Raw genomic sequence first — 102,182 nt, forward strand, 5'->3', positions numbered from 1 at the left:
TACCGCCTCCTGACAAGGAGGCGGACCACTCAGGGGAAATCCTGGGTGACCGCAGTACGCACAACAGCGATACCTGAGCCCCTCGAAAAACAATGCCGGGACGGCGAGGGAAATTCGGATGAGTGCTCGACTGCTGGGAGCTGGTGCTGCGCGCCGGATGGCACGACTGTGGGGACCGCTGGGAGGCTCAGCCGCTCGGGCTGCTGCCGCTGCGTTGGCGGTGGTCGCCGGATTCGGTGTGGCCTCTGCGGCGCAGGCGGCCACCATCGGTGTGATCCTGCCCGGCAGCTGGCCCAGTGTGCAGCAGGCCGAAGCCCTGCAGCAGGGCATGACGCTGGCCCTCAAGACCTGGCCCGGCGACTCGGTGCCCACCCTCATCGTCAAGGACAGCGCCTGTGACGCGCGCAAGGCCGAACTGGCCACGGACGAACTGATCCAGGCCAAGGTCGACATCGTGCTGGGCAACTGGTGCGAGATCGGCAACGGCGCGGATCGACTCAAGGCAGCGGGCATCCCGCTGATTTCCAGCAATGCCGAGCGCGTGCCGGGCAAGGACCTGCAGGTGCAGCTCGGTCGCATCGAGCTCTATGCCGCCGAGCGCATCGCCACCGAACTGCGGCGCGAGACCGGCCTGCGCATCAGCGCACGGACCTCCTGCTGGCTGGACTTCGAGGCCACGCTCAGCGAGCGGGTGGATGCGGTGCTGTGCCCGGTGCTGGCCGTGGACAAGACCCGCTGGGACCAGGTGGCCAACACCTACACCGCCGCCTTCCGCAAGCCCATCACGCCGTCCGCCGCGCGCGGTTATGCAGCGATGGAGCTGGCCCTGAACTACCTGCGTCGGGCCAAGAGCGGCAAGGCCGCCGTGGCCCTGCGCGAGACCCAGGGCAGCACCACGCTGCTGGGCCCGGTGCCTGCCGCCGATGCACCAGCCCCCACCACCGCCCTGCAACTGGTCTTTGCCCCGCACCTGCCCAAGATGAGCCCGCAGCAGTCCCAGACGCTGGACAAGCTGGTCAAGTCCAAGGGCTGCGGATGCCCGGGCGGCACGCTGCGCGACGGTTGCCCGAAGGACGGCAGCCCCTGGAGCAACATGCCCTTCGTGGTGCGCGGCGGCGGGACACCGGCGGCTTGCGCCTCGGCCATCCAGGTGCTGGAGCTCTGAGACCGGGCCAACGCTTGCACGCGCGGCCACGCCGCACCGCCGGACTCGCCCTATAGTGCGGGCTGTGGCGCCGAATGGCGCTGAAGCACTGCACGAGGAACGTCCATGGTCAAGAAGGTGAAGAAGACTGCCGGCAGCCCGCCGATCGGGGAGGCCATGCCGGCCGGTCCCGGCCTGCTGGACAGCCAGTTCGGGCAGCTCGTCAAGGAGTCGGCCCAGCAGATCTGGTCCGCCGGTCTTGCTGCCTTTGCCAAAGCCCAGAACAACAGCGGCAAGGCCTTCGACACGCTCGCGGAAGAAGGCGCCCGCATCCAGAAGAAAACCCAGGCCAGCGCGGAAGAGCGTCTGGGCGCCGTGGCCTCGCGCATGTCCGACATGGCCGGCGAGGTGGGCACCCGCGCCGGCCAGCATTGGGACAAACTGGAATCGATTTTCGAGGACCGCGTGGCGCGGGCCCTGCATCGGCTGGGCGTTCCGACGTCCAAGGACCTGGAGGCGCTGCATCAGCGGCTGGATGCATTGACGCAGGCGATCCAGGCGCAAGGGGGCAGCGTGCCGGCGGCAAGGGCTTCGGCTTCTGCGCCAGTGGATGCGAAGCCGGCGAAGGCGGCCAAGGCTGCCAAGAATGTGAAGCCGGTCAAGCCTGCCAAGGCCGCGAAGACTGTCAAAGCGGTCCAGCCGGTCCTTGCGGCGAAAAACAAAGCTGCGTCGAAAACCACCAAGAAGTCTCCCAAGGCCGCGAAGACCACCGCGAAAGCCGCAACCCAGGCTGCCACCGCCTCACCCGCTGCCCGGAAGTCAACACCCGGCACCCGCGCCAAGCGCTGACCCGTCGTATCGCCATGGAGGTCCCGCGCGCACACCCGCGCGGCGCTTCTACCTGCGGAGCACCCGGGCGCCATGCGCCCGCACCCCCGCCCGCAGCCGTGCAGTTCATCACGAACCCCTTCGTGACCCCCATCGCCCAGGGGGATGCCCCGGCTCACCGCCGAACGAACAATCTCACACAAGTTCCGCGCGACTGTTCGCGCCCCAAGATCTCCACCGGAATTCCATGAAGCGCATCCTTGCCGCCGCCCTCGTTGCCCTGCCCTTCGCAGGCTTCGCCGCCACCGACGACAACCTGCTGACCAACGGCAGCTTCGAATCCAACCTGCTGCGCAATGGCAGCTGGTCCAACTTCACCAGCATCGAAGGCTGGACGGTCGGCAGCAAGGGCGTGGAAGTGCGCAACAACGTGTCCGGCAGCGCGCTGGACGGCCACAACTTCGTGGAGCTGGACACCACCGGCAACAGCAGCATCAGCCAGAGCTTCGCCACCGTGGCGGGCTACACCTACGAGCTGAGCTTCTCCTACGCCAACCGCAGCGACAACCGGGGCGCCGTCAGCAACGGCATCGCCTGGAGCGTCGGCAGCCTGTCGGGCACGGTCGGCCAGAACACCACCACCAGTTGGACCACCTACACCACCAGCTTCATCGGCACCGGCAATCCGATGACCCTGACCTTCGCCGCCATCGGCCGCGCTGATTCCTACGGCACCTCGCTGGACAACGTCAGCCTGAGCGTGCTGTCCACCGTGCCGGAACCGCAAGGCTATGCGCTGATGCTGGCGGGCCTGGGCACGGTCGGCCTGCTGTCGCGCCGTCGCCGCCGCAACGTCTGATCACCGTCTGGACGCGTTGGGACATCGCTCCGGCGATGCAGCGCGATTCACAGGGCCCCGCAGAGGGTCCAGCAAAAAGGGCATCCCGCGGGATGCCCTTTTTTCATGTCAGCGCAGATCCTCAGCCAGATCCTCAGCCAGATCCTCAGCCCAGATAGCGCGCTTCCAGATGCCGCCGGAAGTGCGCCGTGTTCAGCGGCTCGCCGCTGGCGCGCTGCACCAGTTCCGGCGTTTCATAACGGCTGCCCTGCTGCCAGATTCGGTCCTTGAGCCAGTCGAAGACCGGCGTCAGCTCGCCCCGGGCAATGTCCGCATCCAGGCTCGGACGCTCGCGACGCATGGTGGCAAACCACTGGGCCGCATACATCGCGCCCAGCGTGTAGCAGGGGAAGTAGCCGAACAGGCCCGCGCCCCAGTGCACGTCCTGCATGGGGCCGTCCTTGAAGTTGCCACGTGTGTCCAGGCCCAGCAACTCCTGCATCTTGGCGTCCCACAGCGCCGGGATGTCCTCCACCTCGATCTCGCCTTCCATCAGCGGACGCTCAATCTCATAACGCAGGATCACATGCGCGGGGTAGGTCACCTCGTCCGCATCCACGCGGATGTAGCCCGGCGCCACTCGGGTCATCATCCGGTGCAGGTTGTCCGCGGCAAAGGCCGGCTGGTCGCCCAGATGGCGGCGCACCAGCGGTTCCAGCAGCCCGGCAAAGCCCGGGTGCGACGCCAGCTGCATCTCGAAGGACAGGCTCTGGCTCTCATGCAGGCCCATCGACCGGGCCGCTGCGATCGGCAGGCCCATCCAGTCCCGCGGCAGGTTCTGTTCATAACGGCCGTGGCCGGTTTCATGGATGGTGCCGGTGAGGCTCTGCAGGAAGCTGTCCTCGCGATAACGCGTCGTCATGCGCACGTCCTCCGGCACGCCGCCGCAGAACGGATGGGTGCTTTCGTCCAGGCGGCCGGCGGCGAAGTCAAAGCCCAGCAGCTTCATCGCATCCAGGCCCAGCGCACGCTGCGCCGCCGTGGAGAACGGCCCCTGGGGCGCCACCACCGCTTCACCGGCCTGGCGCTCCATCACCTGCCGGATCAGACCCGGCAGCCACTGGCGCAGGTCGCCGAAGACACGGTCCACTTCGGCCGAGCGCATGCCCGGCTCGTACTGGTCCAGCAGCGCGTCGTACTTGCTCAGGCCCGAGGACTCGGACAGCAGACGCGCTTCCTCACGGATCAGCCGCACCACCGGACGCAGGTTCTCCACATAGCCCGCCCAGTCATTGGCGGGACGCTGGCTGCGCCAGGCATGCTCGCAATGCGAGATGGCCAGGGACTTCGATTCCACCAGGCTCTGCGGCAAGGCATTGGCCGATCGCCACACCCGCTGCATTTCGCGCAGCGAGGCCCGCTGCACATCGTCCAGCGGCTCCTGCTCCGCCCGGGCCAGCAGGTCCTTCAGCGCCGGGTCGGTGCCCAGCTGGTGCAACAGCCCTTCCATCTCGGCCAGCGCTTCCGCACGCGGCACGGCGCCACCGGGCGGCATGAAGGCGGCCTGGTCCCAGGAAGCCATGGCATGCAGATGCTGCAGCCGATGCTTGCGACGATGGCGCTGGCACAGGTCGTCGTAGGCCGGCGTGCTGGCGGAAGAGGTCATGCGGGGTCTCCTGAATGCGGACTGCTGCGAAAGAAGGGCAGTTCGAGACTGCATTGTGGCGGTGTCCACCGCCTGCGCCACACTCCCCCGAAAGAGTGGTGCGACGCGAAGATCCGCATCAAGGCAGGAAGTACAGACCCACCGAGGTCATGATCAGATACCGTGCAAACTTGCCGATGGCCATGTAGACCACACAGGGCCAGAACGGCAGGCGCAGCCAGCCCGCCAGTGCGCATAGCGGATCGCCCACAATGGGCAACCAGCTGAGCAGGCAGGTCTTGGCGCCGAAGCGGCGCAGCCAGCCCAGCACCCGCTGGTCCCGCGGGGTGTGATGCACCGCGGCCTCATAGGCCCGCTCGGCGCCCCAGCCCATCCACCAGCTGATGGCGCCGCCGAGGGTGTTGCCCACGGTGGCCACGCCAATGGCCGCCCAGAACAGCTCGGGCTTCTCATGCACCAGCAGCAGCACGACGGGTTCCGACCCCATCGGCAACAGCGTGGCCGAGATCAAGGCCACGACAAAGACAGCACCCAACCCGACTTGAGGAAGCGATAACGCTTCCAGCATCAGGTCAATCATGTGTTGCAGCCATGCTTCCATGCGTGGGATTATCCGGACTAGTCCGTTCTCGCTGAGGTCTTCATGTCATTGCGCACCCTCGCGACATCCTGGGTGATGTCGCTCTGTGCGTCTGTTGCCGCCATGGCGGCGCTGATCGTGTCTCCGGTGTCCCCCGTGATGGTGGCCTTGTTCACAGCCACCGTGTCGTCCCAGGCCCAGCCCCCTGCCCCCGCCTCGGCTTCCGGCTCGACCCCGAATGCCAATCCGTCGGCAACCCCGGTGCCCGCGGCCGCGGCCCTGCCGCCGTTGCCGGCGGTGACCGGCGGCGCCTGCACGCAGCTGGTCGCCTCCGGCAATCCGCAATATCCGCCCTATCTCTGGCGTCCCACCGAGGACGACCCGCGTCTGGTGGGGGCCAATGCCGAGCTGATGCAATGGCTGGCCCGCGAGATCGGCATTCCCATCGACACCCGCTATGTGGGCCCCTGGGGCCGTGTGCAGGAAGAAGCCCGCGCCGGTCGCATCGACCTGATCGCCGGGGCGTTCTTCACCCTGCCGCGCACCGAGTACCTGGACTACTTCTTCCCCGCCTTCCGGGAAACCCGGTCGGTGGTGCTGACCCGCGCCACCTCGTCGCTCAACTACAAGCGCTGGACCGACCTCGCCGGCCATCAGGGCGTGACCGTCATCAACAACAGCTTCGGCGTGGAATTTGACCAGTTCGCAAGGCAGTCCCTCAAGATGACGCAGGTGGCCACCGTCGAGCAGGCCCTGCAGATGCTGCAGCGCGGCCGGGTGGACTACTTCATCTACGAAGACACCCCCGCCGAGGCCTATGCCGCGCGTGCAGGCGGCGTCCCCATCCGCCCGCTGATGCCGGCGGTGGCCCATGAAGGCCTGTACCTCACCCTGGCTCACCGCTCCCGCTGCAACACGCCGGAACTGCGCGGCCGGCTGACCCGGGCCCTGTACAAGCTGAGCCAGGAACGCACGATGAACCGCTTCATCGAACAAGGCATCCAGTTGTGGAAGCAGCAGGCCCCCTGAGGCCTCCCCGCGCACAAGTCAACTGACATCCCACCAAAGTCATCCCCCAACGGGCCGGGCGGCCAGCGCGACAGCGCTATACTTCTGCCTCTTTTTTGTGCAGTTCCCCCATGCCCACCCCGCTGCCCGGTCCCATGACGCTGGGCCCCTATCGCCTGCCCAATCGGCTGTTCGTTGCTCCCATGGCGGGCGTGACGGACCGGCCGTTTCGCGTGCTGTGCAAGAAGCTGGGGGCAGGTTATGCGGTCAGCGAGATGGTGACCTCGCGCAAGGACCTGTGGAACAGCCTCAAGACTTCGCGCCGCGCCAATCATGAAGGCGAGCCGGCGCCGATCTCGGTGCAGATCGCCGGCACCGATGCGCTGATGATGGCCGAGGCGGCCGCCTACAACATCGACCGCGGCGCCCAGATCATCGACATCAACATGGGCTGCCCCGCCAAGAAGGTCTGCAACAAGTGGGCCGGCTCGGCGCTGATGCAGGACGAGCCGCTGGCACTGGAGATCATCGAGGCCGTGGTGGCTGCCTGTGCGCCGCGCGGCGTGCCGGTGACGTTGAAGATGCGCACCGGCTGGTGCCAGGCCGAGAAAAACGCGGTGCGCCTGGCCCGCGCCGCCGAGCAGGCCGGCGTGGCCATGGTCACCGTGCATGGCCGCACCCGGGAACAGGGCTATACCGGCCATGCCGAATACGACACCATCGCGGCAGTCAAGGCTGCACTTCGGATTCCGGTGGTGGCCAATGGCGACATCAGCAGCCCGCACAAGGCCCGCGACGTGCTGGCGGCCACCGGCGCCGATGCGCTGATGATCGGCCGCGCCGCGCAGGGCCGCCCCTGGATCTTTGCCGAGATCGCGCATTTCCTGGAGACCGGTGAACTGCTGCCGGCACCGCGCATCGCCGATGCCAAGCGCTGGCTGATCGAGCACCTGCACGACCACTACACCCTCTACGGCGAGCTCACCGGCATGCGCAGCGCGCGCAAGCACATCGGCTGGGCCGTGCGCGCCCTGCCCGGCGGCGAGGAGTTCCGCCGCCACATGAACACCCTGGACAGCTGCGAGGACCAGGTCCGCACCCTCGGCGACTGGCTCGACGCACTGGCCCAGGACCATGACCGCCTGCCCTACCTGGCACAGGCGGCCAATGACGAGCCTGACGGCGTCTCTCCCGACAACAACGACAACAGCGCACACGAAGAAAGAAGGCTCACGGCATGACGCCCAAACCGATCGAGGCCTGCGTCCGCGAGAACCTGGAAGCCTACTTCCGGGACCTCGGCGGCGAGGCACCCCACTCCATGCATGAAATGCTGATCCGCCTGGTGGAGAAGCCGCTGCTGGAAGTGGTGATGCAGCACAGCGAAGGCAACCAGAGCAAGGCCGCTGAGTGGCTGGGCATCAACCGCAACACCCTGCGGCGCAAACTGGTGGAACACAAGCTCATCTGAGCGCCCGGCGCCCGGCGCTCGACTCCCAGCGCGCGGCAGCACCGCAACGATTTCTCTCAAGGACTGTCCATGGCACAACTCACCGCACTGATCTCGGTTTCCGACAAGACCGGCATCGTTGACTTCGCCAAGGCGCTGCATGCGCTCAATGTGAAGCTGCTCTCCACCGGCGGCACCGCCAAGCTGCTGGCCGATGCCGGCCTGCCGGTCACCGAGGTGGCGGACCACACCGGCTTCCCGGAAATGCTGGATGGCCGCGTCAAGACGCTGCATCCCAAGATCCACGGCGGCCTGCTGGCCCGCCGCGATGTGCCCGAGCATGTGAAGGCGCTGCAGGACCACGGCATCGCCACCATCGACATCCTGGCGGTCAACCTCTATCCGTTCGAGGCCACCGTGGCCAAGCCCGGCTGCACGCTGGAAGACGCCATCGAGAACATCGACATCGGCGGTCCGGCCATGGTGCGCAGCGCCGCCAAGAACTGGAAGGACGTGACGGTGCTGACCGATGCGCAGCAATATGCGCAAGTGCTGGAGGAGCTCAAGGCCCACGGCAAGACCAGCGACCGCACCCGCTTCGCCTGCTCGGTGGCGGCGTTCAACCGCATTGCGCAGTACGACGCGGCCATCAGCAACTACCTCAGCGCCCGTCAGGACGACGGCTCGTTGTCGGCTTATCCGGCGCAGCTCAACAGCAGCTTCATCAAGGTGCAGGACCTGCGCTACGGCGAGAACTCGCACCAGACCGCAGCGCTCTACCGCGACCTGTATCCCGCCCCCGGCTCGCTGGTCACCGGCCGCCAGTTGCAGGGCAAGGAGCTGAGCTACAACAACATCGCTGATGCCGATGCCGCCTGGGAATGCGTCAAGAGCTTCGAGGCGCCCGCCTGCGTCATCATCAAGCACGCCAACCCGTGCGGCGTGGCGGTGGCCGCCAATGCGGCCGATGCCTACAGCAAGGCCTTCAAGACCGACCCCACCAGCGCGTTCGGCGGCATCATCGCCTTCAACCGCGAAGTGGACGCCGCCGCGGCGCAACTGGTGGCCAAGCAGTTCGTCGAAGTGCTGATGGCGCCGTCCTTCAGCGCGCAGGCCCGCGAGATCTTCGCCAGCAAGGCCAATGTGCGCCTGCTGGAGATTGCGCTGCCGCCGGGCGGTGACCGTCCGTGGGACCAGGGCCGCAATGCGCAGGACGTCAAGCGCGTGGGCTCGGGCCTGCTGGTGCAAACCGCCGACAACCACTTCCTGTCCAAGGCCGACCTGAAGGTGGTCACCACGCTGCAGCCCACGGCCGCACAACTGGACGACCTGATGTTCGCGTGGACCGTGGCCCAGTACGTCAAGAGCAATGCCATTGTCTTCTGCGGCGACGGCATGACGCTGGGCGTGGGCGCCGGCCAGATGAGCCGCATCGACTCGGCCCGCATCGCCTCGATCAAGGCGGAGAACGCAGGCCTGACGCTCAAGGGCTCGGCCGTGGCCAGTGATGCCTTCTTCCCGTTCCGCGATGGTCTGGACGTGCTGGCCGATGCCGGCGCGAGCTGCGTCATTCAGCCGGGTGGCTCGATGCGGGACGATGAAGTGATTGCGGCCGCCAATGAGCGCGGCATTGCGATGGTCTTCACCGGCGTTCGGCATTTCCGGCATTGAACATCGACTGAACCGCCGATGGCATCGGTCAACGCGCTAATGGCGCATCGATGCTGCATCGAAGCCCTACGAAGGAGCCCGCCCCGTGCGGGCTCTTTTTCTTGTCAGCGCCGCCGCCCAATAGGCAGGCCTTCGTCGCAGCAATCCCCACTGAAGAGGGATACATCTGTCACCTCTGCGCACAGGTCGTGTCGCCCTCACAACTGCGTGTGAAGGAATTGACATGAATGGATGCGATTGCGTTGACCCGATTGTGTCAACGTTGATACCGTTCGCGTCCGCACCACACGGGTGCTGTTTAGGAAGTGATTCAGACAATGAAGAAGATTGCCCTCATCGCCGCCGCTCTGCTGGCCGCTGGCGTTGCTCAAGCCCAGACCAAGGCCGCTGCTCCGGCCGTCTACGGCGAACTCGGCTATGTGTTCCTGTCGGCCCAAGTGCCGGTGCTGGACCTGACGCGTAATCAAGTGCTGCACCCCAAGGCCAACCCGACCGCCGTGCGCGGCATCCTGGGTGTGGACCTGCACCCCTACGTCGCCATCGAAGCGATGGTGGCCGGCGGCGCTTCTGACGACGAACTGGGCGACTTCGCCAACAAGGTCAAGGTCAAGAGCAGCTACGGCGCCTTCATCAAGCCCAAGTACGCGCTGGACGACAAGTTCGAAGTGTTCGGCCGCATCGGCTACGCCAAGACCAAGGGCGAGATGACCGTGGTCAATGGCAGCGTCACCACCAACGAAGGCGACGTGGCCTGGGGCCTGGGCGCTTCGTACAAGTTCAACAAGCAGTGGTACGGCTCGATGGACTACACGAACTACCTGGACAAGGATGGCGTGAAGGTCGACGGCTTCGCCATCAACGTCGGCTACCGCTTCTAATTGCAGCGGATCGGGCGCTGGCGCTGCCAGTGTCCTGAAGCCCCAAAGCCCGCCCCTCGGCGGGCTTTTTCATTGGTGCCCGCCTCGGCGGGCTTTTTCGTCACTGCTCCCCAGGTTCATCCGCTTGGCGATGCCCCGGCGCCGCCGTACGCTTGCGCTCTCACCGCCATTCCAAGATCAGAGGGACACCATGGACCAGAGCCTGCAGGAGCGCCTGCGCCTTGTGCTGGAGCAGCAGCGCGCCGCTTTCGATGCGGAGCGCATGCCCAGTCTCGCCCAGCGGCGTGACCGTCTGGAGCGCCTGGGCCGTCTCACCACCGCGCACCGTGCCGAGCTGCAAGCCGCCATGGCGCAGGACTTCGGCCATCGCTCCCACCATGAAAGCCAACTGGCCGACCTTTTCACGGTGGAATCGGGCGTACGCCACGCGCTCAAGCATCTCAAGTCGTGGATGTCCACCAAGCGCTCCCCCACCGCGTTGCATTTCCTGCCCGGCCGCAACCGGCTGATGCCGCAGCCGCTGGGCGTGGTGGGCATCGTCTCGCCGTGGAACTATCCCTACTACCTGGCCATGGCACCGGCGCTGGCCGCACTGGCGGCCGGCAACCGCGTGATGATCAAGCCGTCGGAGCTGACCCCGGCCACCTCCGCCCTCATGGCGAAGCTGGTGGCGGCGCATTTCGCGCCGGAAGAGATGACGGTGCTGACCGGCGATGCCGAGGTGGGCCGCGCCTTCACCGAGCTGCCCTTCGACCACCTCTTCTTCACCGGCTCCACGCAGGTGGGCCGCCTGGTGGCGCAGGCCGCCGCACGCAACCTCACGCCGGTGACGCTGGAGCTGGGCGGCAAGTCTCCGGCCCTGATCGACCGCAGCGCGGACCTGGCCCAGGTCGCCGAACGCATCGCCTTCGGCAAGCTGCTCAATGCCGGCCAGACCTGTGTCGCGCCGGACTATGCGCTGGTGCCGCGTGAATCGATCCCGGCCTTCGCCGACGCGCTGGTGGCCGCCATCCGGCGCCTGTATCCGCGCATCGACGGCAATCCGGACTACACGGCCATCGTCAGTCCGCGCCACCATGCCCGACTGCTGTCCCTGGTGGAGGAAGCGGCGCAGCAAGGCGCGACGGTGCGACGCAGTCATGACGAATCGCCGCAGGACCGCCGCATCGTTCCCACGCTGCTGCTGAACACCACGCCAGCGATGACAGTGATGCGCGAAGAGATCTTCGGCCCGCTGCTGCCCATCCTGCCCTACGACACCCCCGCCGACGCGCTGCGCCACATCAATGCCGGCGACCGTCCGTTGGCGCTCTACTGGTTCGGCCGGGACGATGCAGCGCGGGACCAGGTGCTGGCGCAGACGCATGCGGGCGGCGTCACCATCAACGACTGCCTGTGGCACCTGGGTCAGGAGGAGCAGCCCTTCGGCGGCGTGGGGGCGTCCGGCATGGGGGCGTATCACGGCGTCTGGGGCTTCAACACCTTCAGCAAGCTCAAGCCGGTGTTCTATCAGTCCGGCCTGGCGGGGACGCGGCTGTTCTATCCGCCTTACGGTCCGCGCTTTGACCGGCTGATGGCGCTGATGCGCAAGATCGCCTGAACCGTCGCTGATCCGATCACTCGGTCAGCCGGTCAGTACGTCCGCCCCTTGCGGAACTGCGCATGCTGACGCCGCTCCAGCGTCGTGCTGCGGCTCATCGCCTCGAAGCTCACGCGGGCATGCGCATGCATGATGGCCAGGCCCAGCGCGTCCGCGGCGTCCTTGCCGGGTTCGCCCGGCAGTGAGAGCAGCCGCTGCACCATCAGCTGGATCTGTTCCTTCTTGGCATGGCCGTGGCCCACCACCGCCTTCTTCATCTGCAGCGCGGTGTATTCCGACACATGCAGGTCGCAGGACACCAGCGCCGTCAATGCCGCCCCACGGGCCTGCCCCAGCAGCAGCGTGGACTGCGGGTTCACGTTGACGAACACGATCTCCACCGCCGCGCACTGCGGCTGGTAACGGGCCACCACTTCCCGCACGCCTTCGTACAGCACCTTGATGCGTCCCGGCAGGTCGCCGGTGGCGATGCTGCTGGTCTTGATGGTGCCGCTGGCCACATACGACAGGCGCGGGCCTTCCGCGTCAATGACGCCAAAGCCTGTGGTCTGCAGGCCGGGGTCGATGCCGAGGATGCGCATGAGGGGGGTCCAGGATCAGGTCAGCTTGCTGAAATACCAGCGCACTGAATGGAAGAATACCGGCGCGGCAAAACACATCACCGCAATGCGGTCCAGCAGGCCCACGGCGCCGGTGATGGCGCTGCGGTTGCCCCAGGCGTTGATGCCGGCATCGCGCTTGAGGGCCTGCATCACGAACGCACCGAAGCTGCCGCATCCGGCCGCCACCAGCGCGGCAATGGCCGCCTGCCCGGCCTTGAAGGGCGTGATCCAGTAGAGCAGCGCGCCCACGAAGGCGGCGGTGAACACCCCGATCCACCAGGCCCGCATCGAGAACGACCGGCTGATGTGCCGCGCCACCGGACGCGCCCGCATCTTGCCGGTGGCCACCTGCTGCGCAATCTGCCCGCAGGCCACCACGGCCACCAGGAAGAACAGCAGGAAGGCGCCGCGGCCCTCGTAACGCGGAATGTCCAGCAACAGCAGCGCCGGCGCATGCGAGAGCCCGTAGACACACACCATGATGCCCCACTGGATCTTGGCATTGCGCTCCAGGAAGCGGGCCGGGTCGTCCGCCAGGGCACTGGCCACCGGAATGGCCAGGAAGCCGTAGACCGGGATGAGCACCGAGAACAGGTCGAAGTGACGCGTGCCCACCAGCACATACTGCAGCGGCAGGATCACGAAGAAGGCCAGGATCAGCCCGCGGTGATCGGCCCGGCGGGTATGCAGCAGGGTGATGAACTCGCGGAAGGCCAGGAAGGAGAACACGCCGAACAGCAGCGTCGCCCCCACCGGTCCGGACACCCAGGCGGCCCAGAACAGGCAGGCGCCCACCCAGACCATGTTGAGTTCATGCCGGAACCTGGCACGCCGCTGCTGCCACTCGTCGTTGTCCTGATCGGCCTTTTCGCGCAGGGACCACAGCAGCGAGCCGATGCTCACCAGGATCAGCATGCCGAACAGCACCACGAAGAGCGCCGCCACCTGCTCGCTGGTCGTCAGGGTCTTGAGCCACCTCATTCCTTCCACCCTCCCGGCCGCTGGGCCATGACGGCCTCCCGGGCGCGCTCCAGAAAGGCCCGCTTGTCCTCACCCGGCGCCAGCCGCAGCGGCGCGCCGAAGGTGACGGTGCACAGGATGGGCACGGGCACGACTTCCCCCTTGGGCATGACGCGCTGCACGTTGTCGATCCAGGTGGGGATCAGCTCGACCTCCGGGAACTGCTCGGCCAGATGGAACAGGCCCGCCTTGAACGGCTGCGGCGCGCCCTTGTTGGACCGTGTGCCTTCCGGAAAGATCACCAGCGAATCGCCCGACTGCAGGGCGTCCACCAGCGGCTCCAGCGGGTCTTCGTCCGGCGTGGCGCGGGTGCGGCTGACATACACGGCATTAAAGACCGCCGTGGTGAGCCAGGTGCGCAGCTTGCTGCCGGTCCAGTAGTCGCGGGCGGCGATCGGTCGGGTTCGGGCTCTCAATTCGGACGGGAGCGATGCCCAGATCAGCACCCAGTCGAAGTGGCTCTGATGGTTGGCAAAGTAGATCCGCTGGTCCGCAGTCGGCGGGCAACCCTTCCAGTGACCTTGCGCGCCGGTGATCAGGCGTGCCAGCCAGGCCAGGAAGAGGCCGGTGGTGTCGGCTAAGAACATGGGGACATTATCTCCGGAGCCGAGGGCCCCGCCCGCTTGCGGTCGTCACGCGCCGGCGCGATGATCGGCCGCCTGCGGAGCGCCCCTTCGCGGCACCCGGTCACGCCGGCCGCTGCGGTCCCCACCCTCGGCACCGGCCAGCGCCGGGTCCATTCCAAACAGGAGACAGACAGGATGAACGCTTTCCGACCCTTGCATGCCCAGGTCCCGTCGCGCGTCGTCGGCGCCCGTGGACTCCGTACCCTCGCACTGGCCGTGGCCCTGGCCGCGTCCGCCGGGATCGCCTCGGCCCAGCAGGCGCCCGCCATGGTCAAGGACGGCGCGCTGGTGGGCCACAACCAGATGACGCTCTACACCTTCGACAAGGACAGCGACGGCAAGAGCGCCTGCAACGGCCCCTGCGCCAAGAATTGGCCGCCCCTGATGGCCAAGGCGGACGACATTGCGTCGGGCGACTGGTCCATCATCACCCGCGACGACGGCACCAAGCAGTGGGCCTACAAAGGCAAGCCGCTGTACTTTTGGGTGAAGGACACCAAGGCCGGTGAGCGCACCGGTGACGGCGTGAACAACGTCTGGCATACCGCCAAGCCTTGAGTTAGCACGACTTGAGTTAGCACGACTCGAGTTAGCACGACTTGACCCGCCGGCCCGCATGCCTTGCAGCGGGCCGGCGGCGTTTGGGGGAACACATCTTGCCGCCACTGCATCCCGATCCCCTGGCCCCCAGTCCCCTTTCCGGGATGACGATCCGCCTCAGCGACTTGGCGGAGAGACAATGCCGCCATTCTGACCCCCGAGGCCCTTTGCGCACTTGAGGGGCCCTCCCCCATTCGCTCGCCCCGCATGACCCTGCAACAGTTGATCGGCGGCCACATGCGCCGCCATTGGCGGCCCTATGCCGCCAGTGCCCTGATGCTCAGCACCATTGCCGTGCTGACCGTCTGGATTCCCCGCCAGGTGGGCCATGTGGTGGACGACTTGGTGGCCCAGCGGCTCACCGGCTGGAACCTGGCCACGCAGCTCGGCCTGCTGCTGCTGGCGGGCCTGTGCATCTATCTGCTGCGGGTGGGCTGGCGGCTGGCGCTGTACGCCACCGCCTACGAGCTGGGTCGTGGCCTGCGCCAGCGCCTGTATGACCAGATGACCCGCCAGGGCCCCGCCTTCTTCCATGCGCAGCGCACCGGCGACCTGATGGCCCTGGCCACCAACGACATCGACGCCATCGAAATGGCTGCGGGTGAAGCGCTGCTGGCCGCCTTCGACGGCAGCCTGACCTTCATCCTGGTGGTGAGCATGATGACGCTCAGCGTCGATGCGCGCCTGGGCCTGGCCGCACTGGCGCCGTTCCCGTTCATGGCGTACGCGTTCTGGCGAATCTCGGAGCGGGTCCACAAGGCCTGGTCGGATTCGCTCACGCGCTTCTCCGCGCTGAACCAGCAGGTGCAGGACAGCCTGGCGGGGGTGCGCACGGTGCGGGCGCTCGGCCTGGTGCAGCGCAGCCGCACCCAGTTTGCCGAGCTGGCCCGGGACGCGGGCGAAGCCTCCTACCAGGCCCAGCGCTGGGAAGCGATGTTCGAACCCGCCGTGGGCCTGTCGCTGAGCGCGGCCACGGTGATTGCGCTGGGCACCGGCGCGTGGCTGGTGGCGCGGTCCGAGATCACCATCGGCCAGTTGACCGCCTTCACCATGTACCTGGCCCAACTGATCTGGCCGATGTTCGCGGCCGGCTGGGTGCTGTCCCTGCTGGAGCGCGGCCGCGCGGGCTGGAGCCGACTCGAGCCGGTGCTCAATGCCCCGGACGGCTTGAAGGACGTCGGCGAGCACGACATGCCGGTTCAGGCCACGGTGAGCTGGGACCACATCGACTTCCACTATCCCGGCATGACCGCGCCGGCGCTCAGCGGCATCGACCTGCACTGGCCGCCCGGGCGCACGCTGGGCATCGTCGGGCCGACCGGCTCGGGCAAATCGACGCTGATCAAGCTGCTGCTGCGCCAGTACGAACCGACCCATGGCCGCCTGCGCGTGGGCGACCTGGACGCCCCGCAAATCCGGCTGGCGGCGCTGCGAGCGGCCATTGCCTGGGTGCCACAGGAGCCGTTCCTGTTCTCGGCCTCCATCGCGGACAACATCGCATTGGCCAAGCCCGACGCCACCCGAGAGGAGATCATGGCCGTGGCCGAGCTGGCCGCCGTGCATGCGGACATTGCCGCCCTGCCCCAGGGCTACGACACCCTGGTGGGCGAACGCGGCGTGACGCTGTCCGGCGGACAGCGCCAGCGGGTGGCCATTGCCCGCGCCCTGCTGGCCAGCGCGCCGCTGCTGTTGCTGGACGATGCGCTGTCGGCGGTGGACAGCGGCACCGAAACCGAAATCCTGGCGCACTGGCGCGAGCTGCGCCAGAAGTATCCGGACCGCAGCCTGGCGGTGGTCAGCCACCGGCTGTCGGCCGTGATGGAAGCGGACGAGATCGTCGTGCTCAAGCAGGGCCGCATCGTGGAGCGCGGCACCCATGCCTCGCTGCTGGCCCTGGACGGCTGGTATGCCAGCCAATGGCGCTATCAACAACTGGAGGCCAGCCTTGACGCAGCCTGAGGCCACGGACGGCACTGCCGCCGGGCAGACGCAAGAACATTCCCCGCGCGAGGCGCTGGCCCTGCTGGCACAGGCCGCAGCCCCCGAGCGGCGCGGCCTAGTCAAGGGCCTGGGCTGGCTGGCGGTGGCGGCTGCGCTGGAAGCCATCGGCCCCATCCTGGGGAAGCATTTCATCGACAACCATGTGCTGCCGCGGCAGTTCGACCTGGGCGCCATGGCCGGCCTGCTGGCGGCCATGCTGCTGTCCGGCTGGGTGGCGAGCCTGACCCGGTATTCGCAGCTGCGACGCATGGCGGCAGTGGCGCGCCGGTCGGTGCTGCGGCTGCGCGAACAGGTCTATGCGCATGTGATGGCGCAGCCGATGACCTTCTTCGACCGCAGCATCACCGGCCAGTTGCTCAGCCGCATCACCAACGACACCGACGCGGTCAACAACCTCTACCGCCAGGTGCTGTTCGTGATGCTGGATTCCAGCATCGTGGTGCTGGGTGCGCTGGTGGCCATGGCCTGGCTGGACTGGCGGCTGATGCTGATCGTGCTGGCGCTGGTGCCGGCCAGCTCCGGCATCATCTGGCTGTACCAGCGCGCCAGCAGCGGGCCGGTGCAGCGCGCGCGAGCCCTGCGGGCCGACCTCAATGCGCAGATGGCCGAAAGCATGGCCGGCATGGCGATGCTGCAGTCGGCCGGCGCCACTGCCCGGTTTGCGCAGCGCTATGAGGCGGTCAATCAGGCGCAGCTCGGCGCCCGGGTGCAGGAGTTGCGGGCCAATGCCTGGCTGCTGCGGCCGGCGCTGGACCTGCTGAATGTGCTGCTGATCGTCACCGTGATCTTCGGCTTTGGGCAGCGGGAGCTGTCGGGCGTGGAGGTCGGGCTGCTGTATGCCTTCCTGGCCTACATCGCGCGAGTGGTGGAGCCGCTGATCCAGATCACCATGCAGTTCAGCCAGCTGCAGCAGGCCCTGGTGGCGGCCTCGCGGGTGCGGGCGCTGCTGCGCGAGCCGGTGCCGGCGACGCAGCAACAGGCGTCGCTGACGGTGCCGCACGGCGCCATCCACTTCGACCATGTGAGCTTTGGCTACAAGCCGGACCAGCCGGTGCTGCAGAACCTGGACCTGAAGATCGAGGCCGGCAGTTTCGTGGGCATTGCGGGGCACACCGGGTCCGGCAAGTCGACGCTGCTGGCTTTGCTGCTGCGCTTTTATTCACCCGGTGCCGGGCGGATTCTGGTGGATGGGCAGCCGCTGGCGCAGTTGCCGGACGAGGCCTTCCATCAGGCGGTGGGGCTGGTGCCGCAGGAGCCGTATCTGGTGGCCGGCACGGTGCGGGACAACATTCGCATGGGCCGCGCCATCAGCGACGAGCGGCTGGAAGCCGCCGCCAAGGCGGCCCGGGCGTATGACTTCCTGTCAGCGCTGCCGCAGGGGTGGGACAGCCGGCTGGGGGATGGCGGGCTGGCGGTCTCGACCGGGCAGAAGCAGTTGATCGCGCTGGCGCGTGCGCTGGCCGGCGACCCACGCATCCTGCTACTGGATGAAGCGACGGCCAACATCGACAGCGCCACCGAAGCGCAGGTGAGCGAAGCGCTGCGTGCCTTGCGCGGCCAGGTGACGGTGGTGGCGATTGCGCACCGGCTGTCCACCATCCGCGAAGCCGATCAGATCGTGGTGCTGAACCACGGCCGTCTGTCGGAACGCGGCACGCATGAAGCGCTGATGGCGATCGATGGCGGGATCTATCAGCGGCTGGTGCAGTTGCAGGCGCTTGAGGACTGACCCTGTGCAGGCCGGTTCCGGCCCGTTCCGGTTAGTTCCGGCCAATCCCGGCCAGAAGCACGGTCAGGTTCATGAGTCGGAGATCTCAAGCAAGCTCTCGGGAGTCTAGAGCCTGCTCAGCGGGCGTCGGCCACCACCACCGTGGTTTCGCTCCGTGCCGACGTTGACGCCAGCGTGGCGCTGCGCCCGGCCGTGCTGTTCGCGACTTGCTGCGCCTGCAGCTGGTGCAGCCGCGCGACGCGGTCACTCTTGGCCCGGAATTCAGAGGGTTTGACCCAGGCCCCCATTGACGCGGAGCTTGCCGCCGCGGCGCCGACCATCAGCACCGCCACAAGATCCAGCAGCCGTTCATTTGACAGAATCCGCATGGCACATCTCCCCGCCATGAAAGGCGTCTCCCGAGGTGACCTGGAACCGCGCCGCCCTTGTGGGGATGACGCGGAGGACGGAGCCCTTGTCACCGGGCCCTTGGGGAGAACTGTAGGACGGACGTCCGCGCAAGGAAAGTCCGTGCCAGCCTGAATCGGCTGTGCTGAGATTGCCTACAGCGGAGGTTTAGCGGGGGGGTTTAGAGCAGCCGGGCCACGGTTTCCAGCACCAGCACCGCAAAGGCGCCGATGCCAGCGATCACCGTCCACTTGACCAGCACGATGCCGCGCCAGCGCCAGACGGGGTTACGGGTGCCCACATACACCGCAAAGCAAACAAGGCCTGCTGCCAGCAAAAGCCCGATTACCAGCCGGATCACCATCATGGCGGAGCTGTCCTGTCAGTCATGCGCGCCATGGAATCTGGCGTCGAATCTTGCGCACGGAGCCAGGTCTGAACCCGGCTCGGGATGCGGCGCACACTTTGCCGTCACTAAGCAGCGCGTCAGGTTTTTCACCACGCTGGCGCCAGCTCCGCGAACCCCGGGGGAGCTTCCCGTTCATCCTCAAAAGTGACGATGTCGTAGGCCTCGGCGTCCTTGAGCAGCTCGCGCAGCAGCAGGTTGTTGAGGGCGTGGCCGCCCTTGAACGAGGTGTAGGCCGCCAGCAGCGGGTGGCCCACCACCTGCATGTCGCCGATGGCGTCCAGGATCTTGTGCTTCACGAATTCATCGTCGTAGCGCAGGCCTTCCGAGTTCAGCACCCGGTAGTCGTCCACCACGATGGCGTTGTCCATGCTGCCGCCCAGGGTGAGGCCGCGCGAGCGCATCAGCTCGATGTCCTTGGTCATGCCAAAGGTGCGGGCCCGGGCGATCTCGCGCTTGTAGCCGCCGCTGCCCATGTCGAAGACATATTGCTGGCCGGTGGCTGCCACGGCCGGATTGTCGAACTCGATCTCGAAGCTGAGGGTGTAGCCGTGATGCGGCACCAGCCGCGCCCACATCAGGCTCTTGCCTTCGCCGCGGCGCACTTCCACCGGCTTCTTCACGCGAAGAAACTGCTTGGGCGCGTCCTGCAGCTCGATGCCGGCGGACTGCAGCAGGAAGACATAGCTCGCCGCCGAGCCGTCCAGCACCGGGACTTCATCGGCATTGATGTCGATCATCAGGTTGTCCAGACCCAGGCCGGCGCAGGCCGACAGCAGATGCTCGATGGTCTGCACCTTGGGCTGTCCCGGATCCCCGTCCGGGCTGATGGTGGTGGCCATGCGGGTGTCGCAGACATTGGTCGTGCGCACCGGAATGTCCACCGGCTGCGCCAGGTCCACCCGCCGGAAGACGATGCCGGTGCCCGGCGCCGCCGGACGCAGGGTGATTTCCACCTTCTGGCCACTGTGGATGCCCACGCCGACGGCACGGGTCAGCGACTTGAGGGTTCTTTGCTTCAGCATGCCGTCATTCTCCCAAAAGCGCGTCAACCCTGCTGAAGCGAAGGTTCCGGTTCCGTGCGTTCTACCGGGAGACGCAGGGTGACCACGGTCCCGTGGCCGGGGCTGCTGTCCACCCGCAGGCTGCCGCCGAGCTGGCGCGCCCGGCGCTGCAGGCCGCGCAGGCCGCGTCCGGCAGTGACCTGCTGGATGTCGAAGCCCTCCCCGTCATCCTCGACCCGGATCTCGACCTTGCGACCCAGGTCCCGGGTGACCACGCGCACGCGGGTGGCGCGGGCATGTTTGAGGGCGTTGGTGAGCGCTTCCTGCATCAGCCGCAGCACATGCAGCGCATCGGGCGGCTCCAGCCATTCCAGCACCGGCAGGTCGTGCACGTCCCATTCCAGCCGCAGGCCGCCGAGCTGCAGCCGTTTGCCCAGGCGGTAGCGCATGGTGGCCAGCAGGGAGACCAGGTCATGCCCCACCGGCTCGAGCGAGTCGATGACCAGGCGCAGGTCGTCCACGCATTCCCGCAGCACGGTCACGACCTGGTCCTGCGCCATGGAGCCCTGTTCGACGGCGACCATGGCGGAGAGCAGCGACGAACCGAGGCCGTCGTGCATGTCCTGCATGATGCGCTGGCGCTCGAGCAGCAGCGCCTGCTGGCGTTCGACCTCGCGCAGCTTGTCGTGCTGGGCCTTGAGCTGTTCGCTTTGCTCATGCAGGCGCGTGGCCAGTTCCTCGTTGGCCTGCTCCACGCCGCGCAAGGCCTGGATGTAGCGGTGCTGCACCGCATAGAGGAAGCTGGCCAAAATGACCAGGGTGGCGAAGGGCATGAGGTAGATGTGCTCCGGCCACCACCAGCCGGCCAGCAGGCCCAGGTCGTGGATGGCCAGGCCAATGCCGATGACCAGCGCGGTGGCGATGAGCTTGAGCTCCCGGCTGCCCTGGCGCCAGGCGATGTTGGCAACGAAGGCGGTACCGGCCAGGCCGACCACCGCATTGCAGATGTGCATCATCACCAGCATGTCCATGCCGCGGCCCCACAGCGGGAGGGAGACGATGCTGGCGATGAGGACAAAGGCGGTGATGGTGCGCTCGAAGCGGTCGAAGCGTCTTCGCGCAAAGCGCAAGGCAAAGAGGAAGGTGAGCAGCATCACCCAGGACATGGACGCATGGGTGATCCACCAGAACCATTCGAGGGCCTCGCGGGTGCGGGGCAGGTCGAGGTGGTAGTGGAGGTTGCGGACCAGCCAGGCGACGCTGGCCAGCGCGAAGAGCAGGTAGGCGGGGTCTTCGCGGCGTTTGAACCAGAGGACGAGGGCAAACAGACCCAGGGTGACCAGGGTGAGGCTGGTGGCCTGGGGGACGCCGATCTGCAGGACCCAGCGGCGGTCGTGGCGCGGTTCGAGGTCTTCGCGGGCGCCGAGCCAGACGCTGGAGACGGCGTAGTAGAGGCCCTGCATGACCGGGACGGCGATGACGACTTCGATTTCGCGTTCGTCGCGCAGTTCAGTGAGGGCGGCGGGCAGGACGACCCAGAGGGGGCGCACCCATTGTTCGCGGGCGCCGGACTGATTGTCGAAGACGGGGCGCCAGCCGGTGTCGGTGCGGACGAGGACGGCCGCGGCCTGGGCGACGAGGCGCGGCATGTAGAGCGCCACGCTGGTAGGCCAGCGGCCCTGCGGAGGGGCGTAGCGGATGCGGTACCAGCGCATCTGGTAGCGGCTGTTGGCAGGGACGTCCTGGGTGGCTTCGCGTTGGCGGACGTCGGGGAGGGTGACGGGGGACCAGGCGGTGTTGGCGTCGGGGGGGAGCAGGTCGGCGGGGAGTTGGCCGGCGCCGCCGTCCATGGAGCGCAAGGCACTGCGCCAAGCCTGCAGTTGGGCGACGGACCAGTCGCTGGTGGCCACAAGGGCCTCGGTGGCGCGTTGGGCGCCTGGGCCTTCGATCAAGCCATGGGTCGCCGTGGGGTCGAGACCGGTGCCGGCGCTCGCCGCAGGCGTGCCTTCGGTCGCGAGGACGCCCAGCAGGCTCGGGGGGGTGTTGGCGCCGACGTCCAGGCCAGGGGGCGCGGTCTGTGTGAGGGAAGCTGCGGGGGGCGCTGTTGTCGATGCAGTGGATGCGGTGGCTGGCGGGGCTGCGGAGGACAGCATCAACGTCAGCAGCGGCAACACCAGCATCAACAGCCGCAAACCCAGGGCCCCCGCGTACGCACCCCTCCATCGGCGCACCATCCTCTGACTGCGCCCGCATGCCAACAGGGCGGGGGGTATTTGCTCCATGTCATTCCTGTCCGGCTTCGCCGGCCATTCCCTTCTTAACTTCCGCAAATACCCCCCGCCCTGTCGGCATGCTCGAGTCGTGCACTTCCTCGGGCTCAACCGGCGCGGCTCTTCAGGGGGGGACATTCGCTTCGAAACGCGTCATTCGCGCGGCGCGGCAACTATGCCCAACTTCTCATGGACACACGAGCCCGGAATTGCAACAAGCGATCCCCGGACACCGTCCACTTGCGGGGGCCACTCTTTCCCACCCTCCTCCCCTCCACGTCTGCTCCGCCAGCACAAACATGCGCTGACCCTCTACGGATCACCATCCATCATGGGAACGGTTTGGGTACAGGTGCCAGATGGCGCGGGAACAGATGAGCTCATCCGCCATCAGGAATCAGTGGGCGAAAAGAAAAAAGGCCATGCCGGGAGGCATGGCCTTGATCGCTGATGGTGAGCAGTGGGGGGCGGGGTCAGGCCGCCGCCATCCCCATCGGGATCTCAGTCCGCCTGCTTGCGCAGGAAGGCCGGAATCTCGATTTCGTCCATGCCGTTGGACGAGAGCGCCTCGACCTTGGCAGCCGCAGTGCGGCCATGGCGCCAGACGCTCGGCACGTTCATGCTGCCGAAGTCCTGGGCGGTCATGGTGGCCGCAGGCGTGGCGGGGCCGGAAGCAGCGGCAGAACCGGGCATGACGACGGGCTGGGTCAGCACCGGCATGTTGTCCGTGCCCGTGCGCAGCGTGGTGGTCTGTTGGACCACCTGCAGCGGTTGCTGGGCGCGGCCGCGCTGGCTCAGGCCAGTGGCGATGACGGTGACGCGCAGCTGGTCGCCCAGGCTTTCGTCGTAGGCCGTGCCGTAGATGATGTGCGCATCTTCAGCGGCGTAACGCTTGATGGTGGTCATCGCGTTGCGGCTTTCGGCCAGCTTGAAGTTGGCGCGGCTGGCCGCGATCAGGACCAGCACACCGCGGGCGCCGGAGAGGTCGATGCCTTCCAGCAGCGGGCAGGCAACAGCCAGTTCGGCAGCCTTGGTGGCGCGGTCAGGACCGGCCGCAACAGCCGTGCCCATCATCGCCTTGCCGGGCTCGCTCATGACGGTCTTGACGTCTTCGAAGTCGACGTTGACCAGGCCCGGCATGTGAATGATGTCGGAGATGCCGCCGACCGCATTCTTCAGCACGTCGTTGGCGTGCGCGAAAGCCTGGTCCTGCGTGACGTCGTCACCCAGCACTTCCAGCAGCTTGTCGTTCAGCACCACGATCAACGAGTCGACGTTGGCTTCGAGTTCGGCCAGGCCCAGGTCGGCCGCCTTGGAGCGACGCGAGCCCTCAAATTCGAACGGCTTGGTGACCACGCCCACCGTCAGGATGCCCATTTCGCGTGCAACGCGGGCAATGACCGGCGCAGCGCCCGTGCCAGTGCCGCCGCCCATGCCTGCCGTGATGAACAGCATGTGGGCGCCCGCGATCGATTCGCGGATGCGCGCTTCGGCCTCTTCGGCAGCAGTGCGGCCCACCTCCGGCTTGGCGCCGGCGCCCAGGCCGGTATGGCCCAGTTGCAGGAGCTGATCTGCCTTGGAACGGTTCAGGGCCTGAGCGTCGGTGTTCGCAACCACGAATTCCACACCCTGCACACCCTGCGCAATCATGTGTTCAACCGCGTTGCCGCCGCCGCCGCCGACACCGATCACCTTGATCTGCGTGCCCTGATCAAACTCTTCGATCATCTCGATGGCCATATCAAACCTCCTGTCCATATTGTGCAACTACCATCAGCGAAAATGAAGTGGCTTGGCCACATTTTTGACACTCATTCCGGGGCCAAATCCCGACGACTGATCCAGAATGAGTCAGGAAAAAACTAGAAATTTCCAAGGAACCAGTCCTTGGCACGTCCAAACAACGTCTTGACCGAGCCCGCCTGCTGCGCCGCCTTGAAACCCCGCGTCCGCGACAGCCGCGCTTCCTCCAGCAACCCCATGACCGTCGCCGATCGCGGATTGGCCACCATGTCGAACAAGGCGCCGCTGTAGGTGGGATTTCCCCGGCGTACAGGTTTCAGGAAAATGTCCTCCGCCAGTTCCACCATTCCCGGCATCACCGACGAGCCGCCCGACAACACAATTCCGGACGACAACAGCTCCTCGTAACCCGATTCCCGGATGACCTGTTGAACCAAGGAGAAGATTTCCTCCACGCGCGGTTCAATGACGCCGGCCAAAGCCTGCTTGGAGAGCATTCGGGGGGCCCGGTCACCCAAACCAGGGACTTCCACCTGATCCGCCGGGTCCGCCAGCAATTGCTTGGCCACGCCATGCTCGACCTTGATTTCCTCGGCATCCTTGGTCGGCGTGCGCAGCGCCATGGCGATATCGCTGGTAATCAGGTCCCCGGCAATCGGAATCACCGCGGTGTGCCGAATGGAGCCGCCCGTGAAAATCGCCACGTCCGTGGTGCCGGCACCGATGTCCACCAGCGCAACGCCCAGGTCCCGCTCGTCGGAAGTTAGTGCTGCCAAACTGGAAGCGCTTGGATTCAGAACGAGTTGCTCCACCTCCAGGCCACAGCGGCGGACGCACTTGACGATGTTCTCCGCCGCACTCTGGGCCCCGGTCACGATATGGACCTTGACCTCCAGGCGGCCGCCGCTCATGCCAATGGGCTCTTTCACCTCATGGCCGTCAATGACAAATTCCTGGGGCTCGACCAAAAGCAGTCGCTGGTCATTCGGGATATTGATGGCCTTGGCAGTTTCCACCACCCGCGCCACATCCACCGGCGTGACTTCCTTGTCCCGCACGATGACCATGCCGGTGGAGTTCTGGCCGCGGATATGGCTGCCGGTAATCCCGGTGAAAACCCTCGAGATCCGGCAGTCGGCCATCATTTCGGCCTCTTTCAGGGCCTGCTGGATGGACTGGACGGTGGCATCAATATTGACCACCACGCCCCGCTTGAGTCCGTGGCTGGGTGCAACCCCCAGGCCGGCAATGCGCAATTCCCCATTGCCCATCACTTCGGCCACCACCGCCATGATCTTGGCGGTGCCAATGTCCAAACCAACGACCAAATCCTTGTATTCCTTGGCCATGCCAGTCCTCAATTCTTCTTGGTAGCGCCTTTGGGCGCATTGGAAACGGTGGTCACCCCAGCCAACCGTACAGCGTAGCCCTGCTCATGTCGCAGGTCCGCAGAAATCATCGATGTCTGATAGCGGGCAGTAATCCGGGGAATGCTGTCCATAAATTGGGTATACCGGGCCACGACTTCCGCCTCAGTGCCACGGCCCAGTTCCACCACCCCGCCCTTTTCCAGCGTGACTTTCCAGGAACCGCGGCCCGACAAATCCAGCCGGTCCACGCCTTCATTCACCTTGGCGTGGCTGATCGGGTCCAGCTGTTTCCACATGGCCAGCATGGCCGCCGAGGTTTTGGCGGGGCCGGAGAGGGTGGGCAGGTCCTCGTCCTCCACATCCCCGAGGTTGGCCTCGAAGACCTCGCCAAAGGTGTTGACCAGGCGGGTGTCCACCACCGCATCACTGTCGGCATCCGCGTTGTCGGCCTTGGTTTCCCAGTAGGCGGCCGGACGGTGCTCTTCCAGGTGCACCAGCAACTTGCGCGGGAAGATGCGCTGCACCGTGGCCCGCCGCACCCAGGGCACGGCCTCGAAGGCCTGCCGGGCATTCTGCAAATTCATCGTGACGAAATTGCCGCGCAACCGGGGCAGTGCATTGGCCCGCAGCGAGGCGGTGCTGTTGCGCGTGACGTCGCCTTCCACCGTGATCGCCCCCACCGCAAAGAAGGGTTGCTGCACCAGCCACTGCAGGCCCGCGCCCACGCAGCCCAGCGTGACCAGCACCAACAGCAATGCCGCCACGCCGTTCATCACGCGGATGTCCGGCGGCACTGGCTGCGGGGTGTAGGTGAAGGTGGCGCCCATGGCTCGTGGTGGGGGACGGAGTCCTCAGGTCGTCGGCGTCGCTGGTGACAGCGGCGACAGCGGCGTCTTCTGGTCCAGCGTCGCCTGGGCCAGCAGCCACAGGCACAGCTGCTCGTAGCTGACGCCCACCGCAGCCGCCGCCTTGGGCACCAGCGAATGCGAGGTCATGCCCGGCGAGGTGTTCATCTCCAGCAGGAAGGCCTGGCCGTCGCTCTTGCGCAGCATCAGGTCGGCACGCCCCCAGCCCCGGCAGCCCAACGATCGGTAGGCCTTGAGCACCAGCGCCTGGATCTGGGCCTGTTGGTCCGCAGGCAGCTGACCGATCAGGTATTGCGTGGTGTCGGTGAAATATTTGTTCTGGTAGTCGTAGTTGCCCTGCTCGGCACGGATCTCGATGACCGGCAGCGCCAGCGCGGCATCGCCCTCGCCCAGCACCGCGCAGGTCAGCTCCTGGCCGTCGATGAATTCCTCGCAGAGCACTTCGGTGTCGAACCGCGCCGCGAGCTGGACCGCGTCCTGCATGTCCGAGTAGCCCATGACCTTGCTCGCGCCCATCGACGAGCCCTCATGCGGCGGCTTCACGAAGAGCGGCAGCCCCAGTTCATCCGGCACCGTGCGCACCCGTTCCCGCTGCAGGTCCTGGCTCTTGAGGCTGACCCAGCGCGGCGTCGGCAGACCTTCGGCCACCCACACCCGCTTGGTGGTGATCTTGTCCATCGCAATGGCCGACGCCATCACGCCAGAGCCGGTGTAGGGAATGCGCAGCAGCTCCAGTGCGCCTTGCACCGTGCCATCCTCACCGTGACGACCATGCAGGGCGATGAAGGCGCGATCGAATCCCTCATCCTTGAGCGCCAGCAGCGAACGCTCCGCCGGATCGAAGCCATGCGCATCCACCCCGCTGGCGCGCAGCGCGCCCAGCACGCCAGCGCCCGACATGAGCGACACCTCGCGCTCCGCCGAGTCGCCCCCAAACAGCACGGCGACCTTGCCGAGCTTCTTCACATCGATGTTGAGGTCCAGTGTCATGGCCGGCCCTTCCCTTGCGTCATCAGTTCCACGGTGCGGGCCGGCACGGCGGCAATCGAGCCCGCGCCCATCACGATCAAGACATCCCCGTCGCGCGCCTGGTCGGCCAGCGCCTGGGGCAACTGCTGCCAGTCCCCGACATAAGCGGCCGGGCATCCCTGCACGTTGACCGCCTGCGCCAGGCTCTCGCCACTGATGCCGGGCAGCGGGGCTTCACTGGCCGCATAGATGTCGGTGAGAAGCACCGCATCGGCCTGCGCCATCACCGCTGCGAATTCATCGAAGCAGTCGCGGGTGCGGGTGTAGCGGTGCGGCTGGAAGGCCAGCACCAGGCGCCGGCCCGGATAGGCGCCGCGAGCGGCGGCCAGCACGGCCTTCATCTCGACCGGATGATGGCCGTAGTCGTCGATCAGCAGCGCCGTGCCATCGCCCACCGGCAGCTCGCCATAGGACTGGAAGCGCCGGCCCACGCCGCTGAAGCCGGCCAGACCCTGCAGCACGGCGTCGTCCGCCACGCCCAGCTCCATCGCCATGGCGATCACCGCCAGCGCGTTGAGCACGTTGTGGCGGCCGGCCAGGCGCAGTTGCACGGCCAGGGGCGCGCGCTCCACGCCCTGACGGTCGCGGCGCAACGCCGTGAAGCGCATCTGGCCGCCAGCATCCGCCTGGATGTCGATCGCCCGCACGTCCAGGTCCTCGCCATGCGGACCCTCGACGTCCAGGCCATAGCGGATCACCGGACGCGACAGCATCGGCACGATGCTGCGCACGCCCGCATCGTCGCCGCACAGCACCGCTGCACCCCAGAAGGGCATGCGATGCAGGAAGTCCACAAACGCCTGACGCAGACGGGCCATGTCATGGCCGTAGGTGTCCATGTGGTCGGCGTCGATGTTGGTCACGATCGCCAGTTGCGGCAGCAGATGCAGGAAGGACGCATCCGACTCGTCGGCCTCCACCACCATCAGCGGTCCCCGGCCCAGCGCCGCATTGGCGCCGCTGGCCAGCAACTGTCCGCCGATGGCATAGCCCGGTTCCAGCCCGGCCTGCAGCAGGACGGTGGTGAGCAGCGAAGTGGTCGTGGTCTTGCCATGGGTGCCGGCCACGGCAATTCCCATGCGCGGGCGCATCAGTTCGGCCAGCATCTGGGCGCGCAGCAGCACCGGGATGTGCTGCTGGTGGGCGGCCATCAGTTCCGGGTTGTCCGCCTTGATGGCGCTGGACTTGACCAGCACCTGGGCCGCACCCACGTTGGCGGCCGCATGGCCGATCTGCACGGTGACGCCCAGCGAGCGCAGACGCCGCGTGGTGTCGCTCTCGCCCTGGTCGGAGCCGCTGACCTGGTAGCCCTGCGCCACCAGCAGCTCGGCAATGCCGCTCATGCCGGCGCCGCCGATGCCGGTGAAGTGGATGCGTTGCAGCGCGTGTTTCATGCGCGGCCCTCCCGCTTCACCATGGATTCGATTTCATCGGCCACCCGGGACGCTGCCCGCGGACGTGCCAGGCTGCGGGCCTTGCTGGCCAGCTTCAGCCAGTGCTCGCGCGGGGCTTGCAGCAATTCATGCAGCTTTTGCGCGCTCAGCTCCGCCTGCGGCAGATGCACACCCGCCTCATGCTGGGCCATGTAGGCCGCGTTGTCGCGCTGATGCGAAGTGGTGCTGACCACCAGCGGCACCAGGATGCTGGCCACGCCAGCGGCGCAGAGCTCGGACACGGTGACGGCACCGGCGCGGCAGATCACCACGTCGGCCTGCGCCAGGCGCTCGGCCATGTCGTGGATGAAGGGCACCACCTCGGCCTGCACACCGGCCTTGGCATAAGCCGCCTGCACCAGCGGGAAGTTGGCTTCGCCGGTCTGATGGGTGACCTGCGGACGCTGGTCCTCGGGCCACAGCGCCAGCGCCTGCGGCAGCACGTCATTGATGGCGCGCGCGCCCAGCGAGCCGCCCACCACCAGCACCTTGAGCGGGCCGCTGCGGCCGGCAAAACGCAGTTCGGGCGCAGGCAGGTCTTCGATGTCGGTGCGCACCGGATTGCCGGTGACGACGCTCTTGCGCTGCTGAGCCGCGGCCAGGCCGTCGAAGCCGAAGGCAATCTTGCGGGCCACCGGCGCCAGCGCCTTGTTGGACAGCAGCAGGGCCGCATCCGCATTGACCAGCAGCAGCGGGCGGCGCATCAGCCAGGCCATCAGGCCGCCCGGCAGGCAGACATAACCACCCATGCCCAGCACCGCATCAGCGCGGCGCTCGCCCAGCACATGGGCGCTCTGGGCCAGCGCGCGGAACAGCCGGCCAATGCCCAGCACCGCATGCCGCAGGCCCTTGCCGCGCAGGCCGGCAAAGGCCAGCCGGTCGATCGGCAGGCCCGACGGCGGCACCAGCTTGTTCTCCATGCCGGCTTCGGTGCCGAGCCAGGAGACGGTCCATCCACGCCGCTGCATCTCAGCGGCCACGGCCAGTCCGGGGATCACATGGCCGCCGGTGCCGGCGGCCATCACAACGAGGTGGCGCGTGCTCATGCCCGCCCTCCCCGCATCAACTGCCGGTTCTCGATATCAATACGCAAAACGATCGCCAATGCCACACAGTTCAAAACAGTTGCCGAGCCGCCATAGCTCATCAGCGGCAGCGTCAGGCCCTTGGTCGGCAGCGCGCCCAGGTTCACGCCCATGTTGATGAAGGCCTGTCCGCCCATCCAGATGCCGATGCCCTGGGCATACAGCCCGGCAAAGACCCGGTCCAGCGCCACCGCCTGACGGCCGATGTGGAACAGCCGGCGCGACAGCCAAAAGAAGGCGAAGATGACCAGCGCCACGCCGATGAAGCCCAGTTCCTCGCCGATGACGGCCAGCAGGAAGTCCGTGTGGGCTTCGGGCAGGTAGTGCAGTTTTTCCAGGCTCGAGCCCAGGCCCTGGCCGAAGAACTCGCCGCGGCCGAAGGCAATCAGCGAATGGGTCAGCTGGTAGGCCTTGCCCTGGGCGTACTTCTCGTCCCAAGGGTTCAGATAGGCAAAGATCCGTTCACGGCGGAAATCGCTGAAGGTGATCATCAGCACGAAGGCGCCGATCAGCACCGCCACGCTCAGGAAGAACATGCGGCCGTTCACCCCGCCCAGGAACAGGATGCCCATGGCGATGGCGGCGATCACCATGAAGGCGCCCATGTCCGGCTCGGCCAGCAGCAGTACGCCGACAAAGGCCAGCGCGCAGGCCATCGGCCAGACTGCCTGGAAGAAGTTTTCCTTCACCTCCATCTTGCGGACCATGTAGTTGGCCGCATACATGGCGATGCCCAGCTTGGCGAGCTCGGACGGCTGGAAGTTCATGACGCCCAGCGGCAGCCAGCGGCGGGCGCCGTTGACGCCCTTGCCCACATGCGGAATGAGCACGATGACCAGCAGCACCAGCGCCACCACGAAGATCTTGGGCGCATGGCGCTCCCAGACATTCACCGGCACCATGACCGTCAGCCAGCCGCCCAGCAGGCCCAGCACCATGAAGAAGCTCTGACGCACGAAGAAGTGCATCGGCGAATACTTGGCAAAGCGCGGGCTGTCCGGCAGCGCGATGGAGGCCGAATAGACCATCAGCAGGCCCAGGCTCATCAGGCACAGCACCACGAACACCAGGGTCAGGTCAAAGCCCAGGATGCGCGTCGGCTGGCCGGCGGAGGTGGACACCCAGTCCCGCACCGGCACATCGACCCCGCCCGTGCCCACGCTGGCCGTGCCGCGCTGGCGGCGGGCCATCAGGCCCCGCAGGCGGTCGCCCAGGGTGCTGAAGGTGCTGGCCAGGGCGCTCATCCGATCAGCCCCTGGTCCTGCGCCAGCTCATGCACGGTCTGGATGAAGACCTCGGCACGGTGGGCGTAGTTGCGGAACATGTCCAGGCTGGCGCAGGCCGGGCTCAGCAGCACGCTGTCACCGGCATGCGCCTGATCCAACGCCCAGCGCGTGGCGGCTTCCAGCGAGTCGTGGCGCTGCATCGGCACGCCGGTGCCCTGCAGGGCCGCTTCGATCTGGGCCGCATCGCGGCCGATCAGCGCCGCGGCACGGGCATGCACGGCCATCGGCGTGGCCAGCGGGGAGAAGTCCTGCCCCTTGCCGTCGCCGCCCAGGATCATCACCAGCTTGGCCGGCGCGCGGTCCACGCCCAGGCCCAGGATGGCCGCGACGGTGGCGCCGACGTTGGTGCCCTTGCTGTCGTCGTAGAAGTCCACGCCCTGGATGGCGGTGACGAATTCCACCCGGTGCGGCTCACCCCGGTATTCACGCAGGCCATGCAGCATCGGCGCCAGCGGGCAGTCGATGCTGCTGGCCAGGGCCAGGGCCGCCAGTGCATTGGCGGCATTGTGGCGGCCGCGCACCCGCAGGGCATCGGCGGGCATCAGGCGTTGCAGGGAGAGCGGTTCTTCCTCCTCCCCCTTGCGACGCTTGACGCCTTCTTCCAGTTCACGAGCGCGCACCAGCCAGGCCATGCCGTTTTCGACGACGAGGCCGAAGTCGCCGGGACGGCGAGGCGCATCCAGGCCGAAGCGCACCACGTGGCGTTCCACCAGTTTGCTCGGGCGGCCCCGGCCCTGCTTGACCTGCACCGGCGCGGGCACCAGGGCTTCGACTTCGGGGTCGTCGCGGTTGATGACCATCACGGCCTGCTCGCCGAAGATGCGACCCTTGGCGCGGGCGTAGGACGGCATGTCCCCGTGCCAGTCCAGATGGTCCTGGGTGATGTTGAGCACCGCAGCGGCGGAGGGCTCGAAGCCCACCACGCCGTCGAGCTGGAAGCTGGAGAGCTCCAGGACCCAGACCTGTGGCAGCACCTCGAAATCAGGCGGGCGCGGCGGCGGCGGCTTGATCGGCAGCGGGGCTTCGTCGAGCAGTTCTGCGACGGTGTCGAGGACGTTGCGCTCGTCGGCCTCGGGAGCCACGGCGGCAGTGGGGACACCAGCGGCGTCGGCTGCGGGGGCGCCAGCGATGTCGGCGGCAGTGTCGGCAGCGGTGACACCAGCGATGTCCGCGGCAGTGTCGGCAGCGACGCCATCAGCGGCAGCAGCGACACCAACGGCCTCGCCATCGGCAGGCACGCCCGCGGTCTCGGCATCGGCAGGAGCACCAACGGTGTCAGCATCGGCAACCACACCAACGGTGTCGGCACCCGCGTCAGTGGAGACCGCCGCTTCGGTCTCAACATTGGTTGCTTCGGCAGCACCAGCAACGTGGTCTGCCGGAGTGGGCAGATCCGAGGCGACCGTCACATCGCCGTCGAGCGGCAGCGCGACGGTGGCGCGTGCAGCGGTGTCGTGCTCAAGAGGTGCGCTTGAAGGGGCCGACGTCGTTGGGGCAGTCACCTCGGCGTCGGCTTCCGACTTCGCCGCATCCGCCTCCGTCACGGCCTCGGCCTCCGCCAGCGCCTCCGGATCCACCGGCTGCGGCTCCTGGTCCAGCGCATCGGCCAGCGTGCCCAGCAGTGTCGGGCCGATGTTTCCCGCCATGGCCACCCGTCGGCCGGCCCGCTCGGCCAGCAGCGCGGTCATGCTGGTGGTCGTGGTCTTGCCATTGGTGCCGGTGATGGCCAGCACGCCCGGTGCGTAGCGATACAGCTGCTTGAGCTGATCGAGCGCCTGCGCAAACAGGTCCAGCTCGCCCTGCACCCGCAGGCCCAGCGCCGCAGCCGCGTCATAGACCGGCTTCAAGCGCTCATCCAGGGGCGACAGGCCCGGGCTCTTGAACACCAGCGCGCTGGCGTCCAGCAAGCCGGAGAGCAGGTCGGACGACAGCGGCCCGTGAATGAAACCAGCCTGCGGCAGTCGCTCGCGCAGCGTGGCCAGTTGCGGCGGCTGCTCGCGGCTGTCCCACACCGTCACGCGCGCACCCAGGCGCGCCGCCCAGGCCGCCATGGCCAGGCCGGAGTCGCCCAGGCCCAGCACCAAGGCGGGCCTGTCCTGGAAAAGCGCGGGGAAGTGCATGGTGCGGGTCCCGGCGCTCAGCGCAGTTTCAGGCTGGCCAGGCCCACGAGGCACAGCAGCATGGTGATGATCCAGAACCGGACGACCACCTGGGTCTCTTTCCAGCCCGACTTCTCGAAGTGGTGATGCAGCGGCGCCATCTTGAAGATGCGTCGCCCTTCCCCGTACTTCTTCTTCGTGTACTTGAACCAGGTCACCTGCAGCATCACCGACAGCACCTCGGCAACGAACACGCCGCCCATGATGCCCAGCACGATTTCCTGGCGGGTGATCACCGCCAGCGTGCCCAGGCCCCCGCCCAGCGCCAGCGCGCCGACGTCGCCCATGAAGACCTGCGCCGGATGGGTGTTGAACCACAGGAAGGCCAGGCCCGCACCGGCCAGCGCCGCGCAGAAGATCAGCAGTTCGCCGGCACCGGGGATGTAGGGGAACAGCAGGTAGCGGCTGTAGACCGATGAGCCGGTGACATAGGCAAAGACGCCCAGCGCCGAGCCCACCATCACCACCGGCATGATGGCCAGCCCGTCCAGCCCGTCGGTGAAGTTCACCGCATTGCTGGTGCCCACGATGACCAGGTAGGACAAGCCGATGAAGCCGAACACGCCCAGCGGATAGCTGATCGACTTGAAGAACGGCAGCATCAGGTCGGCCTTGGGCGGCAGCTCGGTCGAGAAGCCGCTGGAGACCCAGCGGAAGAACAGCTCCACCACGGCGTAGAAGCTGGTCTCCGACACGCTGAAGGCCAGGTAGATGGCGGCGATCAGGCCGATGATGGACTGCCAGAAGAACTTCTCGCGGCTGCGCATGCCCTCGGGGTCCTTGTTGACCACCTTGCGGTAGTCATCCACCCAGCCGATGGCGCCAAAGCCCATGGTGACCAGCATCACCACCCAGACGAAGCGGTTGGACCAGTCGAACCACAGCAGGGTCGAGACCCCGATGCCGATCAGGATCAGCACCCCGCCCATGGTGGGCGTGCCGCTTTTGGAGAGGTGCTGCTGCACGCCGTATTCGCGGATGGGCTGGCCGATCTTGAGCTCGGTCAGGCGGCGGATCACCCAGGGACCAAAGGCCAGGCCGATCAGCAGCGCGGTCAGCGCCGCCATCACGGCGCGGAAGGTGATGTAGTTGAAAACGCGCAGGAAACCCAGTTCAGGGAAATAGGTCTGCAGCCATTGGGCCAGACTAAGCAGCATGGGTTTCTCCTCGACCGCCGGACTGCAGGGCGGCCACGATCTGTTCCATCTTCATGAAGCGCGAGCCCTTGACCAGGACGTTCTGCACCTGGGGGGCTTCGTTGAGCGCCTGGATCAGCTGATCCACGGTGTCGAAGGCGCGGGCGCCGGCGCCATAAGCGGCGGCAGCATCGCAGGCAGCGGCACCGGCGGTCCACAGCGCGGCCAGGCCCTGGTCGGCGGCATGGGCGCCCACCTCGCGGTGGAAGGCCGGGCCCTGTTCGCCCACCTCGCCCATGTCGCCCAGCACCAGCCAGGAGCTGCCCGGCAGTTCGGCCAGCACGTCGATGGCGGCGCGGACGCTGTCCGGGTTGGCGTTGTAGCTGTCGTCGATGAGGGTGATGCGGCGCCCCTGCCACACCGCCGTCTGCAGCGCGGAGCGGCCCTTGACCGGCTTGAAGCGCTCCAGCCCGTCGCGGATGGCGGACCGCGGTGCGCCCGCCGCCAGGGTGCAGGCCGCCGCGGCCAGTGCATTGCGCAGGTTGTGCTGGCCGGCCATGGCCAGGCGTACCGGGATGTCGCCGGCGGGAGTGTGGATGTCCAGGGCCCAGTGGCCGGCGCCGGTGTCGTTGGCGCTGTTGTCGTTGGCGCTGTTGTGAGCGCTGTCGTTCGCGATGACGTTCTCGCCATCGGACGGAGGCACCCATTGCGCACGGCCCATCACGTCCGCCTGCCCTTGCAGCGCAAAGGTCAGCATGCCGCGGCCGGCCGCGAGTTCGTGCCACACCGGCGCGCAGGCGTCTTCCGCCGGGAACACCGCCACTCCGGCCGGGCCCAGGGCGCGGATCACTTCCCCGTTCTCGCGCGCCACCGCCTCAACGGTGTGCATGAATTCCTGATGCTCGCGCTGGGCGTTGTTGACCAGGGCCACCGTCGGCTGGGCCATGGCGGCCAGCGGCGCGATCTCGCCCGGATGGTTCATGCCCAGCTCCACCACGGCGGCGCGGTGCCACACGGCATCGTCCTGGCGCAGGCGCAGCAGGGTCAGCGGCACGCCGATCTCGTTGTTGAAGTTGCCTTCGGTGGCCAGCATGCCGGTGTCACCCAGCCAGGCGCGCAGGATGGACGCGATCATCTGCGTCACCGTGGTCTTGCCATTGCTGCCAGTGACGGCAATCACCGGCAGGTGCTGCGTCGCGCGCCACGCTTGCGAGAGCAGCCCCAGCGCCTGCTTGGCGTCCGGCACCAGCAGCCCCGGCAGGCCGGCTTCGGCCAGGCCGCGCTCGGCCACGGCGGCGACCGCGCCAGCGGCGCGCGCCTGCGGCAGGAAATCATGCGCGTCGAAACGCTCGCCGCGCAGCGCCACGAACAGGTCGCCTTCACGCAGTTGGCGCGTGTCGGTGCTCACCCGCTGGATCGGAGTGGCGGCGTCGCCCAGCAGTTGCACCTGCGGCAGCAGCGGCTGCAGCAGGGCATGGGCCTGGCCGAGGGTCATCACAGGCCGGCCCTTTCGATCAGCGCCGCACGGGCAGCCTGCACATCGGAGAACGGACGGCGCTCGCCGCGGATCTCCTGGTAGTCCTCATGGCCCTTGCCGGCGATCAGCACCACATCACGGGCGCCTGCGTTGCGCACGGCGGTGGCGATGGCTTCGGCGCGGTCCGCCAGCACCAGGCGCTGTGCTGAAGCAGGCAGGCCGGCTTCGATGTCGGCCAGGATGCGGGCGGGATCTTCATCCCGCGGGTTGTCGCTGGTCAGCACGACATGCCGCGCCAGTCGCGCTGCAATGGCCCCCATCAGGGGACGCTTGCCGGGATCCCGGTTGCCGCCGCAGCCAAACACCACGCGCAGCTCACCGCCGCGTGCCGCCGCCAACGGGGCCAGCGCCTGCAGCGCCTTTTCGAGCGCGTCGGGGGTGTGGGCATAGTCCACCACCAGTTGCGGCAGTTCACGGCCATTGCCCACGCGCTGCATGCGGCCGGGCACCGGCGTCACCTGGGCCGCCACGCGGGCGATGTCGTCCAGGCCATGGCCCAATGCGCGCAGGCCGGCCATCACGCCCAACAGGTTGGCGACGTTGTAGTCGCCGATCAGGCCGGTCTGCACGGCCACCGACTGCTCGCCTTCGCGCAGCGTGAACGCCAGGCCCTGGGCCTCATGGCGCAGGTTCTCCGCCCACAGGCGGGCGTCGCTGCGGTTCAGGCCGTAGGTCCACACGTCCAGGCCCGAGGCAGCGCCCGCGGTGAGTTCCGCAGCCAATTCGGCGCCCTTGGCATCGTCGATGTTCAGCACCGCGGCCTGCAGGCCGGGCCAGCTGAACAGACGGCGCTTGGCAGCCCAGTAGGCGTCCATGCTGCCGTGATAGTCCAGGTGGTCCTGCGTGAAATTGGTGAACAGCGCCACCTGGATGCGGGTGCCCGTCAGGCGGTGTTCCTCGATGCCGATGGACGAAGCCTCGATGGCGCAGGCGCCGAAGCCGTCATCCCGCATGCGGCGAAACGCCTCCTGCAGCCGCACCGGGTCGGGCGTGGTCAGGCCCGTGGCCTCGATCGAGCTGTGGGTGATCGCGCCCGGAACGGGCGGTTGGCCGACGCCGAGCGTGCCCACCACACCGCAGCGCGACCCCAGCAGGGTCAGCGCCTGGGCGATCCACCAGGCGCTGGACGTCTTGCCATTGGTGCCGGTCACGGCCAGGACGCTCAGCTGGCTGCTGGGCTCGCCGTAGAACGCGGAGGCAATCTGGCCGCAACGGGCCTTGAGGTCCGGCAGCGAGGCAATGCGCGCATCCACAAACCCGTACTCGGCCACGCCCTGGTCTTCCACCAGGCAGGTGGCCGCGCCGGCCGCCAGCGCGCCGGCCACGAATTGGCGCGCGTCCTTGGCGTAGCCGGGCCAGGCGATGAAGGCGTCGCCCGCGCCGACCAGCCGGCTGTCAGTGCGCAGCTGGCCGCTGGGGGTCCATTCCTGCAGCCAGCGGGCGGCTGCTTCGGGAGATTTGAGGTGCATCAACATGAGGCGGCCCGCTTAAAAACTTTCATCCACGGCCTGGAGCTTCTGGGCCGCGACGATCTGTGGCTTGACGTCCAGGTCCGGCGGCTCCCCCAGCAGACGCAGGGTCTGGGCCACCACCTGGCTGAAGACGGGGCCGGCCACGGCCCCACCGAAATACTGGCCGTTCTTGGGCTCGTCCACCATCACCGCCACAATGATGCGCGGCTTGGAAATCGGGGCGATGCCCACGAACCACGAACGGTATTTGTGGCTGGCGTAGCCCTTGCCTTCCTGCTTGTGGGCCGTACCGGACTTCCCGCCCACGCTGTAGCCGGGCACCATGGCCTGCGGCGCCGTGCCGCCAGGGCCGGCGGCCATCTGCAGCATTTCGCGGATCTGGGCCGCGGTCTTGGGCGAGAACACCTTGATGCCGGCCACCGGCTCATCCGGCGCCCGCTTGGTCATGGTGACGGGGATGATGTCGCCGTCCCGCGCGAACACGGTGTAGGCGCGCGCCAGTTGCAGCAGCGAGGCCGACAGGCCGTAGCCGTAGCTCATGGTGGCCTGCTCGATCGGCCGCCAGCTCTTGTAGGGACGCAGCTTGCCGGTCACCGCGCCGGGAAAGTTGATCTGCGGACGCTGCCCCAGGCCGATGGCCGTGAACATGTCGTACATCTCGCGCGGCTGCATCATCAGCGCCATGCGGGCGGCACCGATGTTGCTGGACTTCTGGATGACCTGCTGAACGGTCAAGTCCCCGTGCGGATGGGAATCCGTCGGGGACCAGCCGGCAATCACCACGCTGCGCGGGCCGGTGCTCAGCACCGTGTCCGGCTTCACCCGGCCGGTCTCCAGCGCCAGGCCGGTGGTGAAGGGCTTCATGGTGGAGCCCGGTTCAAACACGTCGGTCAGGGCGCGATTGCGCAACTGCTCGCCGGAGAGGTTGCTGCGATGGCCGGGGTCGTAGCTGGGGTAGTTGGCCAGGGCCAGCACTTCGCCGGTGTGCACGTCCAGCACCACCACCGAGCCGGCCTTGGCATTGTTCTCGGCCACGGCATCGCGCACGCGCTGGTAGGCGAAGAACTGCACCTTGGCATCGATGGAGAGTTCGATGTCCTTGCCATTGAGCGCCGGCACCTGCTCGCCGATGTCTTCCACCACGCGGCCCAGGCGGTCGCGCACGACCGAGCGCGAGCCGTCGCGGCCCTGCAGGTCCTTCTGGAATGCCAGCTCCACGCCCTCCTGGCCGCGTTCTTCCAGGTTGGTGAAGCCCACCACGTGCGCGGCGGCTTCGCCTTCCGGATATTGGCGCTTGTATTCGCGGTCCTGGAAGATGCCTTTGAGGCCCAGGTCCTTGATCTTGGCGGCGGTCTGGTCGTCGGCCTGGCGGCGCAGGTAGACGAAGCGGTTGGACGGGTCCAGCCGCTTTTCGAGTTCGGCGTAGCTGATGCCCAGGATCTTGGCCAGTTGCTTGCGCTTGTCCGGGTCGTTGTCCACGTCCTTCGGAAAGGCCCAGATGGAGGGCACCGCCACGCTGGCAGCCAGCACCTGGCCGCTGCGGTCGCTGATCTTGCCGCGGCTGGCCGGCACTTCCATCTTGTGGGCGTAGCGCGCCTCCCCCTGACGCTGGAAGAAGTCTTCCCCGATCAGCTGGATGTAGGCAGCGCGCCCGAGCAGCCCGGTGAAGGCCAGCCCCACCAGCGCCACCAGGAAACGCGAACGCCACGGCGGCGTCTTGGACGCCAGCAGCGGGCTGCTGGAATAGCTGACGCTGCGCGAGGCGGCGCTGGCGCGCTTGCGGCCGATCATCGCGCGGCTCCGGTCCCCCGGGCGCCGCTGGCGACCTGCGCCGGGGCGTCGGGGTTGAAGGTGATGGCGGGCGTGATGGCCCGCATCTTCAGACGCTCACGCGCCACCTGCTCCACCCGCAGGTTGGTGGCCTGCGCCTGGCGATCGGCCAGCAGGCGCTGGTAGTCGGCGTCCAGGCGACGGGCTTCGCTCTGCGAGCGGTCGAGTTCGGTGAACAGCCGCCGCGCCTCATAGGCACTGCGCACCATGTAGATGCCAGACACCAACACGGCCAGCATCAGCAGCAGGTTCAGCCGGGTGATCATCGGCGCCCTCCTCCGCGGCGCTGTTTGCCGGTGGCTTCAGGCGCGGGTGGGGGCAGCGGCGCATCGGTGCGCTCCGCCACCCGCAGGATGGCCGAGCGCGAGCGGGGATTGGCGCGCACTTCGCCCTCGGACGGCTTGATGCGGGCAATCGCCTTCAGGGCCAGCGGCTTGGGCGCGGCAAACGGGGCACGGCGGTCCACTTCATCCTTGCTGTGCGCGGTGATGAAGTTCTTGACGATGCGGTCTTCCAGCGAATGGAAGCTGATGATCGCCAGACGCCCGCCCGGCACCAGCCGCGCCAGCGCGGCATTCAGCCCCTGCTGCAGCTCTTCAAGCTCGGCGTTGACGAAAATCCGTAGAGCCTGAAATGTGCGCGTTGCAGGATCCTGGCCCGGTTCGCGGGTTTTGACCGCACCAGCCACGACTTGGGAAAGCTCGGCGGTGCTTCGTACAGGACGCCCGCTTTCCCGGCGAGCCACAAGCGCCTTTGCAATCGGCAGAGCAAACCGTTCTTCCCCATAGTCGCGTATCACCGTGGCAAGTTGATTGACTTCCGCCCGCGCCAGGAATTCGGCGGCGCTTTCGCCCCGCGTCGTGTCCATGCGCATGTCCAGCGGGCCATCGAAGCGGAAGCTGAAGCCGCGCTCCGGGTTGTCGATTTGTGGACTGGAAACGCCCAGGTCCAGCAGCACGCCATGGACCTGGGGAATGTTCAGGGCATCCAGTTGCGCGCCCATGTCGGCAAACGGGGCGTGGCAGATGGAGAAACGCGGGTCATCGACCCGCGTCTGACCGGACGTGGCGGCCGCGACGGCTTCCGGGTCGCGGTCGATGGCGATCAATCGCCCCCGCTCGGACAGCCGTGAGAGCAGCAGGCGCGAATGCCCGCCGCGGCCAAAGGTGCCGTCGACATAGATGCCATCCGGCGAATTCAGGACGCCCTCCACCGTTTCCTGCAACAGGACGGTGGTGTGGGTGAAAGGGGTGGCGCTCATCAGAAGCTGAAATCCTTGAGCGCATCCGGCAGTTCGGACTGCATGACGGCGGCTTCGTGGGCGGCATAGGCTTGCGCGTCCCACAGTTCGAAGTGGCTGCCCATCCCGAGCAGCATGACGTCTTTCTGCAGGCCGGCAGCCGCGCGCAGCTCAGGGGCGACGAGCACGCGGGCGGCGGAGTCGATCTCGACATCCTGCGCATTGCCCAGAAAGACACGTTTCCAGCCGGCAGCGGACATGGGCAGTGCGGCCACACGATCGCGGAATTGCTCCCAGGCTGGACGGGGGAAGACCATGAGGCAGCCTTCCGGGTGCTTGGTGAGCGTGAGCTCGCCATTGCACAGTGCCTGCAGGACTTCGCGGTGCCGTGCAGGGACGGTCAAGCGCCCCTTGGCGTCCAACGCCAAGGCACTCGCCCCTTGAAACACGACATTCGCCACTTTGCCCCACCGAAATGCACTTTCTCCCACTTTAATGGCGGTCGAGCGTCCGGTCAAGAAAATCTGGCGTTTTTCCCAATCAAATCAACTACTTAGCGGCACTTCTCAAGCGATCCTCAAAAAAGAAAGTCCTTCTAAATGAAGGACTTAAATAGGTCTATGCAAGTGATGGATCAACTAAATGCCGGGATGTACCGGCACGAAACAGGGGGCACGGCCTGTGAATAACTGGGCCCAAAGGCGTCAGGTCGGGCTCTGCCACCACGCGGATGTGGGAGCCGGCTGACGGATATCCACAGGAGCGCCCATGATGGGCGTCACCAGTTCCACCGACCGCAGACGCGCCAGGGACAGGATGCGTTCGAACGGGTCCTGCCAGCGGTGCATGGCCAGGTCAAAAGTGCCATTGTGGATGGGCATCAGGCGGCGGCCACGCAGGTCCAGGTGGGCCTGCAGCGTCTGCTCGGGCTGCATGTGGACATAGGGCCAGCGGGCGTCGTAGGCGCCGGTTTCCATCAGGGTCAGGTCGAAACTGCCGAAGCGCTCGCCGATGGCCTTGAAGCCGTCGAAGTAGCCGGTGTCGCCGCTGAAGAAAACGCGCAGCGCGGGGGATGCGGGTTGTGAAGGCACGTCTCCCGGCACGTCTGCGGGGACATCCTTGGACATCCCGGCCGGCACTTCCATCACCCATGACGCCCACAGCGTGCTGTTGCGGTCCCACAGGCTGCGGCCGGAGAAATGCTGGGCCGGCGTGGCGGTGAAGGTCACGCCCCCCACACGGGTGGACTGCCACCAGTCCAGTTGCTGCACCTTCTCCGCCGGCACGCCCCAGTCGATCAGCCGCTTCCCCACGCCCAGCGGCGTCAGGAAATGACGCACCTTCGGCGCCAGCGCCTTGACCGTCGCTTCGTCCAGATGGTCGTAGTGGTCGTGGGACAGGATCACCGCTTCCAGCTCCGGCAGGTCCTCCAGCGCCAGCGGCGGCGCATGGAAGCGCTTGGGGCCGGCGAAGGAGAACGGCGAGGCGCGCTCGGAGAACACCGGGTCCGTCATGAAGAACCGCCCCTGCAGCTTGAGCAGGACGGTGGAGTGGCCCAGGCGGTAGAGCGTCTGATCGGCGGCAGCCTGGAGCTGCGCCAGCGTCAGGGGCTGCACCGGCACGGCCTGGGCCGCCGAGGGCGCGGTGCCGGCGGGCTTGCGGAACATGACGTCCCAGAACAGGCCCATCGTTTTCCAGAAGCCCTGCTTGGGTTCGCTCACCGGGTTGTGGAAGGTGCCGTCGGTGTCGCGGCGGTAGGCCGTGCCGGCGGGCGCCGACGCGCCGGGCGCCGCGACTTGCGCATCAGCAGGGAGGGACACCGACGCGGCGGCGGTGCGGGGAACGGAGAGAGAAACGGTCACGGCAACAACTCCCACAAAACAGATCAAGATCGCCCAGGCCAGGCGGGGGATGGACATCAACATCACGGCTCCAGATGGCCACGGGCGTCGGCAGCAGGGGTCCGGAAGGACGTTTCCCGATGCGTGTTTCTCCGTGTCGGCAGACAGCCCGATGCCAGGCCGCCTGCACTTGCACTTACGTTGGCGAACGCCTTTGGGATCACCCTCAAAGCCAAACTTGCACTACACAGTGTAGTTTCAGCGGAGTGTAGGCAGGCTCTGGGCAAAAGTAAACTCCCCCGTGTAACATGAGGCCATGTGCCCCGATCTGCCTCCCTCTTCCCTCGATGCCATGGACGGCGCCGATGCTGGCGCTGAAATCGCTGCTGACGCCGGGTGTTCCGAATCCAGCCCGACGCCCACCGGCGACGACTGCAGCCCCCTGCGCCTGACCGACCGCAAGCGCCAGGCCATCGTGGACGCCGCCATCGCGGAGTTCCGTGAACACGGCTTCGAGGTGGCCAACATGGACCGCATCGCGGCGCGGGCGCAGGTGTCCAAGCGCACCGTCTACAACCACTTCGCGGGCAAGGACGCGCTGTTCGAGGCGATCGTCGAGCGGCTGTTCCAGTCCACCCAGGACCTGGCGGATGTCGCCTACCAGCCGGACCAGCCGCTGCGCGAGCAACTGGTGGCCTTGATCCAGCGCAAGCTGGGCATGATGAAGGACGAGCAGTTCATCAACCTGGCGCGGGTGCTGATCGCCGAGGCCATCCACACGCCGGACCGCGCCCGGGACATGCTGGCCCGGCTGGGCAGCAAGGAAGAAGGCATGACGGTCTGGGTGCGTGCGGCTGCGGCGCACGGCCGGCTGGAGGTGGCCGACCCGGCCTTCGCGTCGGCCCAGCTGCAGGCGCTGGTGAAGGGGTTTGCCTTCTGGCCGCAGATCACCCTGGGCCAGCCGCCGCTGGGCGAGGCCGACCAGCAGCGCATTGCCGCCTCCACCGCCGACCTGTTCCTGCGCAGCTACGCCAGGGCCACGGACCGCTGACGCCGGACAGCGCGGCCTCTCAATAGCAAAGGCGCCCGAAGGCGCCTTTTTTGTCGGTGTCGGCGAGGACCGCGGCGGGCTCACGCCCCGCCCCGGATCGCCCCTCGGGCTCAATGCTGAGCAAAACCGCCGGCGCCGCTGCGGCCAGCGCTTTCGCCACTGAGGCGGAAGGTGCCCACCACGTCCGCCAGGCGCTGCGCCTGTTCCTTCAGGCTCTCCGCCGCCGCCGCGGATTCCTCCACCAGCGACGCATTCTGCTGCGTCACCTGGTCCAGCTGCGCGATCGCCTCGTTGACCTGCCCGATGCCATGGCTCTGCTCCTTGGCCGTGTGGCTGATCTCGCCGATCATCTGCGCCACCCGCTGCACGCTGCTCACCACATCGCCCATGGTGGTGCCGGCCGTGCTGACCTGCCGCGTGCCGGTCTCCACCCGCTCCACGCTCTGCGTGATCAGCGTCTTGATTTCCTTGGCCGCGCTGGCCGAACGCTGCGCCAGTGCGCGCACCTCGCCAGCCACAACCGCGAAGCCGCGCCCCTGTTCACCGGCCCGGGCCGCTTCCACCGCCGCATTCAGCGCCAGGATGTTGGTCTGGAAGGCGATGCCGTCGATCACGCCGATGATGTCGCCGATCTGGCGCGAGCTCTCGCTGATCGACTGCATGGTGGACACGACCTGACCCATCGCCTCGCCGCCCTGCTGGGCCACACGGCTGGCGGTGTCGGCCAGGTCCCGGGCCTGCGAGGCGTTGTCCGCGCTGTGCGAGACGGTGCTGGTGAGCTCTTCCATCGAGCTGGCGGTTTCCTGCAGGTTGCTGGCGGTCTCCTCGGTGCGCTGGCTCAGGTCATGGTTGCCTGCGGCGATCTGGCGCGACGCCACGGCGATCGACTGGCTGGTCTCCCGCACCTGCAGCATCACCTGCTCGATCTTCTGCACGAACTGGTTGAAGCCGCGGGAGATGTCGGCAATCTCGTCGTCACCGCGCACTTGCAGGCGCTGGCTCAGGTCGCCCTCGCCCGCACCGATGTCGTTCATCGCGCGTTTGATGCCGGACAAGCCCTTGAGCAGCACCCCCACGGCCACGGCCGCGAGCAGCGCCGCCACGACGGTCACCACCACCAGCGTGAGGCCCGCCAGGCGCAGCACGCTGGACAGCGCCGACAGCGCCTCCGACTGATCCGCCGCCACCACCAGCACCCAGTTGGTCCCGGCGATGTCCGCCGCCTTGAGGAAGTAGCGGGCGTCGCCGATGGCGGCTTCGGTCAGGTCCTTGCCGCCGGCGCGCTGGATGAGCGCCTCGTCCAGGCCCGCGGCCAGGTCCTTGACCGGCTTGAGGGTCAGGGCCGCATCGGGGTGCGCAATGATGTTGCCGGACTTGTCCAGCAGCATGGCAAAGCCGTGTTCGGTCGGCTTGATCGCTTTCATCGTCGCGATCACGTCGTCCAGCGCCACGTCCGCGCCGGTCACCGCCTTGAGCTCACCGCCCTGCTTCACCGCGCTGGCGAAGGTCACCACCAGCTTCTTGCTGGACGAGGCGACGTAGGGCGCGGTCAGCACCGGCTGGTCGCTGCCGGAGGCCAGCTTGTACCAGGGACGTGCGGTGGGGTCGTAGTCGGCCGGCCGTTTGCGGTCGGGGATGGAGATCATGCGCTTGTCGGCCCCACCCACATAGGCCAGGTCCAGTCGGCCGCTTTGCAGCGCCTGGGTCAGGGCCGGACGAGGGTCTTCCAGTGCGGCGGCGGGCGCGAGGGCGGCCACCACGTCTTTCTGGGTGCGCACCCAGGCGGCAATGCCGGCGGCATGCGCATCGGCCAGGCTGGACAGTTGGTCCTGCACTTCGCGCTGGGTATGGCTGCGGACCGTCAGGTAACTGGCCAGCGTGGCCAGCGAGACAGCCCCCACGACAATGAGGATGGTCAGGGCAATGAGCCGGGATTTGATGGTCTTCAACACGGAAAGTTCCTGTGACTACTAAGGAATGTCGGCCACCTTCCCAGGTTGTTCGGCCCGTTCACCGCAGAGGCAGCCGCGTCCCGGTGCGGGGCTGTCAGCCGCCCGCGGTTTGACGAGGGTCAAGCTTCAACTGGGAATATGCGCCACTCGCCCATTTTGCGCACGTATCGCCTGCAATTCGAGGGTTTCCACGAAGGAAGATGGGGACGTCGTGAATGCGTTCACAGCCGGTTTTGCGCAGGCTCCCGTTCCTCGCACGGGGCGTCCGGATGTCGGAGCGGTGTCTTCGACGTCTTAGTTCGATTCCTTGATGAGCCGGCCGCCGGCCGCTTGCAGGGGGCGGGCGTTCATCGGGTACAGACGCGAAAAAATCGAGATCTGCTGGCTGGACACCTGCACCGGCTGCCGAAGCACCATCCACAGCACGCCTTCGCTGCACGGGGGGGTGGTGAGCGAGCCCATGTAGGTAAAGTAAGCCCGGTCTTTGGGGAGCAGTTGGTTGAGGTCGATGCTGACCGGGGCGTCGTATTGGTCGCCACGCTCCAGGGGCAGGTAGTTCCAGACGGTTTGCACCAGGGGCTGGTCCTGTCCGCGTTCGAGCAGGACGGCAATCGTTGCGAAGCGGCCGTCTGAATCCTTGTGGACGAGGTGCACGACCATGTCGTACTGGCGGCCGTTGATGCGCTCTTCACTCGGGCGGTGGAAGTGGAACTGCTGGAGTTCGAAACGGCGGCCCATGATCTCGATAAAGTTGCCGGACGAGACATTCACCTGGATGGTGTGGCCGGTGTCCACGACGGAGAAGCGGCTGGCGCGGTAGTCGAAGCGGATGGCTTCCTGGTCGACGCGGATGGTGTCGCGGATGTCGATCGGGCTTTGGCGGGTGCCGACGGCGCACTGTTTCCACTCCGGCAACAGCTGGCCCCAGCGGTCCGGGCCGTTGTCGCCGGTGTAGGACCAAGGCACCTCGGGGCGCGCGGCGGAGGCGGCTACTGCGACGGCGGGCAAGGTGGTCGACTTGCCTCCGGAGCGGCGGGGGGCGCGGTCCTTGTCCTGGCTGTTTTCCTGGCTCTTGCCGGTTCGGGTACCGGTGCCGACCTTCGTCGTGCTGCCAATGTCCTCCTTCAACCGCTCAGCCAAGCGCTGACGCAGTTGCTCCGGCGTCTCCTCCCCCTGCGCCCAAACGCGCGGCACCGCGGTGACGGTCAAGGCCATCACAGCAGACACAGCAACCAGGGCAGACAGCCAGCGGCGGCCAGCAGCAAACGAGAACATGGCAGAACTCCGGACGACAGCGGTCAGGCTCGGCCCAAAGGTGGGCGCAGCCAAGGCGCTTTTTGCGGCGCCTCTTCTCTGAATGTCGGCAGCGGGAGCGGCGACTTGAGACGCCGAACGGTGTCGGGGTGGTAAATCCTGCCGGGGATCGGGGGGCAGATGGGGCGGGGGATCGGTGGCGGGCGCGTCGGAAAGAGGAAGCCCGGGGCCCCTTTGCTCCATGTCACTCCTGTCCGGCTGCGCCGGCCATTCCCCTCTTTACTTCCGCAAAGGGGCCCCGGGCTCCCTCTTTCCTGCACCGAGTACTGCCAGCAGGGCGGAGGACTGCGGTCGCCGCGCAGCTGTGGGCAACGCTGTAGGTCTAGTCGCTAACGTCCATCAGCCACGTGGGTAGGCCGGGGCGCGTGCCACAGAGGTGCGCTTGCGCAGATCCAGGCCCGGTCTGCGGGGTCAGGCCACTTCGCGTCGGATCCAGGTCCAGGAGAACAGGCCGATGCACAGCAGGCCGGCCGATGTCAGCGCCAGCACCAGCGTCGAGTGCATCACCAGGGGCACCAGCACACCAGCGACCACACCGTTCGCCGCGCTGCCCACGCAGGCCTGCAGCGACGAGGCCATGCCGCGCCGCTCCGGCGCCTGGTCCAGCACCATCAAGGTCACCACCGGCACCATCAGCGCCCAGCCAAAGGCGAAGCCGCCAATCAGCGGGAAGGACCACCAGGCACTCACCGGCAGCAGAAGGTTGCCGGCGATGTTCAGCAGGGAGGTGATCACCATGATCAGGAAGCCGCGTTTGATCTGGCGGGCCGGCGGAATACGGCCCGCCAAGCGTCCGCTGAGCCAGGCCCCGCCCATGATGCCGCCGATGGTGAAGAGGAAGAAGATGAAGAACTGCGTGGGCGCCAGGCCCAGGTGCTCGCCCAGGAAGACCGGCGCCGCCAGCACATAGAGGAACATGCCGTTGAACGGAATGCCGCTGGCCAGGGTGAGCAGCAGGAAGCGGCGGCTGGTCACCAGGCTGCGGTAGCCGCGCATCAGGGCCCGCACGTTGAAGGGCTGCTTGTGGTCCTTGTGCAGGGTCTCGGGCAGCAGGCGCCAGTTGGAGACGAAGAGCAGCGCGCCTACGCCGCTGAGGAACCAGAAAATGGCGTGCCAGTCGGCGTGAGCAAACAGGAAGCCACCAATCATCGGCGCGATGGCAGGCGCCAGGCCGAAGAAAATGGTCACCTGGGACATCACCCGCTGCGCTTCGGAAGGCGGGAACATGTCGCGGATGATGGCGCGGGACACGACCACACCAGCCCCCGCCGACAGCCCCTGCACCACGCGCCAGAACACCAGTTGGCCAATGCTGCCCGCCAGCGCGCAGCCGACTGAGGCCAGGGTGAACACCGCCATGCCAGCCAGCACCACCGGACGACGTCCGAAACTGTCGGACAAGGCGCCGTGGAAAAGGTTCATCACCGCAAAGCCCAGCAGGTAGCCAGACAAGGTCTGCTGCATCTGCACCGGCGTCGCATCCAGGGCACGTGCAATGCCGGCAAAGGCAGGCAGGAACGTGTCGATGGAAAATGGGCCCACGGTGGCCAGCGCCGCCAGAAGGATGGAAAGCGCCCAGCGCGGGGCGCGCCAGAGTTGGCTGGCTTGTGGATTCATCCGGGATGGACCTGCAAGGTGTATGCGTTGGGTGGTCGTCAGCCAAACAGGCTGTGCGATTGCCGCCCTTGCGGTGGAATGGGAGATCGGCGGCGCACGGCAGTGTAGCGGCGGCCCCTACACTGCGACGGTTTTGCGGGCGAGGAGCAGCGGGCGTGCCTGGGGTGTTGAGTATTGGTGTGATCGGACTGGGTGTGATGGGGCAACGCATGTTGGCCCGTCTGGCCGGTCATGGCCGTTTGCGGGTGACCCGGGTGTGGGACGAAAATCCCGCAGTGCTGGCGCAGGCGCTGGCCCACTATCCGCTGTTGCGTGCTGCCAGCAGTGCGCAGGCGTTGATGCAGGAGCCCGGGTTGCATGGGGTGTATATCGCCACGCCGCCCGCGTCCCACATGGCACTCACCGACGAGGCATTCGATGCCGGACTGTCGGTGTTGTGCGAGAAGCCCCTGACCACGGATTTCGAGGCGGCGAAGGTCGCGATTTCGCGCATTCAGCGGGAGCAGCGGCGTGCTGCAGTGAACTATTCGCTGGCATCGTCGACGGGGCTGGCAACATTGCAACTCGCCTTCGGCATCGGCGCGCGGCGCACGCTGGGCACGCTGCAGGAAGTGCGGATCGAAGCGCGTTTCTCGGCCTGGCCTCGGCCGTGGCAACGTCAGGCCGGGCCCTGGTTGGCTCAGCGCACGGAAGGCGGTTTCACCCGCGAGGTGCTGTCCCACTTCATCTTCGTGCTGCAACGGGTGCTGGGGCCCGCAGACGTGGTGTCGAGCCGGGTCACCTGGCCGGACGACGGCATCAGTGCCGAGACAGCCCTGGAAGCAGAACTCCAGGCAGCCGGTGTGGCCGTCAGCATCCGCGCCGGGATCGGCGGCGATAAGGCCGACGACACCCGCATGTGGTGGCGCGCCACCGAAGGGGAAGTCGAACTGCGCGATTGGTTCGGGGTGACCCAGCATCGTCATGGGGAAAAGGCACAGAGCCTGGGGGACACCGACATGCTCCGCATGACCGGCATGAACGACCAGCTCAGCCATTGGTCCGCCATGCTCGAAGGTCGGTCGCACAGCCTGCCCAGCTTTGCGGAAGCCCTCGCAGTGCAGCGTACCGTCGAGCGGTTGCTCATCGGGGCGGGGTGAAGCTTCTCGGGGGACTCTGCTGGAGGTGTGCGGCGGGTTCTCTGCCTGCGCTAGATCAGGAAGGCGGGAGCCCCTTCCCCTCCATGCCAGGGCCCGAGGCCCTGGCCTTCGCTAGGCTCAAACAGTCCACAGGACTGTTTGAGTCCGAGCTCAGTCCCTTCTGTCCGGCTTCGCCGGCCATTCATTCCTTGACTTCCGGGGAAGGGGCTCCCGCCTTCCTGATCTCGGACTCGAGTACTGCTGAAGGGGCAGAGCGGCATGGCAGAGGCTGTCGCGCTGCGGCATCGCTCATCCCGTCGCCACACTCGCCAGGCGGGGCCCGCGCACGCGAGTGTCCTTGGCGGTGCGGGTGCGCGTCATGAGCAGGAGATAAACCACCGTCGTCAGCAGCAGGGCCAGAGCGCCCGCCTGCCAGAAGACCACTCGCCAAAGCAGCTCTGCCCCTTTGAGCAGCGTCCATGTCGCATTCAGAATGGCCATGCCGTCGGCGCCAAACACCCAATGCAGCAGCGCCGCCCAGACGCACAGCCACAGCAGCAGGCTCAGCGCCAGAAACATCATCAAGCGGGTGAAAAACAGACGGGCACAGTAGGCCCAGGGATCGTCGTAAGGGGTCATCAGCCGCTCCTCAGGAGCCAGGGGAAATCAGGCAGACCCCAGTCGCCCACCCAGCAAAAGCCGTAGCCGGCCCAGCAAGCGGGGACGAGGGTCCTCAATCCCGCGTTTGTCATCGGCACAGCGCCAGCAGTTCCCCGGCGCCCTCCCCTACACCGGTGGGAGAGCGGCGCTCTGCATGGCGTCTTCGAGGAGGGCCGTTCCCGCTTAGGTCGGGAGGAAGCCTTCCACCGAGAGGTAGCGCTCGCCCGTGTCGTAGTTGAAGCCCAGCACGCGCGGGTGGTCGCCCAGCTCGGGCAGCTTCTTGGCAATCGCCGCCAGCGTGGCACCACTGGAGATGCCCACCAGCAGCCCCTCTTCACGGGCGCTGCGCCGCGCGTATTCGCGGGCTTCCTCAGCATCGACCTGGATCACGCCGTCCAGCAGCGCGGTGTCCAGGTTCTTGGGAATGAAGCCAGCACCAATGCCCTGGATGGGGTGCGGGCTCGGCGACCCGCCACTGATGACCGGCGAGGCAGCCGGTTCCACCGCAAACACCTTCAGCTTCGGCCAGGCCTTCTTCAGCACCTGCGCACAACCCGTGATGTGGCCGCCAGTGCCCACCCCCGTGATCAGCACATCCAGCCCCTCCGGAAAATCTTCCAGAATCTCCTGCGCGGTGGTGCGCACATGCACGTCCACATTGGCGCCGTTCTCGAATTGCTGCGGAATCCAGGCCCCAGGCGTCTGGGCGGCCAGTTCCTCGGCCCGGGCGATCGCGCCCTTCATGCCCTTCTCACGCGGCGTCAGGTCAAAGGTGGCACCATAAGCCAGCATCAGGCGGCGGCGCTCCACCGACATGCTGTCCGGCATCACCAGCACCAGCTTGTAGCCCTTCACCGCCGCCACCATGGCCAGGCCCACGCCCGTGTTGCCAGAGGTCGGCTCGATGATGGTGCCGCCCGGCTTCAGCACGCCTCGCGCCTCTGCATCCTCAATCATGGCCAGCGCAATGCGGTCCTTGATGGAGCCGCCCGGGTTGCTGCGTTCGGACTTGATCCAGACCTCGGACGCCTGGCCGGCAAACAGGCGCTGAAGACGAATGTGGGGCGTGCGGCCAATGGTGGCCAGAACGTTGTCTGCTTTCATGGGAGCTTCCTGCAATGAAGCCCCCATGCTAAGAGGAAATGGGAGGCCCTGGGAGCCTGTGCGTTCCTACAGAAGGGCCAACAAGAGATCAGCCCCATGGGCACGCGGGTCGGGCGATAAGCGTGTGGACGTGGGGGGCTGGCAGGGACGCTGGCGCCACAACCCTCAGCGGCTCAGCTGCTCAACCGCTTTTCCATGAACACCAGCCTCGGGTCCGGCGCATGCGGACCGAACGGCTCACGCCGGTCATAGCCCATGCGCTCATACAAGGCCAGCGCTTCCGCCTGGTGCACGCCCGCCTCCAGCCGCACCAGCGGAATGCCCTGGGCCCGCAGATGGGCCTCGAGCTGCTCCATCAGCGCCTTGGACAAACCCCGTCCCCGGAAGTGCGGTTGCACGAACATGCCCTTGATTTCGCCGTAAGGCTCGGCGTCCGCATCCTTGACGACGCGCACCGCCCCGCACCCGGCCAGCCACTCCGCCAGCCAGACGCCCAGGAAGAGCTCCTTGGCACCGGAGGACGGCATGGCGTCACCGGCCGGGTCCGCGGAAGCCGCCGAAGCGGCTTGCGATTGCGCCAGCAGGGATTGGGCCGCCTGGCTGCGGGGGTCAAGGGCTACGATCTGCATGTCCGCCTGCGGGCAATTCCCGTTCCCGGCAGAAACCACCCGAGTGCCCGCCCGGCCGGACACCCGCCGTCCCCTACAATGCGCCGGTGAAGCAAGCCAGACCGCCGCTGGTGCAATCGTGGAAACACGGCACTGGAGGAAGGTCCGGACTGCATAGAGCGGCGTAGCAGCTAACGGCTGCCCGGCGAAAGCCGAGGATCAGAGCAACAGAGACGAGTCGGACGGGGCCCGCCCCGTCCGGGTGAAACGGGCAATCTCTACGCGCAGCAACACCAAGTAGGCCAGCGTTGATGCGGCTCGCAGAGCTGGCGGGTAGGTGGCACCGAGCCGTGGCAGTGATGCCCGGCCCAGAGGAATGGCGGTCACGCAGGCAGGTCCGCAAGGACCCGCCTGTGCACAGAATCCGGCCTATCGGCTTGCTTCACACTTTATTCATCATCCCCGGACGTCTGCTCCTGGTCATTGCGCTTGCGGGCCTGCTTCTGCAAAGGGGCCTCCAGGCGCTGCATCCCGTCCACGAAGCTGTCCACCGGCTTGGGCGTCACCAGGCGCAGCGCAGGCGGAGGCAAGGCACTCAGGTAGTTGGGGCCCAGCCAGTGCTGCTGTTCAGTCCGCCGACCCACCGTGAGCACCAGGCCCAGCAGCGCCATGCCGCCAATGGCCAGCGCCAGACGGCGACGCGGACGGGGCCACACCACCGTGGCATGCCACCACAGCAGCGCCGCGCCGCCAACGGACACCGCCAAAGTGTCCAGGGCCATCAGTCGCGGCCAGGACAAGGCATACGCCAGCACCGGCAGCGTCACGTCCAGCAACTGGAACACCAGGCTCACCACCAGCGCCCGCCACAGGTGGGCGCCGAAGGCGAACCAGTGGCGGAAGAGCTGTGTCACCAGCGCCCAGGCCGCCGCCCAGGTCAGCGCCAGCGCCACCGGCATCAGCACGCCGCTGATGGTGTCCACCCAGGTGCTGCTGCCGTCAGTGCCGGACCAGTTGGTCAGCCAGAGCACCAGCAGCCACAGCACGCTCACCGCCGGCAGGGCCCAGGCCGGACGCGCGTCGCGGCGCATGGGTTCGTCGGCGCGGGGCAGCGGTTGCTCGTCCGGGAGCGCGTCCAGCGCGGTGCGCAGGCGCAACCGGGTGCTGCCGAGTTGAACGACGTTCTGGGCGGTCCAGGGGGCCGTGGCGCCGGCGCCCAGCCGCTGGCCGTCCAGCCAGCCGCCGTTGCGGCTCTCCAGCAGCTCCAGTCGTGCGCCTGCCTCGGTCCAGTGCAGCAGGGCATGGGCGCCCGCCAGATGCGGGTCGGGCAGCACCAGGTCGGCAGACGGCGCGCGGCCAATGGTCAGCGGCCACTGGCGGACTTTGTGGGTCTCGCGGCAGTGACCCTCGCGGTCCAGGATCTCGATTACCGCGTGGTCCATGCGAATCCTTGCAGGTAGTGGCGCGTGAGGCGGGTGGCGTTGGCAAAGCTCACCCCGCGTGCATCAAAGCGGCCCAGCGCGCCTTCGGTGGACGCATCGACATTGGTCACCAGCACGGAGACGTCATACAGGCCTTCCAGCTTGCGATAGGCCCGCAGGCAGGCGACGGCGCGCAGCGGCGGGCCATCCTTTTGCTGGACAAAGTCTTCGGTGCAGTAGGGCGCGGTGCGGTCCTTGTCGGCACCGCCCAGGCGTTCATTGCGGAAGCTGGCGGAAAACTGGCGGGAGAAGCGCAGGGCCCCCAGCTTGCTGCCGTCGTACGCTTCCTGGGTGACGCCCAGGTAGCCGGTCTGGAGTTCTTCGCTGATGAACAGCGCCTGCTCCATGCGGCATTGGGTGCGTTGCATTTGCAAGCCCTGGGCATCGGCCTCGGAGGCGCTGCCCCAGCAGCGCATGTACTGTTCCGGCGGGATGGGCAGGCGGTAGCGTGGGTGGTCGAGGCTGCGCCAGGGCTGGGCGGTGAAGTTGCGCACCAGCTCATCCTGGTAGGCCATCAGCTGTTCCTTGATGCGGGGCCAGGCCGGGCCCTTCATGGGCGCGGCGGTGCGGCTGCGGGTCAGCAGTGCGGAGGCGTGGCCGCCCGGGACCAGGAAGCTCATCTGCTGGGAGAAGAACATGGTGGAGACGTTGACACCGACCACCTCGCCCTCCTCGTCCAGCACGGGGCCGCCGCTCATGCCGGGGTTGATGGAGCCGGAGTAGTAGATGAGCGGGTCGAAGCTGCGCTCAACCAGCCCGTTGTAGGTGCCCTCGACGACGGCAAAGGCCACGTCGTGCGGGTTGCCCATCGAGTAGATGCGCTCGCCCTTGGCCAGGGGACGGTCGGCGGGGCGGAACGGCAGAGGGGACGCCGTCATGCGGCGCACGAGCTCGGCCTTGCCACTCAGGCGCAGCAGGGCGAGGTCGCGGCGGACGTCCACGTCCAGCAGTTGGAGGTCGCCGCTTTCGCCGTCAGGGGTGGAAAACTGGAGGTGGTAGCGCTCAGGCTCCAGCGCATGCTGGCTGACGACGTGGTAGTTGGTGATGACCAGGCCGTCCGATGTCACCACGAAGCCCGAACCGACGGAAGCCTGGCTGCCGTTGAGCAGGGTGCGGACCTGCAGCAGTTGGGACCGGGTGCGGTCGTAGAGGCGGCGTGCGCTGGCGGAAAACTGGGCGGGGTGTTTGTCGGGCGACAGCGGCTTGGCGCTGGGCGCGGCCGGGTCGGTGGGGGCCGGGGATGCGTTCGACGTTGAGGCCGCAGCAGGCGTTGGTGGCGTTGCCGGTGGGTTTGCTGCTACGGCCCACGGCACTACAGCGCTGAGGCTGAGAGCCAGGCCGACGCGGATCCACAACCTGCGCAGGCCCTGGCGAGAGGTGAAGTCAGTGAACAGCTCAGACAAGCGACATTGCTCCTTCTAGGACCCCGGGGAAACCGTGGGGAGATCCCGAGGGCTCAAGCGTACATCGTGGCGCGGATGCGCCGGTGGGGGATGGGCAAAGAACCGCCGCATTCGGTTGGGCTGAGCGGACGCGGAGACCAGGGGCACCCTGTTTCCTCCATGTCCCTTCTGCCCGGCTGCGCCGGTCATTCATTCCTTGACTTCCGGAAACAGGGCACCCCTGGTCTCCGCTCACCACCACCGAGCCCGGACAAGAAAAACCAGCGCTTCACGGACACCCTGCCCGCCCCCTCTTCTCACATTGGGCTGGCGCCCCGCGCCTAGCCCACCCTCAAGCCACACCCGCGGAACTGGCTTTGCCAGGCCGCTGGGTGGCGCCCCTTGGGGGCAGGAGCGTGAGCGACTGGGGGGCCCTTCATTCAGGGGCAGGAGCGAAGCGACTGGGGGGCCAACGGTTCTCGGCTAGATCATTTTCCAGTGCAGGGATTCGCCGCCGCGCAGTGGCTTGAGCTGCGCAGCCTCGCCGAAAGGCACCGCCTCAGGCAGCGTCCATTCAGTCTTTTGCAGCGTGACGCGCGTCGTGTTGCGCGGCAATTCATAGAAGTCCGGGCCGTGGAAGCTGGCGAACGCCTCCAGCTTGTCCAAGGCACCCGCAGCCTCAAAAGCCTCCGCATACAGCTCCATCGCAGACAGCGCCGTGAAGCAGCCCGCCCCGCACACCGAGTTCTCCTTCATGACCGACGCGTGCGGCGCACTGTCCGTGCCAAGGAAGAACTTGGGACTGCCGGAAGTCGCCGCCTTGATCAGGGCCAGGCGGTGCTCTTCCCGCTTGAGCACCGGCAGGCAGTAGTAGTGCGGACGCAAGCCCCCCATGAAAATGGCGTTGCGGTTGTAGAGCAGATGCTGCGGCGTGATGGTGGCGCCCGTGAAGCGGTCCGCGTCGGTGACGTACTGCGCCGCTTCCTTGGTCGTGATGTGCTCGAACACCACCTTCAGCTCAGGAAAGTCCTTGCGCAGCGGCCGCATGATGCGGTCCACAAACACCGCCTCCCGGTCGAAGACGTCCACCTCCGGGTCCGTCACCTCACCATGCACCAGCAGCAGCAGGCCCGCCTTCTGCATGGCCTCCAGCGTGGCGTAGGTCTTGCGAATGTCAGTGACCCCGTGGTCACTGTTCGTGGTGGCGCCGGCCGGATAGAGCTTCAGCGCCACAACACCCGCCGCCTTGACCGCGGCAATGTCCTCAGGCGTGGTGCGGTCGGTGAGATACAGCGTCATGAGCGGCGTGAAGTCCACGCCCGCAGGGACGGCCGCCATGATGCGGGCCCGGTACGCCTCAGCCTGCGCCGCCGTGGTGATGGGCGGCTTGAGGTTGGGCATCGCAATGGCGCGGGCAAACTGGCGGGCGGTGTAAGGCACAACACTTTGCAGCGCAGCGCCGTCGCGCAGGTGCACATGCCAGTCGTCCGGACGGATCAGGGAAAGGGTGTCGCTCATGGCCGGAGATTGTCGCACTGCCCAAAAAGAAAAAGCCCGCCTCCTGGGAAGCGGGCCTTAGGCAGTCATCGGTGCAATCACCATGCAAGCATCGGCACAGGGACAAGCACCGGTAACGGCACCAGTCACCGCATCAGTACCGGCACCAGTAACGGCACAAGGGGCGGCGCTGGTGGCCTCAGGGCCGTCCAGGCCCCGGTCAATCAGTGCTGCAGGATCTTGTTCAGGAAGTCCTTGGCGCGCGGCGAACGAGCTTCCGGATTGTTGAAGAACTCGTCCTTGGTGCAGTCCTCGATGATCTTGCCGGCGTCCATGAAGATGACCCGGTTGCTGACCTTGCGCGCAAAACCCATTTCGTGGGTCACGCACATCATGGTCATGCCCTCGTTGGCCAGCTGCACCATCACGTCCAGCACTTCACCGACCATTTCCGGGTCCAGGGCCGAAGTGGGCTCGTCAAACAGCATGACGATCGGGTCCATCGACAGCGCACGGGCAATCGCCACACGCTGCTGCTGACCCCCAGAGAGCTGGCCCGGGAACTTGTCCTTGTGCGCCATCAGGCCCACGCGGTCCAGCATCTTCAGGCCGCGCGCCTTGGCGTCGTCCTTGCTCCGCCCCAGGACCTTGATCTGCGCCAGCGTGAGGTTGTCCGTCACCGACAGGTGCGGGAACAGCTCAAAGTGCTGGAACACCATGCCCACCCGCGAACGCAGCTTGGGCAGGTTGGTCTTGGGATCGGTCAGGCTGGTGCCGTCCACCACGATGTCGCCCGCCTGGATCGGCTCCAAAGCGTTCACCGTCTTGATCAGCGTGGACTTGCCCGAGCCCGACGGCCCGCACACCACCACGACCTCGCCCTTGCGGATGCTGGTCGTGCAATCGGTCAGCACCTGGAAAGGGCCGTACCACTTGGAGACATTCTTGATTTCGATCATGGCGCAGGGACCTCAGCGAATGATGGCGATCTTCTTCTGCAAACGGCGGACCAGCATGGACAGGCTGAAGCAGATGACGAAATAAACGGCGGCAACCGCCAGGTAGGTTTCAACTGGACGCTGAATATTCTTGCCAGCGGTCTCGAAACCCTTGAGCAGGTCATACGCACCGATGGCATACACCAGCGACGTGTCCTGGAACAGCACGATGGTCTGCGTGAGCAGCACCGGCAGCATGTTGCGGAACGCCTGCGGCAGCACCACCAGGCTCATGGTCTGGCGGTAGTTCATGCCCAAGGCATACCCAGCAAAACTCTGACCCTTGCTGACCGACTGGATGCCGGCCCGCATGATTTCAGAGTAGTAAGTGGCCTCGAACAGCGTGAAGGTGATCAGCGCCGTGGTCTCGGGCGCGAAATTGCCCCAGCCCATGGCCTGCGTGGCATAGGGCAGCAGCAAATACACCCACAAAATCACCAGCACCAGCGGAATGGAGCGCAGCGTGTCCACATAGATCGCCGCCGGCACCTCCAGCCACTTGCGGCCGGACAGCCGCATCATCGCCAGCAAGGTGCCCAAAATGATGCCGCCCAGCATGGCCATCAGGGTCAGCTGGAAGGAGAAGATCAGGCCCTTGGAGACATACGCGGACAGCGTCTCCCAGGTCAGCCGGGAAAAATCAAGATCCGTCATGTCACTTGGCTCCCAGGATGCCAGGCACACGCACCGACACTTCAATCAGCTTGGCCACCCGGTTGATGGCGAACCCCGACACGAAATACAGCACCGTCACCGGCAGGAAAATCTGCAGGAAGCTGGACTGCTCGGACGCCTGCTGCGCATATTGCGTCAGCTCAGGAATGCCGATGGCAAAGGCCACGGCAGAGTTCTTGACGATGTTCATGCTTTCGCTGGTCACCGGCGGAATCACGATGCGCAGCGCCATCGGCAGCAGCACATGGCGGTAGGTCTGCGGCAGCGTCAGGCCCAGGGCCTGGCCGGCATAGCGCTGCCCCTTGGGCAAGGTCAGGATGCCGGCCTTGACCTGCTCGGAAATCCGGGCCGAAGTAAACAGGCCCAGGCCGACAAAGGCCAGCACCATCGGCGGCACCGACTGCGCCCCCGGAATCAGCCGCGGCAGCACGTGATACCAGAGGAAGAGCTGGACGATCAGCGGAATGTTGCGGAAGAGCTCGGTCCAGGCCTCGCCCAGCCAGGCCACCTTGCGGTTAGGCACCGTGCGCAGGATGCCCACCAGGATGCCCACCACCAGGGCCACGGCCAGACCCAGCAACGCGAGGGTCATGGTCCAGCCCCAGGCATGCACCATCGCATCCAGGTAGGTCTCATACCCCTTCGCACCAAAACACTTCGGTGCGACCTCTTCGGTCACCATGTCCGTGCAGTACAACTGCCAGTCCCAGCTCATGGCCAGCCTCCATTCATCCATACAAAAGGGGCCGCCTTGGCCGCGGCCCCATCACCCACCTTCCAGCGCTTGCGACAAGGCGCCCCGCGGGGCGCCTTGAGGCTTGGCCGGAACGGCTTACTTCTTGGCGTATTCCTCGACCGGCTTGTCGTTCGGATTCGCCCAGGCCGCCTTCGTCGCTTCCGAGGCCGGCATGTTCAGCTTGGCATTGACCGGGGGGATGGGCTGCACGAACCACTTGTCATACAGCTTGGCAATCTCGCCCGACTTCATCATGCCCTTGATGCTGTCGTCCACAGCCTTCTTGAAGGCCGGGTCGTCCTTGCGGATCATGATGGCGATCGGCTCGACCGACAGGGTTTCACCCACGATCTTGTACTCAGCCGGGTTCTTGGACTTGGCAATGTTGCCAGCCAGGATCTGGCCGTCCATCACGAACGCATCGGCGCGGCCCGATTCCAGCAGCAGGAAGCTGTCGGCGTGGTCCTTGCCCAGCACTTCCTTGAAGTCCACGCCGTTGGCGCGCTCATGCTTGCGCAGCAGTTGCACGGAGGTGGTGCCGGTGGTCGTGGCCACCGTCTTGCCGTTGAGCTGGCTGATGGACGTGATGCCGGAGTTGGCCTTCACCGCAATGCGCACTTCCTCGACATAGGTCGTGACCGCAAAAGCCACGTCCTTGGCGCGGGTGGCGTTGTTGGTGGTGGAGCCGCATTCGATGTCCACGGTGCCGTTCTGCACCAGGGGCACGCGGTTCTGCGAGGTCACCGGCAGGTACTTGATGTCCAGCTTGGCCAGGCCCAGCTGCTTTTGCACGTCCGCCAGCACGCGTTGGCAGACCTCGACGTGGTAGCCCACGTACTTGCCGTCACCCAGGGTGTAGGACAGGGCGCCCGAGGATTCGCGCACGCCCATGGTCACGCTGCCCGAGTCCTTGATCTTCTTCAGCGTATCGGCCTGAGCCACACCGGCCAGAGCGGCGCCAAGGGCCAGGACAAGCATTGCCTTCTTCATAAGTGCTCCTGCAAATTCGGAATCGAATTGTGTCTGTGAACGGGCGAAGCAGACCACGTACGGGCGGTCTGACGGATAGGGAGTATTACGCATCTCAAGGGGGGCGCCCAGATGTCATGCACGATTCATGCCGTGCCACCACCCGGCTGGTTGAGGAACGACCACAGGGCCTGGGCCACGGGCTTGACACGCCGCGTGGTGGCCTGGCGCTCCCGGTACATGCGCAACTCCATGTTCAGTTCATAGTGGCCGGGTTCCGCAGCGCGGACCAGCCGACGGGCCTTCACTTCCTTCTTCACCGAGCTGGCCGGCAGGAAGGCCAGACCGTGCCCCTCCAGGGCCATGGCCTTGAGGCTTTCGGCCATGTCCGTCTCGAAGACGGATTCCAGATTCAGCGGCAGTGCGGCGTCCTTGACGATCAGCTCCACCAGGCGCCCGAGATAGGCGCCCGAGGCGTAGCTCAGAAACGGGATTTTCTGCCCAGGATGGCCGGTGATGCGGAACATCGGCGCCCCGGCAGCGTCCGCCTTCGCATAGGCGGACAGGGTTTCGTGTCCGAGGGACACCGACTCGTAACGCTCCGGGTCCAGCTGCAGCGGCTGGCTGGGATGGTGATAGACCACCAGCAGGTCGCAGTTGCCTTCGCTAAGTTGCAAGGTAGCGTCGTGCACATTCAAAGCATTCAGCCGGCACTTCACTTCGCCGAAGCGCTGGCGCAACTCCATGAGCCAGTGCGGGAAGAAGCTGAAGGACAGGGAGTGCGGGACGGCGAACTCGATCATGTCCTGGCCGGCCGACTGGTGGCTGCGCAGCATGTTGCGCGTGGCCTGGAGGTTGCCCAGCAGGTCGACCGCCTGCCCGAGCAGGGTCTCACCGGCAGCGGTCAGCCGGGTGGGATAGGACGAGCGGTCCACCAGATCCACGCCGGCCCAGGCCTCGAGCGCCTGGATGCGCCGTGAGAAGGCGGGCTGCGTCACGTGTCGCAGCTGGGCCGAACGCGAGAAGCTGCGCGTCTCCGCCAAACTCACAAAGTCTTCAAGCCACTTGGTTTCCACGAGGCGGGATTATGCCCGCGCGCCAAGGGCTCAGGCCGGTGCGCCTCGTGCTCATCCGGACGCGCCGAGCGCTCATTCCGACGCGCTGGGTGCTGAGGCCGGCGTGCCGGCGGGGCTGCCGCCTTGCCCGTCCTGCTGCATGGACCACATCTGCGCATAACGGCCCTGCTGCGCCAGCAACTGCGCATGGGTGCCCCGCTCCACGATCTCGCCATGCTCCATCACCAGGATCTCGTGCGCATCCACGATGGTGGACAGGCGATGGGCGATCACCAGCACCGTCTTGTTTTCGGCGGCGGCTTCCAGTTCGGCCTGGATGGCCCGCTCGTTGCGGGAATCCAGGGCCGAGGTGGCCTCGTCGAAGATCAGGATGGGCGGATTCTTCAGCAGCGTGCGGGCGATGGCCACCCGCTGCTTCTCCCCGCCGGAGAGCTTCAGGCCCCGCTCGCCCACCATGGTCTGGTAGCCCTGCGGCAGGCTGCTGATGAAGCTGTGGATGTGGGCCGCGCGGGCGGCGGCCTCCACCTCCTCGGTGCTGGCTTCCGGGCGTCCGTACGCGATGTTGTAGGCGATGGTGTCGTTGAACAGCACGGTGTCCTGCGGCACGATGCCGATGGCGCGGCGCAGGCTCTGCTGCGTCACCTGGACCAGCGGCTGGCCGTCGATGGTGATGCGGCCCCCGTCCACGTCATAGAAGCGATAGAGCAGCCGCGCCAGCGTGCTCTTGCCCGACCCGCTGGGCCCCACCACCGCCACCTTGCGTCCGGCCGGAATCTCGAAGGACACGCCCTTGAGAATCGGCCGGTCCGGCTCATAGGCAAACACCACGTCCTCGAAGCGCACGGTCGCGCCGCGCACCTGCAGCGGCTGGGCCTGCGGCGTGTCGGCCACTTCCCGCTCCTTGGAGAGCAGGGCAAACATCTTGTCCAGGTCGGTCAGGCTCTGCTTGATCTCCCGATAGATCACCCCCAGGAAGTTCAGCGGGATGTAGAGCTGGATCATGAAGGCGTTGATCATCACCAGGTCGCCCAGGCTCATGTGGCCGTCCACCACGCCCTGGGTGGCCCGCCACAGCATGGCCACCAGGGCCGAGGCGATGATCACCTGCTGCCCGCTGTTGAGCAGCGACAGCGTGGTCTGCGACTTGAGCTGGGCGCGGCGCAGTTGCTCCAGACTCTGGTCGTAGCGGGCGGCCTCGAAGTCCTCGTTGTTGAAGTACTTCACCGTCTCGTAGTTCAACAGCGAGTCGATGGCCTTGCTGTGGGCCACCGAATCCAGCTCGTTCAGCCGGCGGCGGAACTGGGTGCGCCACTCGGTGACCATCACGGTGAAGCCGATGTAGAACACGAGTGCGGCGCCGGTGATCCAGGCGAACATGGCGTCGAACTTGACGGCCAGCAGGCTGAGCACCAGCACCACTTCCACCAGCGTCGGGAAGATGCTGTAGAGGGAATAGGAAATCAGGGAATGCACGGCGCGGGTGCCGCGTTCGATGTCCCGGGTCATGCCACCGGTCTGGCGCTCCAGATGGAAGCGCAGGCTCAGGTCATGCAGATGGCGGAACACCTGCAGCGAGATGCTGCGGGAGGCGCCTTCGGTGGCCTTGGCGAAGATCAGTTCCCGGGCTTCGGTGAACAGCGAGGTGCACAGCCGCAGCAGTCCGTAGGCCAGCAGCAGGCCCACCGGCACCACCATCAGCGCCTGTGGGCTGCCGGGCTGCACGTCCAGGCTATCGACCAGCCGCTTGAGCAGCAGCGGCACGCTCACGTTGGCGAATTTCGCCCCAATCATGAAAGCCAGGGCCACGGCGACCCGCCAGCGATAGCGCCAGAAATACGGCAGCAGCCGGCCCACCGTCCGCCAATCGCCCCGGCGAGGGGTGCTGGCGTCGCTTGTGGGCGAGGAGGGAACAGGGTTGGGCAATGAAGAAGACCGGCGCATGGGTAGGGTCGTGTGCTCTGGCGCGTGCTGGACGACAATGGCGCCCATTCTCACCCCGGGCTCTCCCTGCTGCTGACCATGAGCACCCCTACCCCCAAGTCTCCTGACACCTTGCCGCCTGCCGACGCGCTGGGCCCCCGTGAACTGGTGATGCGGGTCATGCCCATGCCGGCGGATGCCAACGGCAACGGCGACATCTTCGGCGGCTGGATCATGGCGCAGGTCGACCTGGCCGGTTCCGTGCTGCCGCTGCGTATCTCGCGGGGCCGGGTGGCCACGGTGGCGGTGAATGAATTCATCTTCAAGCAGCCGGTGTCCATCGGGGACCTGCTGAGCTTTTATGCCGAGGTCAAGCGCATTGGCCGCACCTCGATCACTGTGCATGTGGAAGTGTTTGCCGAACGCAACCCGGCGAATCCGCATGTGGTGAAGGTGACCGAGGCCAACCTCACCTATGTGGCGATCGACCGTGAAGGCAAGCCGCGGGCGTTTGCCGAGCAGGCCTGAGGCTTGCCGCAGCGGCGACTCAGCGTTTGTGGACAAGGCTTCGCGCTGATGTCCCTCTGAATTTCAATCCGGACCATGGGGCAGGTGTCCAGGACCTCCCTATGGGACTTTTCATCCCCCCAGGCGGTCCTGCAGTATGAAAGCCGCCATTTCCCAGGAGACACCCCCGATGCAGCCCATCCCCGCATCATCCGCCCACACTGGCGCGCGTCCCGCGCCGGTGCCCTTCTATAAGCAGCTGTATGTCCAGGTGGTGGTGGCAATCGTCATCGGCGTCTTGCTGGGCTACTTCGAGCCGAAGTATGGGGTGGCGCTCAAGCCGCTGGGGGACGCCTTCATCAAGCTGGTGAAGATGATCATCGCGCCGGTGATCTTCCTGACCATCGTCACCGGCATCGCCAGCATGACCCACCTCAAATCGGTGGGCCGGGTGTTTGGCAAGGCGATGGTGTACTTCCTGTTCTTCTCCACGCTGGCGCTGATCGTTGGCCTGGTGGTGGCGCATGTGGTGCAGCCGGGCGCCGGCATGAATGTGAACGTGGCCGACCTGGACCAGAAGGAAGTGCGCGGCTACGTGGATAAGACCCATGAGCTGACGATCACCGGCTTCCTGATGGACATCATTCCGAAGTCGCTGCTCGGCTCGCTGTCGGACGGCAACATCCTGCAGACGCTGTTCGTGGCGGTGCTGTTCGGGGTGGCGCTGTCGCTGTCGGGCGAGCGCGGCCGGCCGGTGCTGACCTTCATGGAATCGCTGACCGTGCCGGTCTTCCGTCTGGTGCACATCCTGATGCGTGCGGCGCCGATTGGTGCGCTGGGCGCAATGGCCTTCACCATTGGCAAGTACGGGGTGGCAGCGCTGGTGAACCTGGCGTGGCTGGTGGGCAGTTTCTACATCACGGCGCTGCTGTTCGTGCTGGTGATCCTGGGCCTGGTGGCGCGCCTGTGCGGCTTCTCGGTCCTGAAGCTGATCCGTTATCTGAAGGCCGAGCTGCTGCTGGTGCTGGGCACCTCTTCGTCGGAATCGGCCCTGCCCTCGCTGATGGAGAAGATGGAGAAGGCCGGTTGCGAGAAGACGGTGGTGGGCCTGGTGGTCCCGACCGGCTATTCGTTCAACCTGGACGGCACCAACATCTACATGACGCTGGCGGCGCTGTTCATTGCGCAGGCCACCAACACTGAACTGACGCTGGGCCACCAGATCTCGCTGCTGCTGGTGGCGATGCTGAGCTCCAAGGGCGCGGCGGGCGTGACGGGGGCGGGGTTCATCACCCTGGCGGCGACGCTGTCGGTGGTGCCGGAAGTACCGGTGGCGGGCATGGCGCTGATTCTGGGCGTGGACCGCTTCATGTCCGAATGCCGTTCGCTGACCAACTTCATCGGTAATGCCGTGGCCACGGTAGTGGTCTCGAAGTGGGAAGGCGCGCTGGACATGAAGAAGCTCCAGGAGGCCCTGAATTCGCCGGTCGATCCGGACGACGCCCCGATCGCCTGAGGACCTTCGCGGTACCTGGATGAACACACGGGCCCTGCGGGGCCCGTGCCTGTTTCCGGGCCGAGATGTCCAAAGTCACTCGCCAGCGGAGCGCGGGGCCGTTAAGTTGCGGATCTTCGCCACTTCGAGCAGTGATCGTGCCGCCCGCTCCTGGACCTCTCGGACTCGACACCAACACCCCGGCCCTGGACGCGGGGACCTTGTGCCTTCAGCAGTCCAAGCCCCCGGGGCCCTTGTGCGGGGTCACCGGACCCGCCGCCACGGCGGCGCCGGCGCTGGATGCGCAGACGCGCAAGCTGGCGGCCATTGCGTTTGGTGAGGCGTCCACGGCCAATGATCCGGATGAAATCGGCGGCATCGCCTGGGCCGTTGCCAACCGCTGCAGAGCCTGGGGCGGCAAGACCGTGGACCAGTTGCTCACGGCCGATCCCAACTACACCTATGCGGTCAAGGACGGCAATGCGCGCTATGGTCAGTTCATGGGGGCCACAACTGCGCAGATTGCTGCCGACCCTGGCATGAAACTCGCCAGGGAATGGGCCGAAAACGCCTTGGCCAGCCGGGGCAAGGACCCGTCCAACGGTGCTTATTGGTGGGACGGCAAGGACTTCAAGACCAACTTCAAGAACCATCCCAAGGTCAAGGACGGCTTCCGTTTTGGCGACCCGTCCCACAACATTTTCGGGGTGAAAGAGCCGGTGAACGACGAGACGGTGACCTACTGGACTGCCAAGAAGAATGGGGTGCTGGTCAACGTCAAGGAGCGGGGTCGCTACACTGCGGTGTGGGTCTCCACCGCTGCACATGGGTCCACGATTTTCTGGACGCATCCCCAGGACTATCTCACCGCCACTGGCGGCAAGAGCTACCGCTGACACCATGAACCGAAACCTTGCTGCGGCCTTGCTTGCCGCTGCCATGAGTATGGCGCACGCTGCCGATGGCGAGGCCAACGTCTTTGAGGGATACGACGACTTCTACAGCAGCCTGCCTTCACGACTGTTCAGCCCCGCAGACCTTCGCAAGGTCGCCCGCGGCGGACTGGGGGAGCCGGCGGGCGACTTCTGGAAGTTCACCCTGGACGGGGGTGCGGCGCATGTTCTGGAACTGCGGGGGCCTGACGTCATCCTGGATGGACGGCGCATCGCTGCCGCGCGTGCCATCCGCTTCGAGGGGGAACCGCCGGCCCCGTCATTGGGCCGCACGGCCCGGGTCTTTGCGAATGAAGAGGCCGTCTGCGTCGAAGGTGTGCCGAGCAGCGCCAGCGGCACGGCGGTGCGGCATGTGCGGGTGTGGCTGATCAAGCAGCCCTATGGCCCACAGGCGCAGCGCTTCGAACTGCCCAGCCTCTTTGCCAGTTGCCTGGCTCTCTCCCGAGACCCGGACGGCATAGGATTTTTCAAGGCCAGCTACCGCTGGCCCGAAGGGCAACCGGAGGCGCTGGGACTGACGCTGACCCCCTGGCGTCTCCAGGGGAGGCGCTTCGTCCCTGCGGGCGAGCCCCGGACCACCACCTTCGTTGAGCCCGGGAACCTCTACCGCTTTACTGCGCCCTGAAGATCAGAACTTGGAGAAGTCCGGCTGACGCTTCTGGAAGAAGGCCTGGAAGGCTTCGATGGCTTCGGGGCTGCGCAGGCGGGCGCCGAAGATCTCTGCTTCCACCTGGATGGTGTTCAGCAGTTCTTCCTCGGTGCTGCGGCGCATCAGCTTCTTGCTCTCCATCACGGCGGTCGGCGGCAGGCTGTTGAAGCGCTCGGCGACGCGGCGGGCGTAGTTCACCACTTCGCCGGCGGGCAGCACGCTGTTGGCAATGCCATATTCCACGGCCTGTTCGCCGGTGAACGGATCGCCCAGCAGCAGCTTCTCCGCGGCGCGGCGCTGGCCCATCAGGCGGGGCACGATCAGGCTTGAACCGAACTCCGGCACCAGGCCCAGGCTGACGAAGGGCATGGCCAGGCGTGCATCGTCGGCCACGTAGACCAGATCGCAGTGCAGCAGCAGCGTGGTGCCGATGCCGATGGCGGCGCCGTTCACGGCGGCGACGATGGGCTTGTTGCAGCCGATCATGGCCTTCATGAACTGGAAGACGGGGGCTTCCTCGTCCCGGGGCGGGCTGGCCATGAAGTCTTCGATGTCGTTGCCCGACGTGAAGATGGACGGCTGGCCCTGGATCAGCACCGCGCGGACGGTCTTGTCGTCGTTGGCGGCGACCAGTGCGTCGGCCATGGCCTGGTACATCGCACGGGTCAGTGCGTTCTTCTTCTCGGGACGCGCGATCTCGATGGTCAACACGCCGTTGACGATGGCGGTCTTGATGCTCATGGAGCGACTCCTCTCAAAACGAATTGCATGATGCTACCGGTGATCCACCTGTCCTGAGGCTTCGAAGCTTCTAGGCTTCGATGCCCACCTGGATTCCTGCCACGAGCCCGAATACGGTCTTGATGGAGGAAGCGGTTGAGTACGGACTCGATCTGCGCATTTGCCAGCGCCGATCCGTGGCGGCACTGCTGCGTGTTCTACGCTGGTTGGCTCGGTGAATCGCAAGAGGGGGATGGGCCCCCTGTTTTCGGAAGTATTAGGGGGAGACCGCGGAGCGGTCGGAGGACATGGAGAAAACAGGGGGCCCATCCCCCTCTTGCTGGCGCTCGGTCGTTCGCAACCACTACCCTCGGGCTGTTTGCCTATCGATAAAACAAAAAGGGGAGAAGACCCGCCCCCGTCCCATTTCAATGGAACAGCAGCTTCCCTTCCCCCCCTTTGATGGCTAACGAGCCGCTCGACTTACAGCCGCTCGATGATGCCCGCAGCGCCCTGCCCCGCACCCACGCACATCGTCACCATGCCGTACTTGGCACCGGTGCGACGCAGGCCGTGGATGACGGAAGCGGCGCGGATGGCACCGGTGGCGCCCAGCGGGTGGCCCAGGGCGATGGCGCCGCCGTTGGGGTTCACCTTGCTGCGGTCCAGCACGATGCCCTTGCTGTCCAGGTCGTTCAGCACGGCCAGCGACTGGGCGGCGAAGGCTTCATTCAGCTCCACCCAACCCAGGTCCTCAGCCTTGATGCCTGCCAGCTTCAGCGCCGCGGGGATGGCTTCGATCGGGCCGATGCCCATGATCTCCGGCGGCACACCGCGCACCGCGAACGACACGAAGCGAGCCAGCGGCGTCAGACCGAAGCGCTTCACAGCCGCTTCCGACGCCACGATCAGCGCGCCCGCGCCATCCGACGTCTGCGAGCTGTTGCCGGCCGTCACGCTGCCCTTGGCGGCGAACACCGGCTTGAGCTTGGCCAGTCCTTCCATCGACGTGTCCTTGCGCGGACCTTCGTCGATATCCACCGTGCGCGACTTCACCACCACGCCATCGCCATTCAGATCCGGCTGACGGTCCTTCACCTCGAAGGGCGTGATCTCGTCCTTGAAGAAACCGCCTTCGATCGCAGCCAGCGCGCGACGATGCGACTCCAGCGCGAACTCGTCCTGCGCCTCCCGCGACACCTTCCACTGCGCCGCCACCTTCTCGGCGGTCAACCCCATCCCGTAGGCCAGGCCGATGTTCTCGTCCCGCTCAAAAATCGCAGGCGGGAACGACGGCTTGTTGCCGCCCATCGGCACCATCGACATCGATTCGACGCCGCCGGCAATCATCACTTCCGACTCACCCACGCGGATGCGGTCGGCCGCCATCGCCAGCGCCGTGATGCCCGACGCGCAATAACGGTTCACCGTCACGCCACCCACGGTATTGGGCAGGCCCGACAGCACCGCCGCCACGCGGGCGATGTTCATGCCCTGCTCCCCTTCCGGGAACGAGCAACCGATGATCGCGTCCTCGATCACCGACGGATCCAGCCCCGGCACCTGGGCCAGCGCGGCCTGGATCACGCGGGACAGCATCTCGTCCGGACGGGTGTTCTTGAAATAGCCCCGGCCCGACTTGCCGATCGGCAGACGGGTGGCAGCGCAGATGTAGGCGTCTTGAACTTGTTTGGTCATTTCTGATCCTTTCAACGATCAGCAAAAATCAATTGCGCACCGGCTTGCCGGTCTGCAGCATGCCCATGATCCGCTCCTGGGTCTTCGGATGCTCCAGCAGCGAGCAGAAGTGCTTGCGCTCCAGGGCCATCAGGTACTCCTCGGTCACCAGCGCGCCGGCTTCCACCTCACCGCCGCACACCACATCGGCGATCAGCGAAGCCAGATGGAAATCGTGCTGGCTGATGAAGCCGCCGTCACGCATGTTGGCCAGCTGGGCCTTCACCGTGGCGATGCCCGAGCGACCGGCTACCGGGAAGGTGGCCTTCAGCGGCGGACGGTAGCCGGAGTCGGCCATCGCCTTGACCTGGGCCGAGGCCACGAACAGCAGCTCGTCCTTGTTGGGCACGATCACGTCGCTGTCCAGCAGGTAACCCAGCTTGCGGGCTTCCAGCGCCGAGGTCGCCACCTTGGCCGTGGCGGCATTGGTGAAGCCGTCCTTCAGGAAGGCGAAGATGTCGGCATTGGCATTGCCGGCCGATGCCATCTCGGCCGCGCGACGGGCGATGTAGGTCAGACCGCCGCCGCCGGGGATCAGGCCCACGCCCACTTCCACCAGACCCACATACGACTCCATGTGGGCCACGCGACGGGCGCAATGCACCGCCAGCTCGCAGCCGCCGCCCAGGGCCAGACCGCGCATGGCGGCCACCACCGGCACATTGGCGTAGCGGATGCGCAGCATCATGTCCTGCAGCTTCTTCTCTTCCGGCGCAATGCCCTTGGCGCCCTTGGTCATGAAGACCGGCATCAGCGCTTCCAGGTTGGCACCGGCGGAGAACACGTCGTCCGGCGACCAGATCACCAGGCCCTTGTACTTCGCCTCGGCGATCTCGACCGCCTTGAGCAGGCCTTCGGTCACCGTCGGGCTGATCAGGTGCAGCTTGGCGCTGATCGAGGCGATCAGCACGTCGCCGTCCAGCGACCACACGCGGACTTCTTCGTTCTTGAACTCTTCGGTGCCGGCCTTCAGCGGCTCGACGGCGCCCTCGCCCACCAGCGATTCCGGGAAGGCCTGACGCTCATACACCGGCAGCTTGGCGCGCGGCTTGAACTTGCCTTCCGCAGCGCTCCACGAGCCGTCCTTGCTGTGCACGCCGCCGTTCTCGGCCACCGGGCCTTCGAACACCCAGGCGGGCAGCGGTGCCGACGACAGCGTCTTGCCGGCGTCGATGTCGGCCTTCACCCATTCCGCCACCTGCTTCCAGCCGGCCGCCTGCCACAGCTCGAACGGGCCTTGCTGCGAGCCGAAGCCCCAGCGCATGGCGAAGTCGATTTCGCGGGCGGTGTCGGCCACGGTGTCCAGATGCACGGCCACGTAGTGGAAGCTGTCGCGCAGGATGGACCACAGGAACTGCGCCTGCGGATTGGTCGATTCACGCAGCAGCTTGATGCGGTCCGCTGCCGGCTTCTTCAGCATGCGGGCCACGATCTCGTCGGCCTTCTTGCCGCCGGCCACGTATTCACCGGTGGCGAAGTCCAGGCGCTGGATGTCCTTGCCGACCTTCTTGTAGAAGCCCGCGCCGGCCTTCTGGCCCAGTGCGCCCTTCTCGATCAGGCCCGCCAGCACCTTGGGCGTGGCATAGGTCGAATAGAACGGATCGTCCTTCAGGTTGTCCTGCATCGTCTTGACGACGTGGGCCATCGTGTCCAGGCCCACCACGTCCGCGGTGCGGAAGGTGCCCGATGACGCGCGGCCCAGCTTCTTGCCGGTCAGGTCGTCCACCACGTCCACGCTCAGGCCGAACTTCTCGGCCTCGATCATCGTGGCCATCATGCCGGCGATGCCCACGCGATTGGCAACGAAGTTGGGCGTGTCATTGGCACGCACCACACCCTTGCCGACGGCGGTGGTCACGAAGCTTTCCAGCTGGTCGATCACTTCCGGACGGGTCGTCGGCGTGTTGATCAGCTCCACCAGGTACATGTAGCGCGGCGGATTGAAGAAGTGGATGCCGCAGAAGCGCGGCTTGATTTCCTCGGGCAGCACTTCGCTCAGCTTGGTGATCGACAGGCCGGACGTGTTGGAGGCCACGATGGCATGCGGGGCCACGAACGGCGCGATCTTGGTGTACAGATCCAGCTTCCAGTCCATGCGCTCGGCGATGGCCTCGATGATCAGGTCGCAGTCCTTGAGCAGCTCCAGGTGCTCTTCATAGTTGGCCTGCTGGATCAGCGCGGCGTTCTCCGGCACGCCCAGCGGGGCCGGCTTGAGCTTCTTCAGCCCCTCGACCGCCTTGGTCACGATCCCGTTCTTGGGGCCTTCCTTGGCCGGCAGGTCGAACAGCACGACCGGCACTTTCACGTTGACCAGATGGGCGGCGATCTGCGCGCCCATCACGCCGGCGCCGAGCACGGCCACCTTGCGAACTTGGAATCGACTCATGGTTTCTCCAATGAACATCACTCGGATGTATGAAATCTACGGGGGGCTTATTCAGCCCTCACCCAGGTCTGTGTACGCCCCAACAAAGGCATGCCGATGAAACCGCGCACTTCCAGCTTGCGGCCGCCGTCCACCGGGCGCAGGCGCACCTTGTAGACCTTGCCGTTGGACGGATCGAGGATGTCCCCGCCGTCCCACAGCTGCGTGTCGCCGGTGTTCTTCTTGACGTTGCGGATGATGGTCATGCCCAGGATGGGCTGACCCTTGCGGTCGTCGCTGCATTCTTCGCAGACGGCCGTCTGCTTGGCAGGGTCGCTGATCTTCTCGATCTTGCCGACCAGCACGCCGCCCACCTCGCTGATGCGGACGGTGGAACGCTCCTGGCGGGTCTCGTCGTCGATCGTCTTCCAGACGCCGACCGGCGAGCTGCTCTGGGCCAGGGCCACATTGACGGACATGCTCAGGCCCAGGGCCATGGCGGTCGCGATCAGCGGTTTCATCGTGTCTCTCTCCTGCTTTATTGGATGCGATGTTGAGCGGACTACGCCCGGGCGTCAAAACCCGGGCGCGTGCTGGGGGCATCCGCTGGAAGCCCCGCGGGGACGATCAGAACAGGGCTTCGTCCATTTCCATCAGCGAGCTCAGGCCCGCACGGCAGGTGCGGATCAGGCCGGCGGTTTCCGGCAGCAGCTTGGCGAAATAGAAGCGGGCGGTGGAGAGCTTGGCGGTGTAGAAGGGATCGCCGCTGTCCTTCTTGTCCAGGGCCAGGCGGGCCATGCGGGCCCACATGTAGGCGAAGGTCAGGTGACCCACCACGCGCAAGTAGTCCACGGCGGCGGCGCCGACTTCGTCCGGATTCTGGAAGGCCTTCATGCCGATCTCGGTGGTCAGCTTGGTGACCTTGTCGCCGATGTCGGCCAGCGGGTTGATGAACTCCTGCATCGCCTCGTTGGTGCCCTCTTCCTCGACGAACTCGGCGATCTTCTTGCCGAACTTCTTCAGGACAGCGCCATTGTTGGCCAGGATCTTGCGGCCCAGCAGGTCCAGCGCCTGGATGGTGTTGGTGCCCTCATAGATCATGTTGATGCGGGAGTCCCGCACGAACTGCTCCATGCCCCACTCGTGGATGAAGCCGTGGCCGCCGAAGACCTGCATGCAGTGCGAGGTGGCGATCCAGCCGTTGTCGGTGATGAAGGCCTTGATGATGGGCGTCAGCAGGGCGACTTCGTCTTCGCAGGCCTTGCGCTCGTCGGCGTCGTCGCTGGACAGGGCCTTGTCCAGTTGCAGGGCCACGTAGCCGGTCAGGGCACGGCCGCCTTCGGCATAGGCACGGGCGGTCAGCAGCATCTTGCGCACGTCGGGGTGCACGATGATGGGGTCGGCGGCCTTGTCCGGGGCCTTCGGGCCGGACAGGGCACGCATCTGGATGCGGTCCTTGGCGTAAGCCACGGCATTCTGGTAGGCCACTTCGGTCAGGCCCAGGGACTGGTTGCCCACGCCCAGGCGGGCGGCGTTCATCATCACGAACATGGCCTGCAGGCCCTTGTTGGGCTGGCCCACCATCGTGCCCACGGCGCCGTCCAGCACCATCTGGGCGGTGGCGTTGCCATGGATGCCCATCTTGTGCTCCAGGCCGCCGCAGTAGATGGCGTTGCGCTCACCCAGCGAGCCATCGGCATTCACATTGAACTTGGGCACGACGAACAGCGAGATGCCCTTGGAACCGGCCGGTGCGTCCGGCAGGCGCGCCAGCACCAGGTGGACGATGTTCTCGGCCAGGTCGTGTTCACCGGCGGAGATGAAGATCTTCTGGCCGGTGATCTTGTAGGTGCCGTCGGCCTGGGGTTCCGCCTTGGAGCGCAGCAGGCCCAGGTCGGTGCCGCAATGCGGCTCGGTCAGGCACATGGTGCCGGTCCACACGCCGGAGGTCAGCTTGGGCAGGTAGAGCCGCTTCTGCTCGGGCGTGCCGTGGGCATGCAGGGCCTCGTAGGCGCCGTGGCTCAGGCCGGGATACATCGTCCAGGCCTGGTTGGCCGAGTTCAGCATCTCGTAGAAGGCGTTGTTGACCACCACCGGCAGGCCCTGGCCGCCGAATTCCGGGTCGCAGGACAGGGCCGGCCAGCCGCCTTCCACATACTGGGCGTAGGCTTCCTTGAAGCCCTTGGGCGCCTTCACCTCATGGGTGGTCTTGTCCAGCACGCAGCCTTCGGCGTCGCCGGACAGGTTCAGCGGGGCGATCACTTCAGCAGCGAACTTGCCGCCTTCTTCCAGCACCGCATTGATCGTGTCCTCATCCACCTCGGCATGGGCCGGCAGCATCTTGAGTTCGTCAGCGACGTGCAGCAGCTCGTGCAGAACGAACTGCATGTCGCGCAGGGGCGGGTTGTACTGGGGCATGAGGAACTCCTGATGTCGAGGTTTTGTGGGTGGAGAACGAAGCGGGGGTGCCGCTGTCTGGGTCAGGCCCGTCGTCGCGCGGCGGGCGCGTCGGCGGAGTCCGGAGAAGGGGTGCCGGGGGCGGCCGTCCGCTGGCGCGCCAGCACATCGGCGGCGCGTCCGGCGGGGGTCGCGAAGCTGTCCACGATGCGGGCCAGGCCCACGCTGGCCCGGGCCAGGGCGCCGGGGCTGCGCAGGAAGCGGGCATCGTGGTGAAGGGAGAGGATCAGGCCGTGCATTTCGAAGAGGATCTGGTCCGCGTCGGCGTCAGGCGCCAGATGGCCTTCGGCCTGCGCCAGCAGGATGGCCTTGCGCAGTGCGTCGTGCCAGTCCTTGACCATGCTCACCAGGGCGTCACGCACCGGGCCGGGCCGGTCGTCAAATTCAACGGCGCCGCTGATGTAGATGCAGCCGGAGTCCACTTCGATGGACACCCGGTGCACCCAGCGCTCAAACAGTGCCCGCAGCCGAGGCAGGCCGCGCGGCTCACGGATGGCGGTGAAGAAGACTTCCTCTTCGAACTTGGCGTGATATTCACGCACCACCGCGATCTGCAGTTCTTCCCGGGAGCCAAAGTGGGCGAAGACGCCCGACTTGCTCATCTTGGTGACGTCCGCCAGCGCGCCGATGGACAAGCCCTCCAGCCCCATGTGCGACGCCAGACCCAGGGCCGCATCCAGGATGGCGGCACGGGTCTGCTGGCCTTTTTGCAGCGAGCGCGCGCCCCGGCGGGGGACGGTGCTGGCAGCGGCAGGCTTTTGGCGGGTGACGGAGGTGGGGGACACGGTTGCCCAAATAATAAAACGAACGGTCGTTCTATTTTGCAGACTTCCGGGGTCCCTGCGCAATCCTTCCCCCTGCTTTTTTAGTGGCGCCGGCCTAAAAATCCAAGCCATCCGGGGGCGCAAGCGCTTCATGTCAGGCGCGCCGCCTGCTGACATATATTCGAGGCAAGACGCTTCGCAGGTCTTGCCCCGGTCTGGCGCACGGCGCTGGGCTGCCCACTGCGGAACGTTCTTCACAGGGAGCCATAAAAATGCCAATGTCCTGGATGAGTCGCCCCTTCCGGAATCCTTGCCCCTCCTCGGCCCCACGTCCTGCCTGACCGGAGTTCCGGCATGCAGGGATCAAGGGAGGACAAGGCCGTCCTGGTCTGCCGGGTGGGCACGCGTCTGTGCGCCTGGCCGCTGGACGGCGTGGATGAAATCCTGCGGCCCCGGCCGCTGCGCACCCTGATGGCCCCGGTGGACCATGTGCCCGGGCTGGCCCGGGTGCGTGGGCGCTGGGTGCCGGTGGTGGATGTGGCCGGCGCGGTCGGGCTGGGCGAGGTGCCCGTCGGGCGACTGGTGGTGGTGCATCACCAGGGCCAGGTGGCGGCACTGGCCGTGACCGAGGTGACGGGGGTGCAGCAGTTGGACGCTGCGGCGCTGGAGGCCCTGCCGCCGCTGCTGCGAGACGGCTCGCAGGCACCGCTGGACGGACTGGCGACACTGAATGAGGCGCTGGTGGCGCTGCTGGACCCCGCGCGGCTGATGCCGCCGCCCGGTCTGGAGGCGCCGGCGGACGACGAGCCCAACACGCCGCACCTACCGCCCCCACCCAGCCGGGCCGACGGGCCCGACACGCCGGACGCGCCCCCCGGCCCCCACGATCCCCCGACCATCCAGGAGAGCGCCGCATGACGCGGGAGCTCGTCCCGGACCTGTTGGAAGGCGAACAGGCCTTTGGACTGCTGGAGCGCCTGCGCACCCTGGTCGCGCGCCATCTCGGACTGCTGCTGGACCCCAGCCAGGACGACCGCCTGCGGGACACCCTGCGCCGTCTGGCAGGCCCTGAAACACCGGCCGCCTGGCTCACCCGGATGGAGCGCTTCACCAGCCAGGCCGACCAGGACGCGCTGGCCGCCGCCCTGACCGTGGGAGAAACCTATTTCTTCCGCCACGCCGAGCAACTCGACGCGCTGCGCACCGTGGTGCTGCCCCGCTGGGTCAAACGTCACCCGGCGCCCCGCCGACTGCGCGCCTTGTGCGCCGGCTGCGCCAGTGGCGAGGAGGCCTACACCCTGGCCATGACCCTGATGCGGTCGGTGCTGGGCCCGGGCGGCGTGGACTGGGACATCACCGCTTTCGACGTCAACCCCGCCGCGCTGCGCCATGCCGAGCGGGCGCACTACAACGCCTGGAGCCTGCGGGCGACCCCGCAAGCCTGGCGCGACCTGTGGTTCCGCAAGGACGAATCGGGCTGGACGCCGCTGCCCTCCCTGCGCCGCCGGGTGCAGTTCCATCAGCGCCAGATCGCGATGCCGGACCCGGCCTTCTGGTCCTCCGGTCGCTTCGACGTCATCTTCTGCCGCAACATGCTGATGTACCTGGACGGCCCGTCCCTGCAGCAGGCGGTTCGGCACCTGGCCACCGTGCTGGCGCCCGGCGGCACGCTGTTCCTGGGCCATGCCGAGACGCTGCACAGCCTGACCGACCAGTTGGTCCTGCAGCAGGGCGGGGGTTGCTTCTTCTATCAGCGGCGAGAGGATGTGGAGAAGGGCCCGACGTCCTGGCCGTTCCCGGTGGAAGCTGCGGACACCCGCCCCGTCAACCCGGAGCCGCCGGACTCGTTGTTCGGCGCCCTGGCCTCCGTGCCCACGACGGTGTGGCCGACTCTGGACACCGACACGCAGCCGCCCTCCCCCTCCCGCTCCTCCTCCGACGCCACCCATCAGCTCGACAAGGCCCTGCGCCTGGTGGAGACCGGTCAACTGGACGAAGGCCTGCGCGCCTGCACCCGCCTAATGACCGACCCGGCCGCGTCCCAGCTGCATGCCGATGCCCTCTACATCCAGGCACTGGCGCTGGAGGAGCGCGGTGAGCTGCCGGCGGCTGAATGGCATCACCAGCGCGCCGCAGCCAAGGATGCCGACTTCGCCATGCCGCATCTGCGCCTGGGCCTGCTGGCCCGGCGCCGCGGCGAACCCGTGGCCGCCCGCCGCGAATTGCGTCGCGCCCTGGAGCTGCTGGACAGCGAGTCCTTAGACCGGCTGCGGCGTTTCGGTGGGGGCTTTGAGCGCGAAGCCCTGCGACAACTGTGCACCCACGATCTGGGAGACCTCCGATGAGTCCGTCCTCACAAGCCTCCAATGAAGCGCTGCTGGCGCAACTGCAAGGCTGGCGGGAATCCTTCGACCAGTCCTTCGCGGAGCCGCGCATCACCGACGGTTGGGGCGATGCCTGGAATGTGCTGGGCATCCGGATTGCCGGAGAGCCCTTCGCGCTGTCACTGGACGAACTCGCCGGACTGCTGCCTTCGCAAACGCCCGCGCCTTATCCGGCCGATGTTCCCGCCTTGCTGGGGCTCATTGGCCATCGGGGCCAGGCGCTGCCGCTGTACGACCTTCGGGCCCTGCTCGGGCGGGGGGCCAGCAGCGGCTCTCGCTGGTGGGTCATCCTGCGGGCAGCGCCGGTGGCCCTGGCTGTGGAGGGATTTGACGGACAGTGGCGGTTGCCGCCCGAGGACCGCTTGCAGCAGGCCGGCAGCCACGACGATGTCAGCAGTTGGACCTTGAGATGCAACGGTGAACTGCGGCCGCTCATTGCACTGGGACCCCTGGTCGAACGTTTGACGGCAAGTCTTGCCGCGAAGAAGAACGTCGAACCCGTGGCCTCGGCCTGATTGAAGGAGGAGACACCATGTGGACGTTTGGCCGGAAGCTGACCATTGGGTTCAGCCTGTCGTTTGCCTTGCTGCTGATCATCGGGGTGATGTCGTACCGCGCGGTCGACACCCTCACGACCACCAGCTACCAGGTCACCCGCACCCATCAGGCGCAGGCGCACATCGCGGCGCTGATGAGTGCGATGAAGGACGCGGAGACGGGCCAGCGTGGCTTCATGCTGACGGCGGACGATGCCTACCTGGACCCCTACCGTACAGCGCTGGCGGACATCCCGCGCCTGCTGGCTGAACTGCGACCGCTGATCCGCGACAACCCGGCGCAGCAGACCCGGCTCAATCAGGCCGCGATCATGATCGAGAACCTGATGACCCTGCACAAGGACCGCATCGAGATCCGCAGGAACTCGCCGGCGGAGTCCGCGCTCAAGCTGATCCGCACCGGTGAGGGCAAGCGGCGCATGGATGACCTGCGGGCCATCATCGACCAGATGATGGATGCGGAAGAGGAAGTGCTGAAGCAACGCGCTGCGGATGTGGAAACCACCGCCAGCAATGTGCGCACCGCCATCTTCAGCGGCACGATCGCCGGGCTGTTGCTGGTGCTGGGCGCGGGCTATGTGCTCAACCGTGCACTGTCCGGCCAGGTGGGCGCGGCGGTGCGCCATGTACAGCGCTCCGCGGCCGAGCTGCAGGCAGCCGCCAACCAGCAGGCCGCCGGGGCCCGCGAGACCGCCACCTCGATGACGGAGATCTCCACCACCATCTCCGAGCTGCTCGCCACGTCGCGCCAGATTGCCGACAGCGCGCAGCGCGTGGTGCAGATCGCGGAGCAGACGGCCACCTATGCACGCGGCGGCGAGGGCACGCTGCAAGGCGCGCGGGACACCATCGTGGCCATGCGCCGGCAGATCGACCAGGTGGTGGGCCACATGCTGGACCTGGGCCAGAAGTCCCAGCGCATTGGCGTGGTGCTGGACCTGGTGAGCGAGCTGGCCGAGCAGACCAACATCCTGGCGATCAATGCCACCATCGAGGCCACCGTGGCGGGGGATGCCGGCCGGCGCTTCGGCGTGGTGGCCGACGAGATCCGCAAGCTGGCCGACCGCATGACGGCGTCCACCAAGGAAATCCGCCTGCAGATCGACGACATGCGCGGCGCGGTGAACACCACGGTGATGGCCACGGAGGCCGGCTCCAAGGCGGTGGATGCTGGCGCCCGCCAGTTCGACGACGTGGCCTCGACCTTTGCCCGCATCGCCGGCCAGGTGGTGACGACCACCGAGGCGGCGCGGGAGATCGAGCTGTCCACCAAGCAGCAGGCCACCGCGGTGGAGCAGCTCAACATCGCGCTGAGCAACACCGCCCAGGCGTCCCGCGAAACCGAGACCAGCTCCGGCCAGACCTCGCAAACCGCCACCGAGCTGGCGCAAACCTCCCGTCAGCTGCTGAGCCTGGTCCAGGCGCAGCCGACCTGAGGCGGGCCCGGGCATCGGAGACGGCAGCGTGGCCAAGGACCCCTACCGCTACTTCCGCGTCGAGGCACGTGACCTGCTGACGCAGATGAGCGACGCCGTGCTGGCGGCGGAGAACGGCGACCTGGACCAGCAGATCGCCCTGCCCAGCCGCATGCTGCGCTGGGCCCACACGCTCAAGGGCGCCGCCAGCGTGGTGAGGCTGCCGGAGATCGCGGCGATGGCGCATGCCATCGAGGATCTGCTCACGCCGCTCCGGGACGCCGGGCAGGCGTTGTCCCGCATCGATCTGGATGCGACGCTGGTGCTGATCGACGAGGCGCTGGCGACTGTTTCGGCGTTGGCTGCGCCTTCGGCGGCCGGCAGCACGGCTTCGGCAGCGACCGCAGCTGGGGGGTCGCAATCAGCGAGTCCGCCACTGGGGGCTGGGCAGGCGTCTTCCTCTCCGTCAGCCTCTGACGCCACGCTGGCGCCGCATATCAGAGATGCCTCCTCCCCCGCCACCCCACCGCCGGCTGAGGCAGCGAAAACGGCTGAGACCGCCGAGCCGCCCGATGTGGACGCCCTTCCGCTGCCCATCATGGAGATTCCCCAAGTGGCCACCCAGGAGGTGGACACGCTGAGCGACAGCATTGCCGAAACCCTGACTCACGTCATCACGCTCCAGCGCCTGGCCGCGCAGATCACTGAGCTGCGGGAAGCGCTACCCCTGGCGCCGGAGGACCTGGTCCCCCGGCTGCTTCGCATCGAGGAGCATCTGGAACGGGGCGGACGCCAGTTGGAACGCGAGCTGCTGCAAGCGCGCGACCATGCCGAGCAACTGCGCCTGGCGCCTGCCTCGGTGCTGTTCGGGCCGCTGCAGCGCGCGGCGCGGGATGCTGCCCGCGCCGTGGGCAAGCAGGTGCAGTTCCACGGCAGCGGTGGCGACGTGAAGCTGGAAGGCGGCGTGCTCAATGCCGCCCTGGGCGCGCTGGTGCAGATGATCCGCAACGCCGTGGCCCACGGCATCGAGACGCCGGAGGAACGCCTGGCCGCCGGCAAGCCGGCCGCGGGACGGATCGAATTGCAGGTGATCCGCGAAGGCCGTCAGATCCGGCTGCGTTGCCAGGATGACGGCGCGGGTCTGGACCTGGAGGCCCTGCGCCGCACCGCGCTGGCCAAGGGCGTGCCCAATGCTGCGACGCTGGACGAGCAAGGCTTGATCGACCGCCTGCTGCGCGGCGGCCTGAGCACGGCGCGTCAGGTCAACACGCTGGCCGGACGCGGCGTCGGCATGGACCTGGTGCGCGACACGGCCGAGCGGCTGGGCGGCCAGCTCAGCCTTCGCAGCACGCGCGGACAGGGCACGACACTGGAGTTGCGCGTCCCACTGCGCCTGGGCGCCGTGCGAGCCCTGGGCGTGCTCAGTGAAGGCGTCGCCGCCTGGGTGCCGCTGGATGCGGTCGAGCAGGTGGTGCAGCAGCCGCAGATTCACGGACAGCAGCTGATGCTGGGCCAGGACCTGCTGCCCTATGTGCGTCTTTCCGAATTGCTGATGCCCACCCGGCCCGCGCCGGCCAGACTTCCCGCCACGGCCGTGCTGCTGCGCTGCGGCGAACGGCGCGCGGCCCTGGGCGTGGATGCGGTGGATGGCGTGTCCACCGTGGTCTGGCGCCCGCCACCCGATCTGCTGCCGCCCAGCCCGGTGGTCACCGGCCTGACGCTGGACGCGGCCCAGCAGCCGCTGGCCGTGCTCAGCCCGGACGGCCTGATCGAGGCAGCCCGCCGTGCGCGCCCCCTGCCGGTCGTGCCCACGCGGTCAGTCGCCACCATCCTGGTCATCGACGATTCGCTCACCACCCGCATGCTGGAGCAGAGCATCCTGGAGGCAGCCGGCTACCGCGTGCACATGGCCTCGTCCGCCGAGGACGGGCTGGAAGCGGTGCGCCGGGAAGCCTATGCCCTGGTCCTGGTGGATGTGGAGATGCCGCCGGGCATGGACGGCTTCAGCTTCGTGGCGCAACTGCGTGCCGACGAGGCCCTGCGGGACCTGCCCGCGGTGCTGGTCAGCTCCCGCAACGCGCCGGAAGACCTGGCGCGTGGCGTGGCGGTGGGCGCGGACGGCTACATCATCAAGGGCGAGTTCTCGCAGAACAGCTTCCTGGACAAGGTGGCGGAGCTGGTGGCGCGTTCGCAGGTGGCGGGGCTGGAGCGGCGCGCCCGGCAGCCCGACCCGGTCGGTGAAGGGGTGGGGGTAGGCCCATGACGTCCAGCAGTGGCGCGACCAAGCGCTTGCGGGTGCTGCTGGTGGAGGACTCTCCCACCGTGCTGGCTCACATCCGCGAGGTGCTGCAAAGCCAGGGCGATATCGAGATCGTCGGCGAAGCCTACGACGGCAAGCAGGCGGTGGCGCTGTGTGGCGAGTTGCGACCGGACGTCATTTCGATGGACATGATGCTGCCGGGCATGGACGGCCAGGCGGCGACCGAAGCCATCATGGCGCACTGCCCGACGCCGATCCTGATCGTGTCCTCCTCGACCAATCGCGGCGAGCTGCTGCGCACTTACGAGGCCCTGGCGGCCGGCGCCGTCGAAGTTCTGGAAAAACCCAACGGCCGCCAGCCCGACGGGGAATGGGAACAGCGCTATCTGCGGCTGTTGCGGCTGGTGGCCCGCATCCGCGTCATCACGCATGTGAGGGCCCGGCACCTGGTGCCCGCGCCCGCGCCATCCGCCCTGCTGCAAGCCCGTCATGTGCTGGCACTGGGCGCCTCCACCGGCGGACCCGGTGCGCTGATGCAGGTGCTGCAGTCGCTGCCGCATCCGGCGCCGCTGCCGGTGCTGATCGTGATGCACATCAACGCCATCTTCAGCCGCGGTTTTGCGGAATGGCTGGACGGCCAGACGCCCCATAGGGTGCGGTATGCGCGGGACGGCGAAGCGCTGCTGGAGACCCGTGGCGACATCATCCTGGCACCGCCGGACGTGCATCTGACGGTGCAGCAGGGCCGGCTGCTGCTGAGCCATGCGCCTCCGCGCTTTTCCTGCCGGCCCTCGGTGGATGTGCTGTTCGAGTCGCTGGCCCGCGACCTGGGGGCCGGCGTGGTGGCAGCACTGCTGACCGGCATGGGCCGCGACGGCGCCGCCGGCCTGCTGGCCATCCGCCGCGCAGGCGGCAGCACCATTGCCCAGGACGAACAGACCTCGATGGTCTACGGCATGCCGCGTGAGGCCGCGCAGTTGGGTGCGGCCGAACGCATCCTGCCGCTGAACGAAATAGGCCCCGCCATGAAGTCATTGAGCGGTGTGCCATGGGGAGCAGGATCACCATGAATCAGAACAGGGACAAGGCCTTCATCGTGGAGGACAGCCTGACGGTCCGCATGGACCTGCGGGAAGCGATGGAAGACGCCGGATTCGCCTGCGTGGAATGCGCCAACCTGGCACAGGCCCGCGAGGCCCTGGCCTTGGGCGCGCCCCGCCTGGTGCTGCTGGACACCCAGCTGCCGGACGGCGACGGCGACGTGTGGCTGCAGGAATTGCGCGCCGCGCCGGGCGGGGACCAGACGGTGGTGCTGATCCTGTCCAACACTGCACAGGCCAACGACCGGCTGCGCGGCCTGGCCTATGGCGCGGACGAATTCGTCGGCAAGCCCTACGACCGCGGCTATGTGGTGGACCGTGCGCGCGAGCTGCTGCGCCATCGGCAGATGCAGCAGCCTTCGACGGAAGCCACGCCGCAGCGGGCCACCGTGCTGCTGGTGGACGACAGCGAGACCTTCCGCCATGCGCTGCGCGAAGCGCTGGAGCCCATGGGCTACCGCGTGCGCCTGGCCGTGCACGGCGAGGACGGCCTGCGACAGGCCGCGGCCCTGCGGCCCAATGCCATCGTGGTGGACCAGCACATGCCCGGCCTGGATGGCGCGTCCATGATCCGCCGTCTTCGCCTGGACCCTGCCCTGCGCCACACCCCGTGCCTGCTGCTGACCGCCGACGAAGGGCCCGAAGCGGAGCTGCGGGCGCTGGAAGCCGGCGCCGATGCCTTTGCCCGCAAGCAGGACGATGTGGACCTGATCCTGGCCCGCATGGCGGCCATGCTGCGCAGCGCCACTGCGTCCCTGCCGGAACAGGGCGCCAGCCTGCTGGGCCCGAAGCGCTTGCTGCTGGTGGACGACAGCCCCAATGTGCTGGCGGAGCTGGGGGCGTCGCTGCGTGACGATGGCTTTGACGTGGTGCCCGCCCACAGCGGTGAGCAGGCGCTGGAGCTGCTGGCGGTGCAGACGGTGGATGCGGTGCTGCTGGACGTGCAGATGCCGGGCATCGGCGGGCTGGAGACCTGCCGCCGCATCAAGGCCGCGCCGGCGATGCGGGACATTCCCGTGGTGCTGCTCACCGCCTTCGACGGCCGCGACGGCATGCTGGCCGGGCTGGAGGCCGGGGCGGACGACTATGTGGTCAAGGCCGGCGGCGAGCTGGAACTGCTCAAGGCGCGCATGCGGGCGCAGCTGCGACGCAAGCAGTTCGAGGACGAAGCCCGCCGCACCCATGCCGAGCTGCACAACACCGCGATGGAAGCGGCGTCTGCGCGGGCCGCGCAGGAGCTGGCGGACAGCAGGGCCGAGCTCCTTTCGGCCCTGCAGCAGCGCAACGATGCGCTGGAGCAGCTCAATGCGGAGCTGAGCCGCGCCAGCAGTGCCAAGACGGCGTTCCTGTCCACCATGTCGCATGAGCTGCGCACCCCGCTCAATGCGGTCATCGGCTTTGCGCAGCTGATGCGCGACGGCGCTGCCGGCCCGGTCAACGACCGCCAGGCCGAGTTCTGCCAGCACATCCACAACGCGGGGCAGCATCTGCTGTCGCTGGTCAATGAGCTGCTGGACATGGCCAAGATCGAGGCCGGCCGGGTGGATCTGGACTACGAGGTGGTGGACCTGGACGAGCTGCTGCGCGACGCCATGGCCATCGTGCAGGAACGGGTGCGGCTGAGCCAGATCGAGCTCAAGCTGTTTGGCGTCGGCGTGGACCAGCGGCTGATGGTGGACCGGCGCCGGCTGCGGCAGATTCTCTACAACCTGCTGTCCAACGCGGCCAAGTTCACGCCCAAGGGTGGGCTGATCCAGCTGGAGGCACGGCGGGTCAATCGCATGCGGGCCGAGGAATCGCTGCCGGGGTTCGCGGCAGGCCGCCGCTCGGAGCTGCCGGCCAGCGAGTTCAAGGAATTCGTGCAGATCAGCGTGACCGACAACGGTATCGGTATTCCGCCCGAGGGGCTGGAGCGGCTGTTCCAGCCCTTCAACCAGATCAAGAACGTGCTGACGCAGAAGGTGGAAGGCACGGGACTCGGTCTGGCGACGGTGGCGCGGCTCGTTCAGCTGCATGGCGGCGCGGTGGCGGTGACCAGCCAGTTGGACAAGGGCAGCTGCTTCACCGTGTGGCTGCCGTGGCGGGAGCCGGTGGCGCCCGGCATGCCGCAGCCGGCGGACCCGGCGAACCGGCCGCTGGCGCTGGTGATCGAACACAACCTGCAGGCGGCGGCGCTGATGCAGACCCAGCTGCAAGGCGTGGGCTTTCGGGTGCAGCATGTGGAATCCGCCGAGGAGGCGCTGGAGCTGGCCCAGCACCTGCGGCCGGATCTCATCACCCTGGAAACACAGTTGCCGGGCCATCTGGATGGCTGGGAACTGCTGTCGCGACTGAAGAACCTGAACGGATGGGCGCACATTCCGGTGGTGGTGGTGTCGGTGGCCGCGGGTGCGGAAGTGGCTTTGTCGCTGGGGGCTGCGGCGGTGCTGCACAAGCCGGTCAGCCGAGCGACGCTGCTGCAGGAGCTGGAGGTGCTGGGCTTCCGGCCGACGGCCACGCGCAAGTTCCTGGTGCTGGCCATCAGTGAGGCGCCCGGGGACCTGCAGTCGCTCAGCACGCATCTGTCGCAGCCGGGGTTCTCGGTGCTGCGGGCCACCGGCGGGCAGGAAGGCATCACGCTGGCCAGACGCCATGTGCCCGACCTGATCGTGCTGGACCTGCTGATGGCGGAGGTGGACGGCATCGGCGTGGTCGAGGCCTTGCAGCGGGACCCGCTGACGGCGGCCATTCCTGTGATCGTGGTGGCGGCTTCGCAGCTCACCGCGCGGGACAAGGAGCTGCTCAACCGGCATGTGCAGCGGGCGCAAGGGCCGGTGTCCGCGCCGGCTGGGGCGCGGCCAGACGCCGCAGGGCCGGCGCCGCAGAAGCGATTCATGGATGAAGTGAAGCGGGCGATCAGCCGCACGAGCTGGGGCGACCTCGACCCGCTCGGATGAACCAAGGAGCCTGGATGCCGGAGTTGACCGTGGTGCTGGTGGAGGATTCGGTGACGATTCGTCGTCAGATTCTTCAGCGGCTGAGGAGTGTGCAGGGGCTGCGCGTGGTGGGCGAGGCGCCGGATGAGACCCTGGCGCTGGCGCTGGTCACGGCAACGCAGCCGGATGCGGTGCTGCTGGATCTGTCGCTGGCGGGCGGCGGCTCCGGGCTGCAGGTGCTCAAGCAGCTGCGGCGGCAGGGGTATGCGGGGCAGGTGCATGTGTTGTCGCATCAGACGCCGGAGGCGTATCGCGCGGCCTGTGTGGCGGCGGGTGCGAATGGGTTTTTCGACAAGGCGGAAGAGCTGGATGAACTGCTGCGGGCGCTGGGTGGAGGCGCGGTGCCACCGCCGGCGTTGCCGTTGGGGCGGCAGGAGTTTGTGGTGCGCTTGGATCAGACGGCCTTGCTGGCGCAGCGGGACGGCGGTGATCTGACGCTTCAGGTCTGGCGCGGGAGCGGTGATGCCGGTGCCAGTGCCGAGCTGGCGCGGGCGCTGCAGCAGGCGGCGGAGCCTGGGGATCTGGTCGGGGCGTGGGAAGACGCTGGTGAGCAGGTTGTGGCGTGGGCGGTGCCGGAGGCGGAGAGCGCTTTGCCGGACGGCGCGGCGGGCGGACTGGGGGCCGGGGCGCCGGTTGGGCTTGCGGCTGGGACGATAGCGGGGCTGGCGGACGGTTGGGAAGCTGGATCAGGGTGGCGCCGCCGGACGGCGCGGCTGCCGCAGGATGGGTTCTCCGGGGAGGCGCTGCTGGCGAGGGCGTTGCTGAGGATCTGAGGGGGCGCGGTCGCGGGCGCCTTTGCGGGTGCGGGTGCGGGTAACTGGCGCCCACGATAAGGGCTCCGGGATCAGGCCGATGATCGGTGACAGGCGCCGCAGAAGCGTCCCAAGGCGTGTCCCGACGGATCATCCAAGGTGTCGCGAGTTTGTCACCGGGCGAGCAGCGGCTCGGAGCGTGAAAGGGACTCGCCAGAGGGCGCGGAGGCAAAACCGGGCACCGGCGCCGACGAAATGTCGGTTTTGACGCGACTGGCGGCCCCCTGGGCACTTGAGTTGCCCTGCCCGACTGGATTACCCTCTGAGGCGGAGGTCATTGACCGTGGATGTTCTGCAATTGGATATCTCGGGCCGCCCTCAGGCCTGGATCTCGACCAAGGAAGCCGCCGTGCTCTATGCCAGCGACGCTGTCGCCTGGACATTGGGCCAGCCTTGCCATGTGCTGCGGGGAGGCTATCAGCGGATCACCGGGCTGCAGTCCCGCATCGAGCTGCACCCCATCATCGCGGTGCGCGGCGCCATTCCCAGCCGGGCGTGGCGACAGGCGCCCGCACTCTCCAATCCCAAGCTGTTCACCCGGGACCGGCATGTCTGCGCTTATTGCGGGCATCGGTTCCATCCGGAACAGCTCACCCGGGAGCACATCCAGCCAGTCTCCCGCAAGGGCAAGGACAGCTGGATGAATTGCATCACCGCCTGCCGCGCATGCAATGGGCGCAAGGGGAATCGCACGCCGGAAGAGGCGGGGATGTCGCTGCTGTACCTACCGTACGTGCCCAGCCTGCATGAGGACATGATCCTGCGCGGGCGACGGATTCTGGCGGATCAGATGGAGTTTCTGCTGGCGAGTGTGCCGAAGTCGTCGCGGTTGTACGTGGGGTGATGCGCTAGTTGGTCCAAAAGCTTGGCGGTGTCCTCCACCTTCCAGTGATGGCGTTCCGGCTGTTTGAGGATGTTGAGGAACATCGCTTTCACATCGGGTATCAGCTCTGTGAATCCGGCTGTCAGCACCAGATATTCAAGCGGCAGCTCAAAACTCTCATGACCGGCGAGCTGCACCAGCTTCTTCAGGGTTGGAAGGATGTCGGCTTTGGCGGATGCCTGATCCGCAACGCCTTCCTGAGATGACCAATAACGCGCCAGCGCCCAACAGATGTGGGTATACGTTTCGTCGTAATTCCTCAGTCGATGCGGGAACCAGCCGGGTGAGGCTCCGCCCGCGTGCTCGACATAGCGAATGAGGTAGCGCGCTCCTTGCGACTCGCCCCAGCTCGACAAAAGCAGGGCCGCTCGAAGTTGCACATCCTCCGGCGCCTGGTCATCGACCATGAGCTGCTGCAGCAAGGGAATTCTGTCCTTGGGAATGTCGTCGCGGTCGAGGTCGGCGACGTCGTCGGTGTAGTCAACGCCGGGCGGGAGTTCGGTGAGCAGGCGCTCGTGGGTCAGGTGGACAGTCATCCAGAGGGTGGATCGTTTGTGGGCGGCTGTTCGACTGTCTGCGGACAGTGGGGATGCGTCAAGGGTTGAGGCGTCCTCGGGGTGACCCGCCTCGACTGGGGACGCGGTCACTTGCTTGGGCGGTTGCGCAAGCTTGCGCTGAGTCAGGGGCGTCGTATGCCCCAGGGAGGGTGTCCAGCCATTTCGGCTGTCATCGAGGTGCACATCATGAACAGCAGCGCAGGTACCGCTTCCTCCCCTTCCCCCAGGACGTCACCGCCTGAGGACGAAAACGCAGATCCGGTGGGGGACCCCAGCACGAACCAGGAGCCCGAAGACGAGGATGGGAGGCTGCCCGCTACAGACGGAGATTCCAACGCGGGCGCTGAGCGGACGGGGAATGGGGGGAGCGTGCTGGAGGACGGGGATACGGAGAGCGAGTTGGATGCACCGAAAGAACTGCCGGAGGGCAGTGATGTGCCGCCGTCGGCGAAGGCGGGGCCGGGAGCGGCGAAGTAGCAGATTTAGCGGAAGCGTTGGGGTGCGGGGGCAAGCCTGTGACCGGTGACATGCATGTACGTCAACGCTGAGGCAGCCACTCGATATCGGAACACTCCTAATTGGCTGCGGTGAGTCGGCTTCTACATTTCGCGCACATACGTAATAAACGTGTTCCTGCCTACCTCCATGTGAAGGCGATGGCATTTAGGGCAATCGTAGACTGCCTTGCTTGATGAATCGATTATTTCATAGGCTGCTTCAGCAGACTTCACATTACCCTCATCGATTCCTTCGCCGAGACGTTCTACATCTTTTTGCGGAACTAACAAAAGTTCCGCGTCATCCCAATCGAGCGAAAGGTTTATGACGTGTCCACACCGACAAGCGAATTTAGGCATCGTTCAGTCCTTCTTCATTCACCAGCGTGTGGCATATCCGGCGAATAATTCTTCAGCAGGATTTCCAGGAACTTTTCTCCATAGTCACGCATGAGGCCGGACAAAGGGTCGCTCGCTGCCTCTTTAACATATTCAAGGTCAAAAAACCAATCCGACACCCGCATCCTCTCAAATAATGCCACGGCTTCAGGCTCTGATCCTTTAAAAAGTGCCACGCCCATAGAGATATCCAAATATTGAGCACCGAGCCAACGCTCGTTCTGCTCGACAACACATACGCTGTGGTATTCGGCTGCCGACACGCGCACGTTATACAGCTCCGCAATTGATTTACCCCAATTGCCTTCAGGTTCAAGCTTCTTCAGCGGAGTGAATCCGTCAGAATTTAGCACCGTGATCGCTACGTTCACGCCGAATTCATTCTACAAAGCTTGGAAGAACTCACGATTTCCATGCAGTATGAAATCAAATAAGGCAAGGTTATATTCTGCGGAAAAAAATCGATGTGGCAAAGCCGGATTCTGCTCAAGAAATTTAGACATTTCCGTCTTGAATTATGCGGATTGAACCTACTTCTAGAAGGTTTGAAAAATATGGGAGCTTGGGCAATCGTTATTCAGCCTCTAGCGTGCCCAGCAATACACCATAGCTCAGGCCAATTGACCTTTAGGATGGCGAGCTGCAGATCAGCAGTGAATTGCGATGCGTAATCCATCTGGCCCGTCGTCACAGCGGTCTCGGTTTCATTCCGGCCATTGCCTACTACAACAATTACTGCTCAATGCGGGCCGTCCACCCTCTAAGAATACTTATCAGACTTTGACCTTTATCAGGAAGTCCACACCGAGCTCAGCTTGAAGACGCTCACCTAACACTCGTCCCATCACCTTGAATTTCTCTTCTTCCTCAGTACAGACGAACCCAGAGTGCTGAGGGTCATCCTGATTAAGAGTGTGATTGAAAGATTGGGCCCAGGCCGCCAACTCCGTTTGGAGTTGCTCTGAGATCGGCAAGCTGCCAGGATCGACGTTACCTACCTGCCCAGGCGTTGCCTCCCACAGGGGGAAACAGTCGTAGTCAGCCATCAGTTTCAAGATTCTCATTCTCTAACCCCAGAGACATTGGCGCTAACGATAAATTCTTGGTTGCTAATAGTCACCGCAGTCCCTTCCGTCTGGCAGTAACAACGACCTTTTCAGAGCAGGCTGTTCAGCCATTTTTCAGGCGATATATCCCTTCATCGGCAGCATCGCCGTCGAGGGTTACAACGCATGGCTTTTCATCTCCATGAATAAGCATCATGCTGTTGGGACTGGGCGACCCATCGTCAATCAGCAGCCTGACGTTGAGTAAACGTGAGATTTTGCGTGCGACTTCAATACGATTAAATTCAACACTTCCGCGTATGAAATCGATTGAAAGCTTGAAAGGAAAATCGCCAGCCAAGGTTGCCGTCATGCAGATCACCAAAATATCGTCCGCAAGATCATGCATTGGATAATCTGGAATGACAATAAGTTGACTCGGATTTAATCGAAGCGCCTCGCTTAAGGATAGCTGTAGATCAAATTCCTCAACATGACGCGACATCAAAACATCAAATCCTCACATTTAAAAATCTTCAGAATCTCTAATGCCTTCAAGCACTGCAAGCAGTTTGCGGGTATTCAGCATGCCCTTCCGCGAAACGCGAACAATGTTGGCGGAATTCATCTGAAACCCTTCATTGCTGCCGAAGGCCGAGAACAAGAGATTTGATTCTGAGGGTGCCAGCCATCAGCATTCACGCCAAATTACTTGGCATCAAATCCGGAGCGAGGTGTTTTGCATAGCCGCTCAGTGTGAGTCTCAGAGATCGTTTCTTCACTCAACCTACCAACAGACTTTAGAATCTGCCCGATTTTGAAGTAAGAAAACAAAAGTGTTGGCGAATTTTCATAAGACACGAACAATACCAAACTGAAGAAATCAATCTCCGCCAACCTGGATTCTATGCTTTCCAACCAAGCTTGATCATCGCTTGAACCCGAAAGACGAGCCTCACCCGAAAATGGCGCGTATAGATATTGAAAGCTTTCATGAGCTTCCGACTCTACAACTTTGAATCTCGAATCATTTTCCAATGCTACGAACACTTTCGACGGTTCTACGCCAAACGGAAATGTAACATATCCGTGAATATCAGCATAAACTGCCAACTTGTATTGCTTTCTCGATAAGGGATGATCGGGCCGGTTATGCGCGCTTGAAAGCGTCAAAAAAGATTAATACAAGGCCCAGACATTTTCCATTGTGAATTTCAGATTATGCGCAGGGATACTCCCAACCATTTGGGCCGCAAAACCTAAACTGTATGACTCATCAACAGTTGGACGATCTGATCAATAGTCTTTTTGTCGCAAGCTCCGCATTCTCTAGGCGGTAGCATCGAAATGCAGTTAAGCAATTGAACAAAAAAGTCCACCCTGGAAGATTCAGTCAAGACCCCATCCAATTCAATATCGCGAAGTCCAGGGGGCATGCTTTCATGGTCATTTACCCAATCCATTAAGGCATTTGTGATCCACTTAATATCATCAGGTTTCGTCACCACATCCTGAAGATGCAAGCAAATCAAGCCTAAAAGTCCTCGCAATTTTTCGTCTTTTACATAAGCCGAACGGCCTGCGTATCTAATCGCACTTTGCGGCATCCGTCACCCCCTTGTGAATATAGTTCTCCCCTCAGGGTTGCGCGTACTGTCTGCTTCAAAGTTAAATAGGCAGATGTACTGCCGTAATCATCGATTGAGGTTGGCCCATCCTTCCAAATGCGCTGCAATCGAGGCCTTCAGAAACTCGGAAAACTTTCCCCAAGGATTTGCGAAGCCGACCTGTCCCTCAACGTACTGAAAGACTGGGGGGTCTTCATTTACAGGCAATAGGAAGCAAAACTCATATCCCTGATGCATAAAGAAGACCATCGCATCTGCCGGCAGGGAAATGGACTCGCCGTTCTCAATCAATAGCTCTTTAGCAAAATTCTGCAACGCGAGCAGTCTAGGATAAAAAATGTCGCTGCCACGGAACAGCCTTCCAGCACCACCGCCAGCCAAGCGCAGAAAGTCTTCATAAGCCAGTGGAAGTTTGCGCGAAAAATGCGAGCGCACCGCGTCAATTTCTTTGGCGGTACATCCGACTAAGCTGTCGCGATGAAGAATGCCTACATCGTCAAGGGTAGCAAAAATTGAATCAACATCAGTAGTCATTTCGAGGCGCCCGCATACACGTTGAACGAATTGTCGGAAAAACTTCGGTAAATGAGTTACAGCAGCTTGGTACGATGCTGCTCGAATTGACGTGGCCGATCAAATTTTTCCAGCAAGTCGTTTGTCCGCCTTTGCCACCTCTTTAACTTGATCGACGAACCGAACCAATCCAGGCGTGTCTGAGACCTTCATTCGCACTGCATCCAATAGCATGTAGAACTCAAAGAACTCCTCGGAATTCAATTCATCGGCGCACAGCATATCCATTCCGTGATCATCCCGCGCAACTAGAAGCTTCTTAGCCGCGGCAGACGTTGCCGCTGCATGTCGAAAGACGTCGGCAATTCGTTCGAAATCCACCGTTCGAACATCTAGCGATTCATCTTCTGAAAGAATAAACGAACCGGTCATATTAATTCTCCAAAGAAATCAATTTCATTGATGCTCAATTGGTGAAAAGTCAACTAGACCATAAAGTTTTCGTGCTTTCCTTGGCGTTAGAACATACGAGCCATTGGACGCTCTGAACCACATCAATTGCGGCCCAGCCATCTGCCCGGCTGACAAAAGCCCTAGCTGAACGAACGGCCACTTGGATTGCAATTGCTGGCCTCAGACCGTGTCTATCGCTTCAATGGTCAGCGCAAGGACATGGATGCGTTCATGGCTGATGGCCGCATTCGCCTGTGCGAGTGCAGCGCCCATGGCATAGCCCTTACTCAAATCCATACAGATGTGGCTCGTCTGGGGCTAGTGTCTGCCATGGTTCTGCTAGTCCGCCAAAAGAGCCTCCAGGTTCTGGTGATCATCTGCCTCAGTGGCAAACAGTAGCTGCTTGCGCATCAGCTACATGCACAACGGTAAGTAACATGGCCTGAAATTAACGAGGTCACTTCAGCCAGCAGCTGAGCTTCATCCAACTCGTATTCATCTTTGTCCGGCGCTGGATTAAACATATCCGGAAAACAAAATATGCTGGACAGCTTTTCGCTTAAGTGGGCACTATCTAGCAGCGCGTCCCCGGACTCCCTTTCTCGCTTCCATGCAGCAATGAATTGCTCGGCGAAAACTTCAGCAGTTATTTCTTTACTGACAAACGTTTCGACCATCATTAGCAAGTTCTTACTCATTGCGATTTTCTACCATTCTTAAGTTTTTGAATTCTGGATAGAAATATCTTTACTCGATTCTCCGAATCGGCATCACATCGTCGATAGGACCGTCGGAAGAGTCAACCGACTCCCAAATGGATCCGTCTGGTAAGTAAGACAGAAAACGGCCAATTGCCTCAATTCCATGCTTGCCAAAGTCTCCAATCACAGCCTCCGATTGAAAGACTTTTGCTGCTTCTTTAGCAAGATCGCCTAGGACGGGGTCCGCTATCGGTTGAAACGAGTACCCTGAAACGTTAGTTTTCAATCCGTCATCCGCAATTGCAATAGAAATCCCAATTCTCGGCAATCCATCCCAAGCGTCCGACCAGTAGTCATGTTCAGATACTATTGAGGCAATATCGAGCTGAAAATAGTTTGACAAAAGATCTTTTAGCAAATGCTCGGACACAAGCTCACGAAATGCAATCTCAAAGACATCGTGCATTTGGTTCCAGCTCCATTTCAACGGTGTGAGCGACGACGACGCGTCCAGTTTGGTCGATTTCGACATCTGCAAGTGCTGGCACTCGTAGTGAGTGCTGCACTTGCACTTCCGCGTTAATCCCTTGGACTTCCTGACGCTGCTGATCAGCGACAAGGTCGCCCGGCGTGAGCAAAAGAAGTTCAGCACCCGTCTGCGCCGAGGACAGTTCCGCACCACCAAGATCGTGGAGCAGTTCCAATTCGAGCGCCTGCCCCAGCTCAACCGGGTCTTGGTCTATGACTTGGCCACCGGGCGATACCTCGAGGAGAAGGCGCCGGTGCTCGTCGTCGGCCTTTGCGGCACGGTCAAGAGGCACATGGCCCAGAAGCTGGCCCACTGCCCGGTGTGCCAAGGCGTGGATGTGGTCCTCACCACTTGCGCCAGCCTCGCGCAGAGCCTGAAAGCGGCATGGGCCACTGGCAGCTATGAGCGCATAGCTGTCCACGCTGGTCCGGGTGCTGCTACTAATCATCGATGACTTCGGCCTGAAGCCGTCGCGCGCGCCCGCCAGCGAGGCCTTGCACGGCCTGATCGCTGAACGCTACCAACAGACGGCAACCCTCGTCGCCAGCAGTCATTGGCAGCTGTTCGGTTAACGGTAGGCAGGGCTTGGGTAATTGACCAAAGTCGACGTGCTTTTTGTCAGCGCACTCACACGTCAACCGACGGTGCGAACCGCGTTACCTGTTAATAGGCTGCTGACTCAACAACGCTGACGTTGCAACGTCCGGTATCAGGCGTTGCCATTTAGTTCAGTGCGAAACGGGAAATAACCCAGGTGGCAGTCTTCGGCGAAGCGATGCAAACCCATTCTTCAGTGTACGCCCGACACATTCTCATCCGGATAGTATGCACTCGGAAACGTCGCCAGTTTCAAAAAATTCGCGATATGCCGCAATCACAAAATCGATACTTTGACACACGATTCGACCGTTCCACACGTCACCCAAAATAGAAATTTCTGTATTTCGAACGGTCAGATTTTCGTACGCACGAACTTTCCAACCATCATTTGTTTCCTTGCCGAGCATGACGACGAAATTACCCCCTTCGGCTCTAACTTGCAGCGAACTCTGGCAGCCATCTTCATGCTCCACGTCCAAGGTGACTGTACCTCCATTAATTAGTACTAGAGCAAGTTTATCCTCGATGTCTTGCCATTGCGGGCTCGTCATATTTCCGCCGCTGTTGGACGAAAATTTAGTCATCCTTTCTGTCCATGAGATGTTCATTGTTGCATTCGTCAGCATTTAACCTCCAATCCAAAGCCACCCTGATGGAGCAAGGCCTTCAGCCTGCGATTCTCTATCCCGCCGATCTAACCAATATATAGCACAGCTTCGGGACAATAATTAAATATCCTCTCAAGTTCCCATTGCAAATTTTTTAGACGCGGCAATATATACAACGTAGCATCGGAGGCGTCAGCCTCGATTTGATTTGCAACACAGCGCAATTCCTCAGAAATCGCCGAAGTATCGTCCGCCAAAATTTCAATTCCAGTTTCAAACAATTGGACATACTGTGCCCCCACTCTTTCTGCGGCCGGCAATACCACTCGCTTAAACACATCTTCTGTGCACACCGGAAGATTGAACTTCTTTTCCTCGGGGGTCTGAGGAGACACAAAGAACATGCTGATCGACATAACTTGCTCCCCGAATTTCAGCCGTAAAGTCCAGATTTTCCTATTGACGCGAGCCATCCGCAGCGATCAACCGTTGCAGCAACGTCGCCCCTTGGCGCTACCTGTTCAGCGTCCACACATGCATCTCGCGATAGCATCTACCGGCTGCCCGCCATTGGATCTGACGCTACTCTTTCGTGCGCAGGTAGCACTGCCAAGCCCGCTCTCGCGGCTGACGGCCGGCTTTGACGAGTTGGCCCGCCATAGCCGCAATCACGAGTATTCGATACGCTGCTCGTCACGCCTGCCGAAGTTCACCAAGCGGGCTACACGGAAGCCCACAGCGAGAAGTCGCTCTCGAACTAAATGGCTCACGACATCGTCCAAGGCGTGCGCGTCCACCTTGTCCACAATTTGCACCCACACAGGTAAGTCCTCGTTACCTTCCTCGTCCGAAAGCGACACGGTGAATTTGGTTCCATCGTGCGTGCCTCTGAAGTAATGGCCTTCTGCGTAGTTCGCGCTCTCCCTCTCTTGACCATCCACGATGCCAACCGCGCCGAAGAAGGCTTCAGCGAATTCACGCAGACTGTTTTTCTCGGCGTGCGCGCATAGCAAGTTGACGTACTGCATTTCTTATCTCCCGATGGAAGGCATGACTGGACCAATTGGCCTCACCACAATCGACGGCTGCGAAGGCGACATCCCGGGCAAAAAGGCTCCAGGCGCCAAGTCACGACCCAGCGCCTTCGTCCAGGTTGTTGCCCATTCTTGAAGCACTGGGTAGTCCGCCAGTATCTTGCTCGGGTGCACGAAGCCAGGAATGTTCTTCGACGTCTTGCATCCCTCCGTGAGCTCCCGACATTCAATGAAGAAGTCGCGATCGCTCTTTGGTCCGGATGGTGTGCCTTTGGTGAGGCTTACCCCCGTCGCCGTGCTTCCACGAACTCCTACGGTCGCATCCGTGCCCCCGCTCAGGACGAGTGCATCTCTCAGCTGCTGGGCAGCGGTCGTGAACTGCTCTGGAGGGTTGAACCCGAGCGGTTCTGTGCAGGTGGCCTCGTTAATTGGCACGATTTCAAGGCCAACACTTCCGGCATTGCCAAATCGCACTGCCCATACGGTGTTACCACCATACAGGAAACTCCGCAAATTCCCTCTTTATTGCCTCCAACATGTCATCGTCAATTTCAGCAGAGAACGCAACCGTCGTTGTACTTGACCCACTCACATCCGTCATATTAAATTTCCAAGAAATGATTTTCTTCCCATCCTTTTTATAAATTGCGAGAGCGAAATTATTGCTCATATCGTTTAACACAGCATCTCGCGATGGATCATTCAAGGAATTCGCAAAGTCAGTCCAGCATGCACATTCTAGCCAGAATGTTCCTTGATAGCTGAACATGTGCTGAAATTGCGCAATTACGATTTGCGCTTCGATGCGCAACGACGGCAAATAGTCACTAGTTTCTACAACCTCCATATGCACGCTGAAGGGCCGCTCAAATTTAATCTCCAGCATGGCACTTTCTTATTTCACAGTTGGCAAAACCAGAATAATCGACGGTGGTTGCGCTTATTATCCTTGCGACGCAAACTTGAACCCCATTTTCCTACAGTCATTACGCCGACAAAGCGCAATCGATAGCTTGCAAGTCACCTTTAACTCTGAAAACCAAAATTGGCTCGGCAAAACTATCGAGCTGGCCGACGTCTATTACTGGGGAAAATCCAGCTTGATAGAATGTAACTATAGCCTGGGGTCCAAATTCTGTTGTTGGATGACAGGCAAATATTACATCAACTGATAAACCAACATTCGCCTCTACTAGTTTGGCTATTGAGAGGGCATAACAATAGCTGACCGCAAACAGGTCGATATCCACCGCATCTTCAATATGAGCTTTATTGAACGTATATTCGTGGTACGGCGGGTCTTTCGGGGGAGAATGTTGCATTACGCTGCACACGTCATCATCTACCGACGAAGATAGGAATAGGCAAGGCCCAATTTTTGCAAATCCTCTGGCAAGCCGGCTAATCAGTACGTCAGGCAAGCCAACCTCCCGTTCGGAAAACTTTTCGACGATTTTCTCCATCGTCGAGCTTGCATGGATTTCAATCAATTTTCACTCCTAGCGGGAGGCCAAAGTATTTCGGACGACGCTCTGCGCGCGCTGGTACTTAAAACTCAACATCAGTTTGGCGGGTGAAGTGCGCGATGCTTGCTAAGTTTTCGAGGATTTCAGGCCTAATTCAAGCGGTTTGCCTGTCTCTCCTCTCGATACCTTTCCGGCTTATCAAAGTAGTGCACGTCTCATGTAGGACCGCCGAAATGATCGAACCCTTTACGCTTCGAACCTCAAACGCCGTAACAAGATAGGGCTATTGAAAGCCGCAACATTTCGCTCGTGAAAGACCGGAAGCCCATCGCGACGCAGATAAAAAGAAATCGCTGCAGATTCACCAAACTCCCCTCCTGTTTGAAACAAGAGCACGATATCGACATCCAGTTTCACTGTGTCGCACCAGTGAGTAGACAGCACATCGAACCCAGCAAGAGCGGCGGCAAACAAGCCGGAGTTGACCCAAGGATCAAAGTATGTTTTATTGGTAACATATTCGTAGTATGAGAGATCACCGCCGAGATCGGAATCCAAGACTCTCTTTACATTTGAGCCGAAGCACCAGTTAAAGAAACTCGCTCTTCGGTAGGAAACGATCCCTCGCCGCATTTTCCGATCTATTTCTAACAGCGTTTTTGGATCTGGCTGCTCCAAATCGTTGATTTTTATCTCATCCATCAGTTTGTTAGAAATATCCATAACAGACTTTTATATTTTCTTTTGCCTTCCAAGTGCTTGGAACTGCAAAAAGCCTTAATCTGCCGCACGCGCTATCTGTGGCCTGGAAGCCCGCGGTCACCGGTCATTGGCGCCGCTGCCTACGCTTCGCTTCCTGGCCAAGCTCTCACGGGCGGCCAATGACTAGCCCTGACCCGGACGCTCGCCAAACGACCAAGCTACTGCTCTTTTGTACGAAGAAAGCACCCGGTTTTTACGTGCTCAAGGCCAGTGCCTGATAGCGAGAGCGCGGCCGTCATGCCGCGGGGCACCTGCTTCACCTCCTTGCGCATCACGTCAATCTTCTCGACCACCAGCTCAACCGCGACGCTGTTCAGAAGCACGGGGTTCGGAGTGCCGTTCATGACATCGTCGCGGCTGATCTCGTACCTGGTTTCGAATCCAGCACCAGGCACGAGCGCTTCACCGTTGTTCGGAACGCCGACCACCAGCGTTTCCCCCTCAGGTGTACTCAGCACGTTTCGGACGTAAAACTCAACGCTGTTCATCGCGGGGCTGTCTTCTTGATTCGTTGAATAAATTCGCCAACTTGCTCGCGTCATCTCGAGGTCGGCCCCACAGCGCTGCGTGAACCCGTCTGGGGACGGGTACTCCTTCGCTTCAGCACCGGCCCAGGTCGGTGCTGCCCGCTGTCCTCACGGCAGCGACTCCGACCCATCCCCCGACCTTCCCAAGTAAGGGAGCGAGTCGCCCTTTGCCGTGAGCGGTGCCAGGCCATCGACGGCCAGGCACCGCGCACGGCGAGCGTCGGTCGGCTTTCCACCGCGTCAAGGCCGAGCCCTCGCGGGTGGGCCTACGCCCAACCTTGAACCTGCTGCGCAATTGGCTCTGCGCGGAAGGGGCCTACTTCCTCTTTGCCGCAAGGTCCTTCATGAGAGCTCGCATGCTCTTCATGGCGACCTCGCTTTCACCATACAGCAAGTAATGCCGCTGGTCTGTCGGGCACACGAGGCCGGATAGGGAATGCCCTTGCTGCACACCTGCGGGAATGGAATGAAGCGCTGCAGAGCACACAGGGCAGACTACGCGCAGGCCAGCCTCGTACTTTCGAAGCGCTTCGGCTCCCGCAAGGGAACCAGCATTAACGGTTTCTTGCAGCATTGCGACCCGTGATTCAAACCCTACTCAAGCATCGGGAATGTCCCATTCATCCCCATTTGGAAGCACGCTCAACGATCCAGCGCTAACAATCCAAGCCTGATGTGGCTCACCATCCCGATAGAAGAATTTTTTCCAATTATCTATTAGCCATCGTTTATTTAAACCCCTGGTATTTGGAGTGTAAGAGGAATTGGGGAAAACGACATTCACTTTACCGGCCTTCGGGCCAGATATCACCATTAGACCAAGACCCGCATCTGGCATCAGCGAATACGCCTCAAAAACAAGAAAATCTACCACTGGATCTATGTACCACTCACCGTTATACGGCTTCATCGTGGGCACACGAATTATGGAACCGCCATACACCTCATTAAACGGATAATCCAGCAGATTAAACCATTTCATCATTTGGCCTCAGCTTGCGAGTTTGATGATCCTCTCATTGAATCGGGTTACGCCTACCGAAGACCTAAATTTACGATTCGGCGGCTCATCTGCAATGCTCACTCGTTTATTCATCATCTTCGCGCTCTCTTCGCTGCGCCTCGCGTACACCCTCATCGCTTTCAATTAAGAAAAAATATGATTTTTCGAACAAAAAAGCGTTGTCCTGCTTTACTGCGGCAATTGCCTGGGGAGAGTTACGAGGTACATCGCGCAGGTCTTCTAACTTTGTTAGAGAAGCATATGACCGCAAAAATTTCTTTCCTACAACAACGGATGTGAAGTTTAACGTTGACCCCGCGTACCTGGGATCGTAATAAGCGCCACATGCCGCCATCGCGTCCGCATAATCTGCGAATTCAACACGGTTGCACAAAATATCTTTTCCAGACTTTATTGTTAAGAAATACATTATTTTTTCCAGTTATTAAAGGGAATTGTCTTTTGAGCATCGAACACGTCTTGAACGGACCTGTATATCTTGAAATTTACAGGCCTCTCATATTTCGAAGCAGCACTTAGAGCATTTTTTGCATTAATCAAACCCAAAGCTGCAAGGTCATTGAAATCTAGCGGCCCATTAAAAACATCTAACCCAAGTTCTTGCGCTCGCTGCACTAGCTTTGGGCTTACCACTGCAATGTCGTAGTCAGAGGGGAGGACGCCCATGCGAGCGTCCAGTGGCGTGCGCGAAGAGTGTTTAATGCCAGATGCTGCGCTTCCCTGCATGAATCCTTGAGCATCGTCAAATCCAACTGCCGAAAGTTCATCACTAAAACGCTGAACAAAACGTTGAAACGGAACGGGTTTATACGCGAACGGCAGATCGTCCACGTAGTTTGGATGTGACGCAAAGGGATCGGCAGGGTTACCAATCTTGCAACATGGCGCATTGTGGACCCAAACGCCCGAAGCACCGACGTGGTACGTATGGAATTCATGGATTTCAATATTAAAAACATCCGCACGCCATCCAGCAGTTCTCTGCCTTCGTACAACCCATTCAGATCCCAACAAACTGGTAAGCCGCATTCCCGACACGAGAGACGCCGCCCTTACCCATTGCGACTTGAAGACTTTTGATGATGGTTCTCCACTTTCCGCAACTGCATTGGCTACCCAAAACGGATGCTCGGCGGTTGTATGCAGCACTTCAGTATTGCCATGAGCATCCTCGATCACCACCTCGTAGACCGGCTGGTCCTTGGTCGCAATAGTCGCAACGACGGGTCGCACACCTGCTTCACCAGTGTGCTCATGACGTGACAGCACCAGTTCACCACCGACAAACGTCTCAATCGCCTTGGGTCCGTCGACGGTGTGAATCAACGTTCCGGCGACAAAGCAAAGCGGCGGATTCGCACACGCCGTCGCAACATCACTTGACGCCTCGCTCTCCGTCCTTCCAACAGCGATCTCTTTGTCGGCACCTTGCCCCTTACTGGCTGAAGTGTCCAGATCAGTTTTTGGCTGTTCCGGGCCTACCGGTTTAACTGGATCAGTTGGACGTTCTGACCCAATCGAACTCACTTTTGGTTCTGGCAGCCATTCACCGTTCTTGCCGATCAAGCTGCTTCCGGACCGACCGGATTCCATTTCTGCAAGTGCTGGTGCTGGCGTAAGTCCCGGCAACTCCACAGGGTCCAGCCTCGCGACCCCAACGGGCTCAAGCCTCTGAACCCCTTCTTTAGGCAACTTGAGCGTGGAGGTGACGGAGGGAGCTTTCGTCACCACCTGCCCTGTCACCGCGCCTCCCACGCCGAGCGCGCCGTTTACGACGCTCCAAACTGAAGCGCCATAGTCTCCGTTCGCGAACTGCGCAGCACCCGTGCCAAGGGACTGGGCGCCTTCCAGCAGCATCACACCCCGGACGAATAAGCCAGCGGGCCCTGAGAGGAATCCCACTGCCGGCGTGCCGGCGTCCGCTTGCCATTGGTGAGCTTCCCGGTTGGCTCGCTCCCCAGCCGTCTCTGTCGTCTGGATAACCGCCGTGTTCAAGAACCTGATGAAGCCTTGCTCCGGGCTGTTGGCATAAGTGAACCCGCCAAGGGGCTGAGAGAACACCTGATTGCCCATCGACCAGGCTTCGCGGGTCCAGCTTTTGCAATCGAGGGAATTGCCGTCAGGTCCGCAAGCTTTCGCGAGGGCCTTGTCTCTGGATCGCGAGAGCTCGCTCAATTGCTGCATCACTATGCAAGCGTCGGCGTTGTTCTTTTGGCAGGCCTCCACCACCGCTTCGTACTGCTCCTTTTCTGAATGACGCGGCGATGTCTTGCTCGGCCGGTAGTGGTTCAGGAAGTTGTTCGTGACCTCGTTGTAGGCAGTGACTCCTCCTGCAGCGCCGCCCCCGGCTGTGGCCCCCACCGCCGTGCTGGCCAGTGCCGTCAAGCTCTTTGCGAGGTCTCCTTCCACGCCAGCGCTCTTGAGCGCATCGGCCATCGCAGGCGCGGTGAGCGTGCCAGCGGCTGCTCCAACCGCCCCGCCCGCGTTGCCGGTCAGTCCGCCAACGACCGTATGGGCGGCCAGGCGCAGCACCCCGTAGTCACCCCAGTCGCGTTCAATGGCGGCTGCCTGTTTCTCAAGCTCGGCCTTCTTGACCGGATCCGTCTCCCCTTCCGCCTTCGTTTGCAGCGCCTGCGCCAGATTCATCTGCTTCTGCGCGAAGTCGCCAATCTGCTGGGAAGCTTCCTTCCCAAACGTCTGCGTAATCGCCACCTGCGCCGCCAGGTCCTGCTGCACCTTCTCCTTGTCGAAGATCTGCTTGATCCCAGTCTCCGCGTCGCCGGTGCGTGCGGACGCATTACCTGCGACGCCGCTAATCCCGGCCTTCGTCACGCTGCTGGCGCTGTCGCTGGAGTAGCCAAAGCCGGCAGAGCTCCCCGGTGCTCCCCCTGGCTTGACCACGGTCAGCTGGTACGACCCGTCGGTCGGCTTGGGCGCTTCGCCTTCTTTCTTGCTGCCGTCCTCCTTCTTCCCGAACCCAGCCGACACGTTGAAGCTGGACCCCTTGTAGTCCGCCTTGTTCTCGATATCGCTCAGCGTCAGAGACCCGGACTTGAAGCTGTTGGCCCCGCTGTCCACCGCCGCCTGCGTGCTGGTGATGGCGCCGCCCTTGAGGTCCGTGTGGCCCTTGACCTCCACCTGGAAGCCACCGTCCTCGGCGCGGATGCTGCTTTGCTCCGTGACGCTGGCAAAGTCGCTCTTGATCTTGCTCTGCCCACCACTGACGCTGCCGCTGATACCCGCCCCCGCGGTCATGCTGCCGCCCACCTGGGTGCTGTCGCTCTTGAACTTGCTGGTGTCTTGCAGGCTCTC

Annotated in this window: 94 protein-coding genes and 1 other RNA gene; 29 read left to right on the forward strand and 66 right to left on the reverse strand. The window is 64.8% G+C overall.

The window, feature by feature from the left end:
- The first annotated feature begins 118 nt into the window (after positions 1-118).
- From DES44_RS21545 to DES44_RS21555, 3 genes are all read left to right on the forward strand, one after another.
- Positions 119-1,165, forward strand: a complete 1,047-nt coding sequence (locus tag DES44_RS21545; protein WP_147307172.1) for a type 1 periplasmic-binding domain-containing protein — start codon at positions 119-121, stop codon at positions 1,163-1,165.
- A 105-nt stretch (positions 1,166-1,270) separates the two neighbouring features.
- On the forward strand, positions 1,271-1,993 hold the full coding sequence (locus DES44_RS21550; protein WP_083525390.1) for a phasin family protein: 723 nt from the start codon (positions 1,271-1,273) through the stop codon (positions 1,991-1,993).
- Between the two features lie 226 nt (positions 1,994-2,219).
- Positions 2,220-2,831: a DUF642 domain-containing protein gene (locus tag DES44_RS21555; protein WP_058934143.1), complete on the forward strand. Its 612-nt coding sequence runs from the start codon at positions 2,220-2,222 to the stop codon at positions 2,829-2,831.
- 145 nt (positions 2,832-2,976) lie between these two features.
- On the opposite strand, the gene DES44_RS21560 is transcribed toward DES44_RS21555, so the two are convergent.
- Both DES44_RS21560 and DES44_RS21565 read right to left on the reverse strand, forming a co-directional pair.
- Positions 2,977-4,476, reverse strand: a complete 1,500-nt coding sequence (locus DES44_RS21560) for a carboxypeptidase M32 (RefSeq protein WP_058934142.1) — start codon at positions 4,474-4,476, stop codon at positions 2,977-2,979.
- Positions 4,477-4,594: 118 nt separating this feature from the next.
- Positions 4,595-5,077 carry a YqaA family protein gene (locus DES44_RS21565; RefSeq protein ID WP_058934141.1) on the reverse strand — a complete coding sequence of 161 codons (483 nt, stop codon included), beginning with the start codon at positions 5,075-5,077 and terminating at the stop codon, positions 4,595-4,597.
- Positions 5,078-5,119: 42 nt separating this feature from the next.
- Here DES44_RS21565 and DES44_RS21570 point away from each other — a divergent pair, with 42 nt between their 5' ends.
- The 6 genes from DES44_RS21570 to DES44_RS21595 all read left to right on the forward strand — a co-directional run bounded on the left by DES44_RS21570 (position 5,120) and on the right by DES44_RS21595 (position 11,663).
- A complete protein-coding gene (locus DES44_RS21570) occupies positions 5,120-6,085 on the forward strand; it encodes a substrate-binding periplasmic protein (RefSeq protein ID WP_083525389.1) in 966 nt (321 codons plus the stop codon).
- A gap of 134 nt (positions 6,086-6,219) precedes the next feature.
- Positions 6,220-7,305, forward strand: coding sequence for a tRNA dihydrouridine synthase DusB (gene dusB, locus DES44_RS21575; RefSeq protein WP_058937242.1), 1,086 nt, complete (start codon positions 6,220-6,222; stop codon positions 7,303-7,305).
- Positions 7,302-7,535 (forward strand): helix-turn-helix domain-containing protein, encoded by a 234-nt coding sequence (locus DES44_RS21580; protein ID WP_058934140.1) that lies wholly within the window; start codon positions 7,302-7,304, stop codon positions 7,533-7,535. The genes dusB and DES44_RS21580 overlap by 4 nt, the downstream gene beginning before the upstream one ends.
- Positions 7,536-7,604: 69 nt before the next feature.
- Positions 7,605-9,185, forward strand: coding sequence for a bifunctional phosphoribosylaminoimidazolecarboxamide formyltransferase/IMP cyclohydrolase (gene purH, locus DES44_RS21585; RefSeq protein WP_058934139.1), 1,581 nt, complete (start codon positions 7,605-7,607; stop codon positions 9,183-9,185).
- Between the two features lie 317 nt (positions 9,186-9,502).
- A complete protein-coding gene (locus DES44_RS21590) occupies positions 9,503-10,063 on the forward strand; it encodes a porin family protein (protein ID WP_058934138.1) in 561 nt (186 codons plus the stop codon).
- Positions 10,064-10,253: 190 nt separating this feature from the next.
- Positions 10,254-11,663 (forward strand): coniferyl aldehyde dehydrogenase, encoded by a 1,410-nt coding sequence (locus DES44_RS21595; RefSeq protein ID WP_058934137.1) that lies wholly within the window; start codon positions 10,254-10,256, stop codon positions 11,661-11,663.
- Positions 11,664-11,695: 32 nt separating this feature from the next.
- Here DES44_RS21595 and ruvC read toward each other — a convergent pair whose 3' ends face one another.
- From ruvC to DES44_RS21610, 3 genes are read right to left on the reverse strand one after another with little or no spacing between them, the layout of a single operon-like run.
- Positions 11,696-12,244, reverse strand: a complete 549-nt coding sequence (gene ruvC, locus DES44_RS21600) for a crossover junction endodeoxyribonuclease RuvC (protein ID WP_058934136.1) — start codon at positions 12,242-12,244, stop codon at positions 11,696-11,698.
- A 15-nt stretch (positions 12,245-12,259) separates the two neighbouring features.
- Positions 12,260-13,246: a phosphatidate cytidylyltransferase gene (locus DES44_RS21605; protein WP_058934135.1), complete on the reverse strand. Its 987-nt coding sequence runs from the start codon at positions 13,244-13,246 to the stop codon at positions 12,260-12,262.
- Complete coding sequence (locus DES44_RS21610) at positions 13,243-13,872, reverse strand: lysophospholipid acyltransferase family protein (protein ID WP_058934134.1); 630 nt, start codon at positions 13,870-13,872, stop codon at positions 13,243-13,245. Before DES44_RS21610 ends, DES44_RS21605 begins: the two co-directional genes overlap by 4 nt.
- A gap of 174 nt (positions 13,873-14,046) precedes the next feature.
- Between DES44_RS21610 and DES44_RS21615 the strand changes: the two genes are divergently transcribed.
- The 3 genes from DES44_RS21615 (at position 14,047) to DES44_RS21625 (ending at position 18,241) form a co-directional block, all read left to right on the forward strand.
- The gene (locus DES44_RS21615; protein ID WP_058934133.1) at positions 14,047-14,469 is read left to right on the forward strand and encodes a COG4315 family predicted lipoprotein; all 423 of its coding nucleotides are present in this window, start codon (positions 14,047-14,049) and stop codon (positions 14,467-14,469) included.
- 249 nt (positions 14,470-14,718) lie between these two features.
- Entirely contained in the window at positions 14,719-16,470 is a 1,752-nt protein-coding gene (locus DES44_RS21620) for an ABC transporter ATP-binding protein (RefSeq protein WP_058934132.1), read from the forward strand.
- Positions 16,457-18,241, forward strand: coding sequence for an ABC transporter ATP-binding protein (locus tag DES44_RS21625; protein ID WP_232309946.1), 1,785 nt, complete (start codon positions 16,457-16,459; stop codon positions 18,239-18,241). Before DES44_RS21620 ends, DES44_RS21625 begins: the two co-directional genes overlap by 14 nt.
- Before the next feature lie 116 nt (positions 18,242-18,357).
- Here DES44_RS21625 and DES44_RS21630 read toward each other — a convergent pair whose 3' ends face one another.
- The 20 genes from DES44_RS21630 to DES44_RS21725 all read right to left on the reverse strand — a co-directional run bounded on the left by DES44_RS21630 (position 18,358) and on the right by DES44_RS21725 (position 42,182).
- Complete coding sequence (locus tag DES44_RS21630) at positions 18,358-18,609, reverse strand: hypothetical protein (protein ID WP_058934131.1); 252 nt, start codon at positions 18,607-18,609, stop codon at positions 18,358-18,360.
- Between the two features lie 200 nt (positions 18,610-18,809).
- Entirely contained in the window at positions 18,810-18,995 is a 186-nt protein-coding gene (locus tag DES44_RS21635; protein ID WP_058934130.1) for a hypothetical protein, read from the reverse strand.
- Positions 18,996-19,123: 128 nt separating this feature from the next.
- A complete protein-coding gene (gene lpxC, locus DES44_RS21640; protein WP_058937240.1) occupies positions 19,124-20,059 on the reverse strand; it encodes a UDP-3-O-acyl-N-acetylglucosamine deacetylase in 936 nt (311 codons plus the stop codon).
- 23 nt (positions 20,060-20,082) lie between these two features.
- Positions 20,083-22,218, reverse strand: a complete 2,136-nt coding sequence (locus DES44_RS21645; RefSeq protein ID WP_170156724.1) for a sensor histidine kinase — start codon at positions 22,216-22,218, stop codon at positions 20,083-20,085.
- A 591-nt stretch (positions 22,219-22,809) separates the two neighbouring features.
- Positions 22,810-24,048, reverse strand: a complete 1,239-nt coding sequence (gene ftsZ, locus DES44_RS21650; RefSeq protein ID WP_058934128.1) for a cell division protein FtsZ — start codon at positions 24,046-24,048, stop codon at positions 22,810-22,812.
- A gap of 122 nt (positions 24,049-24,170) precedes the next feature.
- Positions 24,171-25,400, reverse strand: coding sequence for a cell division protein FtsA (ftsA, locus tag DES44_RS21655; RefSeq protein ID WP_058934127.1), 1,230 nt, complete (start codon positions 25,398-25,400; stop codon positions 24,171-24,173).
- Positions 25,401-25,408: 8 nt separating this feature from the next.
- Positions 25,409-26,248, reverse strand: coding sequence for a cell division protein FtsQ/DivIB (locus DES44_RS21660; protein WP_058934126.1), 840 nt, complete (start codon positions 26,246-26,248; stop codon positions 25,409-25,411).
- A gap of 24 nt (positions 26,249-26,272) precedes the next feature.
- Entirely contained in the window at positions 26,273-27,277 is a 1,005-nt protein-coding gene (locus DES44_RS21665) for a D-alanine--D-alanine ligase (RefSeq protein ID WP_058934125.1), read from the reverse strand.
- Positions 27,274-28,710 carry a UDP-N-acetylmuramate--L-alanine ligase gene (gene murC / locus DES44_RS21670; RefSeq protein WP_058934124.1) on the reverse strand — a complete coding sequence of 479 codons (1,437 nt, stop codon included), beginning with the start codon at positions 28,708-28,710 and terminating at the stop codon, positions 27,274-27,276. The genes DES44_RS21665 and murC overlap by 4 nt, the downstream gene beginning before the upstream one ends.
- A complete protein-coding gene (gene murG, locus DES44_RS21675) occupies positions 28,707-29,795 on the reverse strand; it encodes an undecaprenyldiphospho-muramoylpentapeptide beta-N-acetylglucosaminyltransferase (protein WP_058934123.1) in 1,089 nt (362 codons plus the stop codon). The genes murC and murG overlap by 4 nt, the downstream gene beginning before the upstream one ends.
- Entirely contained in the window at positions 29,792-31,078 is a 1,287-nt protein-coding gene (gene ftsW / locus DES44_RS21680; protein ID WP_058934122.1) for a putative lipid II flippase FtsW, read from the reverse strand. Before ftsW ends, murG begins: the two co-directional genes overlap by 4 nt.
- Positions 31,075-33,240, reverse strand: coding sequence for a UDP-N-acetylmuramoyl-L-alanine--D-glutamate ligase (murD, locus tag DES44_RS21685; protein WP_232309945.1), 2,166 nt, complete (start codon positions 33,238-33,240; stop codon positions 31,075-31,077). Before murD ends, ftsW begins: the two co-directional genes overlap by 4 nt.
- A 17-nt stretch (positions 33,241-33,257) precedes the next feature.
- Positions 33,258-34,436 carry a phospho-N-acetylmuramoyl-pentapeptide-transferase gene (gene mraY / locus DES44_RS21690; RefSeq protein WP_058934121.1) on the reverse strand — a complete coding sequence of 393 codons (1,179 nt, stop codon included), beginning with the start codon at positions 34,434-34,436 and terminating at the stop codon, positions 33,258-33,260.
- Positions 34,426-35,910, reverse strand: a complete 1,485-nt coding sequence (locus DES44_RS21695; protein ID WP_058934120.1) for a UDP-N-acetylmuramoyl-tripeptide--D-alanyl-D-alanine ligase — start codon at positions 35,908-35,910, stop codon at positions 34,426-34,428. Before DES44_RS21695 ends, mraY begins: the two co-directional genes overlap by 11 nt.
- The gene (locus tag DES44_RS21700; protein WP_058934119.1) at positions 35,910-37,427 is read right to left on the reverse strand and encodes a UDP-N-acetylmuramoyl-L-alanyl-D-glutamate--2,6-diaminopimelate ligase; all 1,518 of its coding nucleotides are present in this window, start codon (positions 37,425-37,427) and stop codon (positions 35,910-35,912) included. Before DES44_RS21700 ends, DES44_RS21695 begins: the two co-directional genes overlap by 1 nt.
- 12 nt (positions 37,428-37,439) lie before the next feature.
- Positions 37,440-39,215 carry a peptidoglycan D,D-transpeptidase FtsI family protein gene (locus tag DES44_RS21705; protein ID WP_058934118.1) on the reverse strand — a complete coding sequence of 592 codons (1,776 nt, stop codon included), beginning with the start codon at positions 39,213-39,215 and terminating at the stop codon, positions 37,440-37,442.
- A complete protein-coding gene (ftsL, locus tag DES44_RS21710; RefSeq protein ID WP_310732379.1) occupies positions 39,212-39,520 on the reverse strand; it encodes a cell division protein FtsL in 309 nt (102 codons plus the stop codon). The genes DES44_RS21705 and ftsL overlap by 4 nt, the downstream gene beginning before the upstream one ends.
- Positions 39,517-40,515: a 16S rRNA (cytosine(1402)-N(4))-methyltransferase RsmH gene (rsmH, locus tag DES44_RS21715; protein WP_058934117.1), complete on the reverse strand. Its 999-nt coding sequence runs from the start codon at positions 40,513-40,515 to the stop codon at positions 39,517-39,519. The genes ftsL and rsmH overlap by 4 nt, the downstream gene beginning before the upstream one ends.
- Positions 40,515-40,943, reverse strand: coding sequence for a division/cell wall cluster transcriptional repressor MraZ (gene mraZ, locus DES44_RS21720; protein WP_058934116.1), 429 nt, complete (start codon positions 40,941-40,943; stop codon positions 40,515-40,517). Before mraZ ends, rsmH begins: the two co-directional genes overlap by 1 nt.
- Before the next feature lie 255 nt (positions 40,944-41,198).
- Positions 41,199-42,182 (reverse strand): MBL fold metallo-hydrolase, encoded by a 984-nt coding sequence (locus tag DES44_RS21725; protein WP_375137566.1) that lies wholly within the window; start codon positions 42,180-42,182, stop codon positions 41,199-41,201.
- Between the two features lie 469 nt (positions 42,183-42,651).
- Here DES44_RS21725 and DES44_RS21730 point away from each other — a divergent pair, with 469 nt between their 5' ends.
- Positions 42,652-43,386, forward strand: a complete 735-nt coding sequence (locus DES44_RS21730) for a TetR/AcrR family transcriptional regulator (RefSeq protein WP_232309943.1) — start codon at positions 42,652-42,654, stop codon at positions 43,384-43,386.
- A 110-nt stretch (positions 43,387-43,496) separates the two neighbouring features.
- Here the strand turns inward: DES44_RS21730 and DES44_RS21735 are convergent, their stop codons facing one another.
- The 3 genes from DES44_RS21735 to DES44_RS21745 form a co-directional block, all read right to left on the reverse strand.
- Complete coding sequence (locus DES44_RS21735; protein WP_058934115.1) at positions 43,497-45,338, reverse strand: methyl-accepting chemotaxis protein; 1,842 nt, start codon at positions 45,336-45,338, stop codon at positions 43,497-43,499.
- Positions 45,339-45,632: 294 nt separating this feature from the next.
- Positions 45,633-46,667, reverse strand: a complete 1,035-nt coding sequence (locus tag DES44_RS21740) for a carbonic anhydrase (protein WP_233441663.1) — start codon at positions 46,665-46,667, stop codon at positions 45,633-45,635.
- A 396-nt stretch (positions 46,668-47,063) separates the two neighbouring features.
- A complete protein-coding gene (locus DES44_RS21745) occupies positions 47,064-48,269 on the reverse strand; it encodes a multidrug effflux MFS transporter (protein ID WP_058934113.1) in 1,206 nt (401 codons plus the stop codon).
- A gap of 5 nt (positions 48,270-48,274) precedes the next feature.
- On the opposite strand from DES44_RS21745, the gene DES44_RS21750 reads away from it, so the two are divergent.
- The gene (locus DES44_RS21750) at positions 48,275-49,408 is read left to right on the forward strand and encodes a Gfo/Idh/MocA family protein (protein WP_257720728.1); all 1,134 of its coding nucleotides are present in this window, start codon (positions 48,275-48,277) and stop codon (positions 49,406-49,408) included.
- 288 nt (positions 49,409-49,696) lie between these two features.
- Here the strand turns inward: DES44_RS21750 and DES44_RS21755 are convergent, their stop codons facing one another.
- The 3 genes from DES44_RS21755 to DES44_RS21765 form a co-directional block, all read right to left on the reverse strand.
- Positions 49,697-50,026, reverse strand: a complete 330-nt coding sequence (locus tag DES44_RS21755; RefSeq protein WP_058934111.1) for a hypothetical protein — start codon at positions 50,024-50,026, stop codon at positions 49,697-49,699.
- Between the two features lie 204 nt (positions 50,027-50,230).
- Positions 50,231-51,151, reverse strand: coding sequence for a cysteine synthase A (cysK, locus tag DES44_RS21760; RefSeq protein ID WP_058934110.1), 921 nt, complete (start codon positions 51,149-51,151; stop codon positions 50,231-50,233).
- Between the two features lie 173 nt (positions 51,152-51,324).
- The gene (locus DES44_RS21765) at positions 51,325-51,780 is read right to left on the reverse strand and encodes a GNAT family N-acetyltransferase (RefSeq protein WP_058934109.1); all 456 of its coding nucleotides are present in this window, start codon (positions 51,778-51,780) and stop codon (positions 51,325-51,327) included.
- 88 nt (positions 51,781-51,868) lie between these two features.
- On the opposite strand from DES44_RS21765, the gene rnpB reads away from it, so the two are divergent.
- An RNA gene (rnpB, locus tag DES44_RS21770) (RNase P RNA component class A) lies at positions 51,869-52,207 on the forward strand.
- Position 52,208: 1 nt separating this feature from the next.
- Here rnpB and DES44_RS21775 read toward each other — a convergent pair.
- The 9 genes from DES44_RS21775 to DES44_RS21815 form a co-directional block, all read right to left on the reverse strand.
- On the reverse strand, positions 52,209-53,201 hold the full coding sequence (locus tag DES44_RS21775; protein ID WP_058934108.1) for an FHA domain-containing protein: 993 nt from the start codon (positions 53,199-53,201) through the stop codon (positions 52,209-52,211).
- Positions 53,186-54,643: a S1 family peptidase gene (locus DES44_RS21780; protein WP_058934107.1), complete on the reverse strand. Its 1,458-nt coding sequence runs from the start codon at positions 54,641-54,643 to the stop codon at positions 53,186-53,188. The genes DES44_RS21775 and DES44_RS21780 overlap by 16 nt, the downstream gene beginning before the upstream one ends.
- Before the next feature lie 462 nt (positions 54,644-55,105).
- Positions 55,106-56,140, reverse strand: coding sequence for a dihydroorotase (gene pyrC, locus DES44_RS21785; RefSeq protein WP_058934106.1), 1,035 nt, complete (start codon positions 56,138-56,140; stop codon positions 55,106-55,108).
- 203 nt (positions 56,141-56,343) lie between these two features.
- The gene (locus tag DES44_RS21790) at positions 56,344-57,078 is read right to left on the reverse strand and encodes an amino acid ABC transporter ATP-binding protein (RefSeq protein ID WP_058934105.1); all 735 of its coding nucleotides are present in this window, start codon (positions 57,076-57,078) and stop codon (positions 56,344-56,346) included.
- Between the two features lie 12 nt (positions 57,079-57,090).
- On the reverse strand, positions 57,091-57,771 hold the full coding sequence (locus DES44_RS21795) for an amino acid ABC transporter permease (RefSeq protein ID WP_058934104.1): 681 nt from the start codon (positions 57,769-57,771) through the stop codon (positions 57,091-57,093).
- 1 nt (position 57,772) lies between these two features.
- Entirely contained in the window at positions 57,773-58,507 is a 735-nt protein-coding gene (locus DES44_RS21800) for an amino acid ABC transporter permease (RefSeq protein WP_058934103.1), read from the reverse strand.
- A gap of 117 nt (positions 58,508-58,624) precedes the next feature.
- On the reverse strand, positions 58,625-59,518 hold the full coding sequence (locus DES44_RS21805; protein WP_058934102.1) for an amino acid ABC transporter substrate-binding protein: 894 nt from the start codon (positions 59,516-59,518) through the stop codon (positions 58,625-58,627).
- Between the two features lie 125 nt (positions 59,519-59,643).
- Entirely contained in the window at positions 59,644-60,573 is a 930-nt protein-coding gene (locus DES44_RS21810; protein ID WP_058934101.1) for a LysR substrate-binding domain-containing protein, read from the reverse strand.
- Positions 60,574-60,645: 72 nt separating this feature from the next.
- Complete coding sequence (locus DES44_RS21815; RefSeq protein WP_058934100.1) at positions 60,646-62,514, reverse strand: ABCB family ABC transporter ATP-binding protein/permease; 1,869 nt, start codon at positions 62,512-62,514, stop codon at positions 60,646-60,648.
- A gap of 78 nt (positions 62,515-62,592) precedes the next feature.
- On the opposite strand from DES44_RS21815, the gene DES44_RS21820 reads away from it, so the two are divergent.
- From DES44_RS21820 to DES44_RS21835, 4 genes are all read left to right on the forward strand, one after another.
- Complete coding sequence (locus tag DES44_RS21820) at positions 62,593-63,021, forward strand: acyl-CoA thioesterase (RefSeq protein WP_058937237.1); 429 nt, start codon at positions 62,593-62,595, stop codon at positions 63,019-63,021.
- A 169-nt stretch (positions 63,022-63,190) separates the two neighbouring features.
- Positions 63,191-64,516: a dicarboxylate/amino acid:cation symporter gene (locus DES44_RS21825; RefSeq protein ID WP_058934099.1), complete on the forward strand. Its 1,326-nt coding sequence runs from the start codon at positions 63,191-63,193 to the stop codon at positions 64,514-64,516.
- Positions 64,517-64,653: 137 nt separating this feature from the next.
- The gene (locus tag DES44_RS21830) at positions 64,654-65,391 is read left to right on the forward strand and encodes a hypothetical protein (RefSeq protein WP_232309942.1); all 738 of its coding nucleotides are present in this window, start codon (positions 64,654-64,656) and stop codon (positions 65,389-65,391) included.
- A gap of 43 nt (positions 65,392-65,434) precedes the next feature.
- Positions 65,435-66,073: a hypothetical protein gene (locus tag DES44_RS21835; protein ID WP_116001854.1), complete on the forward strand. Its 639-nt coding sequence runs from the start codon at positions 65,435-65,437 to the stop codon at positions 66,071-66,073.
- A gap of 3 nt (positions 66,074-66,076) precedes the next feature.
- Here DES44_RS21835 and DES44_RS21840 read toward each other — a convergent pair whose 3' ends face one another.
- The 6 genes from DES44_RS21840 to DES44_RS21865 form a co-directional block, all read right to left on the reverse strand.
- Positions 66,077-66,838: an enoyl-CoA hydratase gene (locus tag DES44_RS21840; protein WP_058934096.1), complete on the reverse strand. Its 762-nt coding sequence runs from the start codon at positions 66,836-66,838 to the stop codon at positions 66,077-66,079.
- Between the two features lie 462 nt (positions 66,839-67,300).
- Complete coding sequence (locus DES44_RS21845; RefSeq protein WP_058934095.1) at positions 67,301-68,515, reverse strand: acetyl-CoA C-acyltransferase; 1,215 nt, start codon at positions 68,513-68,515, stop codon at positions 67,301-67,303.
- A 28-nt stretch (positions 68,516-68,543) separates the two neighbouring features.
- Positions 68,544-70,940, reverse strand: a complete 2,397-nt coding sequence (locus tag DES44_RS21850) for a 3-hydroxyacyl-CoA dehydrogenase/enoyl-CoA hydratase family protein (RefSeq protein WP_058937236.1) — start codon at positions 70,938-70,940, stop codon at positions 68,544-68,546.
- Between the two features lie 47 nt (positions 70,941-70,987).
- Positions 70,988-71,440 (reverse strand): DUF2147 domain-containing protein, encoded by a 453-nt coding sequence (locus DES44_RS21855; protein ID WP_058934094.1) that lies wholly within the window; start codon positions 71,438-71,440, stop codon positions 70,988-70,990.
- Between the two features lie 106 nt (positions 71,441-71,546).
- A complete protein-coding gene (locus DES44_RS21860; protein WP_058934093.1) occupies positions 71,547-73,337 on the reverse strand; it encodes an acyl-CoA dehydrogenase C-terminal domain-containing protein in 1,791 nt (596 codons plus the stop codon).
- Between the two features lie 62 nt (positions 73,338-73,399).
- Positions 73,400-74,161: a TetR/AcrR family transcriptional regulator gene (locus DES44_RS21865; RefSeq protein ID WP_058934092.1), complete on the reverse strand. Its 762-nt coding sequence runs from the start codon at positions 74,159-74,161 to the stop codon at positions 73,400-73,402.
- A gap of 333 nt (positions 74,162-74,494) precedes the next feature.
- On the opposite strand from DES44_RS21865, the gene DES44_RS21870 reads away from it, so the two are divergent.
- The 9 genes from DES44_RS21870 (at position 74,495) to DES44_RS21910 (ending at position 86,487) form a co-directional block, all read left to right on the forward strand.
- Positions 74,495-75,058, forward strand: a complete 564-nt coding sequence (locus DES44_RS21870; protein WP_058934091.1) for a chemotaxis protein CheW — start codon at positions 74,495-74,497, stop codon at positions 75,056-75,058.
- Entirely contained in the window at positions 75,055-76,485 is a 1,431-nt protein-coding gene (locus DES44_RS21875; RefSeq protein WP_058934090.1) for a CheR family methyltransferase, read from the forward strand. The genes DES44_RS21870 and DES44_RS21875 overlap by 4 nt, the downstream gene beginning before the upstream one ends.
- Positions 76,482-77,039, forward strand: coding sequence for a chemotaxis protein CheW (locus DES44_RS21880; protein ID WP_058934089.1), 558 nt, complete (start codon positions 76,482-76,484; stop codon positions 77,037-77,039). The genes DES44_RS21875 and DES44_RS21880 overlap by 4 nt, the downstream gene beginning before the upstream one ends.
- 17 nt (positions 77,040-77,056) lie before the next feature.
- Positions 77,057-78,517, forward strand: a complete 1,461-nt coding sequence (locus DES44_RS21885; RefSeq protein ID WP_058934088.1) for a CHASE3 domain-containing protein — start codon at positions 77,057-77,059, stop codon at positions 78,515-78,517.
- Positions 78,518-78,545: 28 nt separating this feature from the next.
- Positions 78,546-80,759, forward strand: a complete 2,214-nt coding sequence (locus tag DES44_RS21890; protein WP_058934087.1) for a hybrid sensor histidine kinase/response regulator — start codon at positions 78,546-78,548, stop codon at positions 80,757-80,759.
- Complete coding sequence (gene cheB, locus DES44_RS21895; protein WP_058934086.1) at positions 80,756-81,826, forward strand: chemotaxis-specific protein-glutamate methyltransferase CheB; 1,071 nt, start codon at positions 80,756-80,758, stop codon at positions 81,824-81,826. The genes DES44_RS21890 and cheB overlap by 4 nt, the downstream gene beginning before the upstream one ends.
- Positions 81,823-84,792, forward strand: coding sequence for a response regulator (locus tag DES44_RS21900; RefSeq protein ID WP_058934085.1), 2,970 nt, complete (start codon positions 81,823-81,825; stop codon positions 84,790-84,792). Before cheB ends, DES44_RS21900 begins: the two co-directional genes overlap by 4 nt.
- A gap of 14 nt (positions 84,793-84,806) precedes the next feature.
- On the forward strand, positions 84,807-85,604 hold the full coding sequence (locus tag DES44_RS26035; RefSeq protein WP_058934084.1) for a response regulator: 798 nt from the start codon (positions 84,807-84,809) through the stop codon (positions 85,602-85,604).
- Positions 85,605-85,926: 322 nt separating this feature from the next.
- Complete coding sequence (locus tag DES44_RS21910) at positions 85,927-86,487, forward strand: HNH endonuclease (RefSeq protein ID WP_058937235.1); 561 nt, start codon at positions 85,927-85,929, stop codon at positions 86,485-86,487.
- Here DES44_RS21910 and DES44_RS21915 read toward each other — a convergent pair.
- From DES44_RS21915 to DES44_RS24810, 10 genes are all read right to left on the reverse strand, one after another.
- Entirely contained in the window at positions 86,430-87,062 is a 633-nt protein-coding gene (locus DES44_RS21915; protein ID WP_058934083.1) for a hypothetical protein, read from the reverse strand. The genes DES44_RS21910 and DES44_RS21915 overlap by 58 nt on opposite strands.
- Before the next feature lie 620 nt (positions 87,063-87,682).
- Positions 87,683-87,940 carry a DUF8617 domain-containing protein gene (locus tag DES44_RS26140; protein WP_510640593.1) on the reverse strand — a complete coding sequence of 86 codons (258 nt, stop codon included), beginning with the start codon at positions 87,938-87,940 and terminating at the stop codon, positions 87,683-87,685.
- A 14-nt stretch (positions 87,941-87,954) separates the two neighbouring features.
- Entirely contained in the window at positions 87,955-88,350 is a 396-nt protein-coding gene (locus DES44_RS24785; RefSeq protein ID WP_147307173.1) for a hypothetical protein, read from the reverse strand.
- A 402-nt stretch (positions 88,351-88,752) separates the two neighbouring features.
- The gene (locus tag DES44_RS21925) at positions 88,753-89,025 is read right to left on the reverse strand and encodes an immunity protein CdiI family protein (RefSeq protein WP_198164915.1); all 273 of its coding nucleotides are present in this window, start codon (positions 89,023-89,025) and stop codon (positions 88,753-88,755) included.
- 124 nt (positions 89,026-89,149) lie between these two features.
- Entirely contained in the window at positions 89,150-89,530 is a 381-nt protein-coding gene (locus tag DES44_RS24790; RefSeq protein WP_147307174.1) for a hypothetical protein, read from the reverse strand.
- Between the two features lie 203 nt (positions 89,531-89,733).
- Complete coding sequence (locus tag DES44_RS24795) at positions 89,734-90,138, reverse strand: hypothetical protein (protein ID WP_147307175.1); 405 nt, start codon at positions 90,136-90,138, stop codon at positions 89,734-89,736.
- A gap of 581 nt (positions 90,139-90,719) precedes the next feature.
- A complete protein-coding gene (locus DES44_RS21930; RefSeq protein ID WP_083525381.1) occupies positions 90,720-91,187 on the reverse strand; it encodes an SMI1/KNR4 family protein in 468 nt (155 codons plus the stop codon).
- 99 nt (positions 91,188-91,286) lie between these two features.
- Positions 91,287-91,598 carry a hypothetical protein gene (locus DES44_RS24805; RefSeq protein WP_147307177.1) on the reverse strand — a complete coding sequence of 104 codons (312 nt, stop codon included), beginning with the start codon at positions 91,596-91,598 and terminating at the stop codon, positions 91,287-91,289.
- A 431-nt stretch (positions 91,599-92,029) separates the two neighbouring features.
- A complete protein-coding gene (locus DES44_RS21940) occupies positions 92,030-92,317 on the reverse strand; it encodes a colicin immunity domain-containing protein (RefSeq protein ID WP_083525380.1) in 288 nt (95 codons plus the stop codon).
- Between the two features lie 49 nt (positions 92,318-92,366).
- Entirely contained in the window at positions 92,367-92,852 is a 486-nt protein-coding gene (locus DES44_RS24810; RefSeq protein ID WP_147307178.1) for a hypothetical protein, read from the reverse strand.
- Between the two features lie 55 nt (positions 92,853-92,907).
- On the opposite strand from DES44_RS24810, the gene DES44_RS21945 reads away from it, so the two are divergent.
- On the forward strand, positions 92,908-93,303 hold the full coding sequence (locus DES44_RS21945; protein ID WP_232309940.1) for an ATP-binding protein: 396 nt from the start codon (positions 92,908-92,910) through the stop codon (positions 93,301-93,303).
- Positions 93,304-93,661: 358 nt separating this feature from the next.
- Here DES44_RS21945 and DES44_RS24815 read toward each other — a convergent pair whose 3' ends face one another.
- The 10 genes from DES44_RS24815 to DES44_RS21965 form a co-directional block, all read right to left on the reverse strand.
- Positions 93,662-94,075, reverse strand: a complete 414-nt coding sequence (locus DES44_RS24815; protein ID WP_147307179.1) for a DUF6911 family protein — start codon at positions 94,073-94,075, stop codon at positions 93,662-93,664.
- A gap of 68 nt (positions 94,076-94,143) precedes the next feature.
- Positions 94,144-94,473 (reverse strand): hypothetical protein, encoded by a 330-nt coding sequence (locus tag DES44_RS24820; protein WP_147307180.1) that lies wholly within the window; start codon positions 94,471-94,473, stop codon positions 94,144-94,146.
- Positions 94,474-94,725: 252 nt separating this feature from the next.
- Entirely contained in the window at positions 94,726-95,085 is a 360-nt protein-coding gene (locus DES44_RS21950) for a hypothetical protein (RefSeq protein WP_058934078.1), read from the reverse strand.
- Positions 95,086-95,578: 493 nt separating this feature from the next.
- Positions 95,579-95,977 carry a hypothetical protein gene (locus DES44_RS24825; protein ID WP_147307181.1) on the reverse strand — a complete coding sequence of 133 codons (399 nt, stop codon included), beginning with the start codon at positions 95,975-95,977 and terminating at the stop codon, positions 95,579-95,581.
- Positions 95,978-96,077: 100 nt separating this feature from the next.
- Positions 96,078-96,581 carry a hypothetical protein gene (locus DES44_RS24830; RefSeq protein ID WP_147307182.1) on the reverse strand — a complete coding sequence of 168 codons (504 nt, stop codon included), beginning with the start codon at positions 96,579-96,581 and terminating at the stop codon, positions 96,078-96,080.
- A 222-nt stretch (positions 96,582-96,803) separates the two neighbouring features.
- Positions 96,804-97,280: a hypothetical protein gene (locus DES44_RS24835; RefSeq protein WP_147307183.1), complete on the reverse strand. Its 477-nt coding sequence runs from the start codon at positions 97,278-97,280 to the stop codon at positions 96,804-96,806.
- Positions 97,281-97,477: 197 nt separating this feature from the next.
- Positions 97,478-97,807, reverse strand: a complete 330-nt coding sequence (locus DES44_RS21955; protein ID WP_058934077.1) for a hypothetical protein — start codon at positions 97,805-97,807, stop codon at positions 97,478-97,480.
- Between the two features lie 637 nt (positions 97,808-98,444).
- On the reverse strand, positions 98,445-98,831 hold the full coding sequence (imm45, locus tag DES44_RS21960) for an Imm45 family immunity protein (protein WP_116001858.1): 387 nt from the start codon (positions 98,829-98,831) through the stop codon (positions 98,445-98,447).
- A gap of 103 nt (positions 98,832-98,934) precedes the next feature.
- On the reverse strand, positions 98,935-99,279 hold the full coding sequence (locus DES44_RS24840) for a hypothetical protein (protein WP_147307184.1): 345 nt from the start codon (positions 99,277-99,279) through the stop codon (positions 98,935-98,937).
- Positions 99,279-102,182: polymorphic toxin-type HINT domain-containing protein (locus DES44_RS21965; RefSeq protein WP_259374781.1), on the reverse strand; the 2,904-nt coding region annotated here is incomplete at its 5' end. The genes DES44_RS24840 and DES44_RS21965, both read right to left, overlap by 1 nt.

The sequence above is a fragment of the Roseateles depolymerans genome (assembly GCF_003387155.1).
Classification (GTDB): domain Bacteria; phylum Pseudomonadota; class Gammaproteobacteria; order Burkholderiales; family Burkholderiaceae_C; genus Roseateles; species Roseateles depolymerans.

Excerpts from the sequence above, each read along its gene's own strand:
- DES44_RS21855 (WP_058934094.1), bottom strand. The coding sequence starts at position 71,440 with ATGAAACCGCTGATCGCGACCGCCATGGCCCTGGGCCTGAGCATGTCC.
- DES44_RS21665 (WP_058934125.1), bottom strand. The coding sequence starts at position 27,277 with ATGACACTGGACCTCAACATCGATGTGAAGAAGCTCGGCAAGGTCGCC.
- DES44_RS21860 (WP_058934093.1), bottom strand. The coding sequence starts at position 73,337 with ATGCCCCAGTACAACCCGCCCCTGCGCGACATGCAGTTCGTTCTGCAC.
- DES44_RS21850 (WP_058937236.1), bottom strand. The coding sequence starts at position 70,940 with ATGAGTCGATTCCAAGTTCGCAAGGTGGCCGTGCTCGGCGCCGGCGTG.
- DES44_RS24815 (WP_147307179.1), bottom strand. The coding sequence starts at position 94,075 with ATGCTGACGAATGCAACAATGAACATCTCATGGACAGAAAGGATGACT.
- DES44_RS24825 (WP_147307181.1), bottom strand. The coding sequence starts at position 95,977 with ATGCTGGAGATTAAATTTGAGCGGCCCTTCAGCGTGCATATGGAGGTT.
- DES44_RS21955 (WP_058934077.1), bottom strand. The coding sequence starts at position 97,807 with ATGAACAGCGTTGAGTTTTACGTCCGAAACGTGCTGAGTACACCTGAG.
- DES44_RS21730 (WP_232309943.1), top strand. The coding sequence starts at position 42,652 with ATGTGCCCCGATCTGCCTCCCTCTTCCCTCGATGCCATGGACGGCGCC.
- DES44_RS21880 (WP_058934089.1), top strand. The coding sequence starts at position 76,482 with ATGAGTCCGTCCTCACAAGCCTCCAATGAAGCGCTGCTGGCGCAACTG.
- DES44_RS21700 (WP_058934119.1), bottom strand. The coding sequence starts at position 37,427 with ATGTTGATGCACCTCAAATCTCCCGAAGCAGCCGCCCGCTGGCTGCAG.
- DES44_RS24805 (WP_147307177.1), bottom strand. The coding sequence starts at position 91,598 with ATGACCGGTTCGTTTATTCTTTCAGAAGATGAATCGCTAGATGTTCGA.
- DES44_RS21775 (WP_058934108.1), bottom strand. The coding sequence starts at position 53,201 with ATGGACCACGCGGTAATCGAGATCCTGGACCGCGAGGGTCACTGCCGC.
- DES44_RS21560 (WP_058934142.1), bottom strand. The coding sequence starts at position 4,476 with ATGACCTCTTCCGCCAGCACGCCGGCCTACGACGACCTGTGCCAGCGC.
- cheB (WP_058934086.1), top strand. The coding sequence starts at position 80,756 with ATGACGTCCAGCAGTGGCGCGACCAAGCGCTTGCGGGTGCTGCTGGTG.
- DES44_RS21755 (WP_058934111.1), bottom strand. The coding sequence starts at position 50,026 with ATGACCCCTTACGACGATCCCTGGGCCTACTGTGCCCGTCTGTTTTTC.
- DES44_RS21825 (WP_058934099.1), top strand. The coding sequence starts at position 63,191 with ATGCAGCCCATCCCCGCATCATCCGCCCACACTGGCGCGCGTCCCGCG.
- DES44_RS21835 (WP_116001854.1), top strand. The coding sequence starts at position 65,435 with ATGAGTATGGCGCACGCTGCCGATGGCGAGGCCAACGTCTTTGAGGGA.
- DES44_RS21930 (WP_083525381.1), bottom strand. The coding sequence starts at position 91,187 with ATGACTACTGATGTTGATTCAATTTTTGCTACCCTTGACGATGTAGGC.
- DES44_RS21815 (WP_058934100.1), bottom strand. The coding sequence starts at position 62,514 with ATGCGCCGGTCTTCTTCATTGCCCAACCCTGTTCCCTCCTCGCCCACA.
- DES44_RS21765 (WP_058934109.1), bottom strand. The coding sequence starts at position 51,780 with ATGCAGATCGTAGCCCTTGACCCCCGCAGCCAGGCGGCCCAATCCCTG.
- DES44_RS21555 (WP_058934143.1), top strand. The coding sequence starts at position 2,220 with ATGAAGCGCATCCTTGCCGCCGCCCTCGTTGCCCTGCCCTTCGCAGGC.
- dusB (WP_058937242.1), top strand. The coding sequence starts at position 6,220 with ATGACGCTGGGCCCCTATCGCCTGCCCAATCGGCTGTTCGTTGCTCCC.
- DES44_RS24840 (WP_147307184.1), bottom strand. The coding sequence starts at position 99,279 with ATGTATTTCTTAACAATAAAGTCTGGAAAAGATATTTTGTGCAACCGT.
- pyrC (WP_058934106.1), bottom strand. The coding sequence starts at position 56,140 with ATGAGCGACACCCTTTCCCTGATCCGTCCGGACGACTGGCATGTGCAC.
- DES44_RS21630 (WP_058934131.1), bottom strand. The coding sequence starts at position 18,609 with ATGCGGATTCTGTCAAATGAACGGCTGCTGGATCTTGTGGCGGTGCTG.
- DES44_RS21645 (WP_170156724.1), bottom strand. The coding sequence starts at position 22,218 with ATGCTGGTGTTGCCGCTGCTGACGTTGATGCTGTCCTCCGCAGCCCCG.
- DES44_RS21745 (WP_058934113.1), bottom strand. The coding sequence starts at position 48,269 with ATGAATCCACAAGCCAGCCAACTCTGGCGCGCCCCGCGCTGGGCGCTT.
- DES44_RS21820 (WP_058937237.1), top strand. The coding sequence starts at position 62,593 with ATGAGCACCCCTACCCCCAAGTCTCCTGACACCTTGCCGCCTGCCGAC.
- DES44_RS21605 (WP_058934135.1), bottom strand. The coding sequence starts at position 13,246 with ATGAGGTGGCTCAAGACCCTGACGACCAGCGAGCAGGTGGCGGCGCTC.
- mraY (WP_058934121.1), bottom strand. The coding sequence starts at position 34,436 with ATGCTGCTTAGTCTGGCCCAATGGCTGCAGACCTATTTCCCTGAACTG.
- DES44_RS21950 (WP_058934078.1), bottom strand. The coding sequence starts at position 95,085 with ATGCAGTACGTCAACTTGCTATGCGCGCACGCCGAGAAAAACAGTCTG.
- DES44_RS21940 (WP_083525380.1), bottom strand. The coding sequence starts at position 92,317 with ATGAGTAAGAACTTGCTAATGATGGTCGAAACGTTTGTCAGTAAAGAA.
- lpxC (WP_058937240.1), bottom strand. The coding sequence starts at position 20,059 with ATGCTGAAGCAAAGAACCCTCAAGTCGCTGACCCGTGCCGTCGGCGTG.
- DES44_RS21570 (WP_083525389.1), top strand. The coding sequence starts at position 5,120 with ATGTCATTGCGCACCCTCGCGACATCCTGGGTGATGTCGCTCTGTGCG.
- ftsA (WP_058934127.1), bottom strand. The coding sequence starts at position 25,400 with ATGGCCAAGGAATACAAGGATTTGGTCGTTGGTTTGGACATTGGCACC.
- cysK (WP_058934110.1), bottom strand. The coding sequence starts at position 51,151 with ATGAAAGCAGACAACGTTCTGGCCACCATTGGCCGCACGCCCCACATT.
- murD (WP_232309945.1), bottom strand. The coding sequence starts at position 33,240 with ATGCACTTCCCCGCGCTTTTCCAGGACAGGCCCGCCTTGGTGCTGGGC.
- DES44_RS21635 (WP_058934130.1), bottom strand. The coding sequence starts at position 18,995 with ATGATGGTGATCCGGCTGGTAATCGGGCTTTTGCTGGCAGCAGGCCTT.
- DES44_RS26035 (WP_058934084.1), top strand. The coding sequence starts at position 84,807 with ATGCCGGAGTTGACCGTGGTGCTGGTGGAGGATTCGGTGACGATTCGT.
- rsmH (WP_058934117.1), bottom strand. The coding sequence starts at position 40,515 with ATGAGCGCCACCCCTTTCACCCACACCACCGTCCTGTTGCAGGAAACG.
- DES44_RS21695 (WP_058934120.1), bottom strand. The coding sequence starts at position 35,910 with ATGACCCTCGGCCAGGCCCATGCCCTGCTGCAGCCGCTGCTGCCGCAG.
- DES44_RS21915 (WP_058934083.1), bottom strand. The coding sequence starts at position 87,062 with ATGACTGTCCACCTGACCCACGAGCGCCTGCTCACCGAACTCCCGCCC.
- DES44_RS21800 (WP_058934103.1), bottom strand. The coding sequence starts at position 58,507 with ATGAGCTGGGACTGGCAGTTGTACTGCACGGACATGGTGACCGAAGAG.
- DES44_RS21840 (WP_058934096.1), bottom strand. The coding sequence starts at position 66,838 with ATGAGCATCAAGACCGCCATCGTCAACGGCGTGTTGACCATCGAGATC.
- DES44_RS21610 (WP_058934134.1), bottom strand. The coding sequence starts at position 13,872 with ATGTTCTTAGCCGACACCACCGGCCTCTTCCTGGCCTGGCTGGCACGC.
- DES44_RS21580 (WP_058934140.1), top strand. The coding sequence starts at position 7,302 with ATGACGCCCAAACCGATCGAGGCCTGCGTCCGCGAGAACCTGGAAGCC.
- DES44_RS24820 (WP_147307180.1), bottom strand. The coding sequence starts at position 94,473 with ATGTCGATCAGCATGTTCTTTGTGTCTCCTCAGACCCCCGAGGAAAAG.
- DES44_RS21705 (WP_058934118.1), bottom strand. The coding sequence starts at position 39,215 with ATGATCGGCCGCAAGCGCGCCAGCGCCGCCTCGCGCAGCGTCAGCTAT.
- ftsL (WP_310732379.1), bottom strand. The coding sequence starts at position 39,520 with ATGATCACCCGGCTGAACCTGCTGCTGATGCTGGCCGTGTTGGTGTCT.
- purH (WP_058934139.1), top strand. The coding sequence starts at position 7,605 with ATGGCACAACTCACCGCACTGATCTCGGTTTCCGACAAGACCGGCATC.
- DES44_RS21925 (WP_198164915.1), bottom strand. The coding sequence starts at position 89,025 with ATGGCTGACTACGACTGTTTCCCCCTGTGGGAGGCAACGCCTGGGCAG.
- murG (WP_058934123.1), bottom strand. The coding sequence starts at position 29,795 with ATGAGCACGCGCCACCTCGTTGTGATGGCCGCCGGCACCGGCGGCCAT.
- DES44_RS21795 (WP_058934104.1), bottom strand. The coding sequence starts at position 57,771 with ATGACGGATCTTGATTTTTCCCGGCTGACCTGGGAGACGCTGTCCGCG.
- DES44_RS21790 (WP_058934105.1), bottom strand. The coding sequence starts at position 57,078 with ATGATCGAAATCAAGAATGTCTCCAAGTGGTACGGCCCTTTCCAGGTG.
- DES44_RS21565 (WP_058934141.1), bottom strand. The coding sequence starts at position 5,077 with ATGGAAGCATGGCTGCAACACATGATTGACCTGATGCTGGAAGCGTTA.
- DES44_RS21805 (WP_058934102.1), bottom strand. The coding sequence starts at position 59,518 with ATGAAGAAGGCAATGCTTGTCCTGGCCCTTGGCGCCGCTCTGGCCGGT.
- DES44_RS21875 (WP_058934090.1), top strand. The coding sequence starts at position 75,055 with ATGACGCGGGAGCTCGTCCCGGACCTGTTGGAAGGCGAACAGGCCTTT.
- DES44_RS26140 (WP_510640593.1), bottom strand. The coding sequence starts at position 87,940 with ATGCCTAAATTCGCTTGTCGGTGTGGACACGTCATAAACCTTTCGCTC.
- DES44_RS21595 (WP_058934137.1), top strand. The coding sequence starts at position 10,254 with ATGGACCAGAGCCTGCAGGAGCGCCTGCGCCTTGTGCTGGAGCAGCAG.
- DES44_RS24835 (WP_147307183.1), bottom strand. The coding sequence starts at position 97,280 with ATGGATATTTCTAACAAACTGATGGATGAGATAAAAATCAACGATTTG.
- DES44_RS21845 (WP_058934095.1), bottom strand. The coding sequence starts at position 68,515 with ATGACCAAACAAGTTCAAGACGCCTACATCTGCGCTGCCACCCGTCTG.
- DES44_RS24810 (WP_147307178.1), bottom strand. The coding sequence starts at position 92,852 with ATGTCGAAATCGACCAAACTGGACGCGTCGTCGTCGCTCACACCGTTG.
- DES44_RS21545 (WP_147307172.1), top strand. The coding sequence starts at position 119 with ATGAGTGCTCGACTGCTGGGAGCTGGTGCTGCGCGCCGGATGGCACGA.
- DES44_RS21750 (WP_257720728.1), top strand. The coding sequence starts at position 48,275 with ATGGACCTGCAAGGTGTATGCGTTGGGTGGTCGTCAGCCAAACAGGCT.
- DES44_RS21870 (WP_058934091.1), top strand. The coding sequence starts at position 74,495 with ATGCAGGGATCAAGGGAGGACAAGGCCGTCCTGGTCTGCCGGGTGGGC.
- DES44_RS21725 (WP_375137566.1), bottom strand. The coding sequence starts at position 42,182 with ATGGGCCTGTTCTGGGACGTCATGTTCCGCAAGCCCGCCGGCACCGCG.
- DES44_RS21660 (WP_058934126.1), bottom strand. The coding sequence starts at position 26,248 with ATGGGCGCCACCTTCACCTACACCCCGCAGCCAGTGCCGCCGGACATC.
- DES44_RS24790 (WP_147307174.1), bottom strand. The coding sequence starts at position 89,530 with ATGTCGCGTCATGTTGAGGAATTTGATCTACAGCTATCCTTAAGCGAG.
- DES44_RS21885 (WP_058934088.1), top strand. The coding sequence starts at position 77,057 with ATGTGGACGTTTGGCCGGAAGCTGACCATTGGGTTCAGCCTGTCGTTT.
- ftsW (WP_058934122.1), bottom strand. The coding sequence starts at position 31,078 with ATGAGCGCCCTGGCCAGCACCTTCAGCACCCTGGGCGACCGCCTGCGG.
- imm45 (WP_116001858.1), bottom strand. The coding sequence starts at position 98,831 with ATGATGAAATGGTTTAATCTGCTGGATTATCCGTTTAATGAGGTGTAT.
- murC (WP_058934124.1), bottom strand. The coding sequence starts at position 28,710 with ATGAAACACGCGCTGCAACGCATCCACTTCACCGGCATCGGCGGCGCC.
- ruvC (WP_058934136.1), bottom strand. The coding sequence starts at position 12,244 with ATGCGCATCCTCGGCATCGACCCCGGCCTGCAGACCACAGGCTTTGGC.
- DES44_RS21550 (WP_083525390.1), top strand. The coding sequence starts at position 1,271 with ATGGTCAAGAAGGTGAAGAAGACTGCCGGCAGCCCGCCGATCGGGGAG.
- ftsZ (WP_058934128.1), bottom strand. The coding sequence starts at position 24,048 with ATGGCCATCGAGATGATCGAAGAGTTTGATCAGGGCACGCAGATCAAG.
- DES44_RS21590 (WP_058934138.1), top strand. The coding sequence starts at position 9,503 with ATGAAGAAGATTGCCCTCATCGCCGCCGCTCTGCTGGCCGCTGGCGTT.
- DES44_RS21620 (WP_058934132.1), top strand. The coding sequence starts at position 14,719 with ATGACCCTGCAACAGTTGATCGGCGGCCACATGCGCCGCCATTGGCGG.
- DES44_RS21900 (WP_058934085.1), top strand. The coding sequence starts at position 81,823 with ATGAATCAGAACAGGGACAAGGCCTTCATCGTGGAGGACAGCCTGACG.
- DES44_RS21615 (WP_058934133.1), top strand. The coding sequence starts at position 14,047 with ATGAACGCTTTCCGACCCTTGCATGCCCAGGTCCCGTCGCGCGTCGTC.